A 115343-nucleotide genomic window follows, 5' to 3' on the forward strand; every position below is an offset into this window, starting at 1 on the left:
TTTGGCTGTGCTGATTGCGGCGGGGAAATACCGGATCCCATTCCGAACTCCGAAGTCAAGCCCGCCTGCGGCAATGGTACTGCACCCTTAGGTGTGGAAGAGTAGCTCTGTGCAGCCTTTCATTTCTAGCCCTCACAAACCGTGAGGGCTTTTTTTTTGCCCTCATTTTCTTATGATTAATTTTTACCAATGCAATAATTTTTTTTGTTTTAAAAAACTTTATATAGTATTTAATCTTAAAGACTTAAATATGATTTAAGGAATAATTCAAAAAAAATATTTATTTAAATCAAAATATAAAATATTAATCGCCAAAATTTATTTTTTATTCAACTATATATCTTATTTAATTTTTGGTATTTATAAATATTAAGTTAAATTTAAAAATAACTACATTTAGAAGTATTAAATTTAAGTTAGTTTGTAAAAATAAAAATATTATTATATGTTTTAAAATTTTTAAAAATAGTTAAAATTAGCATATATTTTTTATAAAATAATAAATAAATATTAATTATTTTATAAAAAATATATTTGTATTTTATTACAGAAAATATAAATTTAAAGTATTTAATTAAAAAATATAAGCGATAAATTAAAGATGAGTTAATGCTTAGTTTTGTTTTTTAATTTAAACATTGTAAATTACTTAAACTTATTGTAATAAAAATTTATAACTAAATGTATTTAAATAGAGGTGTATTATTTATGCATTCAACAAGCTTACATTTTCAGGAATTAATCAAAAAAATCAAATCAAATCATTTTTGTATACCAGAGTTTCAGCGCCCATTTGTCTGGAAAGATTTTGAAACAAGGAGACTAATTGATTCAATTGCCCGTAATTATCCAATAGGATCTTTACTTATTTTAGAAGTAGGCAAAGAAAAAGATAAGCAGTTCGCTTCAAGAGCAATAGAAGCATGTGTTTTAAAAGATGATGAACAAGATATAGATGATTCTGTTGAATCTAACGATGATGTTTTGCCTCAAATTGAGAATGGCTCATATTATGTTTTAGATGGTCAACAGCGATTAACTTCTATAGCTCGGGTATTTTCAAATGGATATGAGAAGAAAGTTTATTTTTTTGATTTAAAAAAAATGTTTGAAGTTTTTTTCGATCAAAATGATAGTTTTGAATATGATTGGATATATTCAGTAAATAGAACAAAAGAGTTCTCTCAAATTCGGAAAGATGATAATCGTTCAATAAGAGCAGATGTTGCCCTAGAGCCAATAAACTGTAGTAAATATCTTTCTGAGTACTTTGAAGATTCAGTTGATTTCATAGACTATACTAAAGAGCAAAAACGCAATATAATAGGTAAACTCTCAGTGGTTTTTGAAACTATACGAAATTTTTCAGTGCCATTTATATGTTTAAAGAGTGATACTCATTTGGAAACAATTTGTAGAGTATTTGAAACCATAAATTCAACAGGTGTGAAACTTTCAACTTTTGATCTTGCAGTAGCAAGATATCATCCAAAATTAAAAATTAGAAAAATGTTTGAAAATTCAAAACTTGAAGATTCAAATTTAAGAAATTATGAAGTTGAAGGTGAAAGTATTTTAAAAGTTCTAGCTCTATGTAGTTTGAGAGAAAAAAATAGAGATAAAATTCCAGAAGTAACAAGATCTGTTTTATTGTCACTAAATGAGAACTTTATTCTAGAAAATTGGGATTTATCAATAAAATGTTTTTCAGATGCAATTAGAATGACTAAAAGCTGGGGTATAGAAGAAGCTCATAGATCGTTTTTAATTCCAATATCTGCAACTTTACTTTCATTTAATAAAAAAAATATTAATGAAGAATTATTTAAAAATTGGTACTTTTATAGTGCATTAATTAAAGATAATATAAAATCAAATAACTACAGATTGGGGACAGACTATAAATTTTTATGCGACTCTGTACAAAAATTAATTGAAGGCCAAATTCTTAGTAAAGTTTTCCAATATAAAATTTCTATTACTGCTACTGATTTGGTTGATTCTACGTCAAATAGTATTCTATTTAAAACTGTTATATATTTGCTAAAACATGATTATATTAAAAACGATTTTTTTGATGATTCATCTATATTGGGAAATATTGATGTAGATTATACCTTATTAAATATATTTCCTAATGCTAAAAAACATAAATTTGATAATAGAAAAATAGATTCGCTTGCAAATAAATTAATAGTTAATATAAAGAGTTATAAAGAGTATAATAATTCTCTTCCTGAAATATATTTACAAGATTATATAAAAAAGTATAGAGATAAAAGTAGGATTGATAAAAAAATAAAAATAAATGATTTGCCAATTAATGTTTACGATAGTTTGTCATTTAATTTACTAAAAAAAGAAAATTATGAAAAATTTCTTTTAAATAGGGCGAATAAAATAATTGAACGTTTGAAAATTCTTTTTAATGATATTTGGGAAAAATAGTAAAATACTTTTTTATTCAAAATATAAAATATCTCATGCATTAATTTGATTAGGTTTGCATAAGTTAACTATCGACTTATATTTATTAATATGAAATATGCTATCAATAAAAATAAATATATTAATAGTATATTTATTAGATAATTAAATAATATAATTTTTTTTAATTTGCTATTAATTCTTTAAGGCTATTTGAGATATTATTGTCTATCGCATTAGTGTTTTCAATTGTTTGAAAAATTGAATTAATAGAAATGTTGGCAATATCTAATTCTAATAATTCATTTTGCTCTCTCATTAATACTAATTCATTTGGTTCTAGAAGCCAATGTAGTGTAACTACAGCCCTTTGTTCATTTACTGGATCTATAACTAATGAGTAAAAAAATAAACTTAAATTTCTTGTATCAGAGAAATTTAAATGAACATTATCAGGAGATATTTTATTGTCATGAAGATAAACAATATAAGGTTTTAAATAATTACTTTGGATTCCTTTAGGTTCTAAATTTCCAATATTTATGTTATTGCTTTCTAAATAGTTGTTTGAGTAAACAGTCATTAAAGTATTTTGTTTATAAATACTTCCCTTATAAGTTTTAGGAATATTTTTAAAAATCCAGTTATGAGTTCTTAATACATTTAAGGATTCCGTTAAATTTCCCCCACTAAGTGAAAGATATTTACTTTGGGCTAGAAAATAGATATCTAATTGATGGATATTATTTCTAATAAGATCGTTTTTAATATATTGGGGGATATTGTCTCTAAAATCAGAAGATATTTTTAAGCAATAAACATCAATACCACCATCAGGATAATGATATTGAGCTAGTCTTGGAGCAGGGCACATTGAACCTGTGTTGAACTCATTAAGAGGAACATTTGTTATTTTACTTTTTGATTTTGAAAAAGTTGAGAAATTTTTTAGAGCCAAAAAATTTGACTTGTATTCATGCAAATCTTTGTTTCTTTTGGTATCAACATTTATTGGATTCACTTCCTCAAAATAAAGTCCATCATTTTCATTATTAAATTCATCTTCATTAATTATTTGAATATTATTATTAATTACTAGTGAATTATTATTAATATTTTTTAGTAAAAAAGATCCAATATTGACTGGTTTAAAAATAAATTTAGAATCTTTATTTTTATTATCAACTAAATTAAGGTGTCTGCTGGCGGTTATTTCTAGATATTTTTTGTTAATTAAATTATAAATATATAATTCATTTTCTGCAATACTCTCTAATTCATTTTCATGATTCCTTTTGTCTATGCAAAATATGGAAGATGGATTTTTTTTATCAGTAGTAATAATGTTTTGCATATTTGCAGATAAGAATATATTATCTTTATTTCTAATGTAGTAACATTTTCTGTTTTCAATATTAAAATTTTTGTATATAGGTATAACTAAAAAGCTTTCGTTTTCATTATTTGATTGTTTTAATACACTTTTATTTTCTGATAAGTTTTCAGAACTAAAAAAAGTATTATTTGATGTTTTAATTGTAAATTTATTATTTTTTTGTTTTGATAAAATAAATGATTCAGTTAATGAATTTTTATTTTTTAGTTCTATTAAATTACTTCCTTGAGTTGCAGATAAAAATAAATTATTTATTTTAATATTAGACAACAAATTATCTTTTTTGTTTATACAAATATTTGCCTTTTTATTTTCTTTTGAAAAAATTAGTCCATTTACGTTTTTATCATAATTATTTTGCAAAAATTCATTTTTAGTGTTTTTAATAAAATATAAGTTATCAGGATTACAAAATTTATTAACAGGTATTAAATAAAAGTTCTGTTTAACATTTGTTTGTCTTAAATAATAACGGTTATCAGGTTGTTTTTCGAAATTTAAAAACGTATTATGAAACGACTTGATATTGAATATATTTTCTTTTACCTTTATAATTTCAAAAAATTCATTGTTTTTATCATTTCTTACTGACTTAAATTTATTGTCATCTTTATTTGCCGATAAAAATAAATTATTAATTTTCATAGAAGCTATATTTTTTTGTTTATAATTTAAACAAATTTTTACATAATTATTATTTTTTGATAATTCGAATTCATTACCTTCAATATCAATTGTATTAGTAAGAAATTTTCCATCTAAGCTTCTTAAATAATATAAATTTTTTTCATCGCAAGGATTGTAGCTTTCAAGTGTTAAATTTATTTCATCATTTGTTTGATTTATTTTATAGTTTATGGTCGTATTATTAATATTTAAAAAAGTATTATGAATTGTTTTAATTGAGGTTTGTTTTGAATTTTTAGGATTTAATACAAAATTTTCACTATAACTAGCATTGTTTTTAGAAATAATTTCAATTTTACTATCATTAGCAGAAAGATAAAGATTAATATCAGGTTTTATTCTTACGACATTTTTCTTAATGTTATAGATGTGAAAAGGTGACTTTTCAGTTGAATTGAGACCTATTGCAAAATTATCATTACTATCTTTTATATAAAAATAACCATTTAAGCTATATGTATTCATTTTAAAGAATAAAAATATTATGCAACTAACTATTTTTATCACAATTTTCATAATTTCTCCTTAATAATTATGCTTAAATTATAGGAATTAATAGATACTATATAAATTATTGTTTCTAATATCTATTTTATATAATTTAAGTTTATTTTATAAATTTATATAATATATTGAACTTAAATATTTCTTATAATAAATAAATTCTACTAGTTAATAAATAATAAAAAGACTTTAATTGCACTATATTTGAAGTCTTTTAATTTATTTACTTCCGCTGAATAGTCATAAAGTCAGCTATGGGTCTTGAAATATTAGTACATTTTCCTCTCATGCCAGAATTTATATTCATTTTAAATCCTCTAAAAGTTATTGCGGCAGATGCTCCGCCATCAAAATTAATTGCATGATTGCATCCTTCATCTTTAAGATAATGAGCCAATTCATACATAGTCATTCCTTTAGAGATATTGGGTTGGCGACCATCAATGACATATAAATTCCAATTGTTATTTTTTATACATAGAGCAGCTCTTGGATGAGATCCTTTTAAGTGAGCTCTTTTAGTATTAGTTCCTTTGAAAAAATTAAGAACATCTTGATCAATATTATTATTCAATACTAAAATTTGATTTGTACTTCTAATGTAATCCATTTGTTCAAAAGATTTTGTTGTATTTGATGTCATAATATTTTCATTATAAATATAATTGATATCAACAACTTCTCCAATTTTAAGTTCACTTAACTTGAGTTCTTCTAGGTCTACTTTTGTTCCAAAAGAAATAACGTAACCATTTTCTGGAATGTTTGAATTTCCTGAAGTTGAAATTGATTCAATAGAATTAGAATCTGAATTAATTGTAATTTCAAAAGTTCCTGAAGGCGTATTAGTACTATTATCAAAGCTACTGTTAAAGAGATTAATATCAAATGAGTCTTTTTCTAATGGTTCATTCAAATGATTAATATCAAATATTTTTCCTAATGATCGGAAATTAAATTTATTAACTATAGAAAGGTTGCCTATCACATATTCACCATTATCATTCCAACCAATAGCAGGAAAAAGTATTTTAGATATAGAATGGTATTTGTTTTTTTCTTTAAAGACTCCTGTAGGATTAGCTTTAAAATTAGTAGTAGGATATTTACCAGAGGCATGACATCCATCAGGCCCTTGAACAAAATAAGAATAAACTTTGTCATGAATAAATTGATTTTTATAGTAATATTTAAAAAATCCACCTGTTGCTACAACTAATGCATTTGTTCTTTTAGTAGCATCATCGTGAGTTTCCATTCTATCTTTAGCAATAATTGGTATTAATTTAAAATGATTAAAATTGAATTGAGTTCTATGAATTACAACTGGATCTCCATTTAATTTCTTAATTTTATATTTATTGTAAGTGGTTGTAGGAATTTTAAGAAAATCTTCTTCCAAGAACTTAATTCTTTTATCAACCCAATTGAGCATCAAATCTAAATCCTTTGAATCAAATGGTCTATCTAGATTAATAAATTTATTATTTTTCCAGCGTATAAATTCTCTTTCATATGCCATGTTATTTTCTAGATACTTAAAGTTATTAATAAGAGAACTTTTAATAAATCCTGGTAGACTGTTATTTTCTTTAATCCATTTATGGACAAAATTAATTTTAAAATTATTTACATTATGTAAGTAACAAGTAACTAGAGAACCACGATTTTTTATATAGTCAAAATGATCGAAAACAACGTCAAATCGATTATAATTAATTTTTCTTTGATATGATCCAAAAGATTGGTCAGCATCCCATAATATATAAAATAGTTTATTATCATTATTGTAATTAGAATTAACAAAATCAGATACATTTCCTTTACTTAAAGCAACAAAACTATTATTTGTAATGTTATTACTTCCCTTAATTGCAAGTATAGTTGTTAAAAAACTATTTGCATAGTTAGGTTCAAATGTTTTTTCAAGATTATAATCACATTTTGATAAGTCTATACTAAGTTTTTCACTTTCAAATGTTGGAGTTTTGCTAAATTTAAAATCAAAAGGATTTATAAGGATATCAGATTGATTATTTATAACTGAATAAAGATAATTATCGTTTCCTTTTTTTTGCCAATTTAGCTCTAATGTGTCAAATAAATTATCTGTATTTAGAACGCTTGTATTTACAATATTTGAGATGTAGTAAATACCCAAATATTCATTGTTGATAAAAAGATCAATGTGTTTTCCTTTAATTTTTTTACTTTTTAAATTATTTCCCAGTTTTTCATAAAAAATATTTTGACTTACTCTATCTCTTATTAATGAAGGATCGTCATTGTTTGCTAGTAAGTAATAAATATTTTCCTTAGAAATAATATTGTATTTAGAAGAAATGTAATCAGTAAAATCATTATTTGTATAAATTGCAAAAGATTTTTTTTGAAGATTTGATAAATTATCTGTTACATTTATATATAATTCAGAATTTAAAGAGTCTATTTTTGCATAGACTTTATTTATGTTTGGAAAATTATCAATATTATCTGTTTTTATATTTAAGACAGGTAATGATGAGAAATATAAATTGTATTCTTCAATTGTACCATCTTTATTTGTTTTTTTTAATATCGCTTTTTTCTTTTTAACTATGTTAAAAATATTTTGATAATTATGTATTACTTGATTGTTTATAGAAAATGAGCTGTTTTCATCGTTATTTAAAAATTTAATTTTAATTTCTTTAGAATCGGGAATTTTGATATTTGAAATTATAATATTATTAGAATAGTCAATATGAGCTTCATTATCATTAAAATGTAATTTCCAAATAGTAGACTCTACAGGCTTAATTTTTTCAGGTGTATTATTATTGCTATTATGTTTGTTTTCACTTTTACTGTCACTATCTTTTTTACATGAATCTGCTAAAAATAATATAATCATTATAATTATTAAAAATAATTTTCCTCTTCTCATATAGACTCATTGGGTTGTTAAATTGTTATTCTTAATAAACTTTTCAAAAATAGATTATGGAAAATAATTTTCACTAAAGTTTCATAATCTATTAAGACTTAATTATTTATTAAAAAAGGACATCAAACATTAAAAGAAATTTGATGTCCTTTTTTTATTATATTTATTTGCGTTGAATAATCATAAAATCAGCAACGGGCCTTGAAATATTGGTGCATTTTCCTTGTCCACCTGAATTAATATTCATTTTAAACCCTCTAAAGTTGATAGTTGCAGAAGAGCCTCCATCAAAATTGATTACTTGATCGCATCCTTCATCTTTTAGATGATGAGCTAATTCATGGATAGTCATACCTTCAGAAATACCAGGTTGGCGGCCATCTACAACATACAAATTCCATGTGTCGTTTCTTATGCAAAGTGCCGATCTAGGATGAGATCCTGGGAAGAAATTGGGATCTAGCCATAATAATTTATCGCGTTTAGTCATCCATTTGCTATTAATAGCTTGATGAGGAATGAGTTGAGTCCTTTTATATGCATCTTCAACATCTTGAACAACTTTACCATTTATTACTAAATTTTGGTTTTTACTTCTAATATAATCCATATTTTGAAAAGATTTTGTAGTATTAGTAGCCAATATACTTTCAGTATAGTTGTAGTTTATATTAATGTGATCTCCAACTTTGAGTGTGGCTAAATTTAATCCAGCTAAATTTGAATTTGTTCCAAATGAAATTACATATCCATTATTAGGAATAATAGCATTTCCAGTCGATGAAATTGACTCAATTAAATTTGTTACTGAATTAATTGTTACTTCAAATGTACCAGCTGGTGTATTTGTATTTTTCCCAAAGCTATTATTAAAAAGGTTAATATAGGATGAGTTATCTGACAGTGGAATATTCAAATATTTTATATTCAAAGTTTTTCCTGCTATAGGAAAAGTAACTGTAACTGCAATAGAAAGATCTCCGATAACATACTCACCCTGATCATTCCAGCCCAAAGCAGGAAGAAACTCGTCAGAAGTTGAATGGTATTTGTTTTTTTCTTTAAATACACCAATAGGATTAGCTTTATAATCAATTGTTGGATATTTACCAGTAGCATCACAGCCCTCAGGACCATTTATGATATATGAACTTGCTCTGTCATGAATAAACTGATTTTTGTAGTAATACTCAAAAAATCCACCTGTCGCTATAGCTATTGCATTCGTTCTTTTACTAGCTTCTTCATGAGTTTCCATTCTATTTTTTGCGATAATAGGTACTAGTTTAAAATGATTAAAATTGAATTGTGTTCTGTGAATTACAACTGGATCACCATTTATTTTCTTAATTTGATATTTATTATAAGCACTACTAGGAATTTTAAGAAAATCTTCTTCTAAGTACTTAAATCTATTATCTACCCAATTGAGCATTAAATTTAAATCATTTTCATCAAATGGTTTTGATGAGCTTACTGATTTATTAGTTTTCCAACGGATAAATTCTCTATCATAAGCCATATTTTGTTCTAAATATTTAAAATTCTTTTCAAGGGAACTTTTAATGAATCCTGGTAAAATGTTATTTTCATCAAGCCATTTATGAATATATTTATTTTTAAAGCCATTTACATCTTGTAAATAGCAAGTGATTAAAGAGCCACGGTCTTTTACATAATCAATATGGTCAAAAACAACATTATATCTGTTATAATTTATTTTCTTTTGATATGTACCAAAAGACTGATCGGCATCCCATAGTAAATAGTGGAGTACGTTACCATTAGTGTAGTTAGAATTTACAAAGTCATTGATATTTCCTTTGTTAAAAGCAACAAAACTATTGTTAACTATATTATCACTTCCTTTAATCGCAAGAATTGTAGTTAAAAAGCTATTTGCGTAGTTAGGTTCAAAAGTCTTTTCAAGAATATTATCACATTTTGATAAATCAATACTTAGTTTCTCACTTTCAGTAGTTGGATCTTTGCTGAATTTGAAATTACTAGGATCTTTAAGAATTTTTGATTGATCATTTGCAACAGTGTAAAGTAAATTATCGAATCCTTTTTTTTGCCATGTTTGTTCTAAAAGATCAGATAACTTATCATCTTTTAACACACTTGTGTTAATAATTGTTGAAATATAGTAAACTCCCCAATATTTATTATTAATAAAAAGATCAATATGTTTTCCATCTACTTTTTGGGTTTTTAAATTGTGACCTAATTTTTCATAAAAAATTTCTTGACTTACTTGGTCTCTTATTAAAGAAGGATCTGGATCGCTTGCATATAAAGAATATATATTTTCTTTTGATTTTATTTTGTATATTTTTGATAAGTAATTAGTAAAATCATTATTAGTATATATTGCAAAAGATTTCTTAAGGAAATTTAAAGAAGCTTTCCCTCTAGTATTAATATATATTTCAGTATCTAAATTGTCTAAATTGATTTTCGCTCTGTTTATATTTGGAAAGTTGTCAATTTTATCTGCACTGATACTAAGAACAGGTAGTTGAGAAAAATACAAATTATACTCATCAACTGAGCCGCTTGAATTTATCTTTTTTAGAATTACTTTTTTCTTTTTGACAAGGCTTAAAATATCTTGATTGTTGTGAATAGATTGGTTGTCTATAGTGAATGAATTGTTTTCATCTTTTTCAGAAAATTTAATTTTAAGCTCTTTTTCATTTTTTAAATCATTATTAGCAATTATAATGTTATTTAAATTATCAATATGAGCTTCTTTGTTATTGAAGTAAACTTTACCAAGTTCTGTCTTAGAAGGTTTAGCATTAATAGCATTATTGAAATTGTCTTTATTTTTGCAAGAAATGGCAAAAATTTGAAGAGAGAATATTAGTATTAAAAGTAGAGTATTTTTTTTCATATAACCTCAATAGATCATTAAGTTATTCTGGTATAAATAAATTATTAATAGATTACCAAAATTTATTTCTTAATCAAATTTTCATAATCTATTAATAATATAAACTGTTATAAAAAATGTAATAAAATTGTACATTTTTTAACTCTATAAAATTTAGTAAATATCTAATAATTATAGATAATTATTATTTAATAATTTACATTTAATTTATAGAAACAAAATAAATTATTAATATCAATTAATTACGTTTAGAATTAATAAGACTTTTGAAATTAATCTTATTAAAATTTGTCCAAAAAAATTACACTTTAAGAAAGCTAAGACAATAGAGAATAAACAAGAACATTTTAAGTAATAGAAAAGCAATAATGTAACTTACTAAAAGTGTTAGATTTAGTTCAGAAACAAAGTAATACATTCATCATGCCTAACACAAATCTAGTGCTTAAATTTAAATAAGGCATGATAGGGTAATTAAATGATTTTATTAATTTTTACTGAAAGTAAAAGTTGCTAATTCGCTAGGATAACCATATTTAGAACAAAAATTAACTGAAGTAGAAGTTAGGATAGTTTCAGCTGCATTTTCAGTAAAATTATAGGTATCATTGAATCCAAGATCATTTACTAATGAATTAGAAATTTTAGCGCATGAACCATCATTAGCAGCATCTTCACTTACTGCACCATTGCTGATTAATGTTAACTTATCATTATTTTTAGTTAAATTAATTGGCTCTGTATACTTGCAAACTACCCCAGCAGAAGTATTTGTGTAAACTAATGAAGCCGAGTTATTAACTACAACTATTTGATAAGAATGGTTAGCGCCAAAAGGAAATTTGGTAGCATATGGATTATATGGGTCGTAAGGATTATATGGATCATAAGGATCATAAGGGTTTATGGAATTACCTGCTAAAGAGTTATTTCCACACTTAGCATTAATTAATTTAATATTTTGATCTGGCAGTCCTTCAGATGACTTTTTATTTGATTGATTATCATCACTATTATGTGAAAAACAACTAGTCAAAAGTGTTAAAGAGCCAACAGTAATAAAAGTAAATAATGTTACTTTAATATTCATTTTTAATCCTCTATAAAAAAAACTTGGAAAATTGTCATAAAAAATTCATTTAAGAGTAATGACAGATTGTTGTATTTGGCAGAATTTTATTATGTTTTCAATAGTAAAATTAATACTAATAGTAAATAAAAATATTAAAAAAATATATATTTTTTTAACACAATAATTTTGCTTAGTAAATTATTTATATTTATATAAAATGAGTGATATTTATATAAAATATATTATATCTAAATCTATATATGTAATTAAAGATTTAGTATTTATCTTAAGAAAAACAGAGTAAAATATGTTAAAATATCTTTATAAAATAAGGAAAAATTTAATAATAACTATAAAAAAATAAATAAAAATATATAGTTAATTCGGTTTGGATAACATTTTTTTTATTGTATAAAATACATTTAAAATATATTTTTCTAATATAATTATTTCAAATATTTTTAATAATACAAAATAATAATTAATTTGTTGTTACATAATAAATATAGATAAAAATTTACTTTTTATCCTATTTAATATTTATAGCTTATATTTAATAGTATAAAAGTTACTGAAATACCGAGGGTTTTTATTTAAAATTTATTTTTATTTAGAAATTTCAAAAAACACATCACTATGTATACATGAAATGGTTTAATTATATTTATATGCCAATAGTTCGTACTTGAAAGAAGTTCTAAGAATTTTTCATTGTTAATATCTATCACTGAATAGAATAAATAAAAAAATTCATCTCCTTTTTCTCCCAATAGAACTTCATTCTCATTATAATCAATGACCTTAAAAAATTTTATTTTTTCATGACGTGATATTTTTTGGGAAATTTCATCTTCAGTTAAATCTTCGACTCCAAATTAGTTCAATAAAATTCCTGGCGAGTTTTTAAAACTTTTTGCAACTGATTGTTTTATATCTAAATTTTAAGATGTATTTATCTTTACTCGATAACCATCTTCAAATGTATGATTAATAGAGTATTTATAAAACAAAAGTGTTTTTTTTTTTTTCAGGTTCTTTTGGAATAAGCTCTGTATTATTATTTAAAAAATAATAGGCAATTTTATCTGAAAAAGGCCATATTATTAGGCAAGTTAAAATACTACATAACAATATGAAAAAATTTTTTTCATTTTATTTTTCCTTTGATTTGGAAATATAAATAATTACTTCTGAAAGAATAAGTTTTTACTTAGTAAGCACATCAGATCCTTATCTGATATTTTAAATTTTGTAAAATACTAAAAAATAAAAATTATACTGTTTACTTTATAAAAATATGTTTTCAGATTTATATGGCAGAAAAACTATAAATTATTTTAATTTTTAAATTTCTTATCTGTATAGTATCATAATTAAATCGTTAACAAAACAACAATGGTGAGTAACAGGATGAAAAATACCAATACAACATTTGTGCTACCCTCTTTAAGTGAAAATATAGTCAGCTGTCTTTCAGCAATTTACAAAAATGAAATATCTTATGATGCTATTACTGACAAAATATCTAAAGATCTTAGCATGTTTAAAAAAGTGTTAGACGTAGCAAATTCTCAGCACTATAGCAAAGGTGTTATTACTGACGATTTGAAACAAGCTATCATCCGTTTAGGAATAGTTAACTTAACAGTTTTGTTAACATCTGAATACTATAGTAAGTTCCCAAAATTTGAAGATATTGGATTTTTTTCTTTAAAGAAATTTAATCTACATTCTGTTTGTGTCTCAAAATTTGCCTTTGAAATAGGTAAACTTCTTAATTTGAGCACGGCAAATGATCTTATGCTTGCTGGAGCTTTTCATGATGTAGGTTTGTTAATTCGTGCCGTAATGCAACGTGAAATTATGCAAGATATTGTTAATTGTTGCATAGCAGATAAAATAAATTTTTACACAGCAGAAACAAAGTTACAGGTAATGACTCATGATATTTTAGGTTCTGATTTGTTACAAAATTGGGGCTTTAATCAAAATGTATTAAATATCATTCGCTTTCACCATACAAAAGAAAAGTTAAGGCCTTATAGAGTTGATTTTTTAAATAAAGAAATCAATATATTAGAACTTTCGGATGTTTTAGCACATCGTTTTTCATGTGGCTTTGAGAATTATCATACCGAATTAAGGGTACATCCCATGTTAATTGAGAGATTAGGACTTAGTAAAGAAACTGTAATGCAGCTTGTGAAAAAAATATCAAAAACTGTTCCTTTATATATGATTTAATTTATTTTTATTCCTTTTTTTTCCTTTAAAATTCCAGCTTAATAACTTTCCTTTCCTAGTATTAAGGTATTTTAATAGCCACATCATGAATCTGTAATCATTATTATTTTATGAATAATTGTCTTTTTTATTGAAATTATTAGAAAAAAGATTTTATTTTAAAATAAGAAGGTGAAATATGAAGAGAAATCAGGTATTTACCAAAATTACCGCTCTATTTAGCAGTGGATTAATGTTGTCAAATATATTCCAATCTTATGCTTATGCGCATAGTGTGTCTAAGTTAACTTCAATTGTTTATAATTCATCGAAAGAAGTTGTAAGTAATGGAAAATTAGGGAAAAACTCTGCAATTAATGCAGGTTCAGGGCAAGCAAATGCGCAAAGTTCTAATGATCAAAATTCTTCTAGCTCTTCAGTATTTAGTGATGCCTATAATTTTAAATCATTATCTCAAACAGTAGATCCTCGTACAGGAGCATTCTCTGTTTCATATAAAATTGGTGATATCTCTGGTAATGGTTTTGAAGATCCTGAAATATCTTTAGCATTAAATTATACTTCAACATCTTTTGCCAATTCATTTAGCTTAGGAAAAGGCTGGTCCTTAAATTTATCACATTATGATACTAAAACTGGAATGTTAAGTTTAGCAAGTGGTGGAAGCTATAAGCTAGATTTAGGAAAAGGAAAATTAAAATATTACAAGTTAAAAGATTTAGATGTAAAGTTGGGTTTAGACTATATTACTTTAACTTTTAAAGATGGAAAAGTTGAATTAATCGATAGAGCATATGGGAATTTAAGAAAAATTACTAATGTGCAGGGCTTTAGCGCAGAATTTCTTTATGAAAAAGGGAATAGACTTTCAAGTGTTGTATATAAAAACCCTGTTAATGGAAATGATTTGAAAAAATTAGAAATTAATTACCCATCTGATTCCGAAGTTCAATTTGTAAGAAATTTAGGAAGCGAAAAAGCAGTTACGGTTATTAAGAAATTTGCTGGCGGAAATATTTTGTCTTCAATTATGAATCCAATTGGGCAAGAAGTTAAATTTGAATATAAGTCTTCGGTTGAAAAAGCTTTCCCAACAGATAGTTTAATAACAAGTATTTTATATCCTACTGGTACAGTAATTAGTGTGAGCTACTTAGCTGGTGGTCTAGAAGCTGCCAAAAAAGATACCGCAGCTCCTGCTGTAGCAAAAATTAAAACTATTTCATTGCCTAAGACTGAGAGTAGTGAAGAAGAGATAAGTTATAATTACTATAATTCAACAAGTACAAATTATTTAGCAAAAGGATTTACTGGATATAAAGAAGGTGAAGATGCTCTATTTTTCACACCTAATACATATACATATTCAACTGTAGAAATTAAAAAAGCTCCAGATAATCAAACAACTACAGTTGAAAGATTTTATAACCATTTTCATCAAATGATCAAAGAAGAAGTAAAATTAAATGGAGACTATTATTTAGTAAAAGAATTTAATTATTCTGATTGGTTAAATAAAAGCTTTGACAATTTAAATGCAACATATAGCTTTCCAAGAGAAATTAAAACAACATATTACTCAAACGGATCAAGACGCTCAGAAGTAATTAAACAAGAGTTTGATGACTACGGTAATATTACAAAAACTCAAGATGTAAATGGAATAGTGAAAGAATTTTCCTATTTACCAGCAGAAAAAACATTTCATAAAATGGTTAATTTCCCTTACCGTGAAGTTGAGAAGTCAATAAATGGAGGAGGAAGTAAAGTAATAGATTATTCCTATGAAGATGCAAAGAATAATCAGGGAAACAGTTTTCAACGATTAAAAGCAAGAATATATAAAATAAGTGAAACTGCTTGTACTTTAGAAGATAGTAATTGTGGTAAGGTTTATAAAACAGAAATTCATAAATATGATAATACTGATACAGCAAAAAATATTGTTAAAACCTTTGGATTGCCTTCTGTAACAAAACTTTATTCCGCAGCTAATGGGAAATGTAAAGTAGTTCAAAGACAAAGTTCCTATGCGCTAAATAATTCTCAGAATATTATTAATGTTGATTATTATGCAGCAAAAGGAAAGTATTTAGCTAGTGAATCTGTTTATAAAAATGCTTATACAAAGTTAGATGAAAAAACACTTGATAAGGAAGGTTTAGAAATTTCATCAGAATATGATATCTTAGGAAGAAAAACTCGTGAGTCATTAAAAGCTCCGACTAGTTCTGTTACATTATCTAAAAATTATACTTATAAAGTTAATGATTCAATTTATGGTGGTTATGGAACTAGTGCTTTATTGGTTCAATCTCCAAATGGTTACAAGTCTGTTATTATTTATGATTCTTTAGGTAGAGAATTAGAAATTCAAAAGGAAAGTATACAGACTGGGAAAATTGAAAAAATAAAATCTTATGTTTATGGAGTTACTGGACAAAAAATTAAAGAAATTTTATATAACAACGATGTCCAAGGAAATGCATATAAATTAGAACTTAATTATAAATATGATGTGGTTGGAAGAAATATTGCATCAACCTCTCCAAGTGGCGAAACAAAATATACAATTTTTAATGATGTGAATAGAACTGAAACTAGTTTTGTCCAAGCATTAAATGGAGAAAAATCGTTATCAAGTATCACAACATATAACGAATTTAAGAAACCTATACGTACACAATTATTTTCTCCAGCTGGCGTATTTATTAATGAAAGTTTGTTAAAATATGACAATTTTGGAAATATATCAGAGAAAAAAGATGTGAACGGAAATATTGTTAAATACTTTAATAATATTTTAGGACAAAAAATTGAAGAACAATACTTGGATGGTCGAAAGATTAAGTATGAATACGATGAAATATTTTTAGATAAAGTAACTAAAAAAACAGTAATTCTTGCAAATTCCAAAGAATACGTAATTGGGGCTAGAGAATATAATGAAAAAGGATTAATCTTAAAAGATATTGATCCGTCAGGAAATGCTATTAATTATGAATATGACAACTATAATAATTTAATATCTGAAAAAACAAGATCTGGTAAGTTAATAAAATATTCATATACTCCATTTAATAAAATAGCAAAAAAAGAAGTTTCAGGTGACATAAGTGGTAAGTACACAACTACATATACATATGATCCTTTAACTTTAAATATCATTGCTATGAAGGATAATAATGGAATAACTAGCTATTTTTATAATTCAGATAGCTCAGTATCTTCTGTACTATATCCAGATAACAGAAGAGTTTCTTATGGCTATAATTTGCAAGGAAGTTTAGATAGTATTAAAGATATTCAAGGAAATATTACTAGATATCATTTTAGTAAGGTGAATGGTAAACTAGAAGCCTCAGAATTTATCTTAGCAACGCAAATGAATAATATTCAAATGGAACAGTATTTTTATGATAATTTCTCTAGGATTAAGAGTAAAATACTACCAAATAATGCACAAACAATTTATGAGTATGATGATATTGGCAATTTAGTTAGTATGACTAATAAGAATGAAATTGGTCAATCAATACTAAAATATGACTATACATATAGAAAAGATATGAATATTGCCTCAAGGACAAGAACAGAAGAAGGTGATAAAGGTTATTCAGCTAGAGAATCTTATTCATATGATAGATATAATAATTTAATTAGTTATATGTGTTCAGGTACTGCTTGTCCTAGTGATCAAAATGGTCAGACTATATCTGCTGAAGATTATACTTTTGATGGACTCAATAATATCAAAACTGTTAAAGTTGCTTATGCAAATGGCACATCAAGTTCTACTAATTATAATTACTCAGCTCAAGATCCGAGTCGATTAGTTGGATATTCAACAACATCTTCTAAAGGAGTGCATACAGCAAATTTAGAATATGATAATGATGGAAATATTATTAAAGATGGAGAAGGAAATAGTCTTTCATATTCACCATTTAATAGACTTGAAGCTTTTGTTAAAGATGGAAACGTAACTGAATATCGTTATAATGGTAATGGAATATTGATATCACAAAAAGATCTATCAACTAATGAAGAAACAAAGTTTTATTATAATGGTCAAAGAATTATAAATGAAAGCACTAATGGATCTATTACCAGTTACTTTCAAGTAAGTGGAAGAGTCATTGGAAAATTAGCTCAAGGCAAAGAAGCTCAATATTTTATAACAGATCAAGCTCAAAGCGTTATTAGAATTTTTGAGGGAAGAAAATTATTAGATACAAATTATGTTTATACTCCTTACGGGCAACAAGCGAATTTAGCTGAAAATAGCAATTTAGCAAAAGTGAGTGGTTTTGGATTCAATGGGGAACGTACTGATGGCAAATCAGGTTATCAATTCCTTGGACAAGGTTACCGTGCATACAACCCTGCATTAGCTCGTTTTATGCAGTACGATGTCCATTCACCATTTGGTAAAGGTGGATTGAATGGTTATACATTTGCTGAAAATAATCCTATTATGAAGTTCGACCCAAGCGGTGAAAGTGCGGCTTCAGCAACAATGATGGGAGTTGGTATATTCCTTGCAATCTTAGGCGTTGCACTTTCTGTGGTAACTTTTGGTACCTCTACAGGGCTTATTGGAGCTGGTGCGGGAGCTGCTGCTGGTGGTGTGGGAGCTGCTGCTGGTAGTGCTGCTGCAACTACTGCTTTAACCGGTGCACAAATTGGTTTAGCTACAACATCATTGATAGCTGGAGTAGCTTCAGCAGGAACTGGTATTGCTTCTTCCATTTATGAACATAAAGCTTATGAAGCACGCCAAGCAGGCGATAAAGATATGGCTATGCGTTATGCAGAAACAGCTACAATCTTGGGATATATATCATTAGCATTAGGAATTGTATCTCTCTTAAGCGGTATTGGTGTTAAATTTGCTGGTTCTCCTAAACTTGGAAGTACATTTTACATAGATGATGAAGCAACAAAGGCATTTAAACCTTTACACAATGCAAGAGAATCTGTTGAGATTATTACGAGTTTTGCCACGGTTGAATCATTACCTACAATACCAACTGAGCGGGTAAGAAATGGATTCTTTACGGTTGTAGCTGACTTGCCTGATTTAGTAAGTCCAAAGCAAATAATTGTAAAACCGCCTGTTTCATTTATTGAAGCACCAAGTAATGTTTCTTCTTTTGGTGATTTAGTTACTTTATTTAAAGAACTAGATAAGAAATCCGCATTGGCAGCTAAGTCCAAGAATGCAATAATGGACCCTACAACCGATGGTACTGGTACAATTCGTCAATTTTTATTCGAAACACATACTTTTGACGAGGTTAGAATTGATATATCAAAAGTTAAAAGAAAATAGTTTAATTATTTGAATAAAAGCCAAGAGCTAAAAGAAATTTGCTTTTGGTTTTTATTTTTTTTAGTATAATTCATTTTCCAAGTTTTTTAGTTATAAAATTTTGAATTAAATATAATGCTCTATTTCGGATAACATCTGCTTCCATTAAAATTTCATGTCTAGCAAATTCAATAGATTCGTATTCACAGTTAGGGTTATTTTTTAGAAATATTTGATGTGCTGAATTTCTCACTACTGTATCTTCTTGGGCTTGAATAAGTAAGCAAGGTACATTATGTAAATTATTAATATGTCTTGCTTGAATTGAAGCTTTTACGCTTTCTTTTATCCAGCCGTAAGTGGGGCCGCCTAATTGTAAATCATCTATTTCAGAAATATGTTTTCGCCAAACATTGTATCTAAATAGACTATGTGTAACATCATTTCCTTCAAAAGGTCGAAAAGGAATACAATCAGTTTGTCCAGGAGCAAATTTCTTATCTAAATTCATTTTACAAAAAATACTTGCTAAATAGTAAATTGGTTTCTCTAAAAAATGGTAGGGAGCGAGCATAATTTCAAACATGGGTGCGCAAAGAATAATGCCGCTTGGATTTACTTTTTTTTGATTAACTGCAAGAGCAGTAATAGCTCCACCCATAGAGTGCGCAATAATAAAAACAGGTAAATTTTTTTCATTGCTTGAGACATGTTCGAAAAAGAAGCTTAAATCATTAATATAATTTGAAAATTTATCAACAAAACCACGTTTTTGTTGATTTATAAAACGTCCTGAAAAGCCTTGTCCACGGTGATCAAAACAATACACAGAAAAATCCATTTCGTATAGATTTTGAATAAATTCACTATATTTTAAATAAGATTCATTATAACCAGTGCATAAAATTACTTTAGCTACAGGATTTTTTGCATGAAATGATTTACAAGTAATTTGTAAATCATCCACACCTTTAAATTCTTCAGTAATGCCATGATTTTTATAAAAAGGAATAATTTCTTCAAGGTACCTTGTGGTGTTACGTTTTACTTCTTCAGGAGAATTTTCTTTTTTTAATTCCGCAATAAAATCTTCAAAATTTTCCACACATAAACCTTATTAAAATTTATTTAATGCTTCCCATAAATTTTCTAGGGTCAGTATATTTACTTGTATAAGTCCTATAAAGATAAAAATCTGCAAAAGAGGTAGCCCCTTTAGTGGAGTTATTATTTAAATCTTTATAAGCTTTAATATACTTTATATAAACTTCTTTTATTTTATTGTATTCTACTCCAATTGTTTCAAAAGTACCCATATTAAACCCTTATAAATAAAAAACTCTAGCTACTTTCTAATCGGATAAAGTAAATAAAAATTAAAAAATTCAATTTAATATTAAAATAAACTATTTAACCTTTGAGGATCTTTGATTTTTAAAAAAATTCTGACCTGAATTTTAAGTTTTATTCTACCAATAAATTCAAGTTCTTCTTCTGGTGGAAAAATTTGTGTGAGTTTTTGAAGCTGAGATAATTGAAGATCATTGATAAAATCAGCATCTATAAGGGTATAGCTTACTTTAATCATTCCTATTTTTCCTAACTCAGATCTTAATAATTCTTCATCAGGATGATCCCAATATGTTTGCAAAATGGTGTTATTTTCTTTATTTTCTATCACATAAGGTATTTGTTTAGCACTTTTAAGATGTTCCCATGGTAAACACTCATTCCAAGTGCCATTGGGTAGTAGCCAACCACTTAATCTTACTTTTGAATTTATATACATTTTTAACCTTTCGAAAGTTGAATTGTCATGGTGCCCAGAACTAATAACTATCTGAAAGGATTATAATTTAAATTTAAAATAAAAAAAACAAAAACAATTTAAATTAACAATAAATTTTTGCGATAAGGAATTTAATTTGTTATTTTGAAGAAGGAAATGGTTATTTTTAAATTTCTAAAGAACTACAAAAGCAATTTAGGCTACACTACATTTGGTATTTTAGGATTAATTTCATTTATTGCTTTATTGGCACTTATTGTTTTTCCTAAAGTATCAAGCTTTAAAGCAAAAGGGCAACAATCCGAAGCTAGAATAAAATTAGTTAAAGTCTATAATTCTTTATATGCATATCGACTTGAAAATGGATCTTTTATTGATACACAACAAAAAATTGTTTATTTAGAAGATCTTAAAGAATTAGATCCTTATTTTAAAGAAGATTTTTATAAAAAAAGTAATAAAAATGATAAAGTTTTTTTGATTAGCACTCCAGATAAGTTTGCGGCTGCTTATGTTCGGGTATTGTCTAACGGAGAGTTTGATATTCAAAGAATAAATTCAAAAAAACAATTTTGTTATATGTTAAATGGATTGGAAGAAAAAAAAGTAAACTGTGATGAATCTCAAAATTATTTTGAAAAAAGTAAATCAGATGAAGTAAAGTATGCTCAAAAGTTAAAAATTTTAGAAAATGATTGAATAATTTTTTTAATAATTAATCTTCTTGAAGAGTTGAAAAGATTAATTATTAATTCATTTAGAAATAAAGTCACTTATCAATAATTATTTAATTTTAACTAGACTTTCTTTTTCAACCCAATCGATTAGCATTTCAATATTTGCATATGTAGTTTGTGAATTATTAGCAGAGCAACCATTTAAAGAAGAAAGAATTCCAATTATAAATGGATTACCATTATCTAAATAGTAAATAGGACCTCCGGAATCTCCAGGTTTCATCTTATCTTTTACACAAATTGATTCCATAGCTTGAGCCGCAGTAAGTCCATTGGTTTTTAAATCAGCATCACTTGGTTTAATAACAGAGGTATCTACAAATTTATTAGTAGCAAATCCAAAAGCAATCACATTATCATTTTGTTTTATATTTTTAGTTTTTGAATAAATTGGAATAATTTCTGCATAATTAAATTCCTTTCCTATTTTTAATTTAATAAATGCAATATCAGCAAAAGTATTAACATTAGGCCAATCTTTGTGTGTTTTAATTATATCAATATCAAATCTTCCTATTGATTCGGATTTGGAAAAACCTAAATCAATGCTTGATATCCCAAAAATATCATTATAAGGTGCAACATCATTTTTAAAGCAATGTGCAGCAGTGATTATTAAATTTTTTGAAGCAACCCATCCAGTACAAATTTGACCATTCGGATTTGGAGTTTTTTTATCTCGCAAATAAATTTTAGCAATATTATTTTTTAATTTATCTTTAATATTTATTGGAGTAGGTGTTGGAGTAGGTGTTGGTGCTTGTGTTGATCCTGATTTTGTGCACCCAAGTATAAATATAAACAGCAAAATTGAATTTAAAATATTTTGAACTTTAAGATTTAAATAAGTCATATTGACTCTCTCTAAAAATTTGCAAATATAAAAAAGATTAATTTTTATCTAAATAAGTAACAAAAAATTTCAAATATTGATTAATATTAAAAATTTTTAATAAATTTTAAAAGTCAATTTCATGGCATGAGTTTTTAATTATTTAAATATAAAAGTTAAATTAGTATTTAATTTTTATATTTCTTGATATTTTATTATATTTCAAGAGAAATTTTAATTATTAACTTCAATAATTTAGAATTATGGTATTTTAGTCAGCTAAGAGTAAAAGTTTTTAATTAAATATTAAAATAAATATTTAATTAAAAAAAACAGAAAAAATTTGGAAGATATGAACATAAAGGAGAAATTGATACCTTGGGGTTATCTTTTTAGTATTTTTCCTGGTAATTGATTGTTATTTCAATGAGGATCAATCAATTGATATCCAAATCCATGAATAGTTTCAATCATACTGCCGGCAGCACCTAATTTTTGTCTTAAGCGTTTAATATGAGTATCAACTGTTCTAGTGTTTACTTGTCCCTCATAACCCCAAACTTTTTGCAGAAGGGCTTCTCTGCTTTGAAGTTTTCCAACTCTTTCACATAAAAAAACTAATAATTGATATTCCGTTGCAGTTAATGAAATAACTTCATTATTAACAGTTACTTTAAATTCATCAAGAAATATTTTAATTGTACCAACTGAAATAATTTTGGAAATATTTTGATCAAAAGGGTCTTGTGAAGGATTGATTTTCTCTCCTTCTTTTGATGAAGGATTGTGAGAAGTCTGAAATTTTAATGCATGTGATCTTCGTAATAAGGCATTTACTCTGAGCATTAATTCTCTTGGCGAGAAAGGCTTTGTGATATAATCATCTGCGCCTGCTTCAAAGCCTTCGACTTTATCTTTTTCCTGGGAACGAGCGGTTAGTAAGATAACAAGTATTCCAGCAGTAGAGGGATTATCTCGAATGTTCTTTAAAATTTCTGTGCCGTAAATATTAGGTAACATAACATCTAATAAGACAAGATCAGGCATAAATTGCGAAATAAGTTCAAAAGCACCATTACCATCAAAATGCGATTTGACGTCATAATCTCTAGAAGCTTCAAGAGTATATTTTAAAAGATTATTTAAATCTCTGTCATCTTCTATGATGAGAATCCGAAGCTTTTCTTCCTTCATTTTTACTTGTCTTCTTTCGCAGCAGAGTTGCTTTCAAGAGCTTCCTTTTTAATTTTTTCTTGGAGTTGCATAAAACCATCTAAAACAGCTTCTGGAGTCGGTGGGCATCCTGGAACATAAACGTCAACAGGAATAATTTTATCAACACCTTGCATAACATGATAAGCACGATAAAAACCGCCCGATGAAGCACAAGCACCCATGGAAAGCACCCATTTTGGTTCAGGCATTTGGTCATATATGCGTTTGATGACAGGCCCCATTTTCTCAGTAATCGTCCCAGCTACTATCAATAAATCAGCTTGTTTTGGAGAAAAGCGAACAACTTCTGCTCCAAAACGAGCCAAATCGTACTTAGGTCCCATGACAGACATCAATTCAATTCCACAACAAGCAGTTCCAAAGGGATAGGGCCACAACGAGTTTTTCCTTGCCCAAGCTACCAACTCCTTTTGCTTGGTCGTTATATAAAATTCACTTCCATAATTGTGGTGCTTCATAAAAAAGCTCTCCTATATATTACTAATTCACTATTTGTATTATCCATTATCTATCGGAAACAATGGGACTTTACCAAAAAAATCAAGGACTAGATTCAATGCACATTCCTTTGGTAAGCTCATTTTTACAGTATCACCAAAACCTAAATAAGCGCAGGAGTCTGGTCCATCAACACAGACGAGACCTTGGCGCATTCGAGAGAAAAACAACAATGATTTTTCATTTCCGTCAATAGAGAATTGCTTTAATTGTAGGGATTCGTTTCTGGGGGTGTAAGGTTCTCTAACTGCGGCTAAAATTTGTGGTGAAAGAAGATCTAACTTTTGAAAGCCATACGAGGATATAGCGGCTGTGCTGCCTGCAGCAGTTGATACCCATAGCCCGCTAGACAATTGCTTTTCAGAAGCAAATTCAGCGGCAAAATCAGCAGAAAAAATTCCTAACTGATAGCGGCTAGTTGCGGCAGGATGTCGATTGCAAAGAAGAACATCATTCAATGCTAAAGGAACGATTTGTTTTCGTGAAACTTCAAGTTTTATTCTTCTAACACTCTTTGTTGAATATTCTTTATTTATAATGCAGCAAATAGCTTTTTCTATATCATTTGGAACGATAGGACACATATGTCCTACTGAATGTGCGGGACAGGAATTAATTCCTAGCAAAGCAACTTCTCCACCCACATGATGACTAGCATGCAAAAGTGTACCATCTCCGCCTAAAGAAATAACAATTTTCATTTTTGGATTTAGGCCTGAGTTTTTACACTTGTCATTATAGTAACAAATATTATTTGATGCGAGCTCGTCTAAATTAAATATTTTATAAGTTATTGAATATTTTTCTAATGCTTTTATTAAAATATCCCTACTATTTGTATGCTCATTATGTGCTTCTTGTAAAGGAACTGGTGTTTGTTTATCTCTTTCCAAGTAATCAAAAAAATCAATATTGATTTTACTTTTTGTATAGCGCTCTAAGGTTGTTTGTTTTTGAATAATAAAAACATCAACATCATTTTGCAAAATAAGTACCTTTCAATTAATCGGAAATCTTTTTGCACTCTAAAAATTAATTTAGAAGAGCAGGGTTGATTTTAATTTTATCACTTTTTTCATATGAAGAAAGAATATACTTTTGAGTTTTTGTGGCGAATTCTTGGCTGTTCATACCTGTCATTTGTTTTTTTAGAGCTTCAATTTCATCTTTTGAATTTGTTGGCGATGTTTTCACTACTAATTTTACAATAGCTTTTTTCGTTCCAAAATCTAATACTTTTTGGATTAAATCACCAGGATTTTTAAGAGTAAATATATTTTGTGCTAGATTATCAGCCACACCAAGTTCGCTTATGAATGATTCAGAAACTTTATATTGTTTAGAAAGATATTGCCAAGTTATTTTGTTTTCTGTCAAAATAGTATTTAGCTTTGCAATATTTTTTGCAGATAATGTTTCATTTACTTCTTTTAAAAGATTTGCTTCTAGCTTTTGTCTGATATCGCTTCCAATCAATTGCTCTGCTAATTGAAGCTTTACATCATCAAAAGATTTTGTAATTGCAGGTTTGCCTTCCACAAATTTAAAAATGCGGAAACCAAAAGGTGTTTCGACTATTGTAGAAAGTGGTTTTTGAGCAGTTAAGCTGAGAGCAGCACTAACTGATTTAGGATCCATATTTGATTCATCAATAAATCCAATATTGCCGCCGTTGTTTTTTGCATTTACATCATCATTTTTATCTTTTGCTAACTTAGCGAAATCAGCGCCTTTTGCTAATTGGGCTTGAATTTCTTCAATTAGTTTTTTTGCCTCTGTAGGTGTCCTTTTTAAGGCTTCACCTTGTGCACGTTGTGCATCTTTATGAGAAATTAGGATAGTTAAAGCTTTTACTTGAGCTTTTTGTGAAAATTGATTTTTAGAATTATTATATAATTGTGTTAAATTATTTAAATTGTTTTTATCATTAACGTATTTTTGTGATTCTTCCAATACTTTTTGCTTTAAAATAGCGTCAGGTAAAGTAATTAATGCATATTGTAATTTAAATTCTGTAGAATTAATTTTATTTTGAATTTCAGCTATATTTGTACTTATTGGGGTTGGTAAATAAAGTAAATTATTAAACTTTTGAATTTCTAATTGTTGCTTTAAAAATGAATAAAAGCTCAGTTCTGACATTTGTTGTGAAGCTATATAGTTTTTAAATGCCTGCATATCAAACTGTTGAGTTTTTGGATTTTGAAACTGAGGTATGCTTCTAATTAAAGTAGCCATTTCTACATCTGAAACGTTCCAGCCAAGATTTTTAGCTTCTTCAGCTAAAACTTTTTCTTGAATCATGCGTTGAATGAGTTGGCGAGCAAGCATTTTTCTTTGCTCAGGTGGAGTGTCTTGGTTTAGTTGACTTGAAATAATTGCAGCAAATTGTTGCATTTCTATTTTTTCAGAACCAACTTGCGCTGCTGTATTTGGATCTAGCCCAAAAAGACCTGTTGGATTCAACCTACCGAAGCCAGTAAAGACAAACGCAACAACAGCAGTAATGATGATGAATCCTAAGACAAAAGACTTAGTACTAACCGATGAAAATATTTTAGTGTTTAAGCGCACAGCAAACTCCTCTGCAAAAAACCGTCAACATTATCTCGCACTTTTTGAGAACAATTTCAAACTTTATAGAGAAAGATCTTTCTTTTTTCTTCAGAACAACTTATTATTTTCTGTAAATTCTGATTTCTGCAAACTTGCTTTTATTATAGACGTTTTTATGTGGGTTAAAAATGATACAATTTAAAAGATACGGTTTTTGGCTGGTATCTGTAGTAACTCTCATCTTTACTATGTTCTTTTTTTCAACAACACATCCTACAAAAAAAGAATTAAGTATATTAGAAAAAATAGTTTATTCAATAAGTAAACCTGTTGAAATGATTTTTCTTTCATCTAGTCACTTTATTTATACAACTTATAATTCATATATAGATTTAAAAAATGCGAGAAAAGAAGCTGACACATTATCACGAGAAAATGCTGAATTAAAAGTGAAAATACGTACATTAGATGATATTATTTTAGAGAATAATAGGTTAAGGAAACTATTAAATTTATCGGAGAGAGTATCGGTAAAATTTATAACTTGTGAAGTAACGAGTTCTGATCCTTCATTTATATATAAAAATGTTCGAATTAATCAAGGTTCTAAAAATGGAATTCAGCCTGGAATGGGAGTGGTAGCTGAAGAGGGCGTTGTTGGAGTTGTGATGCGTGTAGCGGTCAATCACTCTGATGTTTTATTGCTAGTAGATCCAAACAGTAACTTGGATGTTATTGTTGCACGTAATAGAAGAAGAGGAGTTCTCCAAGGTGGGACAGATAACTCTATGCAATTTAAGTATTTGGAAAGAGGAAGTAGTATTTTAGTTGGAGATGAAATTGTAACTAGTGGGTTAACAGGAGCATTTCCCAGTGGAATTTTAGTTGGTAAAGTGACAAATATAAGGGTAAATTCAGATGGAGTTACCCAGACAATAGAAGTTAAACCCGCAGTCAATTTTTTAGATTTATCTGAAGCGCTTGTGCTATTAAATCCAAATAGAGAAGTAGATGTAATTCGCAAAGTTGGTGGTGTTGATTGGATGAAAAAATTACTAGAATCAAATGCGGAGAAATCTGGTGGCTAGAACTAATTATTTAAGAAGCAAAACATCACATTTTTTCTTCTCATTATTATTTCTGATTTTTCTAGTTTATTTACAAGCATGTGTCCTTGCTAAAAGTTCTTCTTTGTGGCTACATATTGATTTAGTTTCGGTAGCAGTTATTTTTGTAAGTATCCAACATTTTTTACCACTCGCATTAATAAAAATATTATTTATCGCTATATTACTTCAAGCAAATTCGTCTATACCAAGTGGTTTTTATATTATGTATTTTTTGTTAATTATTGTTTGTTCACATGTTTTATCAAAAATATTTTTATTTAATAGCTATTTTGGACAATTTTTTATCTTTTTAAGTCTATTTTTTCTAAAATTTTTTCTTTTCTATTTTACAATCCAAAACAGAGATTTTTTAACTTTAGCAGGATTATTTTCCATTTCATGGAAAGGATTTATTTCTTCACTAATTATTTCATTACCTTTATTTAAATTTTTAAACTTTCTTGATTCTTTTTTTGAATTTATTCCTTCTCATGATAAAAAGAAGTTAATAGATCTTTAAATTTATTGTTGGAGTCGGATAATGCTTGATAATAGGTCAAGACAGGAGTCTGTTTCAGATCCAAGTCGAAGAAATATTATAGTTTCCTGTTTTTTAGGTATTACAGCGGCTATTACAGCTCGTCTTTGGTATTTACAAATTATTAAAGGAACTGATTTTTCTGTTGCTTCTGCAAGGAATAGAGTTAGAGAAATTACTAGGCCAGCTCCTAGAGGACTTATCTACGATCGAAATAGTCGTATTTTGCTTTCAAATAGATTATTTTTTGATTTAATTGTCATTCCACAATATCTACAAAATAGGCCTAAAACGCTTTCAATTGTTTCTGACTTATTTCATATTCCCATCCAACAAATTGAACGAAAACTTTTAGATTCTCAAGCAAACCCTAAATTTGTACCTGTGAGAATAAAAAGAAACTTGTCTCTCCATGAAGTTGCAACGCTTGAATCAAATAAATTCTTTTTACCTGGAGTTGATGTCGATTCGGCTCCAAGACGTGATTATTTAGGAAATGAATCAGCTCATTTGTTTGGATATCTTGGTGAGGTTACTGCAAAAGAATTAGATATTTTAAATTCACAAGTATCAAACTATCAATACAGAGTTGGATCGATCATTGGAAAAACAGGGATTGAAAGAAAGTATGAAAAATATTTGCGTGGAGGTGAAGGGAGAGAAGCATTACTAGTTGATGCATTAGGTAGACTACAAGCTGAAAACTCACTTGATATATCATTAAATTTAAGTAGGCCAGCGCAAAGAGGTAATGATGTTTATTTAACAATTGATTCTGACTTACAAAATATAGCCACTGAAGCTTTTCGAAATAAAAATGGAGCTATATGTGCATTAGATCCAAATAATGGTGAAATTCTTGTTTATTTATCTAATCCAAATTATAAATTAGCTATGTATCAAGATGGTTTAACAATGGAAGATTGGCAAAATTTAAGATCAAACCCTTTTAAGCCATTACTTGATAAAGTAACAGGAGGAGCTTATCCTCCTGGCTCAACTTTTAAAATTATTGTTGCTTTAGCTGCTTTGGAAGAAGGAGTTGTTACTGCTGAAAGAAAATTTAATTGCCCTGGATACTTTGTATTGGGTAATGGAAGATGGAAATGTTGGAAACATACTGGGCACGGGCCAGTAAATATGTCAGCAGCTTTGGAATTAAGTTGTGATGTTTATTTTTATAATGTTGGAAACCTAGTGGGTATAGATCGCATAGCAAAATGGGGTAAATTATTTGGACTAGGTGAGAGAACAGGCCTAGATTTAAATATGGAATTACCAGGAATTTCCCCATCAACTGAGTGGAAATTACGTACAAAAGGACTTCCATGGTTAAGTGGTGATACAATTAATGCTTCCATTGGCCAGGGTTTTAATTTATGCACTCCTATTCAAGTATTAAATGCATTTGCTGCTGTTGGTAATGGTGGCACCTTATATAAACCCCATTTTCTAAAGAAAATTGTTGACAGTCAAGGGAAAGTTATATTCGAAGAAAAGCAAACGGAAATTAGGAAAATTAAAATTAATCCTGCCAATTTAGCTGTTGTAAAAAAAGGTTTATTTGATGTTGTGCAATCAAATATTGGTACGGCAAAACGTGCCAGAGTAGAAGGATTTACTGTCTCAGGAAAAACGGGAACTGCCCAAACTTCTGCGCTTAAATTTACAAAAGGTGTTAATCAAGAAGATGTTGCTTTTAATGCTTTAGATCATGCTTGGTTTGCTGCTTATAGTCCTAGTGATACTCCAGAAATAGCTGTTGTTGTTTTTAGTGAATATGATGGTGGCGGTGGAGGTGCTAATGCTGCCCCAATTGCACAGCAAATTATAGAAGCATATTGGCGGAAAAAGTTTCCTGAGAAATTTGCAAAACCTGTTAAGACAAGTTTGGTTCCAAGAAGACAAAAACAAATATTGGATAGTAATTCAGATTTAACAAATGAAAATATTCCAATAGAAAGAATGAATGAGCAAAACCCAACAGATGGTCAGCCATTAAATGAGCCAGTTGTACCTGAAGAATTGAGGTAAGTTATGATTTTATTTTCATTAATAAAAGATCGTTTCAAAGGTATGCCTTGGGGTATAGTAATAACATGTTACTCAATTATTTGTATTGGTCTTTATAATCTATATAGTGCTACCAATGCGTTTTACTATCCTGCAAGATTTTATGATCAAATTATATTTATTTTAATTGGAACTTTTGCTGCTATTTTTTGGGGAGTATTACTAGATATTAAAAATTTGGAGAGATTAAGTTTATTTGGTTATATAATAGTTTGTATTATGTTATTAGCTGTTGATATATTTGGACGCAGTGCAAAAGGTGCTGAACGTTGGTTGGTATTAGGTCCTGTAAGAATTCAGCCAAGCGAATTTGTAAAGTTTGTGATTATATTGATAGTTGCAAGAAGTTTTAATTTAATGAAAGGATTTTCTGAATTTTCTCTTTTGAGTTTGTGGAGACAAATTTTATTTATTGGTGTTCCTTTTTTATTAATATTAGCTCAACCAGATTTAGGAACAGCTAGCTTAGTATTGCTTATTTCTGGTTTACAAATTGCAACTATAAAAGTTAGAGGAAAAAGTTTATTAACAGTTTTATTTATTACTGTTACGTTATCGATTTTAGCCTGGAATTTTATTTTGTATGATTATCAAAAACAACGAGTATTAACTTTTATTAATCCAATGTTAGATCCCCGTGGCTCAGGTTATCACTCTATTCAGAGTATGATTGCAGTTGGAAGCGGTGGACTTTGGGGACAAGGTTTTGGTCAAGGAACCCAAGCAAAACTAAATTTCTTACCAGAACGGCATACAGACTTTGCCTTTTCAGTTTGGGCAGAAGAACATGGGTTTATTGGTTGTTTAATTTTAATATTTTTATTTTCAATATTAATTATTCAAATATTTCAAATAGCTGATAGAGCTAGAGATTCTTTTTCAGTATTAGCAACAGTCGGTGTTGGGGCTTTTTTTCTATTCCATTTTGTAATTAATATAAGCATGGTTTTAGGTGTATTTCCTGTTGTTGGTGTGCCTTTATCATTTATCAGCTATGGAGGAACACATATGGTTACTGCTTTGAGTTGCATTGGTATTGTAGTTGCCGTAGAAAGAAAAAGGTATTTATCAACAACATCTTTTTAAGAGGTTTTTTGTGACAGAAGAATTGGTGCAAGAAAAAAACTCAAAAATGAAATTATTATTTATCAGTGGATTCATTTTTTCGCTGATTTGCGCTTCATTATACTTATTTTTGACAGCACTTGAGGATGATCACAAAGTAGATCAAGCTCCATTAAATAATCAGCAAAATAAAATTAGAACAGAGAAATTTCATTAGGTTAATAATAATGCGTATTTTAGGAATAGATCCTGGGACAAGAATGGCTGGATATGGAATTATTGAAATCCAAAATTCAGGAAAAATATTGGCTGTAGCTGCAGGTGCTTGGGATTTAAATGCGAATCAGGAATTAGCCTCTAGACTCGCTACTTTAGCTATTGAGTTTCGCCGTGTAGTGGCTGCTTATGCACCAACACATTTATGTATTGAACTCTCATTTTTAGCTGAAAACCCTAGATCTGCATTGTATTTAGGACATGCAAGAGGTGTTGTGTTATCTGAAGCTCATCAATCTGGTCTAAAAATAAGTGAAATTAGTGCTACTTCAGCAAAAAAAATTATTTCAGGAAATGGGCGTTGTAATAAAAATGAAATTGCTAAAATTATGAGTTCATTATTAGGATTTCAAATGCAAAGCCTTCCTCTTGATGCAACAGATGCTTTATCAATTGCTTGTGCGGATGCAATGCGAATAAAGCAATCATCTTTTCATTCTAGTAGTATTATAGATAAAAGTGATAGCAATAAAAAAATTTTAGAAGAATGGTCAAAATCTAAAAAACAAAAAAGAAGGTTACAGTTTTTTTAATGTCTAAAATATTATCTTTCTTATTTTTATTATTCATATCTTTAAATCTATACGCACAAAAAATAAATCAACAAAAAGAATTAGAGATAAATTCAATTCCTACTAAATATAGTCTGTTAAAATTTACTATTTATTCCCCATACACAGATCTATCCCTTGCATTTACAGATGAAAACTATAAAAAAATTATAGAAAATATCTCAATAGGTCTCATAAATAATTCAGCGGAAAATATTATTGGTTTAGGAATAAGTTTAGGTGTTTTAAAGGTCAAAAATAATTTTTATGGCCTAGGGATTTCTTCTATACATTTTTCAGAGAATGAATTTAATGGCCTACAAATTGGCCTTTATTCGCAAGTCGCTTTGATGAATGGAGCTCAATTATCCTTCCTTGCAAATTCTAATATAGTAAATGGAATTCAGCTTAGTGTTGTAAATTTTGTAGATGATTTAAATGGCATTCAAATTGCTCCGGTAACAAATTTTGCAAAAAATATAAACGGTTTACAATTAGGAATATATAATCATGCCGATGAAGTTTCAGGAGTTCAAATTGGAATAGTAAATTATGCTAAAAAAGTTTATGGCTCACAGATTGGATTGATAAATATTGCTGAAGATTCACATGGACTTTCTTTAGGAACATTATTTTCAATGGATCAAACAAATGGTTTTGCAAAAGTATATTTTGCATCTGAAAATTACTTTCCATTTAATTATGGTTTGAAAATTGGAAATAATTTACTCTATAGTATAATTGAAGCTTCTCCTAATAATTATAATATTGATAAAAGGATTTTAGCTCTTTCTTTATTAAATTATAGTTTTCTATTTTTTCCTTTTGATTTTAATGTATCTTTTGGTTTAGGAACCCAGTTGAGTATTGATAAAATTTTTCTAGCTTTAGAATTAAAATGGTTAAATGTTGCTGAACAAGATAAAAGTAAATCAATTGGTGAGCATTTTTCTCTTCATTATTCATTATTAACTGGATATAGATTAAGTAAACAAACAGAATCTTTTCTGAAGTTTTCAGTTTATGATTTAAATATTCCTGGAAAGTTTGAACTTATTAATGTCCCAAATTATCTGCCTAATGCTCAATACTTATTTACGCTTGGGTTTGGTTTTCAATTTTTTATTTTTGGAAGTGATCGGTTTTAACTTTTCAATTATTAGTTTTATTTCACCTAATTCAGTCTGAATTTTTTGATATTTATCTTTAATTTCATTTAATTCGATAATTTTTTCAAAGTAGCTTTTTGTGTCTAAATTTCTTAGAAATTTTTGATAGGATCTTCTTGATCGTGGGATTAGCATTGATAAAATTCCGTAATTTTTTCTTTGGTGGAATTTTCTAAATTGTCCATCATAAAATGGATCTAATGAGTTTGCCCAAAATTCTGGTAATGCAGATGTAATTCTTATAGGAAATAATGCATCAGTGAAATAAATTAAAGAAGGCCTGAGTTCTGATCTAATATTTGGGTATTTGCTTGATAGTTTACTTAAAACTCCTAGTGCACCAATATTTATCCGCCAATGCTGAGAAGTTTTTTCACAAAAGGGTAATATTAATTTTAGGTGATCTGGTTCACAAAACTCAGATATTAAATTAAATGCAGCATGTTCTAGTATTCCATTAAATGATTGTTTATTTAAAAAGGAAAATGCAAAATTTAGTATTTTTTTTCTGTTTTCTTCAGAGCGAAAAAGAGAATATTTTTGTGAAATAAGTTGAATAGATTTAATTGCAATTTCCCGACAATTATAAGTTTCTTTTTCATTTTCAGCAATTTTTATTAGTTTATCTAGTAAGGTTATTTGTTTTGATTGAACACAATTTGCTTGTGAATAAATTAATTCTGCTTTAGATAATGGTTGATCATCATTTAGTAACGATAATAGGTTTGCTCCTATGACTTGTCCTTGCTCACTGATTAAACGGTACGTAGAGGCTCTAACTCTAAAATTTTCTTCAATGCCTAGCCATTTTCCAATATGACTAAAATTTTCTTTATTATTATAGTAACGACAGATATTTTTAGCTGCTAAGTATTTAAAATATGAATATTTTGAATTTTTTAGTTTAAAAATTTCAGAAATAAATGATTCAGGATATTTTTGAATAACTTCACCTATAATAGTTCCATTCGGGTCAAAAATACAAAAAGATAGCTTTTCTTTTAAAGGAATAGATATTTTTTTATTTTTATCATCAATCGTTACTTTAATTTTTTCTTCTTTTTCATTTGCATATTTTAAATAAATGAAAGTTTCTAAATAAAATTCAGGAAATTCTTTAGAAATATTTTGTTTCTGTGAAATATTAAAATTTATTATTGCAGGATCATAACTAGAATATTCACAAGAAACTTCAAGTTCTGGATGACCCGCTCTAAATATAAAGTTATCAAAATGAACAGTTGTATCGATACCTGTAACTGTTTGAATAGCATTGATAAGATCTTTTGTTTCTACAGCTTTAAAGGCATTGTGAGTTAGATAATAATGCACGGAGTTTTTAAACTCATTTTCTCCTAAAATATCTCTTAAATAATTTAAAAATAAAGCACCTTTTTCATATAAATGAGCATCAAATATCTCAGAAACATATTCGTATTGATTGCAAACAATAGGTCTCATATAAGATTTAGATTCACTTAGATAACCAGCTAAGTAATTATCATGTGCATAAAAAATACCGCTTACTTTACCATTAGTATGTTCATCCCATAGCATTTCACTTTGAGTAGCGAAACCTTCATTAAGCCAGCCTTCACTCCAAGTTTTACAGGTGAGTAAATCTCCAAACCATTGATGTGCCATTTCGTGCATTACTAAATAAGTTCTTCTTTCGTTTCCTGTTGCAAATAATTTTGGCCCTAAAACCTCGTCAGTATTTATGGTAATACTTGTGTTTTCCATACCTCCATATAGAAAATCTGCAACAAATGCTTGGCCATATTTGCCCCAAGCAAACTCATAATTCCAATAGTTGGAATAAAATTCTAACATTTCTTTAGTTTCTAAAAGAATTTCGGATTTCATATTTTCATACTTGAAAGGTAACAGCAAACTTATTTCTTTATTTCGCCATTCATCACTAGCAAAAGCCATATTGCCAGCAACAAAAGCAACTAAATATGGTGAATGTTGAGAATACATTTCCCAAATTTGAGTTTTATATTTTTCTTGAATTTTTTCTGATATTTTTATGCCATTAGACAATGCATTCCATTGGCTTGGGAAAGCAAATTGTAAGGTTGTGGTTATTTTTAATCTAGGATCATCTTGGCAAGGAAACCAATATGGTGAGTCTGAGTCTTGACCTTGAGTCCATACACAATCATAAACTGCATGACTTTTTTTATTCGCATGGACAAAATAAAAACCAGCATTCGGTTCATGAATTTTATAATTTATTTTTAAAATAAAATAAGCATCTTTTTTTATATTCTTAGAAATTTCTAAATCAATTTTATTACTATCAGTAGCAAATTCACATTTTTGATATTTTAACGATTCAATTTTTTTATAATCTGGAATTTTTTTATTTTCTAGATTAAATAAATCTTCAAAAATAATATTGCAAATTGAAACTGAGTTAATTTTCATTTCATAAGCTTCTAAATTAAATCTTGATAAATTTTCAGATTTGTTTTCAAAGACGAGATAACAATCACCAAATAAGGAATTATTTTCAAAATCAATAATAATATTTAAATACATATGTCTTTGTTCTGCTAAACGTGGAGCATTGTATATTCTCTTGATTTTAGGATTTGCAGGAAAACGTTGAAAACCAAGTGTGTTATCTTCTGAAAATTGTTGAAACTCTAACGCTTTTTGTAAATGTGATCCTATTATCATAATCAAGCCTCCTATGCTACTATAGGAGTAAATTTTTTAGTTTTACTTGTAAATGCAGAAGTGAAGATTTTTTAAGTTAAGTTAACTTTTAATTTTTAAGGAATTATCCATTCTACCCATCTATTATTTTCAGCTTGCTCTAGAATGTCTTTTAATACTTTCGAATAGTTTAAACACTTATAAAGCTCTAAATTTTTACTTGTAACTTCTATCTCCCAATTTTTTTTAAATTTTGGAAGTAATGCCTCATTGTCCGTATATTTTAATGGCTTTTTAAAAATAGCAGACTCATTTTTTTGCCCTCTTATTAATAAAACTTTTTTCTTATCAGGAGTCTGTATATGTTGTTTTTTATAGATAATATGTTCATTGCAAGTAGTTTGGAAATTTAATAATTTACTTTCATCTATTGGTCCGTTAGCCTCATCAATATCACTAATCAAAAAGTAGCCAAAAATATAATTATTCGGTTCCCCATTGAGAACAAAGTTTTCTTTTTTTGAATCATACTTTTGTAATGTAATTGAAAATAATAAAAGATCATCTTTTTTTAGTTTACTTAATATACTTATATATTGATTTCTACTTTCTCCATAAGTAAAAGTATAGAACTCAGGATCGACATGACCTGTTCCGTCATCTACAAATGAACTCATGTGCATGCCACGTAAATTGAGATTTTGGCAATTCATTTTAGAATAGTGTTTATGATTATGATGTTTGCTCGTATTAAAAGAGGTTTCCAAAGGTGATGGAATGTATTCGTAGGTATTATCTTTAAAAATAGGAGAAAGACCTCTATTATCTTTCAAATTAGCACCAACATGAATGATAAAAGCATTATTCATAAAAACACCCTAAAATTGAAAAAGCCTACAAATATTATGTAGGCTTTTAAATTATTTTTAAAGAGCGAAGTAACAAAATTATTTTGCTTCTTCCTTCTTACCTTTTTTTGCTTTCTTGCCTTTTTTCGCTTTCTTTTCTTTTTTGCCGGCAGCTGGAGCTGCTTCTGCTGGAGCTGCTGCAGGAGTACCTGCTGGAGCTTGTGCAAGTGCTGGTGTAACTAAAGAAACAAGAAGAGCGGATGATAACAATGATGGAATCAATCTCATAATAAAGCTCCCAAATGTCCGGGCTAGAGCCAACGGAATAGTCTAAGAAATTGAGTATCCTACTAGAAATGCACTTTAAGAAGAAAGTTTATTTTTTTGTAGGCTCTCAATATATTAAAACTAAAGAAGAGATTTTTTTATTCCCTTACAGAAACTTTTTTATTTTCCGTCAATAAACTGACTAAGCTTTGGTTAAATTAGCTATATAGGGGAGATTGCGGAATTTGCCATTTAAATCGAGTCCGTAACCAATTACAAAGTTTTTTTGAATTGTAAAACCAATGTAATCAGCTTGAATGGAAAATTCGTGGGCTTCTGGCTTATCTAATAATGAACAAACTTTAATAGATAATGCTTTAGTTTGTTTTAATTCATTTAATAGAAAATTAATGGAACGTCCTGTATCAACAATATCTTCTATTACAAGTACGTGTTTGTTTTCAAGCGATGTTGGTAATGGAGTTACTAACTTAACAGTTCCAGAGCTACTTGTTCCTTCATAGCTCTTAATCCTGATTGTTTCAATTTCAGTTGGCATTTCTAAATTTCTAACTAAATCAGCACCAAATAAAATTGCCCCATGTAATACAATTAATACAACTAAAGTTTCTTTGTTACCATAGTCTTTATTAATCTGTTCAGCTATTTTTTTGGTACGTTCTTTGATATCTAATTCACTGAATAAAACACCAACATTCATTAAAGTACCATCTACTTGAATTTGCATTTACAAAAACTCCAAAAAAAAAACTAAATTTCTAAAGAAACAGCAGCCTTTAAAACAATGTTCGCCATATCAGATGCAAATCTTGTTCCCATATCCATTACTTCTGAATGAGATAATTGTACGTGTTTAAGTCCAGCCCCGTAATTTGTTAAACAACTAAGAGCGGCAACTTTTGCACCTAATTGCCTAGCAGCGATAGTTTCTAAAACAGTGCTCATACCTACTGCACTTGCACCCAAAGTTTTAAACATTCTTATTTCAGCAGGAGTTTCATAATGTGCCCCAAGAACCCCATAATAAACTCCATCATAAATAATGTGATTGCTAGAATGTGCTATTTCTTTAATTTGGGATTGCCATTTTTTGTCGTAACTTTCTGTCATATCAACAAACTGAGCACCAAAGCCAATTCCATATTCACCATTTAATGGGCTCATACCAGTAGCATTTATGTGATCTGTTAAAATCATCATTTTTCCCAATTCCCACTCTGTATTCAGACAACCAGCCGCATTTGTCAATATAATTCCTTTTACACCCCAAGTTATTAGGCTTCTCAAATTGTGCACAACTTCCCCTGGGTCATTGCCTTCGTAAGCATGATTGCGACCTCTTAAAAAAGCAATTTCACGAGTTTTTTGATTTCCTGAAGATAAACTTGCAGTTACTGTCCCTATGCGAAGATCTCCAGAATGGCCTTGAACAGTTGAATTTTTAAAACCAGGAATTTCATTATAATGGACTGTTTTCATTTCCTGAATTTTGGGAATGGCATCGGATAATCCAGAACCTAGAACGATTGCAATTTCAGGTGCGTTGCCATGCCATTTTGTTAAAAAATCAACACTTTGCTGAACTTTGTCTTTATATTTTGTCATTTTCATGGATTTTCCTTTAATTTTATTGCAGTTTTCTGCTTCCTAGAAAAAACTCAATAATAGCTATCATAAAGAGGATAAATATTGGAAGAATTAAAACAAAAAAATGAAAATAGATAAAACCAAAAGTTCCTAAAATTGCACCAATACCAAAAAACAATAGTGTGAGGAGATTCACCAGTAAAATATCGATTTGTTGTTTTGAGTATACTAACTTGAGAGGAATTAATATAGCTGTTGATATTTTTCTATATTTTATCCAACTGAAAGGAATAAAAAACAACGGCTTAATACTAAAATAGAAAATTGTACCTAATGCACTGCCTATATCCGTAGCAGTACCTGTCATATGTGTTGTTCTAATATGTGCACCTTGTTTTTTTCTTAAAGTGGCATTTTGTAGTCCCATAGCAAAACTTAAAACTAAAAAAAAGTTAGCATGTCCATATGAATCATAAGTGAGTTGCAAATCTGAATAATAAAATGTTTCATACATAACATAAAGCAATAAAAGTGCTTCTAAAATTACAGGTAAAATTAGAGTTATCCCTTGTTCTTCAATAGTCTTACCTTTCATTAATATTGCTGTGGTAGCGGAGCCTAAAATAAAAAATAAAACAGCAGTAGATGAAGTTAAAGCTAAGATATAGTAGTGTTTAGAATATTCAACTGCTGCATAAGTAGCATGTCCAGAAACATGTGAAACAAATAATCCAAATCCTAAAAAACCAATGGAATTCACTAAACCAGCAACAAAAGACAATAATGAACCTAATCCTAATTTCCTTGATACTCTAAGTATCAAACTTTCTTGATTGTCTTTTTCATGAGTTGTTTCCATGCTTCATTATACTTATTACAATTCATTTTCTGCAATAGTTAAATTTTTTTGATAATTTAAAAAAGCATTTTCAACAGGTTTTGGAGTTAGGAAATCTATTCCTGCGTCAAGAAGAATTTCTAATGGAGCTTTTGAGCCGCCCGCTTTTAACAAATTAAATATTTGTTTTCTAGTTGTGTCAGGATCTTTTAATAATGCTTCAGATAAAGCTAGAGAAGCGCAGTAACTAGTAGCATATTTATAGACATAAAAAGCGGAATAGAAATGTGGAATCCGCATCCATTCATGCTTTATAAAATCTGGAAAGCCACTGTGTTCTTCTCCATACCATTCTTTATTCATATTTAAGAAAAGTTCTTCAAGTCTTTCTGGAGTAAATGCTTCGTTTTGATCCACTATTTTTGCAGCTTCTCGTTCAAAATTTGCAAATAAAACTTGTCGTAATACAGTCCCCTCAAAATTTTCAAGATTTTCAGATAAAACATATTTTGCTAGGTTTGAGCCTTTTTTCTCTCGCAAAATATATTGACTAAGTAATGCTTCATTCAATGTACTAGCAACTTCTGCAACAAAAATTGCATAATGTGCATTATGGTATGGTTGATTTTTATTGCTATAATATGAATGCATAGAATGCCCTAATTCATGGGCTAAAGTATAAACATCACCTAAGGTTCCAGTCCAAGTTTGCAGCATATAAGGTCTTGAATCATATGTTCCCCAAGAAAAGGCTCCAGATCTTTTTCCTTCATTTTCAGCTCTATCAATCCATCTTTCTTTTGTTAAACCTTTTGTTGCTATTTCAACATATTCATTGCCTAAAGGTTGAATAGCTTTTAATACAAGATCCCTTCCTTCTTCCCAAGAAAAATATGAATTTTCATTGCTTTCATATAAAGAAACATATCTATCATAAGGATAAACTTTATCTAATTTAAGTATTTTTTTTCTAATTCGCATACTTTCATGCAGAATATTTAAATTAGCTTTAACATTTTTAATTAAATTATCATAAAGATCTATAGGTATATTATCATCAAACAGTTCGCTTTCAAGAAAACCAGAAAATTTTCTAATTTTTGCAATATTTGAGCCTGTTGACATATTCCCATAATAATTTGCTGTTATAGTATTTCTCCATTTTGCAATTTCTTGGTAATAAGACTGGAATGTATTTTCTCTTAATTTTCTATCTTTTGATTGCAAATTTAATGAATATCTTGAATTTGAAACAATATGTTTTTCACCTAATGAATCTAAAGCAGGTTCAAATTTTAAGTCAGCATTATTCCATTTGCTATGGATCTCATCAAATGTTCTTAAAGGAACAGAAAGTTTTGCTAAAATTTCTTCTTCCTTTTCAGTTAAAACATGCTCTTTACTTCTCAATAGTTCAGAAAGTGAGAATTTATATACATCCAAAGGAGATTCTTCTAACCATAGCTTTAAATTTGAGATGTTTAATATTTCTGGGTTCAAAAATGAAAATTTGGCAGTTAAGTTTGCCATTTTATTTTCAATTTTACCAACAGCTTCAGTTGCATGATTGTCTGAAGTGTCTTCAGTGCTTCTTAATTGAGCATAAACAAACAAATTTTCAAGTTTTCGGGACAAATTCTCCTTATACTTTAAACAGTCAAACAAAATCTCAGGTCTTATAGCGAGTCTATTTTTATATTTTTCTTGAATCACATTTTCAACTTCTTCTTCTGTGGGAAGCTTTTTAAAATTTTCTTCCCAATCCTTAAAGTCGGTAAAAAGATCTGATAGATCCCAAGTTTCTTCAATGTTGATTTCATTTCTATTTTTGATTTTTTGCATTTTCATTTTATCCTTTCGGTACATTTCAATCAAATTCATATACTTATAACATATTACTAAGATTTTTCTAATCAAGATTATTATAATATTTTATGATAAATTTAAGGTTCTTGAAGAAGCAATCATCTATCAGTTGTTTCAGTTTTTTTCAAAATAAATTTAAATGGATTATGAATAAAAGGATAAATAAATTGTTTCAAATATCCCTTTGGGTAATTTCCATTATGAACACCAGTACCAGAAGGCCAATTTTTGCTGGGGAGATAAAATGTTCCAAAAATTATATCTAGAAAAGGGAATAAAATGGCATAATTTTTTCCATAATATTTAGTTTCAATACAATGATGCCAAAAATGATATTGAGGAGAGGTTATGATATATTTTAAATATTTAAACTCAATTTTAATATTTGAATGAATAAAAACTGAATGAATGGCAATTATTACGATTAGAGTATTAAATGTGATAGGAGAAAAATTTAATATATAAATTGGTATAAAAGTAAAAGATCTTGTGACTAGTATTTCTAATAAATGAATTCGACTTCCAGCAAGCCAATTCATATGAATAGTTGAATGATGAATGGAATGAAAACGCCAAGTATATTCAAAAGAGTGATAAAATCTATGAATCCAATATTGAAATAAATCTACTATAAAAAGTGCTAAAATTAATTCAATAAAAAATGGTAATGTATCGATAAAATTTTGGATAAATTCTAAGTTTAATTTCCCAAAAAATATTTGTGCCGGAATTTTTATTGCAACGCTTAAAAACTGAATGAGTAAATGGCCTACTACAAAGTATATTAAATCAGTTTTCCATTCACTATGAAATAATTCCTGGTCTTTATATTTAGGAAAAACAATTTCAAATGGAATAAAAATAATAGACATGAGTAATAAATCAATTAATAACCAATCTAAACCTAAACTCCAACTAGTTTTTTCTACAGCTCTTCCTTGAATTGTTAAACCTTCAAAATAAATAGTTAAAGTTAAAATTACAAAAGAAATGATTGTTAAAGTTTTTTTTCTACTTAATATAAAACTAAGTAAAGCAAATAAGAAAGAAATAATAATAACAGTAAATAAAACACTACGCATAATTTCCGCAGTATAAATTTCTCTTAGATCTGATGTAGTTAATAATTCAGGAAATTTAAAACAAAATATCGCAAAAAATGCAAGGATAGATAAAAAAATAGAGATATATCCACTGATTTTTCCTTCTCCAAATATGAACTTTTTTGCCATGAAAACCTCTTAGAAATGAAATTTTGCATAATAATTCTCAAATATTAAAATATTTTAAGGGAATAATTGATTTTAGTTTATTCTAAAAAATAATTTCAAACAAGATAGTTTCTTTTTAAATGTCAATTTTAAAAATTTGATTTCATAAATATTTTTAAATTTTATTTATTCTCTTATAGTCTAAATGCATTTACAAATTTAACAAGTTCAGCCACTTTTTCTATTGGAGTGTGTTGTGTGCATCCATGTCCTAAGTTGAAGATATAACCGTATTGATGTTTGCTGCCATCAATTAGACATTTTTCTAAATGATCTAAAAGACTATCTGTTGGTGCATATAATAAGAGGGGGTCTAAATTTCCCTGTAATGAGATGTAAGTTTCTTTAAGCTGTGCAGATACTTCATCTAAATTTTGTCGCCAATCAACACCATACACATTGGGGTTTATTTCTAAAAGCTGTTTTGTAAGATGTGCACCTTGACCAAAAAAGTGAATTACTGGGGCATGCATTTTTATTTCATCAACAATTTTTTTTGTGTATGGAAGACAAAATTCATTGTATTGATCAGCAGAAAGAGCTCCCGACCAACTTTCAAATAATTGAATTACTTCTGCACCAGCTTTTATTTGCATTTTTAAATAAGCAATTGTTACTTTAGTGAGAATATTCATAAGACTGTGGAATACATCAGGTTGGTTAAACATTAATTTTTTGCATTCAAAAAACTCTCCTTTACTGCTACCACCTTCAATCATATAACTTGCAACAGTAAAAGGAGCTCCTGCAAATCCAAGTAAAGTAACATTTTTATCTAAGCGTGTTTTTACTTTATCAAGTGTTTCACCAACGTAACTTAATTTTTCTATTAGTTTTTCTATATTTTCTGTTAAATTTAATAAATTATTTAAATCATTTTGTGAGCGAATTGTTTTTTCGAATTTTGGCCCTTCTTTTTCAATAAAATTAAGTCCCAATTCTAATGCATCAGGAATAAGTAAAATATCAGCGTAAAGAATAGCTCCATCTAATTGAAAACGTTTTAATGGTTGCAAAGTAACTTCAGCTGCAATATTAGGAGTTTTAAACATTTGTAAAGTAGAATGTTGTTTTCTTATTTCACGATATTCAGGTAAATAACGACCAGCTTGGCGCATAAGCCACAATGGAATTTTTTCTGTTTTTTTTCCAATGGCAGCATTATACAAGATTTTCGTCATAAGAAATCTCCAATCAAATTGAGTTACAATAGTTTTGGATTTTTTGTTTCCAAATATTGAATTGTTTTTTTCACGTCCTGACTTCGATTCAATGGCATGACAAGTATTGCGTCTGGACTAGCCACAACTGCAACATTCTCCATTCCAATTACTGAAACAAAGGGGCCTGTTGAGTGGACAACTGAATTTTTTGTATCAAGCAGAAAAACTTCTCCTGAAACGTTATTTCCTTGACTATCCTGTTCAAAACATTCCCTTACAGCCGACCAGGAACCCACATCGTTCCAATCAAAGTTTGCTGGGACGCAAGCAACGTGACTTGTTTGTTCAATAAAAGCAATATCAATCGGTACATTTTCTAATTTTTTATAAACTTCAGCTATATTATAGTTGTTTATACTTTCTATCAATTTAGCTGCTTCTGGTTGAATATGCGAATATGCATTCCAAAATGTTTTTGTTTTCCAAACAAAGATTCCTGCATTCCATAAATACTTTTGGGTTCTAATAAATTGTTCAGCTGCAGCTTGATTGGGTTTTTCTCTAAAACTACGCACACTATAACCAGTAGGAGTTGTCTCTGAAAGTCGCTGTGGAGAAAGAATATTTCCTTCAATATCGAGAGGAAGTCCTTGTTCGATATAACCGAAACCCGTTGCTGGATAAGTTGGTTGAATACCAACTGTGACAAACAAATTATTTTTGGCCAGATTGATGGCATCTAGGATAGTTTGTTCAAAAGATCTTACATTTTGGATGGAATGATCTGAAGATAAAATGACCATTATAGAATCTGGATTTTCCTGCATAAGTTTCCAAGCGGTTAAAGCAATTGCTGGTGCTGTATTACGCGCTTCAGGTTCTACTATGATTTTATCTATTTGATGTGATATTTGGCTCTTGCAAAGCTTTTCTTGGCATTGAGCAGTAACTAACCATCTGTTTTGAATGGGGGAAATATTTTTTACTCTATCTATTGTTAATTGTAAAAGCGTTTTTTGTTTTTCACCTAAAGATATGAACTGCTTTGGAAATGATTTTCTAGAAAGTGGCCACAGTCTTGTCCCTGATCCGCCGCATAAAATGATTGAATATATATCATTGTTCTCAAAGTTTTCTAAAAGATCTGATTGCAAAATAGCTCCTTTCATGCAGAAAGCAGGATTAAGAATATTCATATAATCTATCTGTAATTACATAATAAGCAAGAATTCTCAACTAATTGACAAACACCATTAAGAGTTCTTTACTTGCTTGGATTGTTTTTTCAGCCGCATTGAAAGGGTTACTAATGGCAAATAAAATTCAAACTTTAAATGATTTATCTTTCTCTTCTGATCAGCAACCAGTTGTTTTTTTAAGGTTAGATTTAAATGTTCCCATAAAAAAAGGTGCTATTTCGGATGAAACTAGAATTGTGGCTGCTTTACCAACAATAAAATGGTTATTAGATAAAAAAGCAAAAATTATTGCTTGCTCACATTTAGGGAGACCCAAAGGTGTTGGGTATGAAGAAGAATTTTCCCTTGCCCCAGTTGGAGTTCGTTTAGCAGAATTACTTAACTTAGAAGTAGTTCTAGCTCAAGATTATGTAGAAGATGGATTTGGAAAAATTGTTTATGATTTAAAACCAAATCAAATTATTCTATTAGAAAATTTACGGTTTCATAAAGAAGAACAAGCTGGAAATGCAAATTTTGCTCAAAAATTAGCTAAAAATGCAGAATTTTATGTCAACGATGCATTTGGTACATGCCATAGAGCCGATGCATCCATGTTTGCCGTTCCTGAATGTTTTCCATTAGAAAAAAGAGCTGCTGGTTTTTTAGTTGCGAAAGAAATGCAGTTTTTAGAAGAAGCTTTTAGAGCTCCAAAGGCTCCTGTTACTGCCATTTTTGGAGGTTCTAAAGTTTCAGATAAAATAGATATTCTTCGTAAATTCACTAATATTGCAAATAATATGATTATTGGTGGAGCTATGGCATATACTTTTCTAAAATATTTAGGTAAAAACGTTGGTAAATCAAGAGTTGAAGAAGATAAATTAAATCTTGTAGAAGAAATTTTCAAAGCGGCTGAAAAAAGAAATGTTAAAATTTATTTACCTGAAGATCATATTTGTGGTGCTGATTTTTCAGAAAATACTATCCCAGTTGTTGTTCAATCTGCAGATATTCCAGAAGGATTAATGGGATTAGATATAGGAGAAAAGTCTGCTGTTACTTTTGGTAAAATTATTGAAAGTAGTAATGTTGTTGTCTGGAATGGTCCTATGGGTGTTTTTGAATTTGAATCCTTTTCTAAAGGAACAAAAGCTGTTGCACAAGCATTAGCGCAATGTAGTGGAACAACAATTGTAGGAGGTGGAGATTCCGCTGCTGCTATTGTTAAATTTAATTTACAAGATAAAGTAACTCACGTTTCTACTGGTGGTGGGGCAAGTATGGAGTTACTTGAAGGAAAAGAGCTCCCTGGAATTAAAGTGCTGCGTAAAAAATAAGGGATTGGGATATTAATATGCAAAATAAAAGAAAAAAACTTATCATTGGAAACTGGAAGATGTTTAAAGATGCCATTCAGGCTTCAGCTGATTTCCAAACTTTGTCAGATAATGTTGCTGCAAAAAATTTATCAATTGAAGTTGGAGTTGCAGCACCTAGTATTTTTTTAGCGGATTTAGCTAGAAAAACTAGAAATACTGTTTCTTTGTTTGCACAAAATGCACATTGGGCTGAAGAAGGAGCTTTTACTGGAGAAGTGTCTCCAGCGATGTTAAAAAGCATCCATGTTTTAGGAAGTCTTGTTGCGCATAGTGAACGTCGTCAAATGTTTGCAGAAACAAATCAAACTGCTGGAGCCAGAATTAGTGCATTGCTAAATCATGGTATGCGAGCTGTATATTGCGTAGGTGAAACACTTGCTGAACGTGAAAAAGGTCTACTAAAAGAAATTTTAGTCACACAGTTAGAGCAAGCTTTTGTTGCTTCTAAAATAAGAAATTCTCAAACATTTGTTGGCTCTGACCCAAATAAACCTCTTCTTTCCATTGCGTATGAGCCTGTGTGGGCTATTGGCACGGGGAAAGCAGCTTCAGCTGTGGAAGCTCAAGAAGCGCACACAATTATAAGAACTTTTTTACTGAATTATTTTGGAGATGAAATTGGAAATCAGTTCCAAATTTTGTATGGCGGCAGTGTTAAAGCTAATAATGTCAGTGAATTCATCAATTGTCCTAATATTGATGGAGCCCTAGTTGGCGGAGCAAGCCTAGTTCCAAAAGATTTTTTAGAATTATGTATGAAGAGCTCTAACTAATTTTATTCCCTTTTATAATCAAGTTTATAAGGGGGTTCTTCTTTTACATATTCCGAATGCGCCTTTTGTGTAGCTGTTTTATGGTTATGTTCAAGAGGCTCAGAAGCTACTGTTGATGGCTTATGTTCATTTAAATTAGAATTACTTACTTGTGTTGGAATTTCTTTTTCGTTTGTATATAACGTAATATAAACTTTTTTTCCATATTCACTACTTTTGCCTACCGAAATTAATTCTTTATTATCTATATTTGGTAATTTTTTAGATAACAATTCCGCAGCATTTTGTAATCTTTCTTTTGATAGTTTATCATTATATTGATTGCTACCTTTTAAATTTGCAGATGCAAGAACTTTGATAGATATAATATTTTCACTGCTTTTCACTTTTTCTAAGCAAGACGCAATAAAATTTGAATCAATATTACTTTTATTCAACTCAAATTCATATTGGCATTCATACTTGTTACTGTAATTTTTCTCTGATATTGCATATGAATTTGAAAAAAGTAAACAAGAGATAGGCACTAACAACTGAATAGACTTAAAAGAATACATATAATTTTCCTTTCTATCTTTATCAACAAGATTGAATTAATACATAAAAAAATATTAATGTCAAATTATTAAAATTATTGATTATTTACCATGTCAGACAAAATTGCTAAGAAAATTGACATAAAACTTAAAAATAGAATACATAAGCAATCTTGGAGGTTGGTATGCTGGAAAATTATATTAATATTGCAAAATCTTTAGAAAAATTATTCACTCCTTATCTAGAAATTGTAATTCATGATTTAAAATTAAAAAAAATTACCTATATAGCTAATAACATTTCTAATAGACAAATTGGAGAAGATTCAAATTTAAATGATATTAAATTTAATGATTCACAAAAAATTATAGGTCCTTATGAGAAAATGAATTATGATGGAAGAATGCTTAAAAGTATTAGTATAGTCATAGATATTGATAATCCAAAATATTTGATGTGTTTAAATTTTGATTGTTCATTTTTAGTAAATATGAGAAATATGATTGATATTTTTTTTAATAAAGATGATTTTGATAAAAATGCAGCCGTACTTTTTAAAGATGATTGGCAAGAAAAAATCCATATTTATTTAAATAATACTCTAATAAATTTGAAAAAAGATATTAATTCTTTAACAAAAGAGGAAAAAAAACAAATTATTATTGACCTAGAGAAAAATGGAGCTTTTCAAGCGAAAAATTCAAAAGAATATATTGCTAAGATATTAAATATTTCTAGAGCATCAGTATATAACTATTTAAATAATTAATACTATTTAAATATTTTTAATTCTTCTTTTGTAAAATATTTTAACATTAAATTTTCAGCTTCTTTATCTTTTAAAAATTTTGCTAAAGTGCCGTTTATTACTTTAGCTTCATCTTCAGAAAATGATTTTTTTGAATACATAAAATATGAGTAATCTTCTTTATCAATTGGAATCATAACAAGATCATTTTTAAAATCAGAAGAGTTTATTAAGGTTTTAGCAATTGCTATGTCACTTAATAAAATTGCATCAACTTCTTTATCAATTAATTTTTTAAAATTGAGTGCATTTTTTGAGGTTAAAACCAAATGATTTACAAATATTTGATTGCTCATAAGAGTTTCATACTCTTTATTGTAAACAGCACCAATCATTCCAGCAACTTTGCTTTTATTTTTTTCTTGGGTAAGATCTGTTAATTTAAAATTTTCGAAATTTTTATAATCTTTTTTATGGATAATAATAACTGAAGGTGAATTAAGGTATGGTTCAAAATAATAAGCAAATTCTTCTCTTTCTTTTCTTTTACCGACTCCCATGACGATATCTAAATTACCATGCTTGGCTTCATAGATAATACGAGCGAATGGAAGATCAAAATATTCTACTTTGCAGTTTAGCTTCTCTGCTACTTTATTCATCACGTCAATATTAAGACCTTTTGGCTTTCCTTCTAGATAAACTTCAAAAGGGTAGCGATCTGATACTGCTACTTTCCATGGCTTTTTGCATAATTCTAAAGCGTTAATTTTGTAACAAACTAAAAATGTAAGAAAAATAACGATAAATTTTAAGTTCAAAAAATTTACCATAGAAATCCTTCCCATAAAACTTTATTTTTATTATTTTATCTGAGCTTTTTCAATTTAAAAACATCAAATTACTGACATTTTTTTAGCAGTTGTAAATTAAGATGCAAGAACGTCTAATAAATAATTAAATATTTTATTAGACTTTATGAATTCAGAAGTTATTAAATGTAATAAATTAAAAATACTATAAAATTAAATTTTAATTAATTTTATAGTTAATAAATTAAAATATTTTTCTGAAGTGAAATAATTTTAATAAGATAACGCTTTTTTGATGTTATATTATTTATTAATTTATTAAAACTAATTAAATATTTTGACAAAATAATAAAAAAATATAAAAAATATAGAAGAGGTGATTAAGTTTACAAGGAGTGAAAATTTTTAAATGCCTGAATATAATTATATCAATGATTTACTAAGCAGCGACCTTCCAAAAATGTTTCATCTTCTTTCTGATAAAGGGATTTTAGTTACTGCGACAAAAAAACATGATTTTTTAATGGAAACATTTCAATTTCATGAATTTGATTTTGATGAAGAATGTAAGCAATATTTCAGATATTTAGTAAAAAATCCTTTTGAAGCAAAGAAAATGCAGAGTAAATTGATTGATAATCAAGTATTAATTATTAATGAATTTTCTAATTTATTGTATAAAAAATTTTATAAAATACAGAAAGAAGAGGATTTTTATAATGATTTAAGTTCTTTATTTGATTCTGAAGAAGGTAAAAAAAGTTTTCTAAAAGAAATTGATCTTCAAAAAGAAGATTATAAGAAAATGCATGAAGGCTGTTCTTCCTATATTATTAAATATAATTCAGTTGAAATTTTATTTTATATTATTCTACTGCAATATGTGATGAAAATATATAATAGAGAATCTATTAATTTTATTGATCTAGATGGAAAAGTTGAAACTGATTTTGTATCTGAACTCATTATAAACTTTTATAATGAGGTTTTAATTCTTTATATTGAAGAAATAAACAGAATAGAGCGAATTAGTAAAATTTTTGAAATTATTATGGATTCTTTTTTAGAATATAAAAAAATATCGGGTGAAGAAAGAGCTTTAAAATTATTTGGGAACTTTATTGAGAAAGATAAAAATAATCTGCAATATAAATTTAAAGAATTTAGAGATAAAAAATATTTTTTAAATTTTCATGAAATCTATTTATATCTTTTGCTAAATAGAGAACTATTTCATACTATCTATTTCAGTAGAGGTAAATTTACAGGTAATTTTAGAATATCACATGCTGAAGAAATATTATTTAAAAATTTTTCTAAGTCTAAATACAAAAAAATATTGGTTAAAGTAAATTCTCTAGGTGAAAAGAAAATTTTGTATAATAATTTTGAAGAAAATTTTGCTTCGGTTGAGTATTTTTCGGAAAAAACAAATTACTGTCTTATTAATAAAGAGAAGCTTTTCCTATATCCTTCAGATATTTCTAAAAACGATTACTTTGAATTTAAAAAATCTATTTCTAATAGCACAGTATTTGATTTTAAATTAAAAGAAGGTATTCAATATTTAAGTTCCCTCAAATTTACATTTAAAAATTTTGATAAATCTTTTAGAGATACATTTGTAGATATTGTTTTTAAATTTACAAAATGTATTACTAAACAAAAACCAGCCCCACTTGTGAGCTATGAAAAAAATGAAAAAAAAGTGTTAAAAGTCAATAAAACAGATAGTTCTTCTATAAAAAAAGGAAACTTTTTTGAACAAAATGTAAAAAAAACTCTTAAAAGCATACCTATTTTATCAAAACTAACAAATGAAAAAGAAGCTATTACACTTGAAAGGAGCTTATCATCTGAATCTATAGGATTAGAACGATCCATATCATCTGAAAGTATTACAACGAATAGTGAATTAGTTAAGTCTCATCAAAATAAATTTTATGAAAAAAGATTATTTCTTGTAGCTAAATCTGGTGGCACAAATTTAGCAACAGATCAAATAAGCATAGACTTGAAAAAAATTGTTCAGTTTTCAGATCCTTATGCCCTAAGTGAAGAAAATATCACAGTCCTCCAAGCTGCATGCCAAAAAATGAATCATGAATTTATCAAAAATTATTTAGAAATTATCCATGAGTTAAAAATAAATTATAATTCTAATTTTATAAATATAGATGGTTTAACAGCAATTCAATTTTTATTTATTGCAGGTTTTGATCCTAAAAATAATCATTTATTAAAACAAAACTATCTTCTTTTATCTATCAAAAGACTTTTAAAATATTCTTTTCAAAGTAAATATATTCAAAATGTAAAAGTAGATATTGCAATAGATGAAAAACTTAATACGCCTTTCCATAAAGCAGTTTTATTAAATATGGAGTCTCTATTAGGATTGCTTTTAGAATATGCAGATCAACCTTCTGTAAAAGCAGCAATTCTACTAAAAAATAAAGAAGGTAAAACTGCAATTGAATTGTGTAGCAATAAAAAAAGTAAAGTATATGAAATGCTCTCAACAAAATTAAATTCTAGTAATATTTTATATAATGCAAAATATGTGCCACAAAAAAAGCTAGTTAGTGCAATGAATTATTTGCAGAAAAAAGTATAAAAGCTAGCAAATATATTTATCAAAAAATAAAAAAGGGCTTCATTAACTGAAGCCCTTTAGAAAAATCAAGAATTTAATTGATTATTTTTTTTCATTTTCAGCGGTTTTAGTTGCAGGTGCTGGTTTGGCAATTGATACTAAATTTACTTTGAAAACAAGAGTTGAATTAGGTCCAATAGATGGAGAAGGAGATTGTGCACCATATGCAAGACCTGCTGGGATATAAAGCATCCAAGTTGACCCTTCAGGCATTAATTGTAATGCTTCAGTCCAGCCTTTAATCACTCCATTTACAGGAAAAGAAACAGGTTGGCCACGTTGGTAGGAACTATCAAATACTTTTCCATTAATTAAAGTACCTTCGTAGTTAACTGTTACTGTATCAGTTGCTTTTGGTTTAGCGCCTTTTCCTTCAGTAATAATTTTATATTGTAGCCCACTTGCTAAAGTAACTACGCCTTTTTCAGCTTTATTTTTGCTTAAAAAAGTTTCGCCTTCTTTTAAGTTCTTATCGCTACGAATTTTTTGTTGTTCTGTCATATATTTTTGCATAAAAGCTTGAGAATCTTGTGTGCTAATTTCAGATTCTTTTCCATTTAATCCATCTTCAATAGCTTTTAACAAGATATTTTTATTAATCTTTATTTCTCCGCCTTTAATGCTTGAAGAAATTTCGTGTCCAATAATATAGCTCGCTTTTTCTTCGTCATTTTTAAAAGTCATAGTACCCTTCTTAGTTGCTGGAGTAGAAGGTGCTTCTTTTTTTGCAGGAGTTTCAGCTGCAAAAGAGGAAAAAGAAAGCATTGGAGAACTTGCAAGAGCAGCAAGTGTTGCCCATTTTTTTGTTGAAGCAAATTTCATAACTGAGTTCCTTCTTATGGTTAAAGTATGGCATTCGTCAACAAAACGAATGGTCGCAACACTGTATTACTGTTATATATAAGTGTCAAGATAAATTCTTCTTTCAGCTATCTTATTGGTGTTTAATATAATGATATTACTTGATTTTTGAGGTGGGAGTGATAGTGGAGAAAAAAACATATGAGTTCAGCATATATATTGGACGTTTTCAACCATTTCATTTAGGACATTTGGAAAGTATTAAATTTGCGCTTAAGTATTCAAAAAAGTTAATTATTATTTTAGGTGGTGCTTATTCTTCTCCATCTCCTAGAGGGCCATGGAATATTGCGCAAAGAATTGAAATGATTAATTCTTGTTTGAGCGAAACTGAAAAAAACAAAATTTATTTTGTTGGTATTCGCGATAGACTTTATTGTGAAGAAAAATGGATTCAAAATGTACAAGGAGAAGTATTTAAAATTACAAATTCAGTTAGAAATATTGCAATTATTGGACATCAAAAAGATGCTAGTTCATATTACCTAAAAATCTTTCCCCAATGGGAGTTTTTAGAAACAGGCAATTTTAAAAGTATAAATGCAACTGATATCAGAAATCTTTTATTTTTGAAAAATGATTTTTTAAAAATTAGTAAATATGTGCCTAAACCTATTCTTAAATATCTAACTAAATATGCTAAATCAAATGACTATAATTTATTAAAAAGAAAATTTAAATATATAGAGAAAAATAGGAATAAATTAAGAAGAGATAGTGTGACTAATGCTTTAATTTTTTGCAATCAATATATCCTTCTTTTAATGAGTAAAGAACCATTGAAAAAAGATCTTTATTCTCTTCCTGAAGTGGATTATTTAGATAGAGAATTTGAAAATAATTCACTTGAAAATTTACAAAATGAAGTAACAATTGATATTGATAAAGAGCATTTATCAATGAGTTATGTTTCAAGTGATTTTTTTAATTATTCGGAACGTTTTCCTTTAGGAAAACAATTGTCAAAAACATATTTATTTATGATTAAATCTGATAATTTACCATTAATTTCAGCTGCAAAAAACTCACTAAAAGTTATGTGGGTTTTATTAGATGATTTACCATTTTTTCAAGATAAAATGTATGCAGATCATTATCAAATAATTCAAAAATTTAATAAGAATTTTTATTAAAAAAAGCATTTTGTCTAGTTAAAACTGAAATCCAGTTTGAAAATTTATTTAAATCAAAAGATTCTTCAGATATGTCAGAATTTTCTATTGATTGCTGTAAATTAAAACCTTTACTTAAATTACTAATTACTGGAAAAAACTCTTTTGGAATTCCAATCACATCAAGACTCCAAGGATTACTTTTAAAAATAATTACATCTTCAGATTTATTTTCTATTTGAGTTAATTTTTCTTCACGGATTTTTTCTAAATCTTCTTCGTTATTGTTTTTATTTTCTTTTGCTTCTAAAAGCTCTTTTGCTGCATTATATAATTGAAATATAGGCCAATCAGAAGTAAATAAAATATGTTCTTTTTGTAAGTATATGTTATCTGCAATTGGAGATTCCTGTCCAAAAGTATTTTCCAAAGGGTTTTTAGCGGATAAAATTTCATGTATTAGAAAACAAAATAAAATAAAATCTGGGACGAAAGGACAATTTTGAATTTCTTCCTGCAATTTTAAATAATTGGAAAATTCTTTGACAGAATTTGTCATATCTTGTGGAGTTGGATTATTATGAAAATAATCCATTAAATAATTTTCAATAAAACTTTTACCAAATAAAGCGCTTGCTAAATCAAATATTGTTTGTGAAAATACGCTTGACACTCTACCATAAAATGATTGGCGATATGCCTGAATCCTATGAAATGTTTCTGGATCAAAGAATTGATATTCTTTTTCAGTAGTAAAATGGTTATAATTTTCATTTGGATTTGAGTAAATCACTTTTAGAAAAAAATTTTGTAAATCTTTTAATTCATCTATTTTCATATTAATGAATTTCCAATATTAATTTCATTGATTATTTCTGAAATAGGAGCTTGTTCATCATCACGTTCAATTATCACAGGTCTTTTACCAATAAAGTTTAAAGCAGACTGCATTAACGACCAAACTTCAGAGCAAACTAAATTGTCATGAGTATCAAATAAAAAATCATCCATCGTCGAGTGACCAGCTAGATGATATTGTTTAACAAAACTAGGATTAACTTTCTTTAATTCTGTTAATGCATTAAATTTATGATTTACTGCTGATACATAAAGATTATTTATATCCAAAAGAATACCACAACCTGTTTTTTTGCAAAGTGAATTTAAAAATTCTATTTCTGTATAATCATTATTTTTATAAGCAACATAAGAAGATATGTTTTCAAGACAAAGAGGTCTTTGCAGAATATCTTGGACAATATGAATGTTATTAATAACAAGTTTTTCAGTTTCTTCATTTAGTGGAATAGGAAGTAAGTCAAAACTATTGTGTGTTGGTGAAGCAGAAAAACAGAGGTGATCTGAAATTACTAATGGATTTAATCTGTCACTAAGTTTTTTCAAGTTGTAACAGTAATTTCTATCAATGCTAAAAGCATTTGCAATATTTAAACCTACACCATGCATAACAGTGTGTGTTCGTTCTCTTATCTTATCTAAATGATAAAGAGCCGGACCGCCTTCTAACATCATGTAGTTATCTGCCATAATTTCAAGAATAGGAAGGTCAGAGAGTTGGTGCCAAAATGAATAATGGGCAGCTCGAAGGCCTGCCCCAAATATTCCATCTTTATGTTTAATCGTTAAATTTATTTCATTCACATTCATTATCCTTTTTCGACAACTTTTTTTCCTTTCTCATCTTTCTTAATTAAAAAGCCTCCTTCAATTTTTAAACACGAACCTTTTGCGACATAAAGCCAGCCAAGATATCCTTTTTTATCAGAACCCATGACATTTCCTGCGCATTCAAAAGTAGTGCTTTTTTTGTACTTATTTTTAAAAGCAGCATTGGCAGCATCAATATCTGTTTTATCTACTGCACAAGAATTCATTTCTTTTTTTTGAATTCCGAAACATTTTTCAACTTCCTGGGAGATGACAACATCTGCTTTGTTTTGTGCATGAATAGTTAGAGCAATACTATTAAGTGCTGCTGTTATTATTATTTTTTTTGCATGCATATCTGTCATCTCCTATTGATAATTATTTCTTTAACTTTTCTATTTTACCTTTATCATCCATTAAAAAACCACCCAATTTTTGACATTCTTCTTTGGAAACTTTTGTCCAATTTAGGTTACCGCCTTTTGCAGCGCATTCTGCTTTTCCAGAACATGAGTGTTCCATAGCTTTTCCAAACTTAGCACTTAATTCTTTATCTTTTTTAACAGCTTCAACTTGAGCTTTGTTTACTCCACAACCAGCTTTATCCTTTGCTGTAGCTTTTGCTCCACAGCTATTTACCCCCCAGCATTTCACTTCTTCAGCAGATGCTGCAGAAATTGCTCCCATTGCTAATCCAGCGACAGCTGCACTAAGAACTAATTTACTTTTGTTTGACATAACAAATCTCCTTAAAAAAATTATGGTTTACGAGTCCCTTCACAGGCAATGTTTATAGTAACTGTATCTCCAACAACAGGTCCTGCTTCCACAACTGCTTGAAAATTAACACCAAAATCTTTCCGATTAATCTCAGCAACTGCTTTAAAAGCTTGAAGAACTTTTGCATTATCTTTTATTTGGCCATTATATGTAACTTTAAATGTAACTGGTTTAGTAATACCTTTTATCGTCATATCTCCCATTAATTCAAATGTTTTGTCTCCAGTTTTTTTGGCTCCTTTAGATTTAAAGGTCATAACAGGAAATTTCTTTGCATCAAAAAAATCTGGGCTTTTTAAATGATCATCTCTTTTTTTCACAGATGTATCAATTGAATTAATTTCTGCGGAAGCATCTAATTGGGTTTGAGTGAAATCTTCTGGGTTAAATTTAAAAGTTCCTTTAAATTTTTTGAATTCTCCTGTAACTGAGCTAATAACTAAGTGTGCAACTTCGAATGAAACTTTAGAGTGATCAGGATCTATAGAATAGTCCTTTGCAACTTCTGCTGCAGCTATTACTGTTTCCGTTTTCTTATTTGAACTATTGGCGAGAACATTTAAAGGAGTAACTATAAGAGAAGTTAACAATAGTAACTTTGAGAGATCGATAGAGCGCATGTCTTACCTCTTAGTATTAGCAAACTTTCTATGTCGTATTAGGACAAATTTCATCCTTAACAAATTAATAAGCATTTTTTAAGATGTCAAATTTAATAGTTAAGTTATTAATGTTAAGTTAATTCAACTGAGTTTTTTGCTTTATCTAAGAATAAATTTAAACTAGGGTAACGATCTCTAGCTTTAAGTGCCCAATACAATTGTTTCCTTGGTTGTTCATGTCTGATTAATATATGGAGAAGAAGTTCTTCATCTGCACTAATGCTTTTTTTTTCTTTTTGAATTTTCTTAAGTTCAAATGTTGCTAAACTTCTTATTTTTTCATCAAAACATTCATGTTTTTTTCGGAAAGCATTTAAATCATCTATATCAGAAGTTTCTTCTCTATATTTATTCATATAATGAAACCAAGCTCCAACGAGCATAGATAGGGATGGTATTTCTTTTGAAAAAAAGTTAATTAATGCAATAATCTGATCATATGGATGATTTTCTAAAAGAAGATTTGCAAAATTTTCTTCTTTTTTTAAATCCATTTTATTTCCATGTTGATTTGCAAATGTTTCTACAATTTTTTTTACTTCTAGCGTTTTTTCATCACCAATATTTTTCTTTTCTTTTTGTATTTTATTTGGAAATAATAATGCTTCTTCACTTGAAATTGATACTTTTATAGGGCTTACTTTAGAGCCGATATTTTTTTGTGGTATTAGAGAATGTAAATTTTTTGCATCCCCTAATATTCTTTTTTTGGGTTCAGGAGAGCTCCTTAAGTTTTTCCATTTAGAAGGATCTAAATTCATTTTAATAATAAGGGTTTTTCCATGTTTGTTCGAAACTGTTATAATATTGCTCTCGGTTAATTCATCTAGGGCGAGTTTAACTTGACGCTCTGTAACACCTAATAATATAGATAATTCAGCAGCACTAGACACTAATTCGTCAATTCTAGCTACTATGCAATTTATAATATACAAAACAAGCGAGTAGCTACAGGATCCAAGTCGTGCTACTGCAAGTACTTTAAACCCACCTCTTTCTAAGAAGTTATTAAGATTCACCTGTGTTTCCCTCCAACAAAGTACACTGAGTTAAATACTATCTTAATTTTTCCGAAACGGAACAAAAGAATAGAAGAAAGAGGAACTGATAATGTTACAACGTTTTCTTACCATTGCAGATATCCCAGAATTACGACCAGACCCCATTCAGACAGATAAAAATATTCCTGAGATTGAAGTATTTATTCCTGTTGATGTTTACTGGACAATTCAAGAAATAATAAAAAATATGCGTTATGCAAGAACTGCTGATTTATCAATTGATAAACTTTGGCATGATTTTAATAAACTGATCTATCCTTGTATTATGCTAGAAAAGGATAGAATGTGGTTTAGAAGGAATGTAGGATAGAATTATTCAAATAAAAATACAAATCCACCTTGTAAAAATACACCGGAAGTAGACAGAGCAGGACTCGGATTAATATTGTAGGCAATAGATAAACGTAATAAAATATCAGAAAGAAAAATACCTAACTCTCCAGGAGTAACTGAAAAAATAGGAACTAAACTGATGTCTAAATTTGCACCAAATTCATATATAGGACTATATTTTGTAACTCCTAATGGTTTATTATTGTTTGGATCTAAACTAGCTGCATCAGAGTCTTCACGCATTCTTAAAGCTCCAACTCCAAAGTAGACTCCTGGCTGAAGATAAGTCCAGCGCGGATGACGAAATCTAGCGCCTGCAATTCCTTCTGCTATCAAAGCATAAAATTGGCGATTAATAGGTTGTTGCGTGCCAAGCATACTAGAATTATCAGATCCTTTATTAAAAACATATTTTCCTTGTAATCCTAAAGAAAGTCCAAGATAATCAAAGAACCACCAAATGTAATTAGCACCTAATTCAATATGCACAGTTTGTTGAGAGCTATAATATTTATCATAATATGTCTTATCATCTGTTGGCATTAATATACCACCAGTTATAAAAAGATCATAATTTGGTTGTTCATCTTTAGCATAATAATAGTTTAGAGATTTATCTCTAATTTCTTTTTTGGGTGGTGAATGAGTAGAAGGTGGCATAATATTCTTGTTAATTTTTTTAGATGAAGAATTGGGATTTTCTTCTTCTTTACTTGCCTCTCCATTTTGTGGATTTGTTTCAGATATTTCATCTTTAGAATTTTGAACAGGTTTATTTTTATCTTCAGAAGTTGTAGCAGGTTGTTGCTCTTCTTTAGCAGATTGCACAGATTTACTTTTATCTTCAGAAGTTGTAGCAGGTTGTTGCTCTTCTTTAGCAGATTGCACAGATTTATTTTTATCTTCAGAAGTTGTAGCAGGTTGTTGCTCTTCTTTAGCAGATTGCACAGATTTACTTTTATCTTCAGAAGTTGTAGCAGGTTGTTGCTCTTCTTTAGGTTGATGAATACTAATGGATTTTTCATCTAGAATTTGAGTAGGAAGTTCTTGTGCTCCTGCTTCTTGTATAAAAATATTTTTTAAATTTTTTCCTGATTCAGATAAAAATTCATTAAATGATTTCATTAGACCCGATAATTTATACAAACCTTTCCCAGACTTTTCAAAAATAAAATTTAATGCAGGCTTTAATTTGGGATGTTCATCAAGCCATTGCGCCCAATTTTGAGCGTGTTGATAATAAAATTTAGTAAATCCAATTGGAGTTAAATATTCATCTCTTAAAATTCTCCAGTAAAAAACTGAAAGACTATTGGGGTCTCCAGATGCTGCAGTTACTACAAAACAATCTTTTGTTTTAGCTAAATCAGGAGATTTATCTGTGCTAGCAAGTGGAATATTTATTCCAGTAACGTAACTAATATTTGAGTGAGCTAAACTATAATTTGGTTTCAAAGTACTTGAGGAAGTATCATATGCATAATTTAATGCCCAAGCCATAACTCCATATATATCACCATTTTTTATGTTACCTTTACTCCATGTGGTTTGGCTCCCTGGGACATATACAACATTATAACAACCTGAAGGTGTTCCGTTGCTGTCGCTTGGAATTGTCTTTGGATTTGAATAGCTTGGGGTATATGGAATAGCTGCATTATCTGCAGAAAGAGCAGCTCCAGAAGCAAGCGGTAGAATGCCAGTCATACCTGCTGAAGTGCACCCTATTGCGCTAGAAGTGCCACCTGCTTTAAATGAACTTTGATAAGGAGTATATGTGCAAAGATAAGAGTTTGCATTTGCAGCACTTAAAGCTGCGGGATTGATTTGAAAACTCCAATTTCCAGGCGATGCTCGACACCCTGTTGATTTCCCTTTTGAGTCAGTATCCAACCAATAAACAATAATATATCCAGAAATTGAATTATTAGTTGTAGCTTTTAAAGAAGATGAAGTTGAATCAGCCAATACTGCTGAGGTATCACTTGGTCCTTTAAGTTTTACAACAAAAGCTTGATCTTGTGCTACTATTTCTATTGTTGGAGCGTTTATCATGGCCCCTTGATCGGCTTGCCACTGAAAGGCAAGGGAGTCTTTAGCTATTGGAGAAGATCCATTATAGTATAAAGGTTGGAGTGTAATGCTAGAGTTTGACATCTTACTAACAATATCTGTTGATAATTGATTGCTAGCATTTGTAAAATCAAGTGTGACGACAACAGTTCCAACAAAATAATTTTTTCCGCTTGCAGTTAAACTTAATTTAGATGAAACAGTTATATTTCCTAAATTTCCTGCCCCTTGATAATAATCAACAGGAGACGCTGAAGATAAACCAAAGCGGATACCCCATTTACTTTGATCATAATTAAATCCATCAACATTGCGAGCATCAAGAGCAACTGAATAAGTAAACTGAAGTTTACCAATACTACCAGGTATTGGATTTCCACTAGATATATATTTTGTTGGTGGAGCAAAAGTTCCTGTACTTTGATTTGGCTCAAAAATAAGAATACTAGAAGATGTACATTGAGCATTACTAATAACACTAGAATCACAAGTATTTAAAGATTGAGAAAAAGCAAATTGAATATGTATTATTCCAGAAATTAGAATTATTAAACTAAACAAACTTTTCATTTTTTATCTTTCACATGTTACTTTTGTAAAATAGCTTGAATTGTACCATTTATAGCACAAGTGTTTATGACTTGGATTGCATTTAATGCAGCACCTTTTCGGAGATTGTCACAAACTAACCATAATGAAAGTCCATTTTCAAATACGGTTGCTTTTCTCAACCGACTTACAAAAACTTCATCTTTTCCATGACATTCGCGGGGAGTTACAAATTGTCCATAGTCTTGTAATTCTTCATCATTATTAGTTCCATCTACGACTAAAATACCTGGAAAATTTTGTAACTTTTCTTTGATTTCAGATAAATTAAATGCTTTTTCCAATTCTAAAGTAACGGATTCACCGTGACCTACCAAAGTAGGAACTCTGACACTGGTTGCAGCAATTGGAAATTTTTTGTTGCTAAGAATTTTTTGAGTTTCAGCAATAATTTTTGCTTCTTCATCAGTATCCCCGTTATCTAAAATTCCAGCAACATAAGGAAATACATTAAAAGCTATGGACTTTGGAAACACAGTTGAAGGTGTGCTTGTGAGATCTTGTTGGTTGAAAAAATTTTTTGCTTCATCAAGCAGAGTATCTATTCCTGGTTTTCCAGCACCAGAAACACTTTGATAGGTTGAAACAATTACTTTTTTAATTCCAAAATTTTCAAGGATAGGTTTTAACACCATAACTAGGGGAATAGTACAACAATTAGGACTTGCAACAACTGGGAATTTTTTAAGAAAACTTTCAGTTAACATCTCACCATTTACTTCAGGAACAACTAGAGGAACATCGGGGTGCGTTCGAAAGGCAGAGGACTTATCTATACATAATATTCCTTTTTCAGCTAGCTTAGGAATATATTCAGCTGAAATACTGGCATCGGAAGCAAATAGAACAGCATCACATTCAATAATTGATTTTAATGTAATTTCTTCAATGGTAATTTTTTTATTTTTAAAGGTAACTTTTTTTCCAGCTGAAGATTTAGATGCATATAGTTTTAAATCTTTTACTTTAAAACCAGGGAAATCATCATGTAATAATTCAAGTGCTGTTTGGCCAACCACTCCTGTGGCTCCAACAATTCCTATCGTTAGTTCTAGCATACAAGACCTCTAATATAAAACTTATTCTGAGTTGTGTCCTGCCTCAAAAAGTTCTTCTTCTTCAGCTGCTTTATCTTTCCGAGTGAAAATCCATAAAACAGGACCATGAAAGCAATATATTATTAAAAAGAGCGCTAGGGAAACAATAAATTGCAATATAAAAATTATTGCACAAATGATTAAAACTGCAGCTAAAACACGAAAAGGTCTTTTTTTAGGGAGACGCATTGATTTATGGCTCAGATATTCAAATGTTGATATCATTCCAAGTGCAAGTAAGAACATAATAATGAGGAGAGTAATGTTTCTAACATCAGGAGTTGTCAAAAATTGAGCCAGAGAAACTTCCCAAGCTGAATGTTCATTTAAGCTCCATGTAGATAACTCATTTTGAGCCATAATAAATACGGCTAGAGGAGCAGCGGCCATGGGAATTGGAATTCCAGTAAAATTGCCACTTGTTTTTCCCATTGCACTTTGAACATTAAATCGTGCTAATCGAAGAGCACCGCAAGCAGCAAATATGAAAGCAACACAAAAGCCTAACCGAAAAAAATCGTTTAATGCATAATTATAAATAACTATTGCAGGTGCTATTCCAAAAGATACTAAATCACAAAGAGAGTCGAGTTGAACTCCAAAAGAACTTTGAGTATGAGTTAAGCGCGCTACACTTCCATCTAATCCGTCACAAAGACCAGCTGCTAATATAGCGTATGCAGCAAAAACAAATTCTTGCGCATTTCCACTAATTCTTCCATCAATAGAGTATTTTATAGCCAATAATCCAAAGAAAAGAGATGCAGACGTAATTAGATTAGGTAACAGATAAATACTGGATTTAACTTTCTTTCTTCTATCGATAATATGCGTTACATTATCATCTTTTAAATTGTTATCTTGCTGTAATTCAGAATTCATAATTTAGTTCCTTCTAGCATTTTTAGAACTGGTCCTGGTTGTCTTCCATATTCAGGAGTGAGAGATTCCACTGGCAAATTTTTTTCATTAAAAATATTTTCCAATCCAAAATAAAGATCAAAAAAAGTAACAAATCCAGTAGATTCATCCTCTGCATTAAAATCTGCTAATTGTAATTTACAAGCATCCTCGCTAAATTTTGTTTGGCATTTGCTAAGAAGATCTGGAGTTAAATATGTAGTAACTGGAATTAAACTCACAAATGGATTGCCTATTTTTATTCCATTAATAAAAGCACAGCCTAATCTTAGTCCCGTGAATGATCCTGGTCCAATACCAACAGCAAATGTATTTATGTCTTTAGTATGAAGACCTGAATTATCAAGTGTAAATTTAAACAAATCATATAAATTTTCAGCTGTTTTAGCTAAAACTCTTGCAAATAAAATATCGTGATATGTAAAATATTCATATAAAGAAGTTTTTTGATTGCTATGATAGCTTGCATTTAAAAAAAGATCTGTTGGTTCATTTAATAATTCTCCAATTTTTTTTTCATCTTTTAAGACAGCAATTCCTACACCCCTTCTATGAGTTTGTATTAACACAAGTGGAAATTTTATTTTTTGTAGCTGCATTAAATTATCCCTTTAATGAAAACGAATAAGTCGCAAAATATCATTGTAAAATACAATAACAAATAAAGTTAAAAGAATAAATATACCTATTCTTTGGACAGTGATTTGAATATTTTTTGGCAGGGATTTGCCATATGCAGCTTCTACTAAATTTAAAAATAAATGTCCTCCGTCTAATGCCGGAAGCGGTAAAAGATTCATCATACCAATATTTGTACTGATGAACGCCATGGTCATTAAAAAAATAATTAATCCACCTTTTGCTGCTTCTCCTGCTACATTCGCTATTGCAATAGGTCCTCCTAAATTTGATAAAGGTATAGAACCTGTGAAAAGCATTTTTATTGCGTTGTAAGTCATTTGAATTTGGTTCAAAACAGAATGAAAACTTTTTTCAAGAGCAGAAAATAAATTATTTGCTTTCGAAATTTCATTTGGAAAAGCAATGCTTTGAGTTAAAAATTGAATTGGGAAATCTAAAAATAAAGTAGATCTATTTAAGTGATCATATCCATATCTTAGAGGAATTTCACAATTTAAATTTGTTAGAGTTCCATTTTTTTCAAGCATAGTCATATTTACATTAATGCTCTTATTATTTTCAGGTAATATTCCTTTAGTAGCACCATCTATCCATGAATAGACCTGAAGAAGAGAAATGATCTTACCTTGACCAGCAATTGAATAAATAGTTTGACCTTCTTTTAATCCACACTTTTGCCAGGCTGATTGTGCAGGAAACTGGATATCATCTTTTCCTTTTGCTGTAAAATTAGCTATAGATTGATCCGTGGAAAGAATACGATATTGCCAATTTTCTTTGGATTCTGAGACATTTTTTTTAATAATATTATTTGCCCAAGATTTTAATGATGGATTGTTAAAGTCTACAATAATATTTTTTTCAGCATTATTTCTAATTATTGTAATGTTAAAAATGTTTTTACTAGATTTGTTTTCAATAATATTACTTGCTAATTGATATTCAGAGTCAGCATTTAATTTAGTCTTTAAATAAGCTATTAATTCAAATAAAAATTTAACTTCTTTATCATCTATTTTAGTAACTTTATCGTCTGATTGAAGTCCAATTTCAGAAAAAAAACTTGAGGGTTGAATTACTAAATTTGCTGAGTTAAATATTGGTGTAATACCAATTCTTCCTGAAATTTGCTTGTTACCTAAAGTAGTCTCTACTTCCTCTTTATTAGGTTTAATGGAAATATTTTTCTTAACACCATTAGAAACTACATCTAATAATAATACTTTTTCGGCTGAAGTACTAATTTTAGTAGAAAGATCTGACCAGCTTTCAATATTTTTATGATCAATAGAAAGAATTTTGTCTCCAGTTTGTAAACCACTTTTTTCTGCAACAGAATTTGGAAGTACACTTATTACAGTTGGTTTATAAGGGACTCCATATAAATAAATAAAAGTCATTACTACTAAGCTTAAAATAAAATTAGCGAAGGGCCCAGCAAAAGAAACAATTGCTCTTTTATGAACTTTAGCATACAAAAAAGATTTTTCTTTTTTTTCTGGAGGTATATTCTGTTCAATATCAGAACCATAAAATCTTACATATCCGCCTAAAGGTAACCAATTGATTCTATATTCTGTTACACCTTTTTTGAATGAAAAGGCTTTAGGTCCAAAACCAATACTAAATTCTTCAACTTCTATTCCAAAAGCTTTTCCAGCAAGAAAGTGGCCTAATTCATGGACAAAGACAACAATGCTTATCAAAATAATGAAAGCAATAATTGTATTTGAAAGAATTGAATGCAAAATTTCCATTACTTATTTGTTACCTCTTTAAAAAGATTTTTGATTTATTTTTTTTATTTGCTCAGAAGTCATGCCAAAACGACGTTCTCTTAATGTAAATTGTTGTATTAAATCAACTAATTTTTTTGTATCAAAATCTGGCCATAGTGATTCACTAAAAAATAATTCGGCGTAAGCTAATTGCCACAATAAGAAGTTACTTACTCGTATTTCACCACTTGTTCTGATAAACATATCTAATTGAGGCAAACCTTGTGTATCGAGACATTCTTCAAATATATTTTCATCAATGTCGTTAGGATAAATTTCTTTCTGATTTACCTTTTCCACTAATTTGCGAACTGCTCTTAAAATTTCGCCTCTAGCCCCATAACTCAAAGCTATGCATAAATGCATTCCAGTATTAAATCTTGTATCATGTTCCAAATTTTCAATTAACTCTATAATGTCCACAGATAATTTTCTGCGATCACCAATCACTCTAAATTGGACGTTATTTTCCTTAATTCTTGCATGCTCTTTTCTAATATACCAGCGTAATAAACCCATTATCCCGCCAACTTCTTCCTCTGGGCGCCGCCAATTTTCATCTGAAAATGCAAACAGAGTTAAAGCTTGTATTCCAATATTCCCACAAAATTCAGTTATTTCTTGAACTCGTTCTACACCTTTGCGATGACCTGCTATTCGTGGAAGATGTTTTTTTGTTGCCCATCTACCATTTCCGTCCATAACGATGCCTATATGCTGTGGTAGTTTAAGAGGATTTAGGTCCCATTGTTCACAATATTTATTCATAGATTATACCCATTATTAAATATATCACCTTATAAAAACGATTTCTTAAACTATCAAGCTACTGGCCTAGATAATCTCATTTTCAGAAATGCAATCTGGCATAATTAATAACTGTAAAGCAAGTATGATATAACGTGAAATAGAATTGACAGGCTTTTCTACAACTATTAACCTCAAGCGCTCAAATATGCTGATAGCGTTTACAAAGTTGCAGGAAGCCAATATGTCAAAACAAATACCACAAATTAAAAAAACCGCGCTAAGTACTCAAGGTTACAAAGGTACTCGTGATTTTTTCCCTACGGACCAACGGTTAAAATCTTTTCTAAATTCTAAAATTCATAGACTTATGATGTCTTATGGATATGAAGAGTATGCAGGGCCTTTTGTGGAACATCTAGAATTATACGCCGCTAAATCTAGCGAAGAAATTGTAAAAGATCAATTATACTCCTTTAAAGATAAAGGCGATAGAACTCTTGCTATTCGACCCGAAATGACTCCCACTCTGGCTAGAATGGTTGCAGCTAAACAAAGAGAATTGCTCAAGCCTATAAGATGGTACTCTATTCCTACCTGCATGCGTTATGAACGCCCTCAAAGAGGCAGACTAAGAGAGTTTGATCAATTAAATGTTGATATATTTGGTGGAAATCCACTTGATGAAGATATAGAAATAATACTCACTGGAATTGATATTCTAAAATCCTTGGGAGCTTCTTATCAAGATTTTTCTGTTAAAATCAATCACCGTGGAATAATTAATTCTTTTTTAACTAAAATATTAGATATTGATTTTGATAATATTCCTCCAATTTTGCGTTTATTTGATAAGAAAGACAAACTTTCGGAAGAAAATTTTCAAAGCCAATGTAAAAATTTAAATTTATCAGATGAAAATATTATTAAAATAAATTCTTTTATGAATGCGAGTATTGAAGAAACAATCAAATTACTTGGTGAATATTCATCAGAAGCTAAAGAACTAAAGTTAAGGATAGATATTTTAAAAGAACTCACTTCTGCTGAATGTATTGTATATTCTCCTGAAATTATGCGCGGATTTGATTATTACACTGGGATGGTTTTTGAATTTTTTGATCGCCATCCAGCTAATCAAAGAGCACTTTTTGGTGGTGGACGATATGATAATTTAGTTGGAGCCTTTGGTGGAGATGAACTACCTGGAGTTGGCTATGGAGCAGGTGATGTTGCACTACTTAATTTTATGGAAGTTCATGGATACTTACCAAATTTAATGAAACAAACAGACATTTGTGTTCTTCGATTTTCTGAACAAGATAGAATGACTGCTTTGAAATTAGCTAAAATCTTAAGAGGAATTGGTTTAAATATCGAGTCTCCTGTTTCTGTTTCAAAATTTGGGAAGCAAATTCAATATGCAGAAAAAATAGCTGCAAAAGCTATAGTTTTTCAAGGTGAAGAAGAAATTAAAAATCAAACATTTTCAGTTAAATGGCTCAAAACTGGTGTACAAGAAAATTATAACTTAAATCCTGAAGGTTTAGACTCTTTTAGAAAGAAAGTATTAAATAATTAATTTGACCTAGATTACCATTTTTTCAATTCTCTTATTGTTTTTTTTATTTGAAATTTCTCATTTTAATAGTATGTTACCTACTCTTAATCGCTGATTACTTTTTTCGAAACTAGAGAGGTAACATAAACGATGAAATATATCATAAAGTTTTTTTTCTTATGTTCATTATGTATATTTTTTAATGCTAATTCACTAGAATTAAATCAGCGTTTTAATATTCAAGACGATATTTACTATGAATTTAAAAATTTTTGTAAAAGTCATATAGAAAATAGTAAGAATGATTTTATAAATGCTACAAAAGATAATTTACCAACAGAGCTTTATGCTTTTTTATTAAGTTATTGTATTGAAAAAAAGATTAATAGATATTTTTATGCAAAAGATATAAAAATAACTGATAAAAATGAAGTTCATAGAATTTTAAGTACTCTGGTAGATAATAGGATAATGCAACTAAAAAATATTAGAAATAAAACTTCACAAGAAAAAATAATGTGTTTTCAAAATTTGTTATTTGATACATCTTTTGGGAAAAAATATAATGAAAATGCTTTTGAATTTACTCTTGTTAATTTATATGCTGGATTAAAATTTGATTGTGAAGTTAAATTTTATTATTAAAGTAATTTGATATTTCTATTTTTAATTTATTAAGTTTTTTTTGATTTCTGATATCATGGTATTTGAAAAAACATCTATATTATCATTAAAATAGAAATGATCTCCATTAAAATCAAATATATTACAGGAATTATTAGTAAAGTTTTTCCAATTGTTTATTAGTTGTTCTTCAATAGCAGTATCTTTTTTTCCATAAAAAATTGAAATTGGAGCTTCTATTTTATTTTTTAGTTCAAACGAGCTATTTAAATTATGATAGAGTTCTAGATCATGGCGTAAACTTGGTAAAAATAAATTTAAAATTTCCCTATTTTCTAACAATTCATTAGGAGTTCCATTCACTTTTCTTAACCAATTAATTAATTCTTCATCATTATATGTATATAATGGATTAGTGTTTTTGAGTGGATTAGGTGGATTTTTGCTTGAAATACCGAGCCATTTGATGTTAATATTATTTATTTCTTCTAGATAATATGCTAATTCAAATGATATATGTCCTCCTAAACTATGGCCAAAAATAGCTATATTTCCTGTTTCAAAATTATCTAAGAAATTAGAAAAAAAATGATATAAATCCGTTCTTTCTTTTAAATATGAAGAATGCGAATGGTAACTTCTTAAAGGTAGATCAATAAAGTAAATTTCCCAATTTTTTGGAAAATGTTCAGTAAATTTAAAATAAAATGCAGCATTTCCTCCTGCATGATGATTTATTATTAATTTAACTTCGGGATGATTTACTTTATTTGCGATGAAGATATTTTTACTTGAATTATTCAATTTTTTCTCCAATCCTTAAAATAAGAAAAAGATATAATATGCTTGCTGGAAATACTAATCCCTAAAAAAATATTTAATTAAATTAATATAATATTTTTTTAGATAATATTATTTGGCACTGAAGTAATTTTATTATAATAAATTATCAAATATTTAATAATATATACGAGTTGTTAAGTCAACTTATCAACTCGTATAAAAGTTGAAGAATTTAAAATTTAACTCATACAAGATGGCTTCGTAACATCCAAGCTGTTTTTTCGTGTTCTTCAATTCTTGCTGTAAGAAAATCAGCTGTTCCTACATCTCCTGCAGCTGTTACTTCATCGATCCAAGTACGTAAATTACGAATAATTGTTTCATGGTCTTCTGCAAGTACCTTAAGCATTTCCATGTCTTTTGGTATATCTTTTAGTTCTTTTAAACAAGTTAGATCTTTTAATTGATTGTATGTGGCCGGAACGTATTCACCTAATGAACGAATTCGCTCTGCAATTTCATCTAAGCTTGAAAAAAGAGAATTGTATTGTTCATCAAATAATTTATGTAATGGTTGGAAAAACATACCAGTTACATTCCAATGGAATCCATGAGTTTTAAAATAAAGAAAATAGGAATCTGCTAAATAATTTGAGAGTATGCTTACCACTTTAGAAATATTTGATTTATTGATTCCAATATTAGCTTTCATTGCAAGTCCTTTCTGAGATGAAGAAAAATTTCATCTCAGAAGGAGTAACACAAAAAATGAAAAATGACTACTATTTTAGAATATGTCTAAAAATATATTTATTCTATTTTTCTGGTCTGACATAGTCTAGTAAATGTTTTTTAAGATGTTTAGGTTTTAAAGCATGAATTTCAGGGACAGAATCTGCTAAAGGGAGGGCATATTCAAAAAATTCTTCAGTAACTCCGTTTTCTTCTTTATTAATCATGCTTCTTGGCATGAGTTTTGTCTTTTGGGCTACTAATTTTAAATCGCAAAGTGAAGTTTCACATTTATATGTTGAACCAGGTAGTCTTACTAATGTTACCATTTTGTCAGATTCTCCTTTCATCATATAATGCACAGCCATTGAACCAACTAAAAAAGCATCGGCTTGATCAGATGCGGAGGCCATTCCTGCAAGGGAGCGTTGCAAATATCCTAAAGTATCTGCTCTACAACGTAGCTTTCCAAACGCAGAATTATAAACCAGATTTTTTTTGATTAAATTAGAAAGATAGTCTCCCAATTTTCCTGAACTAGAGAGCAATGCATTACCAAACTCATCAACTTCGCCAGCAAATTTTTCTTCTCCAAGTTGATCAGCTATTCCTTCTGCGACTACAATGGTCGCTCTTCCTATTCTATTGTATGTTTTTTGCACATCAGCAAGGAATTTTTTTTCATTAAATTCTACTTCAGGAAGATAAATAAGATGCGGACCTACTTCATCATCATCTTCAATATCAATATGACCTTTCTTAGCAATTGCTGTTGCAGCAGCAATCCAACCAGCGTGTCTTCCCATAACAACGTTAATCTTCACGCTATTAAAAAAGCTTCTATTGTCTAAATCATCTCCAGCAATAATATGTGATACTACTTTTGCAACACTGCCATAACCGGGGCAGTGATCAGTAACCATCAAGTCATTATCTATTGTTTTTGGAATATGCAGAATTCTAACATCATAGTTTCTTTTGTTTGCTTCTTCTCTAATTAATTGAGCGGCCTCAGCGGAATCATTTCCACCATTGTAAAATACAAATTTAATATTATGAGCTGAAAAAACCTCAAATATTCTATCTAAATCACTGTGTCTAGGTTTAATGCGAGCCGAACCTAATGCAGCACCTGGGGAAACAGCAATGGTGCGCCAAACACGAGTATCTTCTGCTGATAAATCTATTAAATTTTCATACAAAACACCATGCAAACCATGGTATGCTCCTAGAACTCTTAGAATTTTATCTGGATAGTCACGACTTGCTCCCATAATTCCAGCCAGTGATTGATTAATAACAGCCGTAGGACCGCCTGATTGAATGATGAGAGCGTTGCCTTGAAGTATCATTTTTATTCTCCAAAAAAGAAAAATTATAGCAAAATATGCTATAACTATATAACTGTAAAATTACATTTATAATTTACTTTAAAAAATTTTAAATGCAATTTCAAGCGTAAGAATCAAATTTATGCTAACCAGATTCCTTCGCTTCTTTCTGCGCCAGTTGAGATATATGCACTAGGAACATCAATAAATTCTTCTATTTTTTTCACAAAAGCTTTGTAATTTTTATTAAGATTTGATCCTACAGCAACATTTTCCCATCCGTCCATAAACTCAATGACAGGCTCAACATTATCCCAAGCATTTTGTGTCATAGGGTAGCCGTTCATTTCTTTGTTTGTGCGTTTGTCATTATAATTTGTTATTAATCCTATATGTTCAATTCCTGCAAGAACATCTGCTTTCATAATAGCTAAGCCTGTTAAACCATTAATTTTAGCTAAATAACGTAACGCAACAAGATCTAACCAACCTACGGAACGTGGGCGACCGGTATTTGTACCGAATTCATGTCCACGTTTGCGGAGTTCATCAGCAAAAGGTCCTGACAATTCTGCAGGATAAGGACCATTACCGACTCTTGTTGAGTAAGCTTTGATTACACCTAAAATGCTTGAGATTTTCCAAGGAGGAATTCCTAATCCACCAGCGCATGAACCTGCAACTAAATTGCTTGAAGTAACATAAGGATAAGTACCAAAACTGACGTCTAACATTGCTCCTTGAGCACCTTCGAGAAGAACTCTAGCTCCCTGAGAAAGTCTATTGTTGGCAATCATTGCCAAGTCTTTCATATAAGGTCTTAACAATTCTGCTGTTTCTAAAAATTCATCGAGCAATTTTCCTTCTAGCCCTTCAGCTAAATAAGGATTTGCTTTTAACCAATTTTTAAAATTCTCTGGACTAGCAATCTCTGCTATTCTTGGACCTTCACGATAAGCTCTACTAGCGTAAGTGGGACCTATACCTCTTCCAGTAGTTCCAATCTTAGTTGTATTTTTAGAGCGTTCTAGCTCTCGCTTGAGATCCATGTTTTTATGATAAGGTAGAATCACACTGGCTCTATAATCAACATGAAGTCTTTCAGGAGTGATGTCATATCCCTGAGATTTTATTTTCTTAATTTCATCCCTTAATACAAATGGATCAACAACTACACCGGCTCCAATTCCAATTTCACAATTTTCTCTAAGAATGCCTGAAGGTAAAAGTTGAGTAACAATTTTTTCTCCATTTACCCAGATTGTATGTCCAGCATTATTACCACCTTGGACACGACACACCAGTTCAGCTTGTTCTGCCAAAACATCCACAAGCTTCCCTTTTCCTTCGTCGCCATATTGGACACCTAAGACAAGGGTTGCGGCGCCATGCTTTAATTTCATTCTTTTCTCCTATTAGATTTATAAACCATTGAAAGTTTTAAAATGGTTACTTTTAAAGTGAAATAGGAACAGAGATCTGTTCGCGCAACTCTCACACATCCATTTTTAATCTTCAACATTTTAATGTATTATTTGTATATTGTTATAAAGGAGAGAATTTGTGCAAAATTCTTTAAATGATTTTCGTTCGGCTTTGTTTGCTGCAGACTTTCAATTGGCTGAAAATATTGGACTTGATCAAATTCAACAATTAGGAGAAAAGGCGGATTGGTTAAATGAATTAGGTATTTTGTTTTTAATGAAAGGAGATCTTCCTGAAGCGCTTAGATTTTTTGATAGAGCCATCCAAGCAGATCCTAATTTTATAGAGGCTCAATTTAATGCAACAATTATATTAAGTGATTTAGGATTCTATGATGAAGCAGCGATTCGCTTTCAAGATGCTTGTCAGAGAGAGGGTGTCATTCTTGCCAGAAAACATTATGATATGTGTCTGTTTTATCAATCAGTCGGAAAGTTTCAAGAAGCTATAGAAGAAATTTTAAAGGCAATCCACCTTATTAAAAATCATGATTATTATATAGAATTAACTCGTATTTATATTGAACTGCAAAAATTTAATGAAGCTTTGCAAAGCATTAATGAAGCAATAATTTTAAACCCCCAAAGTACTATTGCCCAAAATTTAAAGCATCAATGTGAACAAACATTAGATCAATACTTAGCTAGTCGTAACTCTGGTAAAGAATTTGAAAGTAAGATAATGCAATAACATATCTCATCTTTTTTTTGATGAGTGAATTATTGGAGAATCTTATGAAATTATTTTTATCCCTGTTGGTTGTTATGTTATCTTTTTCATCTTTTGCCCGTGAAGTTTGTGTTCGAAATGAAAAGGGAATTTTTTGTGGAACTGAAGTTATTGTTCAGGAAAAAGATAAATATGAACAAAAAAAGAAAATAGAACCTAAAAAAGAATGCATTACATATCAAGGGCAAGAATTTTGCGGAATTGAATGTAAAAAAAATGCTTCTGGAGCTGATTGCAAACAAAGTAAAAGCGAAACTTGTTTAGCAAATGACAAAGGAGTTGTCTGTGGTTTTAATTGTATAGATAAGCAATCCGTTGCGGCTTGTGCTTCAAAAAAACAATTTAAATGTGAAAGTTATTTTGATGATGCAAAATGTGGTGTGAATTGTTCTGTAAAGTTTGGTGAACTTACATGCGATGAAGATGATGAAAATTTTAAACAAATTAAAGCTTCTTAATAAATCCAATCAAAAAATTTCTCATCGTATGGTGTTACTTTAAAAACCACTTGAAAATAATCTTTTGTTCTGGCTAAAAACTCTCTAAAAGAATAATACCAATTATTTTTACTTTCCCCAGCATTAACACCTTGAGCGTCAATCCCTATTTCTCTTGCAAGCCAAACGGCTCTTGCCAAATGAAAATTTTGGCTAATAATATAAGCACTTTGAGCATTAAAAACTTCTTTTGCTCTTAAAATAGTAGCATAAGTATTATATCCTTTTTCATCGGTAATTAAAACTTCTTCAGGAATACCATGTTTTAATGCAAATTTTTTCATTGCAGCTGTTTCATTATAATAGCTATCTGTTCCATCTCCACTCATTAAGATCGTTTTAACAAGTTTTTTATCATATAATTCAATTGCTTTTTCCATTCTTGCTTTTAATAACCCTGAAAGAGAATCCCCATGTACGCTGGCACCTAATACAATTGCAAAATCTTTAGCAGTTGTCTGTGTTAATGGACTTTGAGAATTAAAATACATTATTGTATTAGTTCCTAAAAAAATTAGACAAATTATTAAAATAAGTAAGATAATAGAAATAGTGAAATACTTTAGAATTTTTAAAGGCAAAGAAATCAATTTTGGAATCAAACTTTCTCCTATTCTTAAAACAAGACTATTTGAAATGAACCTTTCTTTTTGTCTAAAAATTGCAGCCCTATGTCAAATTGTTGAGGCTTCTAAATCTTTATAAAACTAACATACAATTTAAACAATTAGGGAGTCATTAAGTGAGTAGTTTAAAAATAGTCAAAAAATTAATTTCAGCATTTATTTTAATATTTTATCCATTGATATGTTTTAGTCTAGAAAACCCAGCTGCTCAATCTCCTGTCACACAAGGAGATACATTTTTATTACCTCCATTACGCAGAATTGGTCTTGATATTGTTGAAACAAATTTAGATAAATTTAGAGTATACATGCGCAAGCAAGATAGGCATTTATATGGTATTCCAGCTTTTCCTTTTAATGAACAAGATATTCAAAAAATATTTGCTGAAGACATTGCAGATGAAATAAAAAATACCGGAAGATTTTGGAATTTATCTCTAAATGATTTTGTTAAATTATTACCTTTAGCAGGTAATCCATCAAATAATTTGAGTAATAAAATAGAGAATTTAAAAAGACGTTTAGAATTAGACTATAACTTAGAAGCTTGGATAAAACCATCTGTTTATTTTGCTCCAGATCAAACATTAGTTCGATTAGTTTTGAAAGGAGCAGGCATTCATTCTTCAGTTTGGGCAAGAGAAGACATCATGTTGGAGCCACAAGTTTCCCAAGATAAAATTAAAGTCGCTTTTTCTCAAGCACTTGCACGCTTGATAAATACAATTGGACATGATGGAAAAGTCACATATTTAAGAGAAAATTTACTTACAATTGATTTTGGAATTGAAAGAGGAGTTGTACGTGGTGACTCTCTTTCTGTGGGATATGTTTTGCTTACTAGTTTTCATCCACAAAGTGGAGAATTTTTAAGATCTCAAAGAATAACAATTCATGAGATTAAAGTTCTAGAATCTAGGCAGGGAAGTTCTCTATGCCAAATTATAGCATCGGATAGATTGGCTTTTGAACAAGCACTAAAGAACTTAGGAACAAGTGATGTCACAATGCTTGTTTGGAAAAAAAATCAATCTGGCTACAAAGAAGGTTGGAGGGAACCGTATAATCCAGACACAGCACCTATTTTAGGGGCTGTGGAGTCTGGATTTGGAAATCCAGTTATTGAAAAAGAACCTCCAGAGAGTTTAAAATCTGTAATTCCGCCTGTCGTATTTGAAAAAGAAACTACTCCTTCAGCAAAAGAAGATTTTCAAAGAAAAAATAATAAAAATAGTACAGAAAAACAAGGTTTACCTTATAAAATGGCAGGAAAAGAAGAAAATTTACCAATTCCAAATAGTGAAATAAATAAAAATAAATTTAAAAGAGCTGTGATTAATAAACCCGCAACTTGGTTTCCCTATACAGCTTTGCTTGGTACAGGGATAGTAATAGGCTCAAGTAATGGAAACATATCTGATTTTCCTAAAACTGTTTTAAACAAATTATCTGCTGCATCATACATTAATTTAGATTCTGAGATACAGTTAAAATTGTTACCTTATGCGCAGTATTCATATTTTCAAAACTCAAGTTTATCTGGTAGTTCATATTATGCAGGAGCAACATTTTTAGACACCATTGTTAATGTTGATCGCTATGATTATTTGTCGATAGGCGCTTCGGCTGAATACACAGGAGGAGAAATAGATTACAACTGCGGTTGTAGAGACAGTAATATGCTTTCCCATCCAGCTTTAATGGCAAACGTGATGTGGGAAGATAATGTTGCTACTTTTGGCAACTATAATCTTTTAGTTGGTTTATCAGTAATTGATTTTGTTCAACAGTCTTCAGTTTGGTCTATAAAAGCAAACATAAGACCTTATAATCAACTACCAAAAGAATTGGTATTTGATGTTGGAATTAAACGTTTTTATAGCGGTTGGATGGAATTTAGTGTCGGTATTTCTTGGGATTTCATACCTGAATATAATTACATACGAACCATTTTATAATTTAATATTTCTTCTAATTTTTTTAGTTTGCTATTCAACAGTTAAAAAGATAGAATTTTTTTGTTTTTTATTAGGAGATATATTTTGATGGATTCTTTAATTTCTTTTGTGGGATATTTATTAGGATTTTTAAAAGATCCTATCTTATTAATTCAAACAGTTGGTTATATAGGACTAATAACAATCGTATTTGCAGAAACAGGTTTACTATTAGGTTTTTTCTTACCTGGTGATTCCTTACTGATTGCAGCTGGTTTATTTGCTGCAAAAGGTGACATGAATATTGTTATATTATTAGTAACTTTAACAATAGCTGGAATTATTGGTGATGCTGTCGGATTTTATATTGGAAGAAAATTGGGCCCATTGTTATATCAGAAAAAAGATTCTTTTTTCTTTCGAAGAAAACACCTTTTAGCGGCGCATGATTTTTATGAAAAACATGGAGGTAAAACGATTATTTTGGCTAGATTTATTCCAATTATAAGAACATTTGCACCAACTGTAGCTGGTGCTGCTGAAATGCAATACTTACGTTTTGCTATTTTTAATATCGTCGGAGGTTTTTTATGGGTTTGGAGTATGCTTCTTGCTGGTTATTTTTTAGGAAAAACTTTTGGTGATAAGATAAATGATTATATTCATTATTTGATAGTTGGAATTATTTTTGTTTCTTTTCTACCTATTATAATTAAATGGTTACAGACAAAAAAAATTGAAAAAAAACAGGCTTAGTATCTGGATTCATTTTTTGTTTTAGTAACAATATTATTTTCTGTTTCCCAAACTGTAATTGATTCTAATTGAATTAAAGTAATTTTTTCTTCTTTCAATTTAAGTTCTAATCTATTCCAAATACTTTCTACTAAAACTTCTGTTGTTGGAATTTTACCTTGCAACCAAGATACATCATGATTTAAATGTTTATGATCTACGTCATTAATAATATAATCATTTACTAATTGTTTTAAAGTTTGCAGATTAAATAACATTCCTGTCTCAGGATCTATATGTCCACTAACAACAACTTCTAATTTGTAATTATGACCATGACCATTCTTCCCAGAACATTTACCAAAGATAGAATGATTTTTTTCATCGCTAAAATTTGGGTTAAATAATCTATGGCTTGCACAGAAAGAAAACATTCTTTTTAAGGTTAACATACTGATTACTCTTTTTTCTGTAAAATATTAAGTAAAATATTTTTAGCTTGAACAGTTGGTCCCAAACTTTCCATAATAAGCAAATTACCACCAAGTCTTCTATTAATAAAGAGCACTTCTGAGTTTGGTGCGCGAAATTTAGTAGCTTTCATAAAATGAATTGACTCAGCATTTGTTCGTTTTAATTGTTTGCTATTCATCCAAGAATATGTTTCTTCAAGAAAAGGTTCTATAGCAATTTCCATTAATTTGATGAAGCTATCTTTTGCTTCAGGAGGATCGTGTCGATGTAAAAAACCCATTTTTTTTGCCACTTTTATTAATTCTTGGTTATCTTTATGAATAGCTGCAAGAGTTAAAGAAGCATAATTTTCAATAAGTTCTTCGCTAAGTTCTTGAGTTGCACCAAAATCAAGTAAAACTAACTGTCCAGAAGTTGTTACTAAAAAATTTCCAGGATTTGGATCTGATTGAATATGTTTGAAATGAAAAACTTCTGTAAATACTAATTCTAGAAGAACACTGCCTAACTTATCTCGAGTATAAATACATTCAGATGAGTTATGCAATTGTGATTCGTTTTGTTTCATCCATTCTTGCAGGGAGATGGCATCTACCCACTCAGTAGTTAAAATATTTTTCCGACAATATTCTGGGATTGTCTTGGGGACTACAATATTAGGATTATTTTTGAATTTTTCATGATAAATATCATAAAATTTTTGTTCTCGAAAAAAATCAAGTTCTTGAATAAAAAGTTTTTCAACTGCATCAAAAACTTTATCATAGTTTGACATATTTGGAATAAGATTGGCAATTTTTACTACTTTTTTCATATTTTGCAAATCAGAATGAACATTTTTTTCCAAATTTGGGTATTGAACTTTAAAAGCTACAATTCTTCCGTCAATCAATTCTGCTTTATGAACTTGTCCTATACTTGCTGCATGTACAGCTTTTTTATCAATATGTTTTATGAAACTTAAATCTTTGAATTCTTTCAACATTATGGGTTCAATAAACTCCCAATCTTTTGCTGTTGCTTGGGATTGTAGTTTACTTAATGCATCTTTCCAACCAGGAGGTAGAATATTATCATCAACCATGCTTAATAGTTGCCCTACTTTCATAGCGGCACCTTTTAATTCGTCTAGCCCTTTAACCAAACGTAAAGCAGCTTCACTCATGAAAGTATCGCTTTGCGCAGAAAGATTCAATTTTCTTTTTATAGCCTCATTTCCAGCTTTAACTGCAGTACTGCTAATTGTTTTTATCAAGGATAAAGCTCTTGTTTTGGCGTCATTATCTTTTTTCAAAAAAGTTTCCTTTAAACATAGTGTCTAAATAAATTGCTTCAGTGCGAAACAAGAATTCGGTAAAAAAAATTATATATAATTTTTTCTTTTTGTGCGAATTTTTTAAATCCTTGTTTATGAAAAATTTAATTCATTCACTGCTCTTATCGCCTCAGCTATAGCTACATGGGTGAGTGCATTCCAACCAGAATCACAATTTGCAATTGTAATATTTTTACATGGTTTTTTTGCTAATGAAATGAGTTCTTCAACTTTACTTTCATCATCAAATAATGGATTAAATGAATATGAGTAGCCATGTGGCCATCTATTTATAGTAATTTCAAGTATATCTTTTTCATGTTCAAATTCACCAGTTGGTCCAAGTATTCTTTGGAGTTCAGTTCTTATTTCGTGTTCTAATTCTGAAAATGGGGTGGAATAAAGTTTAAAACGACTTGCTTTAAATTGGGTTCGAGCATCTGCTCCTAGCTTATTATTTTTTGGAATACTAACCATATGCAAAAGAATAGGTTTGTCTGGATTTTTTGGATGTGAATAATGTCCAATATTAACAGGAAAATCTAACTTAATAAGTGCATAGTTTAATGCTGGATTGTAAATGCAATGCGTTTTTAATTTTTGAAATGAACGCCAATTAGAAAGTAAAACATTTGTGTAGATGAGTGGTGCTTTTACATTAGAAAGTAAAACTTCTTTTTGTATACTTGGGAGTTCTGGCACGATAAAAGGTATCATCATGTTATATCCAGCCATAATAGAATGTTTTGCTGATATTTTATGAAGTTTTCCATGTTTAATAAATTTTCCTTGTGGATCTAAAATAGGCTTTTCTAAATATCCTAAAGAAACGGTGTTGTTATTTTCATTTTTTGCTATAACAACTGTACTGTTTAATCTAATTCTTACTTGTGAATTAGGTAAATCAAGATACGAATAATTTAGTTTAGTTTGAATAATAGAATTCATATCAGATTTTTGCAAAAATACTTTTGGTAGTAATTTTGTTACTAACAGACGGGCTATTGTGGCACCACCATCAGGAAAATGATATATATATGGCTCATCAACTTCTGCCTGTGTATCTGGGTCAAGGGGCGGAAGATTCATTCCGTCTAAACCAGGAAGGGATAAGCTTCTAGCATCTAAGTAAGAGTTAATTCCATCTATTCCAATTGCTAAATAATCATGGCTTTTTTGTTGAAATATATTAACTATTTTTTCACTTAACTTAACATTTTTTAATAAGAAATCCCGATAACTTGTTTTTTTTAAATATTCTACTTTTTCGTCAACAGTTTTTAAATCGGGCAAGTAATCTTTTTTTATTGTTAACAAATTAAGTAGTGAAATTTTTTCTTTTTCATTTAAAGGAAAATTTGCAATGATATCTGCTATTGATTCACTATTTTTAGTTACATCAGCACTTCCTAATGGATCTCCTAATACAAATTTATCTTCTCCAAAAGTTTCTTTATCAAAAAAAATACTAAAATCTAATCCCAAATTTTTGTAAAATTCTTGATCAAATTTTTTTCCAAGGTTATCTATGTTTATTCCTAATTCTAGTAAAAAAGTATTGAGTTCTTTTTGAAAGTAATGTTTTGGAGATTGAAAAGATTCAGTTCCGCCATAACCTAAAATAAAATTTTTATTTTGTTTGAATTCATTTCTTTTTGCATGCCCACCAAAGTCATCATGATTATCTAAAATCAAAATTTTTGCTTTGCTATTCTTTTTCAAATAATAGTATGCAGCCGTTAAACCACTTATACCAGCACCAACTACCACGAGGTCATAATACTCTTCACTTTGTAAAGTATCAATCTCAAATTTTTCTCCCGAAACTAAAGCATGTGCATTTTCAAAAGAACCAATATGACTACCTCTTAAGCCTGTAAGTTTTGGTGGATAGTTACTTTGACATGACTCTTTTCCAAGAATTTCTAGTGGGGACAATCCAGCTAAAATAGCTATTGCACTCCCATTGATAAAGTCTCTTCTATTAATACTCATTTTCCCTCCCTGCTTATTTGTTTGAAATAGTATAACAAAAACAGAGATGAAAAAGTTATTTTAAGTTGCAAAATAAAATTGATATTTAGATAATTTTATGAAATTAAATTTTTAAATCACACTTGTGCTAAAAATTAATCTTGGTTTAGAATATTATGATTTGTTACTTTTTTGATGCCATATTTTCTTATTGAATTTAAAATATAAATAATAATTGCTAGCCAAACTAAACAAAAACTAATTATCTTAAGTTGGCTTATTTTTTCTTGAAAAACAAACATTGCAAGTATTAATTGTAGAGTAGGGCTAATATATTGATAAAAACCAATTTTAGTCATCGGCAATAACTTAGCACCTGCAACAAAAGTGATTAATGGGATAGATGTAATAACTCCAGCAAGTAATAATAATCCTGTTATTTTAGCATTTGATAAAAATGATAATTCATGCTGTATGCCCAAATTAATAATGTATATTAAAGCTAAAGGCGCTAGTAATAAAGTTTCAATTGTAAGACCATGAATAGAATCAATATTAATTTTCTTTCGCAACAAAGAATAAAAGCCAAATGTTAAAGCCAATAAAATTGGAACTAAAGGAGCAAACCCTGTAAATGTCATTTCAGAAAACTGAATAGCAATAGCAATAATAGTAATAATAACCGAAAATATCTCTATTTTATTTAATTTTTCTTTTAGAAAAATGAGACCTAGAAAAATATTAAAAATAGGTGATATAAAGTAACCAAAACTAGACTCTGTTAAATGGTTATTTATTACAGCCCAAATGTATGTAAACCAATTAGCGGAAATCAAAATTGCAGTACATGCTAAGGTTAAAATTGCTTTTGGAGAATAAAAAACTTCAATAATTTTAAATATCTGTTTTTTCATCGCAATAATAGCAAACAAAAACAGGATGGACCAAAGAATTCTATGTGCAAGAATTTCAAAAGGATTCACCATATTAATAGATTTAAAATAAAAAGGAGAAAGGCCCCAAGTAAAAAATGCGATTAGAACTAAAATTGTTCCATAAGTAGTTGAACTTACTTTATTCTTCATGATGTTTCCCTTAAATTAAGGTAAAAATAATTCTAATGTTATAACCAAAAATTATTTTCAAGTTTTCTAACACGAATTTATTTTATTTAAAATTATTCAATGGAAAATATATAAAAACAAAGCCTCTATTTGAAAGAGGCTTGATTAAAAATGGGTATTAGTTTGATCTAAAAATCTATCTATTTATTTTTGCTATGGATTCCATTTCTTTACGAATTAAAGCCATTTTTTCAGAAGCGATATCAGGTGGAACCGTTCTTGGATTTCTGAAATAAGAACTCTCATCAAGTTCTCTCCGACAAAACATAGTTTGAAAAGTATGGTGTTCTGGGGAATTTTGATCTATTGTATCATAATCTCTGAGAATTAATGGTGAAACATATTTAGTAATACTAGACATTTCGTGATCCATAAAAATCTTTTCGTTATTTTTTGTTCGCGCAAAGCCACGCACGACATAATCTACACAAACAACATCTGTTTCAAAAGCTTTAAACATGAAATCAAGCGCATAAAGAGGTGAAATACTTCCACATGTAGCGATATCTATATCTACTCGAAAACTACAAATGCCTGATGGATCTAAGCTATCTGGATATGTGTGTGCGCAGATATGACTTTTATCTAAATGGATAGAAATAGTAGATTGAGCCATTAGATTTGAAGCCTTATTTGCTTCTTTAGTAGCTTGATCACCTTTTAAATCGCTCATTAGTAATACTACACTTGCTCCATAGGGGTCAAAATCTTTTGAACTCACATTCAGCACTTCTGCATCGATAATTTCAGCTATTCTTATTAATTGAGACTCAATTTGTTTTGCTGAGTACCTTTCGTCAATGTAACGGATATAGGAAGCCCTTTCCTCGTCATTTAGGGCAACAGCAAAATCATAAAGATTAAAGCTTAAAGCTTTGGTTAGGTTATTAAAACCGAGTATTTCTGTCATCTTATGTCCTCAAAGAGTTCAGCTTAAAATGTTCTAAGCAAATTACCTGATCATACAGAATTAATGCAATATAGTGTAGAGTAGAAAATGCAACAGTATTTTCTACTTTCTAATCGATTTGGTAAAATATTGTAGCACAGGCTATCGTGCAAGAATAATTTAAAAGATTCCACTTTTTTGTTCTAAGTGGAATTTGATGTTAAGGTGTAATAAATGGATTCAAAGCGTGGACTTTTTTTAGTAATTTGTGATGACCCCGAATTGGCTTCAACTTTGGTGCATATACAGAAGAATATGGATATTAAAGTCTGGCTGCCGAATAAACAAAATCAGCTTCAGACTTCACTTTTAGAAGCATGCGAAGATTCAAAAGATATTGAAGACATTTTAGTTAAAGGCGATATTACAAAGGCTTCCTTTTATCATCAATGGAGCGGTTACAATCCTATTTGTGTTGTTCTTTCCTTAAAAGATCATGATAAATATTCAATAGTTCGAGAGTATATTCTGGATGAATTACCTAAATCAAGAATTCTATCTTTTCAAATTGGACATCCTGAAGAAGTTCCTAGAAAGTTGGTTGATAATGACAGAGAACTGGTTCTTTCTTGGACAGAGCTGTTAAGCAGGCCTATCAGTGCTGAACTGCGGCATATTGAAAGCACTCATAGAGTGCGAGAAGTACGAGATGTCTTGTTGAATGGAGATAAAATTGCTCTTTTATTGCAACCAGATCCAGATCCAGATGGCCTTGCTTCAGCTCTTGCTCTTAGGTGTCTGTTAGGGAGAAACAAGCTTTCTACACCTATAGTAAGCTTTGGAAAAGTAACTCGTCCTGAAAACATTGCGATGATGCAGTTACTGGATTTGGAAGTATTAACAATTAAGCCACAAGATCTGTCAAATTTTGATAAAGTTGCCTTACTTGATACTCAACCCGCCCATTTTACCTTCCCTTTACCACGTGTAGATGTCATCATAGATCACCATCCTATGGTAGGTAATTATCAACAAATTCCTTACTGTGATATTCGTTCAAAATATGGAGCAACATCTACAATTTTAACTGAATATCTACGAGCAGCTGCTGTTAATATTGGTCAACGTTTAGCTACAGCGCTGATTTATGGAATAAAAGCTGATACTTTACATTTAAATCGGGAAGTTATTGATGCCGACTTGTATGCTTTTGTTTCTTTGTATCCTGACATAAATTATAATTTGCTAAGGCGAATGGAAAAACCTGAAATACCAATGGCTTTTGCTCCACTTCTGGCAAATGCATTGTTAAAAATGGAATACCAAGACAAATTGCTTGTAAGTTATTTAACTAATGTAACAAGAGAAGATTTGATTCCTCAAGTGGCAGATTTTATGCTCCAGTTTGAAGGAATTGAATGGGTTGTTTGTGCAGGTGTTTTTGAAGATAATCTTGTGATGAGTATTCGAAATGTGGGATATGTAAGAAATGCTGGCGATGTGGTGAGGAAAATTATCGCAAATGTTGGATTTGGATCAGGTGGGGGACATCGGACAATGGCAAAAGCAATTTTTCCTGTAAATCAATGGAAAGAAAAAATTGGATCTATAAAAGAAGATATTGTGAAAAAATCATTATTAAATTTGTTTGTTGAGGAAGCTTTATGAGTTTTACACTCTCAAACTTCTTCTCACCAAAGAAAAATGAAATTAGACCTTTGCATACAGGATTTGGATTTTTCTCCGAGGTGATCCAAAATAAATTAAATACTCCTGAAATAAAGCAAACTAATATTGAAAAATTTCAAAATAGTAATTTAGTAAATAAGACTGAAAACAAAAATGAATATTTTAATGAAGAACATTCTTCAGAAATTGCAATACCTTTAACTGAAAATATATTAAGTGAATCTGACAGCAAAGCAGCAAATAAAAGCATTAAAAGGCAGCAAGAAAAAAATAAATTAGATAACAAAAATATTTCTTTAGAAAAGTATTATGTAAATCCATTTTTTGCATTTTTAGCTTGGACTATAGATGCATTGTTGGGCTTTTGCTTTTTAATTATTTCGTTGTGTATAAATTTTGTTTTTCTACCAAAGGGTTTTTTTGCTATATCACCAAGTAATACAAAAATTTTAAGCTTTATAACTTCTGATATGAATATCATATATACTTTTATGTTTTCACTCCAAGTTTGGCTGTTTATGGCATTTTTGGTATTTATTTTCCAATATTCAATTTTAGGTTTTGAAGGCTCAACCTTAGGACGTTGGATTTTTGGTATTGCTATAAAAAATCATAAAAATATCCATTCAAAGGTAAGTGAAAAATCAAAAATTTGTGCAGCTCTTTCTGAAGCTTTTTTATTAGGAGGTATTCTTTCTTTCCTATTTATCATTATCTTTCCTTCAAGAGTACCTATTTTCTTTTGGTTACGCTATTCTTCTAAAAAATAAAAATCTCTTTCCTTTTTAAATTTATTTATGCTAAGAACGAATGACCGAATCGATTAAAGTTTTTTGATATTTAAAATTCTATATATAAAATTTGATTATTTAGAGGTTTATTCTTTTTATATATCGCATTTTTGTTTTTTTTTGGAGTTGCACCAAATGACTGATTTTTTACCTTATTACCCTCTACCTATTCGCAAAGTGAATCGTCCTTTAAATGTAGATGGAAAACAATCACGAGTTGCAGAATATTTTGGAACAAATGTTTTTGATCTCAGAGCAATGGTCAAACGTCTATCATCTCAAGATTTAGAAACTATGAGTAAAGTTATGAAACTTGGAGGTAAAATAGATTCCGCTTTAGCTGAAAGAGTTGCTTCAGCAGCAAGAGAATGGGCAATGGAAAAAGGCGCAACGCACTATTGTCATTGGTTTCAACCACAAACAGGGGCAACTGCAGAAAAACATGATGCCTTTCTTTGGTTTGATAAAACGGGAAATCCCATCGAAAGATTTACAGGACCCGAATTGCTACAAAGTGAACCCGATGCTTCCAGTTTTCCTTCTGGCGGAAAACGCTCTACTTTTGAAGCTAGAGGTTATACAGGGTGGGATCCTTCTAGTCCTATGTTTATTATGGAAACCGAAAATGGCAAAACATTATATATTCCATCTGTTTTTGTCAGTTATCATGGTGAAGCATTAGATTTTAAAACTCCTTTGTTACGTTCTAATGCAGCTATTTCAGTTGAAGCTACAAAAACTTTAAATTTAATAGGTGAAAAAAAAGTAACACATGTCACAACATCTGTAGGTCCAGAACAAGAATTTTTTATCATTGATAAACGACATGCAATGAAAAGAATAGATTTACATTTGTCAGGAAGAGCTGTTTTTGGGAGAAAAGCCCCTAAAGGTCAGGAGCTTGAAGATCATTATTTTGCGCATATTCCTAGTAGAGTTCAATCTTTTTTTAATGAATTAGAAGTCGAATTATATAAATTAGGTGTTCCAGTAAAAACAAGACATAATGAAGTAGCACCAAGTCAGTTTGAAGTAGCTCCTATATATGAAAGTTCAAATATTGCAGCAGATCATAATCAGTTGGTTATGAAATGTTTAAAAAGTGTTGCATTAAAACATGGATTTGTTGCTTTATTACATGAAAAACCATTTGAAGGTGTTAATGGTAGCGGAAAACATTTAAACTGGTCAATGATGGATTCTACTGGAAGAAACTTACTTGATCCAGGTGCTACACCACATGAAAATTTAGTTTTTCTAACATTTTTATGTGCAGTATTATTAGGAATCTATGAAAATGCAGATGTATTAAGAGCGTCAATCGCCTCTGCAGGAAATGATCATAGATTAGGTGCTAATGAAGCTCCTCCTGCAATAATATCTATTTTTTTAGGAAACAATTTGGACAAAATTTTAAATTCTATCGAAGTAGGTTCAGTTGATAAAGTAAATGCTGAAAAAGTTATGATTGATCTTGGTGTATCCCACCTTCAAGATGTAGCAAAGGATAATACTGATAGAAATAGGACATCGCCATTTGCATTTACTGGGAATAAATTTGAGTTTCGTGCTGTAGGTTCTAGTGCTCCCATAAATTATCCTGCAGCAATATTAAATGCAGCAGTATGTGATGGGCTGGCAAAATTAAATAGAAAGTTAGAAAAAGTCGCAGTCAATGGAACAGTTGCTGATAATGATCTTTTAAAGATTTTAAAAGATGTGATTAGCTTTACTAAAAAAATTAGATTTGAAGGTAATGGGTATTCGCAAGAATGGCAAGATGATGCTTTTGAACGCGGACTTTCCAATTTTAAAAATACTCCAGAAGCATTATTAGTATTAGCAGATAAAAATAAAACTAAATTTCTTGAGGAAGTTGGAGTTTTTAATGCTGAAGATATTTTAAGCCGTTTGGCAATCCAACAAGAAAGATATGTAAAGCAGAGATTAATTGAAGTAAATTGTGCTATAGAAATGGCGCAATCTTTGGTATTGCCTGCTTGTATTGAGTATCACAATAAATTATTAAAAAATGTCAAACTTTCAAACGAATTAAATATCTCCACTCCAGTGAAAAAAATAGTTGAGAAATATTCGGATGCATTAGGACATGTTTCAAGTTCGCTTGAAAATTTAAAAATTCACCTTGAAAAAGTAACAGCCGGAAATGCATTAGAGCATGAAAATTTAACTGAAACTAGTAAAGAAATAGCAAATAATTTAATCCCTAAATTAGATGATCTGCGCAGTGCTGTTGATAATATTGAAGGGTTGGTACCACACGAACTTTGGCCATATCCTAAATACTCTGACATGATTTTTAGTATTGAATAAATTAGTCCTTAGAAATTGCAACCTATTCTAACTTTATTTGGATACTTAACAAGTAAAGCTTGGAGAGTTGCAAGTACTTTTAAATTATCAAATCCTTTAACTAATTCAATAGTATCACCATCAAAATCACTTTGTTTATCAGGTGTTTTTTTTGAGTCATGTTTTGAACGATTGACTTTAACTTGCATTTTTTTAGTTTTCTTATTCTTTCCATTCAATTTTTCTCTTAATTTTGCTCTTTCCTGCTTTTTTGCTTCTTGGGCTTCTTCGATAGTCTTGTGAGTTAAATAATCATCTGGCAAATAATGCATTAAAAATGAATGTAAAGCAAAATTTGTTTTCTTATTATCAAATATTTTATTTTTAATATTTTTTATTCCAAATTCATTTGCAAGACTTAAGGCTTTAATATCTGCAATAGGTGTTTTATGAATATTATATTCAAAATTTAAAAGATCTGTTTGTATTTTTTTATTAGATGATTTTTCATTTCTAATATCATAGCCAAATTCATATAATCTAATTTGGAGTAGAAAAGGAGAAATATTAGTTCCTAGTGTTTGTTTAATTTTCTCAATCTGAGCTTGAATTTCTGATTCACTAGCCCATGCACCTATTCCATTTTCTGCCATCCTTTTCCAAGGAAAAAGAGGTCCTGGATCGAGTTTTCTATCTACAGCAATATCAGAGTGTCCAACGATACATAAAGGATCAATATTATATCTATCTTGAATATCTTTAGCTAAAGAAATAATAAGTTTTTGTTGCTCATCAGGAAAATCTATCCATTCGATAGAATCTTGGTCACAAAATTTTTTATTGTTTTTACACTTAAAACCTAAGTTTACAATTTCTATTCCAATAGAAATAACATTAACATTTTTTCTATTTTTCCAAAGACTGGTTCCAGCATGTTGAGCTCTTCTATCTTCGCTAACAATTTTGTAGACGGTTTTTCCACTTGCAGGGACAAGCCAATGGGAACTATTTCCACCTGTTGTTAAAGCTCTGAGGGATTTTTTATAGGGCTGCGCAGTGTAATGAAATACCATGGTACAAATTTTTTCATTTTGGATTCTATTTGGGTATTGTTCGTCAGTAATGTAGTCGTCATTAATATCATATTTTATCACATCTTTAGTTTCTTTTGGCTTTTCATAAATGACTTCTTTATTTGTTTTGTAGTGCTCAGAAAACTCATCTTCGTTGCGATCAATGGTTTTATTACTTGAAGTACAGCCAGTAAGCATAAAGATCAGGATGAGTTTATATAAGTGAGTTCTTTTCATATTTAGTAGAAAACCTAACCTCTTAGTTTGAAAGTAACCATCAGACAACCTATAATCGAAATGTTTCAACAGATAATTAAACTTTTAAAGAAAGTGTCCTGACTTATAGTAAAAAAAATGACATTTTATTTTAGGTATAATGAATTTTACAAGAATTCATTTTTTGGAAGGAGTTTTATGCTTCAAAATTTATCCAATTTAACTACAATAAGATATTTGTGTAGATTTTTTATGCTGATTGGTGTTTTAGAATTATGCATTGCTTGTCAAACAACAAATAAATCCGATCAAAATAAAATTAAAAGCGGAAGTTCAATAAATGAAAATTTAGGAGATGATGCTAGTTATATTTTAATCGGCGCAAAAGGCAGAGCTGGAAAAGGTGCTGTTTTTAAATGCACTTTAGACGGATATGAATGTTATGAATTTTTAGGAGGTAACAAACGTTTTTCTCCACCTGAAAATAGATCATTTAAAACAGTGACTATTTTTAATGGTGATGTTTTTGGTGCAAGTATTAATGTGTTTAATAAAAAAATATTTATTGGAGCAACTGGAAGAGATAATAAAAAGGCAAATGATACAGGAAGTATTTCTAGTGCAAATTATAAAGATGAAGTGGGATCATTATTTGAATGTGATTTGGAAGGAAATGAATGTAGAGAGTTTTTAGGTGGTCATCTGCCATTTGAAAATTCTCAAGCGATAGTTCCAGTGAAATTACTTTCGAGTGATCATTTTGCTTCAAGCATTGCTGTTATTCAAAATAAATTATTTATTGGTGTGCCAGGTAGAGATGGGAATGACCTAGATGATATTGGAGGAATTTTTCAATGTAACTTAGACGGGAAAAATTGCTTTGAATTTTTAGGTGGTAAAGCTAAAAATAAAGGGATTTTAAGTCAATTATCTAATGATGATTCATTTGGAACGAGTTTATTACCATTTAATAATTTTATGTATGTTGGTGTTCCGAATAAAAATTCGGGAAGTGGAAATGTAATGAAATGTACAATTGATGGAACAAAGTGTGATTTTTTTAATTTAAAAAATTTGCGCCTTGCTTCTAATAACAATTTTGGAGTTAGTCTAGTTGCTGCAAAAAATAATATTTATATAGGCGCAACTGGAAGAAGCGGAGTTCCAATCACTGATCCGCAGCAATATGATCTGGGAGCAGTGTTTAAATGTAACTTAGATGGTAACAACTGCACTGAAATAATTGGTGGAGAAAATAAAGACAGTGTTTCTAAACTTAAATTAGGACCTAGAGACAATTTAGGAATGAGCTTAGCAGTTTTCAAGAATTATATTTTTATTGGTGTTCCTGGTAGAATGAATCCCCAAAACCAAAGAACAGGAGCTGTTTTTAGATGCGATCTCAATGGTAATAATTGTGTAGAATTTATTGGAGGCAAAAGTGATGGCTATCTTGATTCGGAGAGTTTGGATCTCCTAGATGGAGACCAATTTGGTTCAAGTTTATTTGTAGTTTCAAAGAGTTACTTAAATTAGTCTTTTTTACTTGCTTCTTTAATAAATTTCCTATATCAAACTTCGGATGTTTTTTTGCCTTACCGATGAGGTTTTCGTGAACGTTTTCTCTGAATACAATCAAAACTTGAAGTGCTCTAGGGAAAAAAACCTTTTTGGTGATTTTATTTTATAAGTTATTTTTAGCTCCGCATTGCGGGGCTTTTTTTTTGGCTAAATTTAGAAGTTTTTATATTAGGAGATTTCATTATGACAGAATATGTAAAAGTAGCCTCTTATGAAGGTCGCAAAGGAGAAATTCGTAAGGTTGTTTTATTGTACTCTGGTGGCTTAGACACATCTGTTATGTTGAAGTGGATTCAGGAATATTATCAAGCAGAAGTGATAGCTTTGACCATAGATATTGGGCAACAAGCTGATAATTTAGAAGAAATTAAACAAAAAGCCCTTCGTTTAGGAGCTAAAAAAGCTTACGTCATAGATGCAAAAAAAGAGTTTGCATACCACTATTTAGCAAAAGGTATTAAAGCAAACGCCCGTTACCAAGGAGATTACCATCTTGCAACTCCTCTGGGGCGTCCATTGCTAGCTAAAATAGCTGTTGATATTGCGCGCGAAGAAAATTGTGACTGTATTGCACACGGATGTACCGGAAAAGGCAACGATCAAGTCCGTATTGAAGGAACAATTTTAACATTAGCTCCAGAAATGAAAATCATTGCTCCTGTACGTGAATGGGGAATGGGACGAGATGAAGAGTTAGAATATGCTAGAAAGCATGATATTCCTGTAAAACAAACAAAAGATTCTCCTTACAGTTATGATGACAATATGTGGGGCGTGTCAGCAGAGGGTGGGGAAATTGAAAATCCAGCCTTAATTCCTAATCTCCCAGCTATCCTACAAGTTTGTAATATTGTAGAAAAAACACCTAATGAAGCAGAGATTTTGAAAATAGGATTTTTAAGAGGAGTTCCTGTACAGATGAATGGAAATGATCTTGATCTTCCAACTATTATCAATGATTTGAATAAACTAGGCGCTCTACATGGGGTGGGTGTGACTCATCACTTAGAAGATAGGGTTGTCGGGTTAAAAGTAAGAGGGGTATATGAAGCTCCAGCTGCACACATTATCATACGTGCCCATGAAACTTTGGAAAAGTTTGTATGTACTCGCCAAGAAAATGAATTCAAAACATTAGTAGATCAAAAATGGGGTTATCTTTGCTATGGAGCTATGTGGCATGAACCCTTAATGGATGATTTAAACGCATTTATAGAAAAAATAAATGAAAAAGTAACAGGGTTGGTTACTGTAAAACTCTTTAAAGGTAGAGCGGATGTGATTGCTGTTGAAACTCCAAATAGTATTTTTGATGAAAAATTAGCAACTTTTATGAAGAGTAATGCTTTTAATCAAAATGCTTCAGCAGGATTTACTGAAATTTATACCATGCAAATGCGTTTATCACAGGAAAAAGAAAGATACGCCTTAGTTTCGGTTGGGGGAGATGAAAACAAACAAAAATTCACACCTTTAATTGATGAATTAAATAAACAAGGTTTTTTACTTTTTGCTACAAAAGGAACTCATGCATATTTAGCTAAACATGGAATTAAAAGCGTTCTTGTGCATAAAGCTAATGAAGAAAGTCATAAACCTAATTTAATTGATTTATTAAAACAAAATAGATTTGATTTGGTTGTTAATGTTCCAAATCCATCAAAATTACCAAATGAAGAAATAGATGGAAAAAATATTAGGAATTGGAGTGTTAAAAATGGAGTTCAACTTATAACAGATTTTGAAGTGCTTAAAGTTACTGTTGAAAAAATGGCTAAAACTCCAAAATCAGGTGTTTCTAAAGCAGTAGAATCTTCCAAAAAACCAGCATTGCTTTAAGGATATTGAAATATGTGGAATCCACTTACAAAACTTTCAGGGTTGATCTCTGGTCAAGGTGGGTTCGTCAATGCTCATGCGCATTTTGATCGAGCTTACTCAGTTACTTTAAATGATTTCAACTCTACTCAAGGAAATATCAATAGCCAATTGCAGGAAAAATGGCAGTTAGTAGATCGATTTAAAAAAACTGCTACTGAAGACATATATTTTCAGCACATAATTACGGCCTTGCAATTGCAGAGCGAGCAAGGAATAAGAAACTGCCTTTCTTTTATTGATTGTGATTCTGTTGCAGGTGAAAGAGCATTAAAAGCAGCAATCAAAGCAAAAGATTATGCAAGTAAAGAATTAAAAATGCGATTTTTGATAGCATGCCAAACCTTAAAAGGTGTTATTGACCCAGAAGCACGTAAATGGTTTGAAAAATCTTTGGAGCATGTAGATATTATTGGTGGACTTCCTGGGGCAGATGCAGGAGCTGAAGAACAGCATTTGAATATTCTTCTTCAAGCAGCTAAAGAAACAAATAAAAGGGTTCATGTTCATGTTGACCAATTAAATTCAGCAACTGAAAAAGAAACAGAGTTATTGGCACGGAAAGTTATTGAGTATGGTTTAGAAGGAAAAGTTACTGCAGTGCATGGAATTTCAATTGCAGCACATACCAAAAATTATCGCATGGAATTATATAAACTTTGCAATGATGCTGGTCTAAGTTTTGTTGCTTGTCCAACGGCTTGGATAGATAGTAGACGTAATGAAACACTGTCACCAACACACAACTCAATCACCCCAATTGATGAAATGATTCCAGCTGGTCTTACTGTTGCGTTAGGTTCTGATAATATTTGTGATATATATAAACCTTTTGCAGATGGAAATCTTTTAACTGAATTAAGAGTTTTGTTAGAAGCAACACACTTTTATGAAATGGATGAATTGGTCAAAGTTGCTACTTTAAATGGATTAAAAGTTATGGGATTAGCGTAATTATGTATAATACTGCAGCTACTTACGATGAAAATTATAAGAAAGGCCCTGATCCTCTTTTTGTAAAAGGAGGTAAGGTACCAATAGTTAAATATACAAAAAAAGCACAATATGAATTTTTGGGTTCACCCTTGCATATTCCATTTGGTGTTGCTGCTGGACCTTTATTAAATGCTGCATTTGTAAAAGTTGCATTAAATGCGGGTTTTTGTATGCCTGTATATAAAACAGTTCGTTCTTTAGAATGGAAAAGTAACGCTTGGCCAAATATATTAACAATTACTTCTAAAGAAAACTCTTTGTATGCAGAAAATGATAATAAAGTAATTGGTCGAAATTTAGGAACAGAAGATTTCCTATCTAGAAATCTTTCTATTTCAAATTCATTTGGTGTCCCAAGCCAAAAACCAGCAATTTGGCAGCAAGATTTTATTCAACTTTGTAATTTATATTCTTCAACTGGTAGACAAATTGTTTTAAGTTTTCAAGGAAGTAGAGTAGAAAAAGCAAGCCCTAAAGAAACAAAAAAAGCTTTTTTCGATGATATTTCTAACGTAACTCAATTAGTCCTCGATTGTGTCAATTTGACAAGTAGTTGTACTATAGAAATAAATCTAAGTTGCCCGAATGAAGTGCAAAGTCCGTTATATAAGGATATCCAAAGTTCTGTAGAAGTAATTTGTTTAGTTAATTCTATTTTAACGCAACAAAAGAAAAAAGTTAATTTAATTGCAAAAATTGGTGTTTTATCTGAAGAAGACTTAAACAGATTTATTGGAGAAACGGCTGGTAAAATTGATGCTATTAGTGCAATTAATACAGTTTCAGCAGATATCAGAAAGCCAAATGGAGAAATCGCACTTGGAAGTGGATCTCCAAGTGGGGGGATATGTGGTGCTCTGATTTTTCAGCAAGGACTCCAAATGGTTTCTAGACTTTCAAAGATCAAAGAAAAGCAAGGGTTTAAAACATCAGAACTTTCAATAATTGGGGTTGGTGGAGTTATGTCTGCAGAACATTTTAATTCATATCTTTCAGCAGGTGCCAACGTGGTACATGCAGCAACTGGTATGATGTGGAATTTAAATTTAGCAGCAGAAATTGCTGAAGCATTAAAAGTTCCGTTTGAAAAAAGTTGGGAGGATTTATCATGATTCTTGATGCTGACATTCATGATATTGTTAGAGGATTTATAGAAACAAAAGTATTACAGATTAGTACAAACCCGATGTTTAAACTTGCGAGTGGAAAAGATTCTCCAGTCTATTTGGATCATCGCAAAATTTTCTCCCATGTCATGTTAAGAAAAAAAATAATTACAAAATGGGGGCAGTTTTTGAAATCTGAATTTCCGTCAGTTTTTGAAAATACTAGTAATATCGTTTTCGCAGGAACTGCCACTGCAGGGATAGCTCCTGCTTATGCTCTTTCAGAGTTTTTTAATTGTGGATTTGTTTATGTCAGGAGTAAACCTAAACAACATGGTTTGACATCAGTTATTGAAGGTTCTTTACCAACAAATGCAGTTGTTTTTGTAGTAGACGACATGATTACAACAGGTGGAAGCGTGCTTCAAGCTGTAGAATATGTAAAGATGGAACCTGTGAAGAGTATCTATGTTACGAGTATATCAACACATCAATTGAAAAAGGCAAGTGAGTCTTTTGCAGTTAACCATGTCATTGCTAAAAGTCTTTTTAGAACCACTGATTTATTTGATGTTGCTTATGCTAAAGAATTTATTACTGGAAAAGAAATGAAAACAATCATGGAGTGGCTAACACAATTGGATGGTTAAATACAATATTAAAGAAACTGTAAAATTTTTTTGGGAAAGAGATTACCGCTCCATTCTTCAAGGATTGAGAACAGCCATTGCTATACTCGTGGTAGTTTTCATTTACGCCTATTTTAAAGATATTTCTTTGTTTTTTATGGGAATTTGCGCTCTTGGACTTAGTCAATCAAGCGCACGAACCTTGTACTGGCGTTTTGAAGTAAACATGTTACTTTCTTTTTTTATTTCAATAATGCTGGTTTTTATTTCATACCCTTATTCTTTTTATATATCCACAACATATATATTTTTATTTTTAATTACTTTTTTATTATATGTTTGTACATATTATCAAATTACAAGTCTTTTTTCTATTTGGGCATATTTTATTCCATTAAATAGTATCATGACTATAAAAACGCACAATGATTTTATAAAATATCTTTTAATGGATACTGTCGCTTTTTCAATTTGTTATTTAGTTTCAGTTTTAATTATTCCACCGAAGCTAAAAAAAGAGTGCTATTATGAATTAAAATCAGTGTTACATGAAGTAAATTCTTATTTGCAGAGTTTAAATATTTACATGAACGACAAATCTGATAAAAATTCACTAGTGCTTACTATGAAACGAGAAAAAATATTTTTTCGTCTAAAAAATGTACGAATTCTTTTAAATGAATTAACTTTAATAATTAAAAAAGGAAAAAAAAGTACAAAAAATGAATTATTTCCTTTTTATATTCTTATTAAATTAATTGAAAAATATGTTGAAAATATTTTAGGAATATCAATTAAAATTAGAGGTTTAAATATAAACTTAGAACTAGAAGATTATTTCTTAAAATTTAAAAATTTAATAGATAAAATTAATCAAGATTTAATCAAATTTTTATCAAATTTGTCTCTAATTAATTTAAAAGATTTGGGTATTATATTTGAAAAATGGTATTTAAATATTTTGGTAGAGTTTAGAAAATTTGAGAAAATTGGGCTACGTTTTTCTGGTAATGAAGAATTTAATGAAATATTATTTCTGGTTTTTTTATTGAAAGATAACATAAGTTTAATAAATAAAGAATTTAAAATATTAAGCAAAGCAGAATAATATGTCTCTAATTAATATTATTAATAGTGCAATGAAGTTAATTTTAAATTTTAAAATTCTTGAGATTAGACAAGCATGGAGAACTTCAATAGTATGTGTTATTTGTTTGTTCATTAACAGACATTTTTTACAAGGAGAATTTCCAGCTTGGGCTATAGTAACAGCAGTAGTCTGTTTGCAAAGTAACTTTGGTGCTACTCTAAAGAGAGTAAAACAAAGGGTTATTGGCACAGTATTAGGTTGTGCATTGGCTTTAGGTTTAACTATATTATTTCCAGATAATGTTTATTTATCAATTGGAATACTCTTGATTTCTATATTACTTGCTATATATAATTCTTTATATAATACTTATTCTTATACATATACTGTATTCTTTTTTACTTTAGGATTAATTGCCATTATTTCAACTATTTTTCACAATGGTAGAGAATTTGCTATTTTAAGAATTGAAGATGTGGCTCTTGGTGCTCTTGTTGGAACATTGGGTTCGCTTGTTTTATGGCCTGATTTTGCAAGAAAAACATTTAAAAATGATTTGTTAAAAGTTGTATCTGAAATTGAAAACTATTTTATAGTAATTAGAAGTTGGGTTAGCCAAGATGCTTCTGAGGAAAATGTAAACGCCCAAAAGATCATTTCTGCAACATCCAATCAAGAAGCAAGAAATAAAATTTCTGAGATATATTATGAACTTGGATCGAAAAAATATCCTTTGAAAGAATACGAATTGTTTATATTATCACAAGAAAGAATTCATTATTCTCTTTTAAATATATATAATACTTTAAAGTTAAATTCCTATGAAGAAAAAATCAATGCATTTGCCTACGTCGCAATACATTTAGAAGCAATACAAGACTATTTTCGTATGTCAGTAGCACGCTTACCTCTTTCAAGAAAAAGTATTCAACCATTTCAAAAAGTTAATGATCAAAAACTTTTGCAGAAGCTTGAGAAGCAGGCGGAAGAAGGAATATCTCTTTTGCGAACTAAAGAAAAGTCTATAGATCAAAGAAAATATAAGCTTTTATTAGAGAAGCTCTTGTATGATGTAAAGCTTATGAATGAAGAAATCAATAAAATATATGATTACTATCATCTGCACTAACTAATTAAAATTAAATAATTATTGCCTGTTATTATTTTTTGCAATTATTCATTTTAAAAGTTGAAAAACTAAGCTTTTGTATGGCAAGCTACAGGCTCTATTGTTTATTGTTTCTCTTGGAGAAGTCGTTATGCATCTTATTGGGTTTGATATAGGTGGAACAAAACTTGAAGCTATGCTGATTCATATCGGAAAGTTAAATAAAGATGAAGATTACCTTTCTTCTTTTGAATTCCAAAAATCATCAGGTGAAATCGTACCAGGTTATGTTTTATTTAAGAAAAGAGTGGCGACAGAAAGACATAATGGATACGAACAAGTAATTGAAAAACTTGCATCACTCGCGAAAGAAGTCTGTGCCGAGAAAAATTTAGATATTCATTCATTAGCTGGTATTGGGTTAAGTATTCCAGGGCCGGTGGATCCTAAAACTGAAGTAGTGACATCAAGTAATACTATGATCTTAGTTGGTCATAATATGCACCAAGATCTTCGTGCAAAATTAAAAGTTACTTTTCCCATTGTTTGTGAAAACGATGCCAATTGTTTTGCATTAGCAGAAACACTTTGTGGTGCTGGATTAGATTACTTTAAAAAAACAGGGATTCCTGTAAATAAGCAAGTGAGTATTGGACTTATTTTAGGTTCGGGTTTTGGCGGTGGCATAGTTGTGAATGGAAAAGCTGTTACTGGAAGAAGAGGGGGTGCTGGTGAAGTGGGGCATATGACACTGTATGCAGGTGGTTCCCCTTGTTATTGTGGGCGTGCCGGTTGTGCTGAACAATATCTTTGTGGACCAGCACTTGAAGCTGCTTTGAATAATAGAATTTATTCACAGATTGAAAAACGCCCGACTGCTGCAGAAGTTTTTGAATTGTATAAAGCACAAGATCCAATCGCTTTAGCTGTTGTTAAGCGTTATAAATCAGATTTAGCACTTTTTCTGGGTTCCTTAACTTGTATGCTTGATCCTCATTATTTTGTATTAGGTGGAGGCTTAAGTTTACAAGATATTATTTATGAGGGACTTGAAAGAAAAATCGGTGAAAATACTTACCTACCTGAACAGCCAATTCCGATTTATAAACATAAAATAGGAGATTCTGCAGGAGCCATTGGTGCTGCATTAGTTGTTTTGGAACAAAATAAACTGCATTTTTAAAAACATCTCATAAAGAATATCTTAGCAAAATAATTTTTATTAATAATTAATATTTTTTTAAATAATAAATATTTTAAAAAAACAAAATCAAAAAATATATTTTATAAACTTATTTTGTATTAAATCATGTTTTCTAAATTTTTTCGCAATTGTTTTAAAACTCGGGTAAGTAACAATTTTTCATCTTCAGCTATATCTTTTAGTACTTTAGGTCTAATTCTTTCGCTTATTTTAAAAGCATCTTGAAGTTTACTTTCACCTTGTTCAGTTAAATGCAAACTTTTTGCTCTTTTATCTTTATTGTCATCTTGTTTTTGCAACCATTTTTTTTGTTCCATATTTTCTAAAGAGCGGGTTAAGCTTTGTGGTTCTACATCCATTATTAAAGCTAAATCTGCTTGCCTGATTCCTGGGTTTCGTCCAATATATACTAATATTCGTCTTTCCAACCGACTAAGTTCATATTCCTTTGCAAGATCATCCAATTTATTTCGCCATAGATTAATTGTATCAATAAAATAAAATTCTAAGATAACATCAATGCTCAAATTATCTGTTTTAAACTTTGGAATAGACGCTGTCTTCTCAGACGAAACAAAATCAAGATTTTCCATGTTATTCTCCAATTGAACATTACAAATTCAAAGAAATAATCAAGTCCTGTATGGAACCGCTACCAAGAAGAACAAATATAACTGGAAAAATAAATAAAACCAAAGGGAAAACCATTTTAACTGCAGCCTTTGCAGCAAAAGCTTCCATAGTTAAAACTGCGTGCGATTGCAACGTTCTATTTAAATCAAGCAATGCTTTTTGGATTGGCGTTCCTAATTCCAGAGAAATTTGAATTGTTTCAATTGTCTCAAGAAAATATGGGGTTAGTGATTTATTCTTTACTTCTTTTAAACAAGTAAGAAAAGGGGTGCCTAGTAGATAGCGAAAAAGAATTTCATTTGTTACTTTTTTCAAATCTTTGTTTGTAATACAATGAGAGGCATTTTGAAAAGCTTGAAATAAGTTTTGCCCAGCTTCTAAGTTTAAAACTAACAAATCTATAAAATCAATTGTAGAATAATATTCATTAAGCGAGAAATTAAAGGATGATATGTTTAATTTTTTTAGAATATTAAAAATATCTTTATTGAAAAAAAATCCTAAATTTAAAAAGAAAAATATAATTACATAGGTCATTTTATTACACCTGAAATTTTATTTATGAAATAAATACCTAAAAAATAAAAGACGATCATAAAAAAAAGTAAAAGATTTCCAATTGTATTAATGATAAAGAAAGTAATATAGTTTGGTGAAATAAAAAATAAAACAAATGCAAGAATGAATGGTGATAAAGAAATTATCGCTGCTTGCAAGCGAATTTGTGCTGTGTAAGTTTGAAACTTTTTTTTTGCTGAAATTTTTTCAAGTAATCTAATTCGAAAATTTTCTAATATATAATTTATATTTCCTTTTTGAATAGAGCATACTTTTAATATGCCTAGTAATAGTATTAAATTGTTTTCATGTTTTTTATTTGAAATAGAAACTAGTGTTTTATCTATTGAGCAAGTTAAAGAATTACCTTTGTTGTAATAATAATTTATTAAGAATAAGATGTTTTTTAAATATGGGTTCCAATTATGATTGTTTGATATTTTTTGAAGAGCTTGTGATAATTCAATACCTGATGAAAGATAAGATTTTAAATAAAAAACAAGCTTAGGTAATTCTTTATTTAAAATATAGGTATATTTTTTATTTTTAAAATATTCAAATAATAAAAAGAATAATTCGAATAATAGATAAAAAAATGGATGAATAAGTTTTATGAAAAAAAACTTGTCATTTTTAATAACTACTATATATATTAAATTTGAGAAGAAAAAAAATAAATAATTTATCAGCATATTGATGTATCATCTTCATAAATTCTGCTTAATACAAACTCATTTTCATGACTTAATTTTACCAATTCATAGATAGAGTGAATTGATCTTTTTCCATTTTTATTCCTAACAAGTTGAATAATAATATTGATTGCAGAAGCAATTTGCTCTCGGATGCCTTTTAAAGGTAAATCATATCCTGAAAACAATACTAAAGTTTCTAATCTAAGTAATGCGGCATGTGGGGTGTTAGAATGAATGGTTGTCATACTACCTAAATGCCCAGTGTTCATCGCCTGTAACATGTCTAAGGCCTCTTCCCCTCGACATTCTCCAATTATAATTCTATCTGGACGCATCCTTAGAGCATTTTTGAGTAAATCTCTAATGCTAACAATTCCCTTTTTCTCAATATTTTCTTTTCTACTCTCTAGCCTGATGACATGGGGGTGATCAAGATTTAATTCTGCTGAGTCTTCAATAGTTATAATACGTTCATTTTTAGAAATTAAGGATGCTAAACAATTTAGTAATGTCGTTTTTCCAGTTCCAGTACCTCCAGAAATTAATATATTTTTTTTCTCGATAATGTATTTTAGGAGATAGTGTTGCAAAGATTTTTGGATACTATCGTTTTCTATAAGACAATTTAAAGAAAAAGATTTTTTTGGGAATTTTCTGATAGTTAAACAAGCTCCATCAATTGCTAAAGGTGGGATGATGGCATGTATTCTGTCTCCATTCATCAATCTTGCATCACAATAGGGAGATGTAATATCTATTTTTCTTCCACAAAAATTGCACATCTTTTCGATTATGTGCATTAAGTTTTTTTCTGATGGAAATTTTAATTTTGATAAGGACAATTTTCCAAATTTTTCTAAATATATTGTTTGATAATTATTTATCATAATTTCTGTTACATCATCTTGTTGTAAAATGGAAGATATCACTCCATAATCAAAAAATTGAGATTTCAAACACCATAGATATTTTTGGAAAAAAGATCTATTTTCTTTTAAATAAACATCTTCATTTGCGAAATAAATATCACCTAAAATAGGAGTAGCAGCATCATAGAAATCATATTCAGAAATATTTATATTGTTGTTAAGAAATTGTTTTTTACCAATAAAATTATCTTGAATTTTATTTGAAATAAACTCAAAATTAGATTCTAAAAAAATAGTAGAAATTTCTTCTTCATCGGGTTCAAATTGCTTAAATTTTTTAAGATATTTAAAAGAAATAATTTTATTATTTATTTTTAGTAGATTCTTCATAAAAAAAACTTTAGTAATTCTATCTTCAATGATATAAATAAAGCCATATTCAATTATTACTTGAATAAAAACATTTATTTTTAAATTTAATACTATATCACATTCATTAGAATTTCCTATAGTCAGATTTGTATCAAATACTATAGCTTTTTTATCATTAAAAAAAGTTTCTACTTCCCAAGTCATTTTTTATCACCATAAATTATTTGAAATCTATCATTTTTAATAATGTTTTTTATCTTTTCATTTTCTATAAATTTATTTAATGTTATTGCTTGATCTTTATAGTCAAAATTATCATTAGGATTTCTTAATGATAATGAAAAATTTGCATATCTTTTCATAAATAAAATAATTTTAATTTCTTCAGGTGTTAAATAAAAACTGATTGAATTATTACTATTGTAACGCGATCTAAATGTTCTATTTTTTTCATCTATTCCAATCAATTGAATATTTTGTAGTATGACTTCAGTAGCTTTTCCAAAATTTGGGATATCAAGATTTGCAATAATATCTACTCTATCGCCAGTGCGTAAACTTTTAGCTATTGCTCCTAATTCTAATTCTAAAACAAAGAGTCTTTTACCATAAGGAATTTTATCAGGTATTGAACTTTTATCTTTAGCAAAAACACTCGAATTAAAAATATAGCTATTTTCCTCGATTTCAGTGATTGCTTTTTTTCCCATAAATAAATCAATATTGTTATTCTTTTCTATAAAATTAATAATATCCTCAATTTTTTCAGAAGAAATAACAAGATTATCGTTGGTTAATGTTTCGCCAGGATTAATTTTTCCTTTAGATTTAAGAACTTTAATTTCCAAATAATTTGATAATTTATTTTCAGTAATTATTTTAATAATTAATATTTGGAAAAAGCATAATAAAATACAAATAATTATTTTTTTTAGATTGCTGTTGAGTAAAGAAAAAAATTTAACCTTTTCTTTATTCAAACTATTGTTATTTGATTCCCAATTTATATTGACCATTTTACAGACTTTCACTGTCAAAAATATCTTCATCTTGATTGATTGAGGTATTTCCAGAAACTTTTCCAGCGTTTTTCTGAGCTTTTTCAGCAGAATTTTTCGCTTTTTTTTCTGAATCTGACACCTTAGATACATCTTGACCAGCAATAACTCCTGCAAGTGAAGCAATTTTTCCCTTTATTGCACCACCGAAAAAGGCTGTAGCAGCGACTGCTGCCACAGCTACTAAACTAAGTATAATAGCGTATTCAGTTAAACTTTGACCAGATTCTAAATTATTTTTGCTCTGCATGGTAAAAACTCCTTTAAAAAATATATAGTCAAATATCAATTACAAAAATCACATTAATTTTTGACTGATATTTAAAAGGTTAAAAATATTATAAAAAGAAGTTTGGAAGGGAAGAATATTTTGGGTATTACGAATTAATCAGAATACAAAGGTATATCGAAAAATATTTTTTTCTGGTTCCTGTCAATATAAAAAAAATTTTTAAAAAGTAAAATTTACTTCGTCTTTTATTTTAAAGGTTGTAAAATGAAGTTAGAAAAAATTAAAAAAAAATATTATCTCTTATTTAAAAATAAACATGATAAAAAAATACCACTATTAGAACTTAATAAAAATTATCAAATGAAAGTAGGTTTTTTAAATCATTTATTTCCTCCAGATAATTATGGATTGATTTATAAAAATCATTTAATTTTCCATACAATCAGTATGAATTTCGATATTACTATAATATGTTTTGACAAATTCTATAATCTTATAAAATCTCCTTTTATAGTCCCTAAAAACTGTATATTTATTGTTCCTTTTAATACAAAGTATGTTTGTGAAATTTCATCAGGTTTTACTTCTTATGAAATATTTAGTAATAAAAATAAACGTATTTATTTAGTCAAAAATAAATTCTTATATACTATTTTTAAAAATATAAAATTTATTTTTATAACAATAATTTTGACAAATTTAGCATTAATTAGTTTTGCTTGTTTTGCAAATGAACAATTAAATCTTGTTTTAGGCAAAGAAAAAACCTTAGATTTAGGACAAGCCCCTTTAAGTATCCAAATATCAGATCCTGATGTGATAGATGTAAATAGAATTGGCATGACAAATTCTATAAAATTAATACCAAAATTAAATGGTTTTACTTCCCTTGTTATCCAATATCCTGATGGAATAGAACAGCAATGGAATATAAATATAGGAAAAGCAAAAAATTATTCAAATTCACCTGTTGTTAATTATGAAGAAAATACTTCAAGTTTAGATATTGTTGCAAAAAGTTTAAAGAAAATAAATGGTATAAACTATTTAATTAGAAATGGTAAAATAGTAATTACTGGAAGAGTTAAAGAACTAAAAGATTTTCGCATGTTAGTTAATGTAACTAGTTCAAAATCTAATTTATTTTATCCTGCTTATGAAATAAATCCACAAATTGAAGAGGAAATATTTAAAGTATTAGAAGGCTACTTAAAAATTATGGGAGAAAAAAATTTACAAATTGTAAATAGAGCTGGATTTTTAGCTGTTACAGGAGTATCGACAAATCCAGCAGCCAAAAATAAAGCTTGGAGTTTTCTAAGTGCACTCTTACCAAATTTAAATGACTACATTAGTCTAAAAACTGGAGAAAGTTCTCAAATACAAATTAATCTTGAATTTCTTGAAGTAGGAAAATTAAAAAATTTGCATGCAGGAGCATCTTGGCCAGGAATGCATCAACCTATTGTTGGAAATTTTAATCTAGGAAGTAATCTTTTAACAGAAGGTTTTTCTAATTCTTCTTTACAAGTTGCTCCGCTATCAATTTTATTAAAAGCGTTAAAAGAAAGAAATTTTGCTAGGAATATTGCTAAACCAGTTATACTCACTCGCTCCGGGGAAAAAGCATTTTTTTTAGCAGGTGGAGAAGTACCTATTGTCTCAAGTCAAATGCAGAATAATCAGCAAAATAATTCGGTAAGTTTCAAACCATTTGGAATATTGTTTCATGTAACCCCTAATCTACAAACAGACGGAACTATTTGGGTACAATTAGATTTGGAAGTAAGTGATGTTTCGGATGTTTTATCATATCAAAATATTCCAGGATTTGTTACCCGAAAATTAAAAACTAATATTGTTTTAAAAGATGAAAATTACGTCGTTTTAAGTGGATTGATTCAGTCTAAACATTCTAAAAGTATTTCAAAATTTCCTTTAATTGGTGATTTGCCTATCATTGGTGAACTTTTTAAAAGTAGGAAATTTAAAGATGATGAATCCGAGCTATGGATAGCTATTTCGGCCACTAAAGAAGATCAGAATTCTTTAAAAAATAAAGAATTTTATATGAATAATTTAAAAAATAATTCTAAAAATTCTTTTTCATTTAATTTACTGGATTAAAAATGTATCTCATATTTGATGCAAAAAATGGTATTTTACAATTAAGTTCTTTATGTCCAAGTGATGAATTAATAAGTAGAGGAATTTGTTTTTTAAACAAAGAAGTTTCTTCAAATGTAATAATTATTAATTTTAAATTAGATTTTTCTAAGAAAGAATATATTCCAGACTATCGCTTGGAGATAAAAAATAAATTATTTTTATTTTTTATAAAAAATTTTCTAATCAAAAATAGAATTATTATAGAATTTCTTAGTAGAGTAAAATTTTTTAATGCCGCAAAAATAATTTTTTGTTCGGTAAATATTTGTTTAATTTTAGGAAAATTTTTTATATGTGAAATTTACAATATCAGAATTGAATATAATGAATTAAAATATAAGGAATTATTTCATTATGTTTTAGAATATAAAGGTAAAGAAATTATATTTGGTAATACTAGTAGTTTAATTTATACAGAACTCAATCAATTTCAGTATGCTAAAAATTTAAAATTTATAAAATTGAGAAGTTTTTATCCTTTATCAAATAGTAAATTATCCAGAAAAATATTAATAACACATTATAAAAAGATTTTTTTAATGAATGAAAAAAATAACTCAATACTTCCTTTTTATACTTGTGATAATTTGAATGGTAGATTTTATTTGTATGATATAAATTTAGAGCAAAAGAATGAAATTATCATTTTTAATGATATAGATAATACAGAAAAAAAATATAATTTAACTATTTTTACTTATGATGATTACTCTTCTTATAAATTTGAAAATTTTTGTAGGATTAATTTATGAAAAATTCAGTTATTTTATTTTCATTTAAAAAGAATGAATATATTGAAATTGAAAATTTTGTTATAGAGAATAATAGTTTTAATTTTGTCTTTAAAAATGATACTTTTTACATTGAGTTTAATGATGTCAAAATGTATAGAAAATACGATACATGTTTTTACTTAGAAAATAATATTTATTTTATAACTAAAAAGAATGGTGATTCTTTTTTTATTGAGGATAAAGATAAAAATAATTTTTTTATAGAGTATAATTTTTTTAGTTATTGCAGAATTTTTTTACGATTTTTAAAGTTTAGTGATATAAGGATGATTTTTTTGGCTTATAAAAATTTTATATTTTTAAATTTTCTATTAATTCTTCTTTATTTTACTTATTTTTGTGAAAAATATAGTGTAAAAAATAATGAATTTGATTTTAATATTCAATATGTAAAAGAATACTTATTAGAAAAAAGTTTACTTAAAATAATTTTTAATGAAGTGAAAGGATAGGTATTATGAAAATATTATTAGATAATTCAGATGGATTAACTTTGTTAGAATTTATAATATTATTTCCTATTACTATTTTTCTTTCATTTTCGATTATAGAAATTTCTAGATTATATGCTTTTAAATTGTTTTTGCAATCAATTTCTAATGATATTTCAATATTTATATCTCACCAAAAATTAAAAATAAGTGAAAAAAATGTTCCTGAAATTGACTTTATTAAAAATTCTGTTAAAAAAAATATATTAAATAAAATTGATAATTTTCCAACTTATAATTTTCACGATTCAGTTAATTATAGTAATTCAATTTATTTAAAAGCTGAATTTATTAATTCAGATAATTTGAGTTATCCTGCAGGAGTATATTTAAAAATATATGTATGCCTTCCTCTTTTATTTCCTAAATTATTAAATGGTTATTTTGATAAATCTACATCAGTTGGCAAACAGGTTAAAAATACATCATTTAAAAATAGAAATTGTTTAGGTCATTTTTTTGATTATGATACTGAAGACAAAAACTTTTATTTTAGAGTAAGAAGCGCTTCTTATGTGCCTTGGCCAGCTTCTGTAAATATTTTTTTTAAGGGTTTATATGTTCCTAATAAATTTTATGGTATGGAAGAAATTAATGAAAAAGAAAAAAGAAATTTTTTTATGCAAAATATTGGAAAATATTTGTAATAATAAAAATTTGTCATGTCAAACAGGACAAATTTTATTTTCAAGCTTATTTTTAATCATTTTTTCATTAGTAATGTCAATTTTTTTTCTATTTACTGCAGAATGCTATATAAGGAATTATTCAAATGTAAATATTGCTAGAAATAGTGTTTTAATGGAGCGAACAGAAATAGCAAATATTTTAAATGAAATAAGTATTAATAATTATTTAATTTTTCATGCTGTAAAATTTGCTGAATATTCTTTTTTACAAGCTAGTGAATTAAGTATGTATAATTCTTATTCTCAAAAATATTGGGAAACTTTTAAAAAAATTAATAACGAAGGAGTTTTTGCAAACTTCTTTGACAATGCTAATGAAAAAAATATAAAATTAAATTTTGAAACATTCAAGCTATCTTCCGCGAGAAATCTTTCTATAGCAAAAAGTTTATCATTTAAAAACATAATTCTTTTTAATAAGTTGCCAAAAAAAATCTCTAGTCACTTCAAATTTTCTGGAAATAATACCACTTTTTGTATGGCACTAAATTCAAGTAACGAGATTTTTACAAAACCAGGTTTTTTTTCTTTCCCCATTTTAGAAAGATTTTATTCTTTTCATTTTGACCGAAATGAATGTGAAATAGCGCATAGACGTATAAATTACACATTTTTTTTACCAAAACTACCATCTCTAACTTTTGCAGCACAGGATAAATTTTTATTTTTAGAGAAAAACTCTACTATATCAAGTGCGCTTCACTATAGTCTACTTTATGTTCCATACGTGAATAAAGAAAATTTTTTAGTCGCTTTGGAAACTGAATCTCCAAAAAAAGTTGCTTATAAGAATAGTTATACTGTTTTTTTTAATTTGGTTATGAAATCTTTAAATATTCGTCTAGATAAGAAAATATTAGCAGATTATTCTAAAACTATTTATGCAACAGTTATTCATCCAAATTATTACTGTAATGAGAAATTCTCTGCAATTATTTCTACTGATAATAATTTCCAAAATAGAAATAATCTTCAATGTTTTATCGGAAAAAATGATTTTTTGTTTTCTTTCTTTCTCCCAAATTGGGCTGCAACGATTTCTTTTGAAAAGGATCAATCTGCAAATGAATTTTAATTATTCAGGCATGAAGGGGCAGGCTTTAGTAGAATCTATTATCATAATACCTATTTTCTTTTTGTTATTAACAGGAACCGTTTTTTTGTTTCAAATTAAGCTGCGAATTATGGCTGATGAAAATGTATTAAATGGACAAAAGTTGTCTTTTGCATATTTAAATGATGCAGAAAAATGGAGTGCTTTAAAATCTAGCGATATTATTTCACAGCAATCTTTCTATTCTTTTATGCCAAGTAAGTTTTTTAGTAATTCAGTTGATCAAATTGGTGGTCTTTTCTTTGATAAAGCTTATGTAGATAACTACAAAACAAAATCACAGAATAAACATAGCCCAGGATATTCTATATTTAATAATTTAAATGGAATTATTTTATTAGAAACTTGGACCCAAGATTCTAATTATGAAAGAGAGAAAGATTTACCTTTTAGGTTTAAAAGTTGGTCTAGTCATAAGTATTATGAAGAACAAAACATCTTCTACCCTTCTTCTGTAGTTGATCTTCACAAAAGAGATTTTAAAGTTCTTAATTCATTAACTTTATTTGATAAAACGCTTGAGTCTCAATATTTTTCACGCCAACAGGCGTCGCTTTATTCGCCTCTGCAAGGAGAGTTTGTCCAGCAGTGTCTGATGCGACCCTTTGCCCCTCTTTGCTCTTTGCATACAATTGAAAATATTTTAAATCGCACAGTTATTGATTCCACAAATTTCCAAATCCAGCTTTGTTTTCTAGAAGCTTCAGCCCGCTGTGTAGGTTCAGGGCCAGCTGTCGCAGTTTGTGTAGCTAATAAGATTATTCAAATAAAGAATGCTATCGAACTTGGTATCCCAGCATGGGTCTGTCCAATCTTGAACAATAAAGTGAAAGAAGTGAGTATCGCCACAAATTATTTCATTTCGTCTCAGTTGGGACGTTTTTCGCAGAAAGAAGCACAATTAAGAGGCGAATTAGTGAGCGATTTAGAGGCAAATAAAAAAAATAAAAAAAACTTGGGATCAATGCTTGACTGAACTGACCTTCGTGTATTAGTCACAGTCCTACCAACGGTTCGGCACTTTAGCTCAGTCGGTAGAGCAGTGGACTGAAAATCCACGTGTCCCCAGTTCGATTCTGGGAGGTGCCACCATTCTTACTTCTCTTCCTTTTTACTTCCTTTTAAGTATATCATTATTTGAAATCAAATAGGTTAGATTATGCGACCAAAATCGTACTCAAATTTGTTACCATCAGTCTCAAAGTATGTTGAAGAATTGCTGAATGTTGATTCGCATCCATCCCAGCAATTGGCTCTGCAGCTTGCAAAGAAACGTGGGACTCCTCCGTTACAAGTTTTACCTACGGACGGTAGAACATTGGAAGTAATTGCAAGGACTATCCAGCCAAGTAAAATTGTTGAAATAGGTACTCTTTGTGGATACTCCTCGTTATTTCTTGCAAATGCTTTGGTTCCAGGGGGAAAATTATATACCTGTGAACAGAGTCAGCATCATATTCAAGTAGCCACAGAAGTTTTTCAAACGTTAAACTTACTAGAAAAAATTGAGATTATTGAAGGCAATGCTGTTGTGACGTTACCTCAATTGAGTAGCAAGGGCCCCTTTGATCTTATTTTCATAGATGCTGATAAATTAAATTATCCTACCTACTTTGATTGGGCTATTGAAAATTTAAGAAGTGGAGGGCTTTTAATTGCAGATAATGTTTTTGTGTTTGGATATATTGCAGAAGACAATGTCTCAGAACAAGGTGAATTAAAAAATCTTATTGCTGCAATGCGTTTATTCAATGAGAAATGTGTAAAAGATGAGCGGCTGGTCACAACCTTTTTGCCTACTGGAGAAGGTTTAATGATTGCTACTAAAAAATAGCAATCATTTTATTGCAAAAGCTTTTGAAGGAAGTGAAACTCTCACTATAAAAGAACAAAAATAAAGACTTATTTTAAGTATAATGAGAAACTCCTGCTTTCCTTCTTAAAAATTTAGAATCAGTATCTATGCCATTTATAAGTATTTGGAATACAAGGCTGTTTACAATTTTCAGGCGCTTCACCACCTCTATCATCTGCAGACCATGCAACCAAGCTACGAATAATATTTTCTAATGGAACTTTTCTTTGCGCTGCGTATGGCGAATAAGCTCCCCACTCATTGAATGGACGGGTTGGGTTTTCTTGCCATTTGTAGATGTTATAATTGTAAGACTCAGTTGTATTGCCTGGTACTAGCCCAGTTGAAACATCGGCAGTTACTGTTGGTGTCCAAATGAAATCTGGGTGTGCGTTTTGATACCATTCTCCGCCAATAATTCTATCGCTAGAATCCAATTCAAGGTCATAGTAATACTCAACGGAAATAACGTTATCCCTTGATTCATTATCTCTTTGTGCGGTACTAGGGCCTGTTTCTGCAATATATTCTATTCTTGTTTTAACTCCAACAACTTTTGCTGCTCTATTAGAGCGGTATTTTCTAAATTTATCATTGGTAAATTGCTGCATAGGAATAGCTGCATCTTTCGCATTATAGGCTACTCTGCCAGTCTGAGGGTTAAAATAGACGTAAGAATATCCTAAAATTGGTTGATTCCACACTTGGAAATCATAGGTCGCATCAAATACAAAACTTCTATTATTTAAGCCCATTTGGTTAATTAAAGTGAGGTGAAATGTGCCAGGATTGGTATCAAAGCATTCCTGGCTAAGAATACGTCCATTTGCATCGGTTTGGGGATCTTTTTGATTGCAACGACCACCAATAAATTTTGTAGGATAACTTAAATTTGCCCATAGTAACGAAGACAGGGCTTTTATATCAGATGGATAAAAAGTTATTTCGACTCCATTTGTATTTGTTAACTTAACACTTCTTGCTGGTCTATTATACATATAAGCAGCAGGAGCCCAGCCATGGCAAATTCCTTCCCAGCCTTCAAAAGATCCATAACTAGTTACTTCTCCAAGTATAGATTGAGTTAAAGAATAATTTTGATCATTAACTAGCAAATCATATTTTTCCGCTGGTGATAAATTATTTGTCTTACCTTCTCGTATCAAGCTGCTAGCGGGTCTTTGATTTAAGATATAGTTTGCATATGCATTAATGTCAGACACAGCACCTAAACGTTCAGCATATCTATTTGTAACTGAGCCTTGTGAAAGAGGCCAGTAACTTCCAGACCATGGTTGGAAAGATAGGCGGAAGGTTGAAACATTTTTGCTATCTATTGTATTTATATTATCAATAAAAGAAGCAGGATTTTCAACCAAATATTTTGGATTGTCATTTCCTAAATATTCAGCAAATGGTGTGAATCTACGTGTATTTTTATACGCATTTTTCATCAGTTTTTCACGAATTTTATCTTTTTTAGATAAATACTCTTTTGTTTTTTGATCATTATTTGAAAATTGACTTTCAGGAATTACTTCATTAGAAGAGCTTTTCTTTTGTGGTATTGTATCCATAACTTTTTTAGGATTTTTATTAAATTCATTTAGAAAAGCGTTTATATCTGTTTGAGTTGATTGTGGGTTGGCGAAGGCGATAGAAGAAAGACATAAAGCAATGGCAATAGGAAATTTTCGAAAATTTTTGCTATAATCCATAAGCAAAACCCCTACTAATAGATATTATATAGTTATAATGTGAATATAAAAAATTTGAAATGCCGACACTTCGAGTGCGAAACTAATCTGTTAATTTAATTATGTCAATATAAATTATTTAAATTATTAAAAATAAAAATGATGATATTAAGTCTTATTTTTTTCTTTAAAAGTTATATGCCAAATTATTACATAAATTATGGATGTATAAATATATACTACTGAGGAATCAAAGAATACATTTTGTGTTAGGGCATGTATTAAATTTGCAATAAACATGCTTAGATAACAAAAAATTAAAAAATTCATTTCTTTGAAATTTTCATTTATTTTATTTTTTAAAGTTTTATATAAAAATCCTAGAATTGTTATAATCCAAAAGAAGGCTAATAGCCCACCACTTGCTAGAATTTCTAAATAGTTATTATGTGCATTATATTTTTCAGGTAAATTTTCAAATCCCATTTTATTATAATAGTTTTCTCTAACTCCATCTTTTAACCAGTAATTACCATGACCAACAACCGGTTTATCTAAAAACATTTGCCAATAAACTTTCCAAAAATACTGTCTATAATTACCATTATCAAGTGTTTTTGACTCTGAGATAGAATTTGTTGTAAATAATATTCTTTCCATTAAACCAGACTTTTTTAAGATAAAAAAACTAGAAACAATAAGTGCCATTAGAGTAATAATAGTTAAAAATGGTTTTCTTTTAATTCCTAGAAGAAATGGTATTAAAAGAAGCATAAAGATACAAGCTATTCCCGCTGTTCTCCCTGAACTTAAGATAACTATAATAAAATTACAAATAGAGATTACTAATAAAGCTAATTTATGAATATTTTTGTTTTTAAAAATGAAGAGGTTATCAAAGTTATAAATATGATTTTTAGTTATTGATAACCATAATAAACTCCAACAGAAAATAGAGTAGGCTAAACCTACACCAGCAATTGTTAAAGGATGTCCATAAAATCCATTAACTCGGTATTTTCCGTTATCAAGTACTTCTGTTGCTTCTAGGTACTTACCTTTAAAGGAATGAAAGTCTAGCCCAACATTGTATTGGTATATAAGTGCAAGACAAATTAAAATAGAAGCAGGAAACAATCCAGTCAAAAAATATTTTAAAGGTGAAATTTCTACTTTTTCAACATTCAAAGAAACAGAGTTTGCCCTGTTTTTTTTGCTAATGAATTGAAAAATAAGTAACAAAAGAGTTCCTATGAATAAATAAGATGGAAAATTACTTTGTAAAATACTTGGCCATTTTAAAGTAAGTTGGAATTTATAATTTGGAAACTGCTCAAGAGGAAATAAATAATTGATTATATTTGTGATTGGAAAAATAATATGAAGTAAAAGTAAACAAATTGCAGTTTTAATCAAAAAATCAGGGATGATTTTCTTTTGTTTGAGAAAATAAATAGAAGGGGCTACGATACAAATAATATAAAAGGAAAGACCTTGAACAGCTATTCCTAAATATAAAAAGAATGGGAACAAGAAAAAAAGATAATTTAGAAGCATAAGCCATCCTGTTGTAGCAGAAAATTTCTAAAAATAAATAAAAGGTAATCGAATTCTATCATTTTAAAAATTTATTGCCTAATATCATGACAATTAATATTAAAACATATTTCTTTTAAGGCTAATGAGAAGAAAAAGGAAGGTCATGAATTAAAAAGTTCACAAGTGCTTTTGGAAAACACTTGTGCTATAAAAAAGTTTTAATACAAAATAGTTTGATCCATTGTCATCGCGTTAAAGTAATTGTAAGTCATGTAATAATCGCCATTGTCACCAACTTCTGAGCTCCAAGAATTTCTAATTTTTAATAGTTGTTGATTATCATCATATCCAATTACAATCACTTCATGTCCAGCATTTGTTCTGACACAACGATTTCTTGAATCTTGTGGTTGATAGCAAGCCCATAAGCCACCTCTGTTTTGAGTAGCTTGACTTCCATCATTATTAATCATTTTTGTTCCAAAATCTGAATTATAAAGAAAACCAATTAGAACTCTATGTCCTGCGGCTAATGCTTGTCTTATAGCGTTTAAATCTGGTTTTGTATTTGTAGTTTGAATTTTATCACTAAAATCTTTATAACTTTGTTTAGTATATTGATTTATATCAACTGTTTGATTTGGATTTGGATATTTTGAACCAAAGCAGTAATTTTTAGCAATGATACCATATTTTTTTAGAGGCTGGATGATGTCATTTGCTGTCCATGCACCATTCCAATAATTATTTCCTAAAGTTTTTGTTAATGCTAATGCACATTGTTGATCTATATAGTCACCAATTCCAAATCTAGCATCTAATGCAGCAGTAGAAGAGAATGTAACGCATGTACCATAACGACCTTGATCTAAAACTGGTACATTAGCCATTTTTAAATCAACAGCGTTTGTTGATTGAGAAAATCTAACGATCCCTCGACTATAGTCTCTCTCTCCGCCACGGAAAAGCATAAAATAGTATGCATAATTTATTTTTTGTTCCATTTTTGGTGTTATTTCAACATTCATGAATGAGATTTCTTTTTTGTTATCAAAATGAAATATAGGATTGAATCCTCCTTGAGGGTCATTTTTTTCAACACTTAAAGTAACGGATCCATTTATATTTACATAGTCAGAAATGACTGAAGCAGATTGTGCTCTAGCAAGAAATGGAACTAAAGTAAAAATACTTAAAATTGAGACAAATTTTCCGGAAAAACGCATAATTTT

General features: G+C 29.2%; 98 protein-coding genes, 1 tRNA gene and 1 rRNA gene. 43 read left to right on the forward strand and 57 right to left on the reverse strand.

The features are described 5' to 3' along the window. Positions 1-3 precede the first annotated feature (3 nt). Both rrf and GOY08_RS13730 read left to right on the forward strand, forming a co-directional pair. A 5S ribosomal RNA gene (gene rrf / locus GOY08_RS13725) occupies positions 4-118 on the forward strand. 590 nt (positions 119-708) lie between these two features. After that, positions 709-2448 carry a DUF262 domain-containing protein gene (locus tag GOY08_RS13730; protein ID WP_158999495.1) on the forward strand — a complete coding sequence of 580 codons (1740 nt, stop codon included), beginning with the start codon at positions 709-711 and terminating at the stop codon, positions 2446-2448. Between the two features lie 163 nt (positions 2449-2611). On the opposite strand, the gene GOY08_RS13735 is transcribed toward GOY08_RS13730, so the two are convergent. From GOY08_RS13735 to GOY08_RS13750, 4 genes are all read right to left on the reverse strand, one after another. Next, positions 2612-5026, reverse strand: a complete 2415-nt coding sequence (locus GOY08_RS13735) for a PolC-type DNA polymerase III family protein (protein WP_158999496.1) — start codon at positions 5024-5026, stop codon at positions 2612-2614. 211 nt (positions 5027-5237) lie between these two features. Continuing rightward, complete coding sequence (locus tag GOY08_RS13740) at positions 5238-7940, reverse strand: phosphodiester glycosidase family protein (protein WP_158999497.1); 2703 nt, start codon at positions 7938-7940, stop codon at positions 5238-5240. Between the two features lie 163 nt (positions 7941-8103). Next, a complete protein-coding gene (locus GOY08_RS13745) occupies positions 8104-10839 on the reverse strand; it encodes a phosphodiester glycosidase family protein (protein WP_158999498.1) in 2736 nt (911 codons plus the stop codon). Positions 10840-11326: 487 nt separating this feature from the next. Beyond that, complete coding sequence (locus GOY08_RS13750; RefSeq protein WP_158999499.1) at positions 11327-11929, reverse strand: hypothetical protein; 603 nt, start codon at positions 11927-11929, stop codon at positions 11327-11329. A 1392-nt stretch (positions 11930-13321) separates the two neighbouring features. Here GOY08_RS13750 and GOY08_RS13755 point away from each other — a divergent pair. Both GOY08_RS13755 and GOY08_RS13760 read left to right on the forward strand, forming a co-directional pair. Then, positions 13322-14155 carry an HDOD domain-containing protein gene (locus GOY08_RS13755; RefSeq protein ID WP_158999500.1) on the forward strand — a complete coding sequence of 278 codons (834 nt, stop codon included), beginning with the start codon at positions 13322-13324 and terminating at the stop codon, positions 14153-14155. Between the two features lie 178 nt (positions 14156-14333). Beyond that, positions 14334-19490 carry an RHS repeat-associated core domain-containing protein gene (locus GOY08_RS13760; protein WP_158999501.1) on the forward strand — a complete coding sequence of 1719 codons (5157 nt, stop codon included), beginning with the start codon at positions 14334-14336 and terminating at the stop codon, positions 19488-19490. Positions 19491-19560: 70 nt separating this feature from the next. Here the strand turns inward: GOY08_RS13760 and GOY08_RS13765 are convergent, their stop codons facing one another. The 3 genes from GOY08_RS13765 to GOY08_RS13775 form a co-directional block, all read right to left on the reverse strand. Then, positions 19561-20574 carry an alpha/beta fold hydrolase gene (locus GOY08_RS13765; protein WP_158999502.1) on the reverse strand — a complete coding sequence of 338 codons (1014 nt, stop codon included), beginning with the start codon at positions 20572-20574 and terminating at the stop codon, positions 19561-19563. A 19-nt stretch (positions 20575-20593) separates the two neighbouring features. After that, positions 20594-20785 (reverse strand): hypothetical protein, encoded by a 192-nt coding sequence (locus GOY08_RS13770; protein ID WP_158999503.1) that lies wholly within the window; start codon positions 20783-20785, stop codon positions 20594-20596. 80 nt (positions 20786-20865) lie between these two features. Then, positions 20866-21258, reverse strand: coding sequence for a hypothetical protein (locus tag GOY08_RS13775; RefSeq protein ID WP_158999504.1), 393 nt, complete (start codon positions 21256-21258; stop codon positions 20866-20868). Positions 21259-21414: 156 nt separating this feature from the next. Here GOY08_RS13775 and GOY08_RS13780 point away from each other — a divergent pair, with 156 nt between their 5' ends. After that, positions 21415-21957 carry a hypothetical protein gene (locus GOY08_RS13780; protein WP_158999505.1) on the forward strand — a complete coding sequence of 181 codons (543 nt, stop codon included), beginning with the start codon at positions 21415-21417 and terminating at the stop codon, positions 21955-21957. 84 nt (positions 21958-22041) lie between these two features. Here GOY08_RS13780 and GOY08_RS13785 read toward each other — a convergent pair whose 3' ends face one another. The 5 genes from GOY08_RS13785 to GOY08_RS13805 form a co-directional block, all read right to left on the reverse strand. After that, positions 22042-22848, reverse strand: a complete 807-nt coding sequence (locus GOY08_RS13785) for a S1 family peptidase (RefSeq protein WP_158999506.1) — start codon at positions 22846-22848, stop codon at positions 22042-22044. Between the two features lie 402 nt (positions 22849-23250). Next, entirely contained in the window at positions 23251-24021 is a 771-nt protein-coding gene (locus tag GOY08_RS13790) for a response regulator transcription factor (protein WP_158999507.1), read from the reverse strand. 2 nt (positions 24022-24023) lie between these two features. Beyond that, positions 24024-24521, reverse strand: coding sequence for an NADH-quinone oxidoreductase subunit B (locus GOY08_RS13795; RefSeq protein ID WP_158999508.1), 498 nt, complete (start codon positions 24519-24521; stop codon positions 24024-24026). Between the two features lie 39 nt (positions 24522-24560). Beyond that, positions 24561-25547: an NAD(+)/NADH kinase gene (locus GOY08_RS13800; RefSeq protein WP_158999509.1), complete on the reverse strand. Its 987-nt coding sequence runs from the start codon at positions 25545-25547 to the stop codon at positions 24561-24563. A 46-nt stretch (positions 25548-25593) separates the two neighbouring features. After that, positions 25594-27135, reverse strand: coding sequence for a peptidylprolyl isomerase (locus GOY08_RS13805; RefSeq protein WP_158999510.1), 1542 nt, complete (start codon positions 27133-27135; stop codon positions 25594-25596). A 170-nt stretch (positions 27136-27305) separates the two neighbouring features. Here GOY08_RS13805 and mreC point away from each other — a divergent pair, with 170 nt between their 5' ends. Genes mreC through GOY08_RS13840 form a run of 7 tightly spaced genes read left to right on the forward strand, consistent with a single transcriptional unit; the run spans position 27306 to position 33877 of the window. Next, positions 27306-28205 (forward strand): rod shape-determining protein MreC, encoded by a 900-nt coding sequence (gene mreC, locus GOY08_RS13810; RefSeq protein ID WP_158999511.1) that lies wholly within the window; start codon positions 27306-27308, stop codon positions 28203-28205. Continuing rightward, positions 28198-28746, forward strand: a complete 549-nt coding sequence (locus GOY08_RS13815) for a hypothetical protein (protein WP_158999512.1) — start codon at positions 28198-28200, stop codon at positions 28744-28746. The genes mreC and GOY08_RS13815 overlap by 8 nt, the downstream gene beginning before the upstream one ends. A 21-nt stretch (positions 28747-28767) precedes the next feature. Then, on the forward strand, positions 28768-30798 hold the full coding sequence (gene mrdA, locus GOY08_RS13820; protein ID WP_158999513.1) for a penicillin-binding protein 2: 2031 nt from the start codon (positions 28768-28770) through the stop codon (positions 30796-30798). Between the two features lie 3 nt (positions 30799-30801). After that, positions 30802-31923, forward strand: coding sequence for a rod shape-determining protein RodA (rodA, locus tag GOY08_RS13825; RefSeq protein WP_158999514.1), 1122 nt, complete (start codon positions 30802-30804; stop codon positions 31921-31923). Positions 31924-31933: 10 nt separating this feature from the next. Then, positions 31934-32119, forward strand: coding sequence for a hypothetical protein (locus GOY08_RS13830; RefSeq protein ID WP_158999515.1), 186 nt, complete (start codon positions 31934-31936; stop codon positions 32117-32119). A gap of 10 nt (positions 32120-32129) precedes the next feature. Next, positions 32130-32711, forward strand: coding sequence for a crossover junction endodeoxyribonuclease RuvC (locus tag GOY08_RS13835; protein ID WP_158999516.1), 582 nt, complete (start codon positions 32130-32132; stop codon positions 32709-32711). Continuing rightward, on the forward strand, positions 32711-33877 hold the full coding sequence (locus GOY08_RS13840; RefSeq protein WP_158999517.1) for an LA_2272 family surface repeat-containing protein: 1167 nt from the start codon (positions 32711-32713) through the stop codon (positions 33875-33877). Before GOY08_RS13835 ends, GOY08_RS13840 begins: the two co-directional genes overlap by 1 nt. Here GOY08_RS13840 and GOY08_RS13845 read toward each other — a convergent pair. The 10 genes from GOY08_RS13845 to GOY08_RS13890 all read right to left on the reverse strand — a co-directional run bounded on the left by GOY08_RS13845 (position 33821) and on the right by GOY08_RS13890 (position 45580). Next, complete coding sequence (locus GOY08_RS13845) at positions 33821-36586, reverse strand: M1 family metallopeptidase (protein ID WP_158999518.1); 2766 nt, start codon at positions 36584-36586, stop codon at positions 33821-33823. The genes GOY08_RS13840 and GOY08_RS13845 overlap by 57 nt on opposite strands. 95 nt (positions 36587-36681) lie before the next feature. After that, positions 36682-37434 carry an Nmad3 family putative nucleotide modification protein gene (locus tag GOY08_RS13850; protein WP_158999519.1) on the reverse strand — a complete coding sequence of 251 codons (753 nt, stop codon included), beginning with the start codon at positions 37432-37434 and terminating at the stop codon, positions 36682-36684. 78 nt (positions 37435-37512) lie between these two features. Further along, positions 37513-37701 carry a hypothetical protein gene (locus GOY08_RS13855; protein WP_202914070.1) on the reverse strand — a complete coding sequence of 63 codons (189 nt, stop codon included), beginning with the start codon at positions 37699-37701 and terminating at the stop codon, positions 37513-37515. 181 nt (positions 37702-37882) lie between these two features. Beyond that, positions 37883-38428 carry a hypoxanthine phosphoribosyltransferase gene (gene hpt / locus GOY08_RS13860; RefSeq protein WP_158999520.1) on the reverse strand — a complete coding sequence of 182 codons (546 nt, stop codon included), beginning with the start codon at positions 38426-38428 and terminating at the stop codon, positions 37883-37885. A 23-nt stretch (positions 38429-38451) separates the two neighbouring features. Beyond that, positions 38452-39312: a purine-nucleoside phosphorylase gene (locus tag GOY08_RS13865; protein ID WP_158999521.1), complete on the reverse strand. Its 861-nt coding sequence runs from the start codon at positions 39310-39312 to the stop codon at positions 38452-38454. A gap of 16 nt (positions 39313-39328) precedes the next feature. Continuing rightward, on the reverse strand, positions 39329-40147 hold the full coding sequence (locus GOY08_RS13870; RefSeq protein WP_158999522.1) for a YoaK family protein: 819 nt from the start codon (positions 40145-40147) through the stop codon (positions 39329-39331). Positions 40148-40162: 15 nt separating this feature from the next. Further along, a complete protein-coding gene (pepF, locus tag GOY08_RS13875; RefSeq protein ID WP_158999523.1) occupies positions 40163-41968 on the reverse strand; it encodes an oligoendopeptidase F in 1806 nt (601 codons plus the stop codon). A gap of 122 nt (positions 41969-42090) precedes the next feature. Further along, the gene (locus tag GOY08_RS13880) at positions 42091-43224 is read right to left on the reverse strand and encodes a sterol desaturase family protein (protein WP_158999524.1); all 1134 of its coding nucleotides are present in this window, start codon (positions 43222-43224) and stop codon (positions 42091-42093) included. 173 nt (positions 43225-43397) lie between these two features. Further along, entirely contained in the window at positions 43398-44444 is a 1047-nt protein-coding gene (hemE, locus tag GOY08_RS13885) for a uroporphyrinogen decarboxylase (protein ID WP_158999525.1), read from the reverse strand. Between the two features lie 23 nt (positions 44445-44467). After that, positions 44468-45580, reverse strand: coding sequence for a mannose-1-phosphate guanylyltransferase (locus GOY08_RS13890; protein WP_158999526.1), 1113 nt, complete (start codon positions 45578-45580; stop codon positions 44468-44470). Positions 45581-45735: 155 nt separating this feature from the next. On the opposite strand from GOY08_RS13890, the gene GOY08_RS13895 reads away from it, so the two are divergent. Then, positions 45736-46944 (forward strand): phosphoglycerate kinase, encoded by a 1209-nt coding sequence (locus GOY08_RS13895; RefSeq protein ID WP_158999527.1) that lies wholly within the window; start codon positions 45736-45738, stop codon positions 46942-46944. A gap of 17 nt (positions 46945-46961) precedes the next feature. Then, positions 46962-47759: a triose-phosphate isomerase gene (gene tpiA / locus GOY08_RS13900; protein WP_158999528.1), complete on the forward strand. Its 798-nt coding sequence runs from the start codon at positions 46962-46964 to the stop codon at positions 47757-47759. A gap of 2 nt (positions 47760-47761) precedes the next feature. Here the strand turns inward: tpiA and GOY08_RS13905 are convergent, their stop codons facing one another. Beyond that, entirely contained in the window at positions 47762-48316 is a 555-nt protein-coding gene (locus GOY08_RS13905) for an OmpA family protein (protein WP_158999529.1), read from the reverse strand. A 164-nt stretch (positions 48317-48480) separates the two neighbouring features. On the opposite strand from GOY08_RS13905, the gene GOY08_RS13910 reads away from it, so the two are divergent. Continuing rightward, complete coding sequence (locus tag GOY08_RS13910; protein WP_158999530.1) at positions 48481-49065, forward strand: helix-turn-helix transcriptional regulator; 585 nt, start codon at positions 48481-48483, stop codon at positions 49063-49065. 2 nt (positions 49066-49067) lie between these two features. Here GOY08_RS13910 and GOY08_RS13915 read toward each other — a convergent pair whose 3' ends face one another. Continuing rightward, on the reverse strand, positions 49068-49877 hold the full coding sequence (locus tag GOY08_RS13915) for a substrate-binding periplasmic protein (RefSeq protein WP_158999531.1): 810 nt from the start codon (positions 49875-49877) through the stop codon (positions 49068-49070). A 388-nt stretch (positions 49878-50265) separates the two neighbouring features. On the opposite strand from GOY08_RS13915, the gene GOY08_RS13920 reads away from it, so the two are divergent. Continuing rightward, positions 50266-52473: a hypothetical protein gene (locus GOY08_RS13920; protein ID WP_158999532.1), complete on the forward strand. Its 2208-nt coding sequence runs from the start codon at positions 50266-50268 to the stop codon at positions 52471-52473. Between the two features lie 81 nt (positions 52474-52554). Here GOY08_RS13920 and GOY08_RS13925 read toward each other — a convergent pair whose 3' ends face one another. Further along, positions 52555-53334 carry an FKBP-type peptidyl-prolyl cis-trans isomerase gene (locus GOY08_RS13925; protein ID WP_202914071.1) on the reverse strand — a complete coding sequence of 260 codons (780 nt, stop codon included), beginning with the start codon at positions 53332-53334 and terminating at the stop codon, positions 52555-52557. A 164-nt stretch (positions 53335-53498) separates the two neighbouring features. On the opposite strand from GOY08_RS13925, the gene GOY08_RS13930 reads away from it, so the two are divergent. Further along, positions 53499-54506 (forward strand): adenylyltransferase/cytidyltransferase family protein, encoded by a 1008-nt coding sequence (locus GOY08_RS13930; RefSeq protein WP_158999533.1) that lies wholly within the window; start codon positions 53499-53501, stop codon positions 54504-54506. Here GOY08_RS13930 and GOY08_RS13935 read toward each other — a convergent pair. From GOY08_RS13935 to GOY08_RS13960, 6 genes are all read right to left on the reverse strand, one after another. After that, a complete protein-coding gene (locus GOY08_RS13935) occupies positions 54487-55323 on the reverse strand; it encodes a hypothetical protein (RefSeq protein ID WP_158999534.1) in 837 nt (278 codons plus the stop codon). The two genes, GOY08_RS13930 and GOY08_RS13935, sit on opposite strands and share 20 nt — an antisense overlap. Further along, positions 55320-56147 (reverse strand): DUF692 domain-containing protein, encoded by an 828-nt coding sequence (locus GOY08_RS13940; RefSeq protein WP_158999535.1) that lies wholly within the window; start codon positions 56145-56147, stop codon positions 55320-55322. The genes GOY08_RS13935 and GOY08_RS13940 overlap by 4 nt, the downstream gene beginning before the upstream one ends. A 5-nt stretch (positions 56148-56152) precedes the next feature. Continuing rightward, complete coding sequence (locus GOY08_RS13945) at positions 56153-56509, reverse strand: BufA1 family periplasmic bufferin-type metallophore (protein WP_158999536.1); 357 nt, start codon at positions 56507-56509, stop codon at positions 56153-56155. 22 nt (positions 56510-56531) lie between these two features. Further along, on the reverse strand, positions 56532-56891 hold the full coding sequence (locus tag GOY08_RS13950) for a hypothetical protein (protein ID WP_158999537.1): 360 nt from the start codon (positions 56889-56891) through the stop codon (positions 56532-56534). A 20-nt stretch (positions 56892-56911) separates the two neighbouring features. Next, positions 56912-57553 carry a YceI family protein gene (locus GOY08_RS13955; RefSeq protein ID WP_158999538.1) on the reverse strand — a complete coding sequence of 214 codons (642 nt, stop codon included), beginning with the start codon at positions 57551-57553 and terminating at the stop codon, positions 56912-56914. A 113-nt stretch (positions 57554-57666) separates the two neighbouring features. Then, positions 57667-58614, reverse strand: a complete 948-nt coding sequence (locus tag GOY08_RS13960; protein WP_158999539.1) for a hypothetical protein — start codon at positions 58612-58614, stop codon at positions 57667-57669. 91 nt (positions 58615-58705) lie between these two features. On the opposite strand from GOY08_RS13960, the gene GOY08_RS13965 reads away from it, so the two are divergent. Next, on the forward strand, positions 58706-58966 hold the full coding sequence (locus tag GOY08_RS13965) for a hypothetical protein (RefSeq protein WP_158999540.1): 261 nt from the start codon (positions 58706-58708) through the stop codon (positions 58964-58966). A 2-nt stretch (positions 58967-58968) separates the two neighbouring features. Here the strand turns inward: GOY08_RS13965 and GOY08_RS13970 are convergent, their stop codons facing one another. From GOY08_RS13970 to GOY08_RS13995, 6 genes are read right to left on the reverse strand one after another with little or no spacing between them, the layout of a single operon-like run. Next, positions 58969-61632, reverse strand: a complete 2664-nt coding sequence (locus GOY08_RS13970; RefSeq protein WP_158999541.1) for a hypothetical protein — start codon at positions 61630-61632, stop codon at positions 58969-58971. A gap of 17 nt (positions 61633-61649) precedes the next feature. Further along, positions 61650-62729 carry an aspartate-semialdehyde dehydrogenase gene (asd, locus tag GOY08_RS13975; RefSeq protein WP_158999542.1) on the reverse strand — a complete coding sequence of 360 codons (1080 nt, stop codon included), beginning with the start codon at positions 62727-62729 and terminating at the stop codon, positions 61650-61652. A 21-nt stretch (positions 62730-62750) separates the two neighbouring features. Beyond that, positions 62751-63650 (reverse strand): CDP-diacylglycerol--serine O-phosphatidyltransferase, encoded by a 900-nt coding sequence (pssA, locus tag GOY08_RS13980; protein ID WP_158999543.1) that lies wholly within the window; start codon positions 63648-63650, stop codon positions 62751-62753. Further along, entirely contained in the window at positions 63647-64288 is a 642-nt protein-coding gene (locus tag GOY08_RS13985) for a hypothetical protein (protein ID WP_158999544.1), read from the reverse strand. The genes pssA and GOY08_RS13985 overlap by 4 nt, the downstream gene beginning before the upstream one ends. A 12-nt stretch (positions 64289-64300) precedes the next feature. Continuing rightward, on the reverse strand, positions 64301-66088 hold the full coding sequence (gene rseP, locus GOY08_RS13990; RefSeq protein ID WP_158999545.1) for an RIP metalloprotease RseP: 1788 nt from the start codon (positions 66086-66088) through the stop codon (positions 64301-64303). Between the two features lie 18 nt (positions 66089-66106). After that, entirely contained in the window at positions 66107-66877 is a 771-nt protein-coding gene (locus tag GOY08_RS13995) for an isoprenyl transferase (protein ID WP_158999546.1), read from the reverse strand. Positions 66878-67100: 223 nt separating this feature from the next. Here GOY08_RS13995 and hisS point away from each other — a divergent pair, with 223 nt between their 5' ends. After that, positions 67101-68438, forward strand: a complete 1338-nt coding sequence (gene hisS, locus GOY08_RS14000) for a histidine--tRNA ligase (protein ID WP_158999547.1) — start codon at positions 67101-67103, stop codon at positions 68436-68438. A gap of 129 nt (positions 68439-68567) precedes the next feature. After that, on the forward strand, positions 68568-69062 hold the full coding sequence (locus tag GOY08_RS14005; protein WP_158999548.1) for a hypothetical protein: 495 nt from the start codon (positions 68568-68570) through the stop codon (positions 69060-69062). 21 nt (positions 69063-69083) lie between these two features. Here the strand turns inward: GOY08_RS14005 and GOY08_RS14010 are convergent, their stop codons facing one another. The 4 genes from GOY08_RS14010 to GOY08_RS14025 form a co-directional block, all read right to left on the reverse strand. Then, on the reverse strand, positions 69084-69845 hold the full coding sequence (locus tag GOY08_RS14010) for a thioesterase II family protein (protein WP_158999549.1): 762 nt from the start codon (positions 69843-69845) through the stop codon (positions 69084-69086). 223 nt (positions 69846-70068) lie between these two features. Next, positions 70069-70536 (reverse strand): Dps family protein, encoded by a 468-nt coding sequence (locus tag GOY08_RS14015; RefSeq protein WP_158999550.1) that lies wholly within the window; start codon positions 70534-70536, stop codon positions 70069-70071. Positions 70537-70639: 103 nt separating this feature from the next. Next, complete coding sequence (locus tag GOY08_RS14020; RefSeq protein ID WP_158999551.1) at positions 70640-71908, reverse strand: diphosphate--fructose-6-phosphate 1-phosphotransferase; 1269 nt, start codon at positions 71906-71908, stop codon at positions 70640-70642. Positions 71909-72027: 119 nt separating this feature from the next. Further along, complete coding sequence (locus tag GOY08_RS14025; RefSeq protein ID WP_158999552.1) at positions 72028-73290, reverse strand: adenylosuccinate synthase; 1263 nt, start codon at positions 73288-73290, stop codon at positions 72028-72030. Between the two features lie 160 nt (positions 73291-73450). Here GOY08_RS14025 and GOY08_RS14030 point away from each other — a divergent pair, with 160 nt between their 5' ends. Beyond that, a complete protein-coding gene (locus GOY08_RS14030) occupies positions 73451-74062 on the forward strand; it encodes a tetratricopeptide repeat protein (RefSeq protein ID WP_158999553.1) in 612 nt (203 codons plus the stop codon). Between the two features lie 44 nt (positions 74063-74106). Continuing rightward, positions 74107-74559, forward strand: a complete 453-nt coding sequence (locus tag GOY08_RS14035; RefSeq protein WP_158999554.1) for a hypothetical protein — start codon at positions 74107-74109, stop codon at positions 74557-74559. On the opposite strand, the gene GOY08_RS14040 is transcribed toward GOY08_RS14035, so the two are convergent. Beyond that, a complete protein-coding gene (locus tag GOY08_RS14040; protein WP_158999555.1) occupies positions 74556-75089 on the reverse strand; it encodes a SanA/YdcF family protein in 534 nt (177 codons plus the stop codon). The two genes, GOY08_RS14035 and GOY08_RS14040, sit on opposite strands and share 4 nt — an antisense overlap. A 251-nt stretch (positions 75090-75340) precedes the next feature. Here GOY08_RS14040 and GOY08_RS14045 point away from each other — a divergent pair, with 251 nt between their 5' ends. Further along, entirely contained in the window at positions 75341-77182 is a 1842-nt protein-coding gene (locus tag GOY08_RS14045) for a hypothetical protein (RefSeq protein WP_158999556.1), read from the forward strand. Positions 77183-77269: 87 nt separating this feature from the next. Continuing rightward, positions 77270-77917, forward strand: a complete 648-nt coding sequence (locus tag GOY08_RS14050) for a DedA family protein (RefSeq protein WP_158999557.1) — start codon at positions 77270-77272, stop codon at positions 77915-77917. Here the strand turns inward: GOY08_RS14050 and GOY08_RS14055 are convergent. The 5 genes from GOY08_RS14055 to GOY08_RS14075 form a co-directional block, all read right to left on the reverse strand. Then, positions 77914-78348, reverse strand: coding sequence for a 6-carboxytetrahydropterin synthase (locus GOY08_RS14055; RefSeq protein WP_158999558.1), 435 nt, complete (start codon positions 78346-78348; stop codon positions 77914-77916). The genes GOY08_RS14050 and GOY08_RS14055 overlap by 4 nt on opposite strands. Positions 78349-78353: 5 nt before the next feature. Beyond that, positions 78354-79664, reverse strand: coding sequence for an ABC1 kinase family protein (locus tag GOY08_RS14060; RefSeq protein WP_158999559.1), 1311 nt, complete (start codon positions 79662-79664; stop codon positions 78354-78356). Positions 79665-79778: 114 nt separating this feature from the next. Then, on the reverse strand, positions 79779-81680 hold the full coding sequence (locus tag GOY08_RS14065) for an NAD(P)-binding protein (protein ID WP_158999560.1): 1902 nt from the start codon (positions 81678-81680) through the stop codon (positions 79779-79781). Positions 81681-81814: 134 nt separating this feature from the next. Then, complete coding sequence (gene rarD, locus GOY08_RS14070) at positions 81815-82744, reverse strand: EamA family transporter RarD (RefSeq protein WP_158999561.1); 930 nt, start codon at positions 82742-82744, stop codon at positions 81815-81817. A gap of 175 nt (positions 82745-82919) precedes the next feature. Beyond that, positions 82920-83693, reverse strand: a complete 774-nt coding sequence (locus GOY08_RS14075; RefSeq protein ID WP_158999562.1) for an S-adenosylmethionine decarboxylase — start codon at positions 83691-83693, stop codon at positions 82920-82922. Between the two features lie 213 nt (positions 83694-83906). Here GOY08_RS14075 and GOY08_RS14080 point away from each other — a divergent pair, with 213 nt between their 5' ends. From GOY08_RS14080 to GOY08_RS14090, 3 genes are all read left to right on the forward strand, one after another. Beyond that, on the forward strand, positions 83907-85340 hold the full coding sequence (locus tag GOY08_RS14080) for a DHH family phosphoesterase (RefSeq protein ID WP_158999563.1): 1434 nt from the start codon (positions 83907-83909) through the stop codon (positions 85338-85340). Further along, entirely contained in the window at positions 85337-86131 is a 795-nt protein-coding gene (locus tag GOY08_RS14085) for an RDD family protein (RefSeq protein WP_158999564.1), read from the forward strand. Before GOY08_RS14080 ends, GOY08_RS14085 begins: the two co-directional genes overlap by 4 nt. Positions 86132-86287: 156 nt before the next feature. Next, a complete protein-coding gene (locus tag GOY08_RS14090) occupies positions 86288-88486 on the forward strand; it encodes a glutamine synthetase III family protein (protein WP_158999565.1) in 2199 nt (732 codons plus the stop codon). Between the two features lie 8 nt (positions 88487-88494). Here GOY08_RS14090 and GOY08_RS14095 read toward each other — a convergent pair whose 3' ends face one another. Beyond that, the gene (locus GOY08_RS14095) at positions 88495-89775 is read right to left on the reverse strand and encodes an N-acetylmuramoyl-L-alanine amidase (RefSeq protein ID WP_158999566.1); all 1281 of its coding nucleotides are present in this window, start codon (positions 89773-89775) and stop codon (positions 88495-88497) included. A gap of 177 nt (positions 89776-89952) precedes the next feature. Here GOY08_RS14095 and GOY08_RS14100 point away from each other — a divergent pair, with 177 nt between their 5' ends. From GOY08_RS14100 to GOY08_RS14135, 8 genes are all read left to right on the forward strand, one after another. Continuing rightward, positions 89953-91290: a hypothetical protein gene (locus GOY08_RS14100; protein WP_158999567.1), complete on the forward strand. Its 1338-nt coding sequence runs from the start codon at positions 89953-89955 to the stop codon at positions 91288-91290. 228 nt (positions 91291-91518) lie between these two features. Beyond that, positions 91519-93174 carry an argininosuccinate synthase gene (locus GOY08_RS14105; RefSeq protein ID WP_202914072.1) on the forward strand — a complete coding sequence of 552 codons (1656 nt, stop codon included), beginning with the start codon at positions 91519-91521 and terminating at the stop codon, positions 93172-93174. 12 nt (positions 93175-93186) lie between these two features. Beyond that, positions 93187-94167 (forward strand): amidohydrolase family protein, encoded by a 981-nt coding sequence (locus GOY08_RS14110; RefSeq protein ID WP_158999568.1) that lies wholly within the window; start codon positions 93187-93189, stop codon positions 94165-94167. 2 nt (positions 94168-94169) lie between these two features. After that, positions 94170-95321 carry a beta/alpha barrel domain-containing protein gene (locus tag GOY08_RS14115; protein ID WP_158999569.1) on the forward strand — a complete coding sequence of 384 codons (1152 nt, stop codon included), beginning with the start codon at positions 94170-94172 and terminating at the stop codon, positions 95319-95321. Then, positions 95318-95965, forward strand: a complete 648-nt coding sequence (locus GOY08_RS14120; protein WP_158999570.1) for an orotate phosphoribosyltransferase — start codon at positions 95318-95320, stop codon at positions 95963-95965. Before GOY08_RS14115 ends, GOY08_RS14120 begins: the two co-directional genes overlap by 4 nt. Continuing rightward, on the forward strand, positions 95958-97052 hold the full coding sequence (locus tag GOY08_RS14125) for a hypothetical protein (protein ID WP_158999571.1): 1095 nt from the start codon (positions 95958-95960) through the stop codon (positions 97050-97052). The genes GOY08_RS14120 and GOY08_RS14125 overlap by 8 nt, the downstream gene beginning before the upstream one ends. 1 nt (position 97053) lies before the next feature. Further along, positions 97054-98163, forward strand: a complete 1110-nt coding sequence (locus GOY08_RS14130) for an FUSC family protein (RefSeq protein WP_158999572.1) — start codon at positions 97054-97056, stop codon at positions 98161-98163. Positions 98164-98293: 130 nt separating this feature from the next. Beyond that, positions 98294-99325: an ROK family protein gene (locus GOY08_RS14135; RefSeq protein ID WP_158999573.1), complete on the forward strand. Its 1032-nt coding sequence runs from the start codon at positions 98294-98296 to the stop codon at positions 99323-99325. A 119-nt stretch (positions 99326-99444) separates the two neighbouring features. Here GOY08_RS14135 and GOY08_RS14140 read toward each other — a convergent pair whose 3' ends face one another. The 6 genes from GOY08_RS14140 to GOY08_RS14165 are packed head-to-tail and all read right to left on the reverse strand — an operon-like array spanning position 99445 to position 103781. Beyond that, positions 99445-99939 (reverse strand): MarR family winged helix-turn-helix transcriptional regulator, encoded by a 495-nt coding sequence (locus tag GOY08_RS14140; protein ID WP_158999574.1) that lies wholly within the window; start codon positions 99937-99939, stop codon positions 99445-99447. A gap of 19 nt (positions 99940-99958) precedes the next feature. After that, positions 99959-100516, reverse strand: coding sequence for a type II secretion system F family protein (locus GOY08_RS14145; protein ID WP_158999575.1), 558 nt, complete (start codon positions 100514-100516; stop codon positions 99959-99961). Next, positions 100513-101229: a type II secretion system F family protein gene (locus GOY08_RS14150; RefSeq protein ID WP_158999576.1), complete on the reverse strand. Its 717-nt coding sequence runs from the start codon at positions 101227-101229 to the stop codon at positions 100513-100515. Before GOY08_RS14150 ends, GOY08_RS14145 begins: the two co-directional genes overlap by 4 nt. Further along, positions 101223-102677 (reverse strand): CpaF family protein, encoded by a 1455-nt coding sequence (locus GOY08_RS14155; RefSeq protein WP_158999577.1) that lies wholly within the window; start codon positions 102675-102677, stop codon positions 101223-101225. The genes GOY08_RS14150 and GOY08_RS14155 overlap by 7 nt, the downstream gene beginning before the upstream one ends. Next, a complete protein-coding gene (locus tag GOY08_RS14160) occupies positions 102674-103489 on the reverse strand; it encodes a CpaB family protein (RefSeq protein ID WP_158999578.1) in 816 nt (271 codons plus the stop codon). Before GOY08_RS14160 ends, GOY08_RS14155 begins: the two co-directional genes overlap by 4 nt. 1 nt (position 103490) lies before the next feature. Beyond that, entirely contained in the window at positions 103491-103781 is a 291-nt protein-coding gene (locus GOY08_RS14165; RefSeq protein ID WP_158999579.1) for a hypothetical protein, read from the reverse strand. A 246-nt stretch (positions 103782-104027) separates the two neighbouring features. Here GOY08_RS14165 and GOY08_RS14170 point away from each other — a divergent pair, with 246 nt between their 5' ends. The 8 genes from GOY08_RS14170 (at position 104028) to GOY08_RS14205 (ending at position 110854) form a co-directional block, all read left to right on the forward strand. Then, positions 104028-105890: a type II and III secretion system protein family protein gene (locus GOY08_RS14170; RefSeq protein WP_158999580.1), complete on the forward strand. Its 1863-nt coding sequence runs from the start codon at positions 104028-104030 to the stop codon at positions 105888-105890. 2 nt (positions 105891-105892) lie between these two features. After that, positions 105893-106684 carry a hypothetical protein gene (locus GOY08_RS14175; RefSeq protein WP_158999581.1) on the forward strand — a complete coding sequence of 264 codons (792 nt, stop codon included), beginning with the start codon at positions 105893-105895 and terminating at the stop codon, positions 106682-106684. Beyond that, positions 106681-107178, forward strand: a complete 498-nt coding sequence (locus tag GOY08_RS14180; RefSeq protein WP_158999582.1) for a hypothetical protein — start codon at positions 106681-106683, stop codon at positions 107176-107178. The genes GOY08_RS14175 and GOY08_RS14180 overlap by 4 nt, the downstream gene beginning before the upstream one ends. Before the next feature lie 5 nt (positions 107179-107183). After that, the gene (locus GOY08_RS14185) at positions 107184-107864 is read left to right on the forward strand and encodes a TadE/TadG family type IV pilus assembly protein (RefSeq protein ID WP_158999583.1); all 681 of its coding nucleotides are present in this window, start codon (positions 107184-107186) and stop codon (positions 107862-107864) included. After that, on the forward strand, positions 107812-108981 hold the full coding sequence (locus GOY08_RS14190; RefSeq protein ID WP_158999584.1) for a hypothetical protein: 1170 nt from the start codon (positions 107812-107814) through the stop codon (positions 108979-108981). Before GOY08_RS14185 ends, GOY08_RS14190 begins: the two co-directional genes overlap by 53 nt. Continuing rightward, positions 108971-109996, forward strand: coding sequence for a hypothetical protein (locus tag GOY08_RS14195; RefSeq protein ID WP_158999585.1), 1026 nt, complete (start codon positions 108971-108973; stop codon positions 109994-109996). The genes GOY08_RS14190 and GOY08_RS14195 overlap by 11 nt, the downstream gene beginning before the upstream one ends. A 40-nt stretch (positions 109997-110036) precedes the next feature. Further along, positions 110037-110112 (forward strand) — tRNA-Phe (locus GOY08_RS14200). A gap of 67 nt (positions 110113-110179) precedes the next feature. Next, positions 110180-110854 carry an O-methyltransferase gene (locus tag GOY08_RS14205; protein ID WP_158999586.1) on the forward strand — a complete coding sequence of 225 codons (675 nt, stop codon included), beginning with the start codon at positions 110180-110182 and terminating at the stop codon, positions 110852-110854. A gap of 119 nt (positions 110855-110973) precedes the next feature. On the opposite strand, the gene GOY08_RS14210 is transcribed toward GOY08_RS14205, so the two are convergent. The 3 genes from GOY08_RS14210 to GOY08_RS14220 form a co-directional block, all read right to left on the reverse strand. Then, on the reverse strand, positions 110974-112593 hold the full coding sequence (locus tag GOY08_RS14210; RefSeq protein WP_158999587.1) for a hypothetical protein: 1620 nt from the start codon (positions 112591-112593) through the stop codon (positions 110974-110976). A 147-nt stretch (positions 112594-112740) separates the two neighbouring features. Further along, positions 112741-114129, reverse strand: a complete 1389-nt coding sequence (locus GOY08_RS14215; RefSeq protein ID WP_158999588.1) for an O-antigen ligase family protein — start codon at positions 114127-114129, stop codon at positions 112741-112743. Between the two features lie 200 nt (positions 114130-114329). After that, the gene (locus tag GOY08_RS14220) at positions 114330-115337 is read right to left on the reverse strand and encodes a C1 family peptidase (protein WP_158999589.1); all 1008 of its coding nucleotides are present in this window, start codon (positions 115335-115337) and stop codon (positions 114330-114332) included. Positions 115338-115343 lie beyond the last annotated feature (6 nt).

It is taken from the genome of Pigmentibacter ruber, from assembly GCF_009792895.1.
Lineage (GTDB): Bacteria > Bdellovibrionota_B > Oligoflexia > Silvanigrellales > Silvanigrellaceae > Silvanigrella > Silvanigrella rubra.

Excerpts from the sequence above, each read along its gene's own strand:
- GOY08_RS13730 (WP_158999495.1), top strand. The coding sequence starts at position 709 with ATGCATTCAACAAGCTTACATTTTCAGGAATTAATCAAAAAAATCAAA.
- GOY08_RS13735 (WP_158999496.1), bottom strand. The coding sequence starts at position 5,026 with ATGAAAATTGTGATAAAAATAGTTAGTTGCATAATATTTTTATTCTTT.
- GOY08_RS13740 (WP_158999497.1), bottom strand. The coding sequence starts at position 7,940 with ATGAGAAGAGGAAAATTATTTTTAATAATTATAATGATTATATTATTT.
- GOY08_RS13745 (WP_158999498.1), bottom strand. The coding sequence starts at position 10,839 with ATGAAAAAAAATACTCTACTTTTAATACTAATATTCTCTCTTCAAATT.
- GOY08_RS13750 (WP_158999499.1), bottom strand. The coding sequence starts at position 11,929 with ATGAATATTAAAGTAACATTATTTACTTTTATTACTGTTGGCTCTTTA.
- GOY08_RS13755 (WP_158999500.1), top strand. The coding sequence starts at position 13,322 with ATGAAAAATACCAATACAACATTTGTGCTACCCTCTTTAAGTGAAAAT.
- GOY08_RS13760 (WP_158999501.1), top strand. The coding sequence starts at position 14,334 with ATGAAGAGAAATCAGGTATTTACCAAAATTACCGCTCTATTTAGCAGT.
- GOY08_RS13770 (WP_158999503.1), bottom strand. The coding sequence starts at position 20,785 with ATGGGTACTTTTGAAACAATTGGAGTAGAATACAATAAAATAAAAGAA.
- GOY08_RS13775 (WP_158999504.1), bottom strand. The coding sequence starts at position 21,258 with ATGTATATAAATTCAAAAGTAAGATTAAGTGGTTGGCTACTACCCAAT.
- GOY08_RS13780 (WP_158999505.1), top strand. The coding sequence starts at position 21,415 with ATGGTTATTTTTAAATTTCTAAAGAACTACAAAAGCAATTTAGGCTAC.
- GOY08_RS13785 (WP_158999506.1), bottom strand. The coding sequence starts at position 22,848 with ATGACTTATTTAAATCTTAAAGTTCAAAATATTTTAAATTCAATTTTG.
- GOY08_RS13790 (WP_158999507.1), bottom strand. The coding sequence starts at position 24,021 with ATGAAGGAAGAAAAGCTTCGGATTCTCATCATAGAAGATGACAGAGAT.
- GOY08_RS13795 (WP_158999508.1), bottom strand. The coding sequence starts at position 24,521 with ATGAAGCACCACAATTATGGAAGTGAATTTTATATAACGACCAAGCAA.
- mreC (WP_158999511.1), top strand. The coding sequence starts at position 27,306 with ATGATACAATTTAAAAGATACGGTTTTTGGCTGGTATCTGTAGTAACT.
- mrdA (WP_158999513.1), top strand. The coding sequence starts at position 28,768 with ATGCTTGATAATAGGTCAAGACAGGAGTCTGTTTCAGATCCAAGTCGA.
- rodA (WP_158999514.1), top strand. The coding sequence starts at position 30,802 with ATGATTTTATTTTCATTAATAAAAGATCGTTTCAAAGGTATGCCTTGG.
- GOY08_RS13835 (WP_158999516.1), top strand. The coding sequence starts at position 32,130 with ATGCGTATTTTAGGAATAGATCCTGGGACAAGAATGGCTGGATATGGA.
- GOY08_RS13840 (WP_158999517.1), top strand. The coding sequence starts at position 32,711 with ATGTCTAAAATATTATCTTTCTTATTTTTATTATTCATATCTTTAAAT.
- GOY08_RS13845 (WP_158999518.1), bottom strand. The coding sequence starts at position 36,586 with ATGATAATAGGATCACATTTACAAAAAGCGTTAGAGTTTCAACAATTT.
- GOY08_RS13850 (WP_158999519.1), bottom strand. The coding sequence starts at position 37,434 with ATGAATAATGCTTTTATCATTCATGTTGGTGCTAATTTGAAAGATAAT.
- GOY08_RS13855 (WP_202914070.1), bottom strand. The coding sequence starts at position 37,701 with ATGAGATTGATTCCATCATTGTTATCATCCGCTCTTCTTGTTTCTTTA.
- hpt (WP_158999520.1), bottom strand. The coding sequence starts at position 38,428 with ATGCAAATTCAAGTAGATGGTACTTTAATGAATGTTGGTGTTTTATTC.
- GOY08_RS13865 (WP_158999521.1), bottom strand. The coding sequence starts at position 39,312 with ATGAAAATGACAAAATATAAAGACAAAGTTCAGCAAAGTGTTGATTTT.
- GOY08_RS13870 (WP_158999522.1), bottom strand. The coding sequence starts at position 40,147 with ATGGAAACAACTCATGAAAAAGACAATCAAGAAAGTTTGATACTTAGA.
- pepF (WP_158999523.1), bottom strand. The coding sequence starts at position 41,968 with ATGCAAAAAATCAAAAATAGAAATGAAATCAACATTGAAGAAACTTGG.
- GOY08_RS13880 (WP_158999524.1), bottom strand. The coding sequence starts at position 43,224 with ATGGCAAAAAAGTTCATATTTGGAGAAGGAAAAATCAGTGGATATATC.
- hemE (WP_158999525.1), bottom strand. The coding sequence starts at position 44,444 with ATGACGAAAATCTTGTATAATGCTGCCATTGGAAAAAAAACAGAAAAA.
- GOY08_RS13895 (WP_158999527.1), top strand. The coding sequence starts at position 45,736 with ATGGCAAATAAAATTCAAACTTTAAATGATTTATCTTTCTCTTCTGAT.
- tpiA (WP_158999528.1), top strand. The coding sequence starts at position 46,962 with ATGCAAAATAAAAGAAAAAAACTTATCATTGGAAACTGGAAGATGTTT.
- GOY08_RS13905 (WP_158999529.1), bottom strand. The coding sequence starts at position 48,316 with ATGTATTCTTTTAAGTCTATTCAGTTGTTAGTGCCTATCTCTTGTTTA.
- GOY08_RS13910 (WP_158999530.1), top strand. The coding sequence starts at position 48,481 with ATGCTGGAAAATTATATTAATATTGCAAAATCTTTAGAAAAATTATTC.
- GOY08_RS13915 (WP_158999531.1), bottom strand. The coding sequence starts at position 49,877 with ATGGTAAATTTTTTGAACTTAAAATTTATCGTTATTTTTCTTACATTT.
- GOY08_RS13920 (WP_158999532.1), top strand. The coding sequence starts at position 50,266 with ATGCCTGAATATAATTATATCAATGATTTACTAAGCAGCGACCTTCCA.
- GOY08_RS13925 (WP_202914071.1), bottom strand. The coding sequence starts at position 53,334 with ATGAAATTTGCTTCAACAAAAAAATGGGCAACACTTGCTGCTCTTGCA.
- GOY08_RS13935 (WP_158999534.1), bottom strand. The coding sequence starts at position 55,323 with ATGAAAATAGATGAATTAAAAGATTTACAAAATTTTTTTCTAAAAGTG.
- GOY08_RS13945 (WP_158999536.1), bottom strand. The coding sequence starts at position 56,509 with ATGCATGCAAAAAAAATAATAATAACAGCAGCACTTAATAGTATTGCT.
- GOY08_RS13950 (WP_158999537.1), bottom strand. The coding sequence starts at position 56,891 with ATGTCAAACAAAAGTAAATTAGTTCTTAGTGCAGCTGTCGCTGGATTA.
- GOY08_RS13955 (WP_158999538.1), bottom strand. The coding sequence starts at position 57,553 with ATGCGCTCTATCGATCTCTCAAAGTTACTATTGTTAACTTCTCTTATA.
- GOY08_RS13965 (WP_158999540.1), top strand. The coding sequence starts at position 58,706 with ATGTTACAACGTTTTCTTACCATTGCAGATATCCCAGAATTACGACCA.
- GOY08_RS13970 (WP_158999541.1), bottom strand. The coding sequence starts at position 61,632 with ATGAAAAGTTTGTTTAGTTTAATAATTCTAATTTCTGGAATAATACAT.
- asd (WP_158999542.1), bottom strand. The coding sequence starts at position 62,729 with ATGCTAGAACTAACGATAGGAATTGTTGGAGCCACAGGAGTGGTTGGC.
- pssA (WP_158999543.1), bottom strand. The coding sequence starts at position 63,650 with ATGAATTCTGAATTACAGCAAGATAACAATTTAAAAGATGATAATGTA.
- GOY08_RS13985 (WP_158999544.1), bottom strand. The coding sequence starts at position 64,288 with ATGCAGCTACAAAAAATAAAATTTCCACTTGTGTTAATACAAACTCAT.
- rseP (WP_158999545.1), bottom strand. The coding sequence starts at position 66,088 with ATGGAAATTTTGCATTCAATTCTTTCAAATACAATTATTGCTTTCATT.
- GOY08_RS13995 (WP_158999546.1), bottom strand. The coding sequence starts at position 66,877 with ATGAATAAATATTGTGAACAATGGGACCTAAATCCTCTTAAACTACCA.
- hisS (WP_158999547.1), top strand. The coding sequence starts at position 67,101 with ATGTCAAAACAAATACCACAAATTAAAAAAACCGCGCTAAGTACTCAA.
- GOY08_RS14005 (WP_158999548.1), top strand. The coding sequence starts at position 68,568 with ATGAAATATATCATAAAGTTTTTTTTCTTATGTTCATTATGTATATTT.
- GOY08_RS14015 (WP_158999550.1), bottom strand. The coding sequence starts at position 70,536 with ATGAAAGCTAATATTGGAATCAATAAATCAAATATTTCTAAAGTGGTA.
- GOY08_RS14020 (WP_158999551.1), bottom strand. The coding sequence starts at position 71,908 with ATGATACTTCAAGGCAACGCTCTCATCATTCAATCAGGCGGTCCTACG.
- GOY08_RS14025 (WP_158999552.1), bottom strand. The coding sequence starts at position 73,290 with ATGAAATTAAAGCATGGCGCCGCAACCCTTGTCTTAGGTGTCCAATAT.
- GOY08_RS14035 (WP_158999554.1), top strand. The coding sequence starts at position 74,107 with ATGAAATTATTTTTATCCCTGTTGGTTGTTATGTTATCTTTTTCATCT.
- GOY08_RS14040 (WP_158999555.1), bottom strand. The coding sequence starts at position 75,089 with ATGTATTTTAATTCTCAAAGTCCATTAACACAGACAACTGCTAAAGAT.
- GOY08_RS14050 (WP_158999557.1), top strand. The coding sequence starts at position 77,270 with ATGGATTCTTTAATTTCTTTTGTGGGATATTTATTAGGATTTTTAAAA.
- GOY08_RS14055 (WP_158999558.1), bottom strand. The coding sequence starts at position 78,348 with ATGTTAACCTTAAAAAGAATGTTTTCTTTCTGTGCAAGCCATAGATTA.
- GOY08_RS14065 (WP_158999560.1), bottom strand. The coding sequence starts at position 81,680 with ATGAGTATTAATAGAAGAGACTTTATCAATGGGAGTGCAATAGCTATT.
- rarD (WP_158999561.1), bottom strand. The coding sequence starts at position 82,744 with ATGAAGAATAAAGTAAGTTCAACTACTTATGGAACAATTTTAGTTCTA.
- GOY08_RS14075 (WP_158999562.1), bottom strand. The coding sequence starts at position 83,693 with ATGACAGAAATACTCGGTTTTAATAACCTAACCAAAGCTTTAAGCTTT.
- GOY08_RS14080 (WP_158999563.1), top strand. The coding sequence starts at position 83,907 with ATGGATTCAAAGCGTGGACTTTTTTTAGTAATTTGTGATGACCCCGAA.
- GOY08_RS14085 (WP_158999564.1), top strand. The coding sequence starts at position 85,337 with ATGAGTTTTACACTCTCAAACTTCTTCTCACCAAAGAAAAATGAAATT.
- GOY08_RS14090 (WP_158999565.1), top strand. The coding sequence starts at position 86,288 with ATGACTGATTTTTTACCTTATTACCCTCTACCTATTCGCAAAGTGAAT.
- GOY08_RS14095 (WP_158999566.1), bottom strand. The coding sequence starts at position 89,775 with ATGAAAAGAACTCACTTATATAAACTCATCCTGATCTTTATGCTTACT.
- GOY08_RS14100 (WP_158999567.1), top strand. The coding sequence starts at position 89,953 with ATGCTTCAAAATTTATCCAATTTAACTACAATAAGATATTTGTGTAGA.
- GOY08_RS14105 (WP_202914072.1), top strand. The coding sequence starts at position 91,519 with ATGACAGAATATGTAAAAGTAGCCTCTTATGAAGGTCGCAAAGGAGAA.
- GOY08_RS14110 (WP_158999568.1), top strand. The coding sequence starts at position 93,187 with ATGTGGAATCCACTTACAAAACTTTCAGGGTTGATCTCTGGTCAAGGT.
- GOY08_RS14115 (WP_158999569.1), top strand. The coding sequence starts at position 94,170 with ATGTATAATACTGCAGCTACTTACGATGAAAATTATAAGAAAGGCCCT.
- GOY08_RS14120 (WP_158999570.1), top strand. The coding sequence starts at position 95,318 with ATGATTCTTGATGCTGACATTCATGATATTGTTAGAGGATTTATAGAA.
- GOY08_RS14125 (WP_158999571.1), top strand. The coding sequence starts at position 95,958 with ATGGTTAAATACAATATTAAAGAAACTGTAAAATTTTTTTGGGAAAGA.
- GOY08_RS14130 (WP_158999572.1), top strand. The coding sequence starts at position 97,054 with ATGTCTCTAATTAATATTATTAATAGTGCAATGAAGTTAATTTTAAAT.
- GOY08_RS14135 (WP_158999573.1), top strand. The coding sequence starts at position 98,294 with ATGCATCTTATTGGGTTTGATATAGGTGGAACAAAACTTGAAGCTATG.
- GOY08_RS14140 (WP_158999574.1), bottom strand. The coding sequence starts at position 99,939 with ATGGAAAATCTTGATTTTGTTTCGTCTGAGAAGACAGCGTCTATTCCA.
- GOY08_RS14145 (WP_158999575.1), bottom strand. The coding sequence starts at position 100,516 with ATGACCTATGTAATTATATTTTTCTTTTTAAATTTAGGATTTTTTTTC.
- GOY08_RS14150 (WP_158999576.1), bottom strand. The coding sequence starts at position 101,229 with ATGCTGATAAATTATTTATTTTTTTTCTTCTCAAATTTAATATATATA.
- GOY08_RS14155 (WP_158999577.1), bottom strand. The coding sequence starts at position 102,677 with ATGACTTGGGAAGTAGAAACTTTTTTTAATGATAAAAAAGCTATAGTA.
- GOY08_RS14160 (WP_158999578.1), bottom strand. The coding sequence starts at position 103,489 with ATGGTCAATATAAATTGGGAATCAAATAACAATAGTTTGAATAAAGAA.
- GOY08_RS14165 (WP_158999579.1), bottom strand. The coding sequence starts at position 103,781 with ATGCAGAGCAAAAATAATTTAGAATCTGGTCAAAGTTTAACTGAATAC.
- GOY08_RS14170 (WP_158999580.1), top strand. The coding sequence starts at position 104,028 with ATGAAGTTAGAAAAAATTAAAAAAAAATATTATCTCTTATTTAAAAAT.
- GOY08_RS14175 (WP_158999581.1), top strand. The coding sequence starts at position 105,893 with ATGTATCTCATATTTGATGCAAAAAATGGTATTTTACAATTAAGTTCT.
- GOY08_RS14180 (WP_158999582.1), top strand. The coding sequence starts at position 106,681 with ATGAAAAATTCAGTTATTTTATTTTCATTTAAAAAGAATGAATATATT.
- GOY08_RS14185 (WP_158999583.1), top strand. The coding sequence starts at position 107,184 with ATGAAAATATTATTAGATAATTCAGATGGATTAACTTTGTTAGAATTT.
- GOY08_RS14190 (WP_158999584.1), top strand. The coding sequence starts at position 107,812 with ATGAAAAAGAAAAAAGAAATTTTTTTATGCAAAATATTGGAAAATATT.
- GOY08_RS14195 (WP_158999585.1), top strand. The coding sequence starts at position 108,971 with ATGAATTTTAATTATTCAGGCATGAAGGGGCAGGCTTTAGTAGAATCT.
- GOY08_RS14205 (WP_158999586.1), top strand. The coding sequence starts at position 110,180 with ATGCGACCAAAATCGTACTCAAATTTGTTACCATCAGTCTCAAAGTAT.
- GOY08_RS14210 (WP_158999587.1), bottom strand. The coding sequence starts at position 112,593 with ATGGATTATAGCAAAAATTTTCGAAAATTTCCTATTGCCATTGCTTTA.
- GOY08_RS14215 (WP_158999588.1), bottom strand. The coding sequence starts at position 114,129 with ATGCTTCTAAATTATCTTTTTTTCTTGTTCCCATTCTTTTTATATTTA.
- GOY08_RS14220 (WP_158999589.1), bottom strand. The coding sequence starts at position 115,337 with ATGCGTTTTTCCGGAAAATTTGTCTCAATTTTAAGTATTTTTACTTTA.